Here is a 107,218-nt window from a genome sequence, read left to right on the forward strand (position 1 = left end):
GGCGCGCGCTGTGGGGGATGGCGACGGACGAGATCGTCGAGGGCCTCTGGTACATCGCCCATCTGCTCGGCGAGGAACGGCGGGCGATGGCGGAGCTGGAGGCGCTGCTGCCGGGTACCACGAAGCCGTACGTCGGCAACGCGGGCTTCCGTGAACTGACCGGGCCGAACGGCGAGTCGCTGCCCACCCGCGACCGGGCGAGCTGCTGCCTCTTCTACACGCTGCGCCCCGAGGAAACCTGCGTCACGTGTCCGCGCACCTGTGACGCCGACCGGGTGCGGAAGCTGACGCCCGCTCACTGATCAACACCACCCGCGCGAGTAGTACAATTCGAACGCAACTCGTCGGACGCGTACGGTCATTCGACCGGATCCCCGTCATCCGTACGCCGTGCCGACCCAATGGCGTTCTCTTGCCCCGAAACCCCCGTGTGCACGACGGGGTTTCGGCAATCATGGCGCCCGAAATGCCCTACGCACTGCAAGGGACCGCGCATGAGACTGACCGACATATCGCTGAATTGGCTGCTTCCGGGCGCCGTGCTGCTCGTGGGAGTCCTGGCGGCGGTGGCGGTGGTCGCACGCGGCAAGCGTGCCGCTGACACATCCGCGGCCGACGACAGCTGGGAACGCAGCGAGGAGCGCCGCAGACGCAAGGAGGCCATGTACGCCACCGCCTCGTACGTCCTGCTGTTCTGCTGCGCGGCGGTCGCCGCCGCGCTCTCCTTCCACGGGCTCGTCGGCTTCGGCGAGCAGAATCTCGGCCTCTCCGGGGGCTGGGAGTACCTGGTCCCGTTCGGCCTCGACGGGGCGGCCATGTTCTGTTCCGTACTGGCGGTGCGCGAGGCCAGCCACGGTGACGCGGCGCTCGGCTCGCGCCTGCTCGTGTGGACGTTCGCGGGTGCCGCCGCCTGGTTCAACTGGGTGCACGCTCCGCGCGGCATCGACCACGCCGGCGCCCCGCACTTCTTCGCGGGGATGTCGCTCTCGGCGGCCGTGCTCTTCGACCGGGCACTGAAGCAGACCCGCCGGGCCGCGCTGCGCGAGCAGGGCCTGGTTCCCCGCCCGCTGCCGCAGATCCGGATCGTACGGTGGCTGCGCGCCCCCCGGGAAACCTTCGGCGCCTGGTCGCTGATGCTGCTGGAGGGCGTACGCACGCTGGACGAGGCGGTCGACGAGGTACGTGAGGACAGGCGGGAGAAGGAGCAGAACCGCCTCCGCAGGAAGGACCAGGAGAAGCTGGACCGGGCCCACATCAAGGCGTTGAACCGGCAGAACCGGGCCTGGCGCCGGGTCGGCCGGGGCGGCACCCAGGTGGATGTCCAGGCACTGGCCGCCACGCCGGGCTCCGCGCAGTCCGTCGTGGAGCCCGCCATATCCGAGCCGGGACAACTGCCTCTGCGCCCCCGGCCATCCCTGCAAGCCGTGACGGGTCCGAGCACCGGCAGCTCGGACCGGAGCCCCAATGATCCGGTCACCGTCGACCTCACCGCCGAGGACGACACCCAGGCGCTGCCCCGGCTCGATTCGCTGGAGCGGAAACTGAAAGATCTGGAGCAGCAGTTCGGCTGACGCCGGCAAGGCCCTGACGGCCCGGTCCCTTCCGGTCCGTCAGGGCTTTTCGCTGTCCCCTTACCGGTCTTGATGCCCGGTCAGGACATTTCGCCGTCCAGTTCGAACCAGACGACCTTGCCCAGCGCGTGAGCGCCGACGCCCCAGGCGTCCGCGAGACTCCGTACCAGGAGCAGCCCCCGGCCGTGCGTACCGTCGTCGGCGTCCGGTACGTACGACAGGGGCAGTCCGGGCATGAAGTCCCGCACTTCCACCCGTAACCTGGCGGGCGCCACGCTCGCCGTGACGACCGCGCCGTGCCGGGTGTGGATCAGCGCGTTGGTCACCAGCTCGCTGAGCAGGAGCTCCGCCACCCGGGCCGGCTCCTCCTTCCACCGGTAGCGCAGGAACTCCCGTAACGCGCATCTGACTTCGCCCACGGATGCCAGGTCGGTGCGGGCCAGTCTGCGGTGCAGCCGGACCGGCTGCCGGTCCCGCGCCCCCGGCCCCCGCGCCTCCGGCTCGTGTGCCCCCGGCTCGTGCGAGGCCTCGCCCTTCATGGAATCGGCATCTCCCTGACGCTCCATCGTCTCCCCCGCCCGCACAGTGATCGCCCCCTGCTCGTGGTCCCGGCTTCCCCGGGTGTCTGCTGCTCGTCGGACTCCTTCGCGGAACACTTTCACCGGGATGCATGCCCCACAGACGGGCCGCCACGCTTGTCGACTCATCAATAAGTGAACAGAGGACCGGCACCGGCCCGCGAACCTCCGGACATCTGCACGTCACATTTCCTGCCTCCGGGTTAACTTCCAAAAAATTCACATCGGTTGGCGTTGACGGGACCATGTCTACGCGCGTCATCATGGTGGCTATGCGAATCCCCCCACGGATCACCACGCTCGGTGGCGCAGCCGCCCTCCTGTCCGCCCTCCTCGTCGGCGGACCGGTCACCGCGGCCACCGCCTCGACCCAGTCCACCGATTCGGTGGGCAGCATCTGCTACTCGGCGCTGCCCTCCCAGGCCCACGACACCCTCGATCTGATCGACGCGGGCGGCCCGTTCCCGTACTCCCAGGACGGCACCGTCTTCCAGAACCGGGAAGGCGTCCTGCCCGGCCAGAGCACCGGTTACTACCACGAGTACACGGTCATCACGCCCAACTCCCCCACCCGTGGCGCACGTCGGATCGTCACCGGCGAGCGGTCGCAGGAGGACTACTACACCAGTGACCACTACGCCACCTTCGACCTGATCGATCAGGGCTGCTGAAGCCCGGCCCCTCCGGACCGATCCGCGCCGTAGCCCCCCACCTGCGGCGCGGATCAACGGACCCGGAGGAGCAGCCGGACTTGTACCCTCCACCCATGACCGTGACCTATGTGATCGAAGGCTCCCGGGTCACCGGCCTGGAGCAGTTCTGGACAGTGATCGGCGAGGCGGTGAACGGCCCGGGCGGGTATTTCGGCCGCAACCTCGACGCGCTCGCGGACTGTCTCGGCGGCGGCATGGGCACACCCGACGACGACGATTTCGCCTTCGAGTGGCGGGACCACGCCTCCTCCGCGCGGGCCCTGGGCCATGAGGAGACGGCGCGATATCTGCGGCAGAGCCTGGGCCGGGCACATCCCACGAACCGGGCGGCGGTCCAGCAGCGGCTGGACGAGGCACTGGCGGGCCGGGGACCGACCCTCTTCGATCTGATCGTGGCGATCCTGACGGACGGCGCGACCCCGGGCACGCTGCGGCTTTCGTGAGCCACGGGCCGGGACCGGCGGACGCGGGCCGGGGCGACGGCACCGGCCGGCCGAGCGGGATCATCACTCGGCCGGCCGACACCATGGGGGTGGTAGGGATCAGAACTCGGTGGTGACCTTGGCGCCGTCGAACTTCTCGTTGCCGTAGAGGCTGATGAAGTGGTAGCCCGGCGCCGGGTTGTCGACGGTCAGGGTGTGCTCGTTGCCGGCCCCGACGGACTTGTCGGTGTGGACGCCGGTGGTCGCCCAGTTCTCCGAGCTGTAGTAGAGGTCGGCGTCGCCCGTGCCGCCGGAGGCGGTGATCTTCAACCGGGTGACGCCGTCCGGGACGAGGACGCTCAGGTAGGCGTAGTCGCCCTTGACGGCCTTCAGTCCGCTGCGCATGCAGTTCTGGCCCAGCAGCCTGGTGTCGGCGTCCTTGCACTCGGTGATCCCACCGGGCGGGTTGGTGGACCCGCCGCCGCAGGCACCGGCCGCGCAGGCGGTCAGCCAGGTGTTCCAGTCGGCGTCGTAACGGCTCCCGATGGTCGAGGTGAGCAGGGTACGGGCGCCGTCCCAGTCACCCTTGCGGTAGAGACCGAGCAGGGTGTCGATGTCCGAACGGTGGGATTCGAGCATGTAACGGACGGCCAGGTAGCCCCAGTTGTACACGCGGGTCTGGTCGGCGTTGTCGTAGGTGGTGTCGAACAGGGTGCGCAGTGTGTAGGTGTGGTTCGCGGCCTGGGCGATGGCGTCGTCGTAGGCGACCTTGCGGTACGAGTAGGAGACGAACTCCGCGAAGCCCTCGACCCACCAGACGGTCGGCGTGGTCATTCCGGCCCCGAAGTCGCCGTACATGTTGAAGCGGCCGTCGAGGTAGTGGGTGTACTCGTGGTTGAGGTTCCAGATCTGGAAGTCGGGACGGGCCCACTCGGCCTCGTAGGCGATGAACCGGGGCTGGTTGCCCTCGGCCTTGGGGTCGCCCTCCAGGTACATGCCGCCGTTGTTGGTGTCGATGCCGAAGATCACTCCGGCGTAGGTCTGGTAGTCGGCGCTGGAGTCGAAGACCACGACCTCGATGGTCTTGTTGTTGTCGTCGGCGACCGCGCCGTTGTCCCGGGCCACCTCGTGGAAGTAGGCGTCCTGGTTGCTCAGGCTGGTGCAGCCGGCCTCGAGTTCCGCCGCGGACATGTCCTGCGCCCGGATGGTGATGCTGTCGCTACAGGTGTGCTTCACCGGCAGGACGGCCTTCTCAAGACGCTCCGCGAGGTCGCAGGCGCCGTAGTACGAGCAGTTGGCCTTGTCGTAGGCGTCGACCATCATGGCCACGTTCACCCAGAGCGGCGCGGTGGGGCCGTCGATGGAGGTCTTGCTCATCAGGTCGGCCGCGAGCGGGCTCGCCTTGGCGCGCAGCGAGTCGTCCTTGAGGAAGCGGCCGAGTTCGAGTCCCGCGTTGGAGGCCAGGAACGACTGCTGGGTGCCCAGCAGGTCGAGGTGGTTCGCGGCGAAGTCGTGCAGGGAGTTCAGCACACTGGGATCGGCCTCGACGGCGCTGATGAACTCGGGTACCTGGTGACCGCGGAACATGACGGTGTACACGCTGTTCACGGCGTTGACCATGTACCAGGAGCCGTTGTACGACGCTTCGTAGTCGGCCAGCATCCGCTTGACGATGTTCAGGTAACGGGCGTTCTCCGCGGCGCTGTCGACCAGGATGATCGCCTCGGACAGGCTCTCGCCGTTGGCATCGGTGACGTCGAAGGCGTGCGAGGAGCCGAAGAAGCCGTCGAGGGCGCCCTGGATGGCCGTGCGCAGGCGCGGTCCGTAGTCTCCGACGGTGTCGGGATCGTAGTACTGCACGTAGTAGCCGGCCCGGAGGAAGAGGACCAGCTGGGGCATGCCGGTGCTGCTGTCACCGGGGTAGGAGGCCGACGCGTCGCGCATGGCATCGGCGATGGTGACCATCTGGTCCTCGCGGAAGGCGTTGTAGCCGTCCTGACCCTGGAGACGGAACAGTGTGTTGACGCAGTCGGTGGTCGCCGCCTTGACCTTCTCGACCAGGGCGCCCCCGGTGTTGTTGGTGAAATCGGTGACATTGCACTCGGCCTCGGCCGCGGTCCTGCCGGACGCCTTGGCGCGGGCCCGCTCATCGGCCTTCATCGAAGGCGCCGGGTGGCTCGGAAGCGCGTCGGCCGGGTCGTCGTAGTCCCGCTTGAGCGCGTCCTTGGACGCGGACAGCGGCGGCCGGTCGGCGGCCTTGAGCGGCTTGCGTTCGACGTGAGCGGCATCGCCGGCGGGTGTCGTCAGCGACTCGGCGGTGGGGCCGCCCGGGATCTCGGTCCGCTGTTCCACCCGGTTCCGAGCGGCCTCCGAGTGGCCGGGGGCCGTGGCCGATGGGGCGGGGTGTCGCTCAACGGCCTGGCTCGGTGCCGTGAGCAGGCCCACGCCCAGGCATGCCGCCAGGGCCACGGTGGACAGTCCGGTTATTCTCCGTCGAACCCTCAGGTTCTTCACGTGCCGCCTCCCAGCGGAGTGGTGACCGCGCGACAGCGCGCGGTTGTGGGGGAATGCAAGGGGCCGGTGCCGGACCGGATCTGAACCGCACTCACGTCGTGACATGAGCACGACTCCCATCCCCTTGCGCGCTGTACAATGGCACATGTCACATGTTCTTTGGAACCCCTCTCGCGCACATTCATCCGCGCGACAACTTCTCGTCGCAGCACGGGATATGACACGCGGCCCCCGAACGCACCGGCCGCCACCACCGGTTTCCCCACCACCGCACCGCCGTGTCCGGGGAGACCGGAATTCCGGCCCCGACCCCGGTCCCCACCGAGCCCCGAGGAGCAATGTCTGTGTCCCGTTCCTTCTCCGCGCCCCGCACCGGCAGCCACGATCTGCCGGTGTCACCCTCCCTGGACGCCTTCATGGGCACCGGGTGGGCCGAGTCCCCGCTGACGGAGGACCTTCGCGTCCCCTCCATCGGCGCCACCCCCGCGCGCCGCGCCCGGCTGGCCGCCCGCTTCCCCGGCGAGCGCCTGATCGTCCCGGCCGGTGCGCTCGCGGTCCGCTCCAACGACACCGACCACCGCTTCCGGCCGCACACCGGATATGCCTGGCTCACCGGCCTCACCGGCGAGGACCAGGCCGGTCACGTCCTCGTCCTGGAACCGGACGGCGACGAGCGGCACGAGCCGGTGCTGTACCTGCGGCCCCGGTCGCCGCGCACCGGCCAGGAGTTCTACCGCGACCGCAGATACGGCGAGTTCTGGGTCGGGCGCAGGCCCGACCTGGCGGAGGCGGCCCGGCTGACCGGCATCCGCTGCGCGCATCTGGACGCCTGGGAGAAGCTGCTCACCGGGCCGCAGCCACCGGTACGGGTGCTGTCCGGGGTGGACCCGTCCGTCGATGAACTCCTGTGTTCCTGCCGCGCGTTCCCGCTCGGGCGCGCGGCACCGGCCGGGCTCGAAGCGGTGCTCAGCGAGCTCCGGCTCGTCAAGGACCCCTGGGAGGAAGGGCAGTTGCAGCAAGCCGTCGACGCGACCGCGGTCGGCTTCGAGGACGTGGTCCGAAGCCTGCCGCAGGCGCTGCGCCACCCGCGCGGCGAGCGCTGGATCGAGGGCGTCTTCGATCTCCGGGCCCGGTCGGAGGGGAACGGACCCGGCTATTCCACGATCGCCGCCGCCGGGGCGCACGCCTGTGTCCTGCACTGGACCCGCAATGACGGCCCGCTGGAGCAAGGTCAGTTGCTGCTCCTGGACGCCGGGGTGGAGACCGACTCGCTCTACACCGCCGACCTCACCCGCACCCTGCCGCTGTCCGGCCGCTTCTCCCCGACGCAGCGAACGGTCTACGAACTGGTGCTGGCAGCACAGGACGCCGGTATCGCGGCCCTGCATCCTGGGGCGCGGTTCCGTGACTTCCACCTGGCCGCCATGCGGGTCATCGCCGAGGGGCTGCACGAGTGGGGCGTGCTGCGGATGTCGGCGGACGAGGCGCTCGACCCGGACAACGGTTTCTACCGCCGGTACACGCTCTGCAGCAGCGGTCACATGCTCGGCATGGATGTGCACGACTGCGCGCAGGCCCGCGCCGAGGCCTATCTGGACGGACGTCTGGAGCCCGGTCAGGTACTGACGGTGGAACCCGGGCTCTACCTCCAGCCCGACGACGAGACGCTGCCCCGGTCGCTGCGCGGGATCGGGGTGCGGATCGAGGACGACCTCGTGATCACGGCCGACGGCGCCCGCCTCATGTCGTCGGCGCTGCCCCGCACCGCCGACGGCATCGAGGAGTGGATGGCCACGCTGCTGGAGTCCGGGGCCTGAGACAGGATCCCGGGAACCGTTTCAACGGCTGCCCACCGGGCGGCCGTTGAAACGCCTGGGCACACTCGGCGGCAGGTGCCTGCGAGGCTCCGTGCCTCCGGGGCTTGGGAGCTCGGGAGCCCCGGAGCCCCGGAGCCCCGGAGCCCCGGGCGGAATCGGCGGATCAGGCCTCGGCGGCCGGCAGCGACACCCTTCTGATCTGCCTGCCTCCCGTCGCGATCTCCTTGGCCTCCTCCTCGGCCCAGAGATTTCTGACATGTGACATATGAGAGAGCATGCACCTCTCGGCGCGCTCCGCGTCGCCCTCGATCAGAACGTCCAGCAGTTGGGCATGCTCCTCGGCCGACGTAACCAACAGACCGGACTCGTCGAGCCGGTTCAGTCCGAAGAGACGCGATCGCTTGCGCAGATTGCCGACCTCCTCCACCAGACGGCGGTTTCCCGCCAGGCCGAGCAGTTCGAGATGGAAGCGGCGGTCGGCCTCCAGGTAGCCGATGATGTCGTGCTCGGCTGCGGCCGCGACGATCGCCTGGGCGAGCGGCCGCAACGCCTCCAGCTCCCTGGTCCGGCCCATCCGGGCGATGCGGCCGATGGTGGGAACCTCGATCATGACCCGCAGCTCGGTGAAGTCGTCGAGGTCCTGTTCGGTCAACTCCGTTATCCGGAAGCCCTTGTTGCGCACCGCTTCCACCAGGCCCTCGCGTGCCAGGTCGAGCATCGCCTCGCGCACCGGGGTCGCGGACACTCCGAAGTCGGCGGCGAGCGCGGGGGCGGAGTAGATCATGCCCGGCCGGAGGTCGCCCGCGATCAGGGCCGCCCTGAGGGCATTTGCCACCTGGTCACGCAAGTGCTCCTGCGCGGAGATGGCGTTGAGCGTCGTCAGGCGGGCCATATCTGTTCCTCCAGCGCCGTGCGGGGCCTCAGAATACAATGTCACGATTCGGTCAGGGCCCATCGCTCCGAGGCTGTGGACAACTCGCTCAGGGCGCCGAATTACGGTGCACTGCGGCGGCGACGGCGAGGTCCTCCCAGCCCATTCCGACGCTCTTGAAGAACCGTGGCCCCTCGAAACCGGCCGGCGCTCCGCCGGGAGCGCGTCCCGTCACCAGTTCGGCCAGGTTGGCGTGGATGTTCTCGGCCCGGAAGGCTCCCTCGGCCATCGGGATCAGCAGGTCCCCCGCCTCCGACAACGCGGCCGACCGCGATTCGACGATGACGGCTGAGCGGACCACCAGAGCGGTGTCGACCTCTCGGGCGTCGGGGGTGTGCGAGCCGACCGCGACGACCGTCGCCCCGTCCGGCACCAGGGCGCCGTCGAACAGCGGAGCGGCGGAGGTCGTGCAGCAGAGCACCAGATCGGCCGTGGCGACTTCACCGTCGCAGGGCGCCTGCGCCGTACGGGCGTCCACGCCGAGGCGGCGGGCGTGCGCTGCCAGCGCCTCGGCCCGGTGCGGGGTCCGGCCGACCACGGTGACCCGTTCGACCTGTCGTTCCGCGAGCACCGCGTCGAGGTGTCCGTACGCCTGGGGGCCCGTCCCGAAGAGCACCAGGTGGTGCACGACGGGGCCGGTGAGGTGGCGGATCGCGAGTGCGGACACGGCCGGGGTGCGCAGGGTGGTGAGCGCGGCCCCGTCCAGCAGGGCGAGCGGCAGCAAGGTCGGGGCGTCGAGCAGCAGATAGCTTCCGGTGATCCGGGGCAGGTCGCGGGACGGGTTGTCCGGGGCCACCCCGGCAATCTTCACCCCGGTCACCCGCTGTGTGGTGGCGGGCATGATCAGCAGCTCCCCGCCTGGCACTGTGACATGGTGCCGGGCGGGGGCCGTCTCCGGATCCAGTCCCCCGCTCAGCGCCGCCTCCAGTGCGTCCACGGCTCCGGTGGGTCCCAGGGCCTGGATGTCGTCGGCGCCGAGCAGGGGGAGGTTCACAGCAGGAATCCTTCGGGGAAGGGGTCGGACGGGTTCAGGAAGAATTGTGCGGTACCGGTGATCCAGGCGCGGCCGGTGACGGTGGGAACGACGGCCGGCAGCCCGCCCACGGTGGTCTCCTGGACCAGACGTCCGGTGAACGAGGTGCCGATGAACGACTCGTTCACGAAGTCGGTGTCCAGGGGGAGTTCACCGCGTGCGTGCAGTTGCGCCATGCGTGCCGAGGTGCCGGTCCCGCAGGGTGAGCGGTCGAACCAGCCGGGATGGATGGCCATCGCGTGCCGGGAGTGGCGGGCGTCGGACCCGGGTGCGACGAACTGCACGTGCTTGAGGCCGTGGATGTCCGGGTCCTCGGGGTGGGTGGGCCGCTCGGTGGCGTTGACCGCGTCCATCAGGGCGAGTCCGGCGGCCAGGATGTCGTCCTTGCGCGCCCGGTCGAAGGGCAGCCCCAGGTCGGACAGCTGCACCATCGCGTAGAAGTTGCCGCCGTAGGCGAGGTCGTAGCGCAGCGCCCCGTAGCCGGGTACGTCCACCGTCCGGTCGAGCGCGACGCTGAACGCCGGAACGTTGGTCAGGGTCACCCCGGTGGCCGCGCCGTCCTTGACCTGTACGTCGACGCTGACGAGCCCGGCCGGGGTGTCCAGCCGCACGGTGGTGACGGGTTCGCTGACCTCCACCATGCCGGTCTCCACCAGAACGGTCGCCACCCCGATGGTGCCGTGCCCGCACATCGGCAGAAATCCGGAGACCTCCATGAAAAGGACGCCGTAGTCCGCGTCCGGCCGGGTGGGTGGCTGGAGGACAGCGCCGCTCATGGCGGCGTGGCCGCGCGGTTCGTACATGAGCAGGGTGCGCACGGCGTCCCGGTGCTGCTGGAAGTGGATGCGCCGCTCGGCCATCGTCGCACCGGGGATGGTGCCGATGCCTCCGGTGATGACTCGGGTGGGCATGCCCTCGGTGTGTGAGTCGACGGCATGAAAAATGTGACGTGTCTGCAAGGCTCCCCCTGGTTCGTCAGGACGGACACGAAGAACACTGGAATCGGACGGAACAGGTCTTGACAGAACGGGACTTGAAGGAACGGGCCTCGACAGAACGGGCCGGGCCGCGCGCTCCGTCCGGGCGTACGGCGGCCCCGCCCGTTTCGGCCGGGCGCGGGTCTCAGTGCAGGCCCCCGGCCAGTGCCTTCTCTGTCGCGGCACGCACGGCGGCCGCGTCGTCGGCGGGGAGGGGGAACCGCGGCGGCCGGGTACGGCCCCCGTGGCGCCCGGCAACGTCCATGGACACCTTGATGGCCTGGACGAACTCCGGCTTCGAGTCCCATCGAAGCAGCGGGTGCAGCTCCCGGTACAGCGGCAGGGCGGTTGCAATGTCACCGGTGACAGCGGCCCGGTACAGCTCGACACAGCAGGACGGCAGCATGTTCGGGCAGCCCGCGATCCAGCCGACGGCCCCGGCGAGTGCCAGCTCCAGAAGTACGTCGTCGGCGCCCACCAGCACGTCGAGTCCGGGTGCCTGTTCGGCGATCTCGTAGGCCCGGCGGACGTCACCGCTGAACTCCTTGACGGCCACGATGCTGCCGTCCTGGTGGAGGCGGGCGAGCAGCCCCGGCGTCAGGTCCACCTTGGTGTCGTACGGATTGTTGTACGCGACGACCGGCACCCCGGCCTCGGCCACATCGGCGTAGTGGGCGCGCACCGCCGCCTCCTCGCAGCGGTACCCGTTGGGCGGCAGCAGCAGCACGGAGCCGGCGCCCGCCGCCGCGGCCTGTTCCGCCCAGCGCCTCGACTCCGCGCTGCCGTAGGCGGCGACGCCCGGCATGACGCGGTTGCCGTCGCCCGCGGCCTCGACGGCGACCCGGACCACCTGCTCGCGTTCGCTGTCGGTCAGGGTCTGGTACTCCCCCAGCGAGCCGTTGGGCACCACTCCGTCGCAGCCCGCCTCGATGAGCTGCCGCACATGGGCGGCGTAGGCGTCGTAGTCGATGGTGCAGTCGTCGCGCAGGGTGATCGGGGTGGCGACCATGACCCCGTGCCAGGGGCGGGTGCGCGAGTCGGTGTTCATCTGCATCGTGGCTCCTTGAGAGGTGTGACATGTCACAGTGTGGCGGAAACGCGAAACCGCGAGAACGCAGAAAGGCAGGAACTCAGAAACTGAGAAGCGGAGAAGCGGAAAGGAACGGACAGGAACGGAGAAGCGGAAGGGAACGCAGCAGTTGGAAGGATGGACTCGGGGCAGGGCACAACGGGCGGCGCGCAAAGCGCCCCTGGGGGTGGACCGGACGCTGCCTACCCGGGGCCGGACAGGTCGGCGAGGGTGGAGAGTTTGACGGGGCAGGCCAGCGGGCGCCGGTCGGGCCCGCCCGGCTCCTGTCCGCCGCCGTGCGCGGCGGCGAGTTCCCGAACGGCGAAGCCGCACGTCCGGCCCTGGCACCACCCCATTCCGGCCCTGGTGAGCAGTTTGACGGTCCTGGTGTCACCGGCTCCCAGTTCCTCGCACGCGGTACGGATCCGGCCCGCGGTGACCTCCTCGCAGCGGCACACCTCCGTCTCGTCGGTCAGCCCCTCGCGCCAGCCGGGCCCCGGGCGGTGCACGGCTCCCATCAGGTCGGCGAAGGCCCGCAGACGGCGGCGGGAGCGGCGCAGCGCGACGGCCCTGCGCGCTTCCCGCCTCCGTACTCCACCCCGTACCTCACGAACGATGGAAAGTGCCGCCAACTCACCTTCGTGCAGGGCGAGTTCGAGCCCGCCGATGCCGCCGGACTCGCCGGCCGCCCAGACTCCGGGGACGGTGGTCCTGAGCTGTTCGTCGAGGGTGACCGCGTGCGTGCCGTCGGGGCCGGGCCGTGTTCCGCAGCCGACTGCCACGGCGAGGTCGAGCTGCGGTACCAGCCCGTGTCCCACGGCGAGCGCGTCACAGGCGATCCGGCGGCCGGTCCCGGCGAGGGGCCGCCACCGGTGGTCCACCCTGCTGACGGTCACCGCCTCCACCCGCTCGTCCCCGTGCACCGCGGTGACCGCCCGATGGCTCAGCACCCGCACCCGGGCACGGGCCAATTCCGCCGCGAACCGTGCTCCTTCCGCCGCCTTGCCCGGGTTGGCCGCCAGCACCCGGGGAGCACGGGCGTACGCCCGATAGCCGGCGGCCTCGACCAGCGCCGGGACCTGCGCCCCCGCGCGGGTCAGCGAGAGGGCGACCGCTTGGAGGAGCGGCCCGCTCCCCGCGACCACGATCCGGCTCCCCGGCAGCACCAGCCCCGACTTCAGCATCGCCTGAGCCCCCGCCGCGCCCACCACTCCCGGAAGTGTCCAGCCGGGAAAGGGCAGTTGGCGCTCGTGGGCGCCGGTCGCGAGGAGTATGCGGCGGGCCCGGACAGCGGTGCGGACCTCCGTGTCGGCCCCGGTGACCGCGTGCAGGATCCAGTCGCCGTCACCGGTTCGTTCGACCGTCCACACCTGGTGGCCGGCGAGGTGGCGGATCGTGCCGGCGTCGCGGTGTGCGGCCAGCCGTGCGGAGAGTTCCGTGAAGGTGCGCCAGTCGTGGTGCAGGGCCCCGGGCCGGGTGGCACCGAGTCCGTCGGCCGGGCTGCGGTAGTACTGTCCGCCGGGTGCGGTGGCCGCGTCCAGCAGAACCACGTCGAGCCCGTGGTCGGCGGCGGTGACGGCCGCGGCAAGGCCCGCCGGTCCGGCGCCCACCACGGCGAGTTCGACGTGGCCGGTCTCCGGTGTCCCCGGCTCATCGGTCGAGTTCGGCATGGCCGTCGCCCTCCTGCGTGATCACCGTGTCGCCCGGCGCCGCGGGCAGCAGGCAGGCGCGCTGGTTGGGCCGGCCGTTGACGGTGGCCAGGCAGTCGTAACAGGCGCCGATACCGCAGAAGGCTCCTCGCGGTCGGCCGTGCACCCGGGTGGTGCGCCAGGTCAGGATGCCCGCCGACCAGAGTGCGGCGGCGATGGTCTGCCCCGGCAGAGCGCGGACCGGGCGGCCGTCGAAGGTGAGCTGGAACTCCGTCTCAGGCGCGGCCCCGACAAGTTCGGCGGGCGTACGTGCGCGGGTGCGTCTCACTGGGTCCTCTCCTGGGGCGGGGGCGCCCCGCCCTCCACCGTCATGTGACATGGCATGTGGCATCGAACCGGTCCGGGGCGAAGGGTCCGAGATCGAGTGCGGGCCGCTCTCCCCTGATCGCGTCGGCGATGAGCTGTCCGGTCGCGGGTGCCAGCCCGATCCCGGCACCCTCGTGGCCGCAGGCGTGGAAGAGCCCCGGCACCCGGGGGTCAGGTCCGATCGCCGGGAGGTGATCGGGCAGGTAGGGGCGGAATCCGTGGTAGGCGCGCATCACTCGTACGTCGGCGAGCGCGGGAAAGAGTGCGGTGGCGCCTGCCGCCAGTCGGGCGATCACCCCGACGGACAAGGTTCGGTCGAAGCCGACCCGTTCGCGGCTGGCCCCGATGAGCACCGGCCCCGCGGGCGTTCCCTCCACCACGGGCGAGGTCTGGAGCGCCGCGGACCCGCTCGACACGTCGGCCACGTACTCCGCCGCGTAGACCTTGTGCCGGATCAGCCGGGGCAGTGGTTCGGTGACCAGTACGAACCCTCTGCGCGGCAGGACCGGCAGGTTGACCCCGGCCAGTGCGGCCAGGTCGCCGCCCCAGGTGCCCGCCGCGTTGACCACGACGGGGGCGTGCAGTTCGCCCCGCGTCGTACGCACCCCGCGCACGGCACCCTTCCGGTCCCGGAGGATCCCGGCCACCTCCTCCCCTGGGCGCACCAGCGCACCCGCCCTCGTTGCGGCGCGCAGCAACTCGGCTGCGGCCAGCGCTGGTTGGACCTGGGCGTCCTGCGGGTAGTGGCAGCCACCGGACAGGTTCGGTGCGAGGTGGGGCTCGATGTCACGGAGCCGGTCGGATGTGACGTGGTACGCCTCGACACCCGCCGCCCGCTGGGCATCGGCCGTAGTGGTCAGCGTGGCCAGGGAGTCCTCGGACGCCGCGACGACCACACCGCCCTTGAGTTCGTACTCAATGTCCTTGGGCAGCTCCTCGGACAGTTGCCGCCACAAGGAGGCGGAAAGCAGGGCGAGTTCAAGCTCCGGTCCGGGGACCTTGTCGGAGACCAGCAGGTTGCCCTCGCCAGTTCCGGTGGTGCCGCCGGCCACCGACCCTCGGTCGACGACGGCTACGGAGAGTCCGGACCGGGAGATGCAGTAGGCGCAGGCGGCGCCGACCATTCCGGCCCCGACGATGACGACATCCAGGGGGCGTCTCGTGAGCACGGCAGTAATATGTCACATTGCTCAAGGGTCGCCAAGGGTGCGCACAGGGCCAGTTGATCAACCGTCACTCGCCCGCGCCGCCCGCAGGGGTGCCTGATCGGCCGCCGGGGAAGTGGAGCCATGAACCCCCGCAGGCGCCGACCGCTTGGAGCCGTGATGCACGACGACCGCACCCTGGTGGAGGACCGCCTCGAACGGGCCCTTCACCAGTTCATCCGCCCCGCCCAGTACCCGGCCCGCACCCCGCTGGCACTCTCCGTCCGGCACATCCCCGGTGAGCCCGTCCCGGTGGCTCGGGTCCTCCAGGAGCCGTTCGAGCCGTTCCGCACCGGCACCGAGTGGGGGAAGCCCTGGTCCACCAGCTGGTTCCGGCTGGAGGGGACCGTGCCCGCGGAGTGGGCGGGGCGCCGGGTCGAGGTCGTCGTGGATCCCGGCTTCTCCGGTCAGGGGCCGGGGTTCCAGGCCGAGGGCATGCTGTACGACACCAGCGGCGTCCCACTCAAGGGCGTCCATCCGCGCAATCGCCATCTGACGGTGGCCGCCCCGGCATCGGGCGGCGAGCCGGTCGCGCTGCTGCTGGAGGCGGCGGCCAACCCAGCCGTACTGGAACACGGCTTCGCGCCGACACCGCTCGGGGACGTACGGACGGCGGGCGACCGGCCGCTGTACCGGTTCGCCTCCGCGGACCTGGCGGTGCTGGACGAGGAGGTCTGGCATCTGGTCCTGGACATCGAGGTGCTCTCCGAACTGATGCGGGAACTCCCCGTCGAACGCTCCCGGCGGCACGAGATCCTGCGTGCTCTGGAACGCATGCTGGACGCGCTGGATCTGCACGACGTGGCGGGAACGGCGCGGGCCGGCCGGGAGCAGCTGGCCGAAGTGCTGTCCCGTCCGGCCGCGGCGAGCGCGCACCGGATCTCGGCCACCGGTCACGCGCACATCGATTCGGCATGGCTGTGGCCGCTGCGCGAGACGGTGCGCAAGGCGTCGCGCACCTTCGCCAATGTCACCGCGCTGGCCCGGGACTATCCGGAGCTGGTCTTCGCGGCCTCGCAGGCCCAGCAGTACGCCTGGGTGAAGGAGCACCAGCCGCACGTCTGGGAGCGCATCAAGCAGGCCGTGGCCGACGGGCAGTGGGCGCCCGTAGGGTCGATGTGGGTGGAGTCCGATGCCAATATGCCCGGCGGCGAGGCGCTGGCCCGGCAGCTCGTGCACGGCAAGCGGTTCTTCCGGCAGGAGCTGGGAGTGGAGACCGAGGAGATCTGGCTGCCGGACACCTTCGGCTACACGGCGGCCTTCCCGCAGCTGGCCCGGCTCGCGGGGGTGAAATGGTTCCTGACGCAGAAGCTGTCCTGGAACCAGAGCAATAAAATGCCACATCACACCTTCTGGTGGGAGGGCATCGACGGGACCAGGGTCTTCACCCATTTCCCGCCCGTGGACACCTACAACGCGCAGTTCCACGGCAGCGAACTCGCCCACGCCGAGCGGAACTTCGCGGAGAAAGGGCCGGCCACTCGCTCCCTCGTCCCGTTCGGCTGGGGTGACGGCGGGGGCGGCCCCACCCGCGAGATGCTGGAGAAGGCGCGCCGGCTCCGGAACCTGGAAGGCTCCCCCAGGGTCACCATCGAGCGGCCGGCGGCGTTCTTCGCGGCGGCCGAGGAGGAGTACGGGGTACAGGCTCCGGTCTGGTCGGGCGAGCTGTACCTGGAACTGCACCGGGCCACATACACCACCCAGGCCAGGACCAAACAGGGCAACCGCCGCAGCGAACACCTGCTCCGTGAGGCGGAGTTGTGGGCGACGACGGCAGCCCTGCGCAACCCCGGACACCGCTACCGCTATCCGTACGAGGCGCTGGACCGGCTGTGGAAGACGGTCCTGCTCCACCAGTTCCATGACATCCTGCCCGGCTCGTCGATCGCCTGGGTGCACCGCGAGGCCTGCGAGACCTACGAGCGGGTACGAGCGGAACTGGCGGATCTGGTGGCGGACGCGGTGGCCGCACTGGGCGGGGCCGAGGGGCTGGTGGCGCTCAACTCGTCGCCGTACCACCGCAGTCAGGTGGTCGAGCTGGACCCGGAGGCGAGTGCGGTGCTGCCGTCCGGCGCCCAGGTGCAGCATCTGGCCGGTGGCCGTACGGTGGCGCCGGCCGACGCCCCCGGACTCGGCGCGGGTCCGCTGGACGGCTCGGCGGTGCCGGAGCACCCCGTCACTGCGACCGGTTCGGCGGACGGGAGTCTCGTGCTCGACAACGGGCTGCTGCGGGCGGTGATCGACGCCGACGGGCTGATCGCCGCCGTCCGCGACCTCGGCGTGAGGCGGGAGGTCCTCGTCCCCGGCCACCGGGCCAACCTTCTCCAGCTGCACCCGGACCACCCCAACCACTGGGACGCCTGGGACATCGACCGGCACTACCGCCGCACCCGGACCGATCTCACCGATGCCGACTCCGTCGAGCTGGTGGAGGCGGGGCCGTTGCGGGCTGCGGTCCGCGTCCGGCGGTCCTTCGGGCAGTCACATGTCACACAGGAGATCCGGCTGAGCGCCGGCAGCCGTCGGATCGACATCGATACCGAGGTCGACTGGCGGGAGTCGGAGAAGGTCCTCAAGGCCGCGTTCCCGCTCGATGTGCACGCCGAACGGTCCACCTCCGAGATCCAGTTCGGCCATGTCCACCGCCCCACCCATGACAACACCGGCTGGGACGCCGCCCGTTTCGAGATCTGCGCCCATCGCTGGCTGCGGGTCGCCGAGCCGGGGTACGGCGTGACATTGCTCAACGACTCGACGTACGGACACGACGTGACCCGGACCCCGCACGCTTCGGGCCTCGGCACGACCGTACGGCTGACGCTGCTGCGTGCCCCGCACAGCCCCGACCCGGAGACCGACGTCGGCCGACACCGGTTCAGGTACGCGCTGGCGCCGGGCGGCGGGATCACCGACGCGGTACGGGAGGGGCTCGCGCTCAATCTGCCGCTGCGGGCGGCGGTGGCGCCGGTACTGCCGTCGCTGGTCGACACAGGGCATCCGGCGGTCACGGTGGAGTCGGTGAAGCTCGCCGAGGACCGCGGCGGCGATGTGATCGTGCGGCTCTACGAGTCGGCGGGCGGCCGCGCCGGCACCACACTGCGGGTCGGGTTCCCCGTCGCGCGGGCCCAGGTCACCGACCTGCTGGAACGGCCGTTGCGCGAGGCGGACACCGACGAGCGCGGTCTCGTGCTGTCGCTCCGGCCGTTCCAGATCCTGACGCTGCGCCTGACCCCGGCGTGACGGTTGCCGAACACCGACTCACCGCGGCCGGGGCCGCGTTCAGGGGCGGGGCACGTTACGCAGGTTGGAGCGGGCCATCTGGACCATCCGGCCCACTCCCCCGTCCAGCACGATCTTGCTGGCGGAGAGCGCGAAGCCGGTCACCATCTCGGCGCTGATCTTCGGCGGGATGGAGAGGGCGTTGGGGTCGGTGACGACATCGACGAGCGCGGGGCCCTTGTGCTTGAAGGCGTCCTTAAGGGCGCCTTCGAGCTGCTTGGGCTTCTCCACCCGCACGCCGTACGCCCCGCACGCGCGGGCGACCGCGGCGAAGTCCGGGTTCTTGTTGGCCGTGCCGAACGACGGCAGACCCGCGACCAGCATCTCCAACTCGACCATTCCGAGTGACGAGTTGTTGAACAGCACGACCTTCACCGGCAGGTCGTACTGCACCAGGGTCAGGAAGTCGCCCATCAGCATGGTGAATCCGCCGTCGCCGGACATCGAGACCACCTGGCGGTTCCGGTCGGTGAACTGGGCGCCGATGGCCTGCGGGAGCGCGTTGGCCATCGAGCCGTGGCTGAACGATCCGATGACGCGGCGCTTGCCGTTGGGGGTGAGATATCGCGCGGCCCACACGTTGCACATTCCGGTGTCGACAGTGAACACGGCATCGTCGTCGGCCAGTTCGTCCAGTACCGAGGCAACGTACTCCGGATGGATCGGGATGTGCTTCTCGACCTTGCGGGTGTACGCCTTGACGACGCCCTCCAGCGCTTCGGCGTGCTTCTTCAGCATCCGGTCGAGGAACTTGCGGTCGGTCTTCTCCTTCACCTGCGGCGTCAGACAGCGCAGGGTCTCGCGGACATCGCCCCAGACCGCCAGATCCAGCTTGGAGCGGCGGCCCAGGTGCTCGGGGCGCACATCGACCTGGACGATCTTCACATCGGTCGGGAGGAAGGCGTTGTACGGGAAGTCGGTGCCGAGCAGGATCAGCAGGTCGCACTCGTTGGTCGCCTCGTAGGCGGCGCCGTAGCCGAGCAGACCGCTCATGCCGACGTCGTACGGGTTGTCGTACTGGATCCACTCCTTGCCGCGCAGCGCGTGCCCGACCGGGGACTTCACCCGTTCGGCGAACTCCATCACCTCGGCGTGGGCGCCCGCCGTGCCACTGCCGCAGAACAATGTCACACGTTTCGCCTCGTCGACCATCCGGCGGAGCTTGTCGATCTCCTCGTCACCCGGACGGACCGTCGGCCGCGAGGTGACCAGCGCGTGCTCGATGGACTTCTCCGGGGCGGGCTGCGACGCAATGTCACCCGGCATCGTGACGACGCTGACCCCGCCCCGGCCGATCGCGTGCTGAATGGCCGTCTGGAGCAGCCGGGGCATCTGCTGCGGGTTGGAGATCATCTCGTTGTAGTGGCTGCACTCCTGGAAGAGCAGCTCCGGGTGGGTCTCCTGGAAGTATCCGAGTCCGATCTCGCTCGACGGGATGTGCGAGGCGAGGGCGAGCACCGGGGCCATGGAGCGGTGGGCGTCATAGAGGCCGTTGATGAGGTGCAGATTGCCGGGACCGCAGGAGCCCGCGCAGGCCGCCAGCGAGCCCGTGACCTGGGCCTCCGCGCCGGCGGCGAAAGCGGCGGTCTCCTCGTGCCTGACCTGGATCCAGTCGATGGCCCGGTTGCGGCGGATGGCGTCGACGACCGGGTTGAGGCTGTCGCCGACGACACCGTACATACGCTTGACGCCCGCCCGGACGAGGATGTCGACGAACTGCTCCGACACGTTCTGCTTGGCCATGGGTGCGTACCCTTTCCGCGCTTCGGCTTCCGGACTTCGCATCCATCAACCCATGGCGCACGCGGTTACGCCTCCCAGACGCCCACACCCGTACGGTCGTCGGAGTACCCCTTGACCCGGAGCTGGCTGTCCGCGAGGAAGGTCACGAGCCCGGGTGCCTCCTCCTCGGCAGCCCAGCGTGCGGCGAGCTCCGCGGCCAGGGCGGGCTCGCCGCGCATCGGTTCGGCCAGCCCGGGGCTGCACAGCAGCAGGGCGTCCCCCGGCCGGGCGACCGAACCCCGGAAGCGGAACGGTTCTGCGGGCGGGCCGGGCGGGCCGGGCGGATCGGTCGGGCCGGGCGGGGACTCGGCATTCGGGCCCGAGGACGTGGTGACGGCCAGGTCCATGGTGAGGAGGTCGCCATCGGGCCCACCCTCGGGGGACGGGGCCCCGAACCCGGTCCTGGGGTCCGTGGCACCGTCCCTGACGTCCACGGCGTCCCCGATGTCTACGGCGTCCCCGGTTTTCCCGGTGTCCCTGGCGCTCCCAGTACCCCTGATGTTCCCGGCTGCCGGGATCTCCGGTTCGAGGTCGTGCCAGACTCCGTCGCGCAGCCGGAAGAGGCCACCGGCCCCGACACCGAAGAAGACCCGTGTACGGCAGTCCGGATCCGCCGGCAGCAGGAGGCAGCGCAGCCCCGCCGTGTACTGCTGCGGCTCCACCCCCAGCTCGGCGGCGCGGGCACGCAGCTTGCCGTACGTGCGGTCGGTGAGGCGGTTCAGCCCGGACTTGAGGTCCCCGCGGCGGCCCGCCCTTATGTCCTCGGAGAGCCGGACATGGCTGCGGCCGACTGCTGCGCCGATCCAGCGGCAGGCGTCGGCCGCCGCCAGGTGTGCCGAGTCGGCGGCCCGGGCCCCGGTGGCGACGGCGACCAGGACCAGGGCTCGTTCGTCGGTGCCGAAGCGTGCCGTGAGCAGCGCGTCGCGGCGGGGCTCACCGCGAAACCGCGCGGAGTCCCCGCGCACGGAGGCCGCGCGCAGGGTGTACGTGCCGTAGTGGGCGCCGTCGAGCACGGTATCGGCGACCAGGCCGTCGAGCTCCTGCGGGTCGGCGGCGGGCAGCGCGGTGGGCTCGGGGTCGTAGGTGGGCGGCCGGTCACCCACATGGCCGATCGTGAGGCGGCCAACGGGGCCGGCTTCGTGCTCCGCCTCCGGCGCGGGTGTAGCAGATGCGACGGGTGCGACGGGTGCGCTTGGTGCGGCAGCGGGTGCCGGTGGGGCGGAGGGCTTCTCGGCCACCGGCCGTCTGGGCAGAGGCGGCACCGAAGGCGGAGGCGGCGTGGCCGGCGGCTGCTCCACGGCCTGCGCAGGCACAGACACAGGCGCAGGGGCAGACGCAGGGGCAGGCGCAGGTGCAGATGACGGCGGAAGCGGAGGCGTCGGCGGAAGCGGAGGCAGCGGCGGATCCACGGGAATCGGCGGGCCGGCGAAGGTACGCGGCTGCGCCGGGCCGGCCGGGGCCGCCCCCGGCCCGCCCACGGTCGCGTCAGGCGGCTCCCACGGAGCGCGCTCCCGTACGGCCTCCGCCCGCACCGGCCGGGACACCACCACCGGGTCCACCTCGGACATCACCTCGGAAGGCGCCCCCGCACCCTCGTCGGCCCCACCACCGGACCCACCACCGGACCCACTGTCGAATCCCCCTCCGGACGCCCCGCTCCCGCCCCCGCTCCCGCCTCCGCCCGGACTCACCGCGTCCGACGCCGAGTCGAAGCGGTCGTCGAGGCTTTCGGCCGCGTTGCTCGTCCCGGTGTCCCGGGCGTTCTCGTCGTACAGCCTGCGCCACCAGTCGTCCTCGTTGGCGGCGGGTTTCTCCCCCTGCTGACTCATGTCCTTATTGTCGACCGCGAGGGCCGTACGAAAACGGGTCATCCGGAAATAGTGGCCGCGAACATGGGTCCGCCGGGCGGCCCCACCCCCCACGGGAAGGACGCCCGGCGGACCGGTCAGTTCGTGATCAACGCACGGCGTACGCGTCGTTCACGGTCTGGATGACGGAGTTGCCGTTGGCGTCCGTCAGTTCGGTCTTCAGGGTGACCGGCTTGCCGGCCGCACCCGCGTGGTTCACGGTCGCGGTCCAACGGCCGCCCTGCTGTGCGGTGGTGGCGTCGTTCCAGGTCTCCCCACCGTCGTACGAGTACGAGACCTTGGCCGCGACCAGCTGGCCGGGCGTGTAGCCGCCGTGGCCGCTGACGCTCAGGCCGATCTTCTGACCGTCCTTCGCCGCGAGGGTCTTGAGCCCGTCCGTGTCCAGGTCGTAGCCCGGGAAGAGCAGCGGGATGCCCTGGGAGTAGACGTTCTCGTCCCGCTTCGAACGGAACTTCCAGGTGGTCTCGGTCCGGGTGGACCGCTTCCACACGGCGGCGGGCTGACCGGACTTCATGGTCTGCATGGTGAGTTCGTACGCGGCGTCCTCGGCCGGGACGGTGAACACCCCGGACGGCCAGCCGGTCTCGCCGATCACCTTGCCACCGCTGCTCAGACGCATGTTGCCCATGTCGCCGAAGGAGCCCTGGAGACCGGCGTGCTCGCTGTCGCTCCAGAAGCCCGGGGCGACGCCGATCAGGTTGTCCTGGCGCTCGGCGGCGAGCTGGAGCTTTCCGGCGGCGTCGCGCGGGGCAGAGGGGGTGGGGATGCCCCGGTACCAGTTCTCCGTGCGCTTCGAACCGGCCGTGTAGGTGCGCGGCTGGTCGGTCATCATCTCGCCCCAGGGGAAGCTGGAGGAGAGGTACCGCACCCAGGCGGTGTCGCCCGCCGAGTAGTACTCGGTGCGCTTGCTGGGGGCGGCGACGACGTCGCCGGCTGCGGAGAACACCCCGCCGTTGGGCCGGTTGATGATCATCGTGTCGACGTAGTCCGCCGCGACGCCCATCGCCTCGTAGTTGGCCGTAACCTTGCCGAGCTTGGTGTCACGGACCTTGTAGGTGCGGTCCGAGGTGATCGGGCCGGTCTCGGGGAACGCGAGGTTGTAGACGAACGGGCTGACCGCGGTGGCCTTCCAGTTCAGCTTGACCGGGCCGTCGGCCAGGGCGGCCTTCAGCGCGGCGGCCTCGTCCGCCTCGATGCCGAGCGCGGGCGCCGGCGCCGGGGCGTAGCCGACGGTCGGCTGCCAGGGTCCCGCGGCGGGGCGGTGGGCGATGACGGCCTTCGCGCCCGCGGCCTTGGCGTCGCGCGTCAGGGTATACACGTTGTTGTCGTCGTCGCCGACCTCGACCAGGGCGATCTTTCCGGCGACGCCCGCGGCCTTCAGCTCGTCGGGGGTACCAGTGCCGGCGTCGACGAGTGCGGCCTCGCCCTTGCCGTCGAGGTTGACGGAGCCGGTGCTCGCCGCCCTCGGGTGCAGTTCGGTGCCGCCGACGACCGACAGCTTCTCGATCTGCGGGGCGTAGGCGCGCCAGAAGCTGGCGAATTCGAAGTCGCCGTCACTGGCCCTGCCCTGCACGTCGGCCAGGTAGTTCTTGATCGCGGAGCCACCGGTGATGGAGCCGGAGTGCAGCCAGACATCGTCCCAGCTGCGGCCGAACGAGAGCGTCGTGGAACGGTTCTCGGAGGCGCGGTCCTCGGTCTTCACCTGGATCCGGTGGGCCTTGCGGGCGTCCAGGACCAGGGTGGTGTCCTTGGTGACGTTCACCTGGGGCCGCGCGAGGTAGGCGACGGACTCGTCCAGGCTGCCGGTGGCGTCCTTCGCGTCGGGCGAGGTGACGAAGCTGGACACGAAGTACGCGCCGGGACGCACCTGGTAGACCTGGTCGGTGGCGCCCTCGTTGAAGCGGCGCTCGCCGCTGGAGGTGTCGGTACCGATCACGTCGAGCGAGGAGAAGCCGGCGGCGGGCTTGCCGGTGCGGTCGACGAGCTTGACCCGCAGGGTGACGGTCTCGGCCCCGACGTACAGCGAGAACGGGGTGGAGACCTTGGCACCGCCGGGGCCGGTGGCCAGCACGCGTCCGGTGACATCGCCGTACTGGGCGGCCTTCAGCTTCGCCGTCGGGTCGATCTGCAGCGGGACCTTGACGGTGGCTCCGGCCGGGACCGTGACGGTGCTCGCGTCGAGCTTCGCCACCGAGGAGCGGACGGCCGAGCCGTCGTTGCCGGTGACGCCCTGGACCTTCAGCGACAGCTTCACCGGCTTGGTGCCGGAGTTGGTGTACGGGACGTCGACCGTGGTGCGGTCGGACCGGTCCTGCGGCCAGTTGAAGGTGCCGCCCTGGACGGCGGGGGCGCCGACGAGGGTGGTATCGATGGCGGCCTTGACGTCGAGGCGGCCGCCGCCGGTCTCGCGAACGTCACCGGGAATGTCGCTCTTCGCGGAGGACACCAGGGCCGCCTTGATCTGCTGGGCGGTCCAGTCCGGGTGACGCTGCTTCACGATGGCTGCGGCGCCCGCGACATGCGGGGTGGCCATCGACGTACCGGACATCGACTGGTACGCGTAGACGCCCCGGCCACCTGCCGCGGCGGCCGAGATGTTGACGCCGGGGGCGGTGATCTCGGGCTTGAGGGTGTGCGATCCGATGACCGGGCCGCGGCTGGAGAACTGGGCCGTGGTGTCGTCGCGGTCGACGGCGCCGACGGTCAGCACGCTCGGGGCGCAGCCGGGCGAGGAGACGGTGTTCAGCGTCGGGCCCGCGTTGCCGGCCGCGATCACGAACAACGTGCCCTTGTTCTGCGCGAGTTCCTCGGCGGCGACGCTCATCGGGTCGGTGCAGTCGGTCGGTTCCGGGCTGCCGAGGCTCATGGAGACGACGTCGGCCTTCTGGTCGACGGCCCACTGCATGCCGGCGATGATCCAGGACTCGGCGCCGGAGCCGCTGTCGTTGAGGACCTTGCCCGCGAGCAGGTCGGCGCCGGGGGCGACGCCCTTCTTCTTGCCTCCGCTGGCCGCGCCGGTGCCGCCGACGGTGGAGATGGTGTGGGTGCCGTGACCCTGCCGGTCGTCGGTGGAGTCGGAGTCGGTGAAGTTCTCCGAGGCGGCGACCCGGCCCTTGAGGTCGGGGTGTTCGGCGTCGACACCGGTGTCGAGGACGGCGACCTTGGTGCCCTTGCCGTCGTATCCGGCGGCCCAGGCGAGGTCGGCACCGACCTGCTTGGTCGACTTGTCGAGGGTGGCCTGAACCTTGCGGTCGAGCCAGAGCTTCTTCACGCCGGAGGCCGAGAAGGAGCGGGTGCCGCGGGTGACGTCCGCCCAGAAGTCGGCGGCCTTCTCCTTGTCCGCCTTGAGCGCGACGCCGTCGATGGCGTCGAGCGCGAGTCCGCGCTTCGCGCCGCGCGGGGTGGCGAACGTGGAGCGGGCCTGGTCCTTGCCGTAGATCGCAATCAGCGGCAGCGACTTGGTGTGCCCGTCGTCGTAGCCCTGCCGGATGAGGCCGGTGACGTTGAAGAGTTCCTCGTCGACCTTGCCCGCGGCCAGCGCGGCGACGGCGGTGTCGGGGTAGGCGTAGAGGTTCTTGCCGGACTGTCGGGTCTGGAGGAGCGGTACGGTCCCGTCCTCGCGGGGCAGCGCGGTGACCGACGCGGCTCCCGAACCGTCCGTGCTCACCAGGACCTTGTCGCCGGTCACCAGCGTCACGGTGACGGGCTTGGTCTGCTTGGCGTCGGCGGCGGCGCTGCCGGTCAGTGCTCTCTTCCCCGTCGCGCCGTCCTGCGGCTGTGCCGCGGACGGTGCGATCGCGGTGACGGCCAGGACGGCGGCGGTGGCCGCCCCCAGTGCCGTGCGCGATATCGGACGCATCGCTCTCCCCAAATGAATCCGGAACCAATCCGCGCAAACCGCAGTCTTCCGGAGGTTGTTGGTACTTCGGTGGCGCCACATTGGCAGAGCGACGGGCGATAAAGGGATGATGTACACGGCGGGTTTACGCCGTGGCCGTTTTCCGCCATGGACGGACGCCCGACGACAGCGACATCGTGCGGAATCAATCCGTCCGGGAGGGGTCCGGGGATGCTGGGAGCCATAGGGCTCGACGAGATACAGGAGTCGGCGTACCGAGCGCTCGTGGCGGTGGGAGCCGCGGAGGTCGCCGATCTCGCACACCGGCTGGCACTTCCCGAGCCGGACACCGAGCGGGCCCTGCGCAGACTGGAGCAGCACGGTCTGGCCGCGCAGGCGTCGGCGCGCACGGGGCGTTGGGTGGCGGCTCCGCCGGGCGTGGCGCTCGGGGCGCTGCTGACCCAGCAGCGCCATGAGCTGGAGCAGGCGGAACTGGCGGCGGCACTGCTCGCCGAGGAGTACCGGGCGGAGGCCTCCGAGCCGGCCGTGCACGATCTGGTCGAGGTGGTGACCGGGGCGAGCGCGGTCTCGCACCGCTTCCACCAGTTGCAGCTCGGCGCGTCGAGCGAGGTGTGCGCCCTGGTCACCGGGAAGCCGATCGCGGTCAGCGGGATGGAGAACGAGGCGGAGGAGCGGGCCGCGACGCGCGGGGTGTCCTACCGGGTGGTGGTCGAGCGCGAGCTGCTCTCGCTGCCGTCCGGGATCATGGAGCTGTCGGCGGCGCTGAGCCGGGACGAGCAGTGCCGGGTGATCGACCGGGTGCCGACCAAGCTGGTCGTCGCCGACGGCTCGCTGGCGATGGTGCCGCTGACCGGACGCGGCGCCGAGCCCGCCGCCCTGGTGGTCCATGCCTCCGGGCTGCTGGAGTCGCTGATGGGGCTCTTCGAGGCGGTGTGGCGCGAGGCGATGCCGCTCAGGCTGGGCGAGGGCAACCAGCCCCAGGACGAGGCGACGGGGCCCGATCCGACGGATCTGGAGATCCTGTCGCTGCTGCTGGCCGGGCTGACGGACGCGAGCGTGGCGAAACAGCTGGAGCTGGGGCTGCGGACCGTACAGCGACGGGTGAAGGGCCTGATGGAGCTGACCGGCGTGTCGACCCGGCTGCAGTTGGGCTGGCACGCCTACGAGCGCGGCTGGGTCGCCCGCACCCCACGGTTCTGAGGCGATCCGCACGACGGCTGCGGCGGCGCACACCCGCAGGTCCGGCACGACGGCCGCGGTTGCGCACCGCCACGGCTCCGACACGCCCCTGAGCTGCGCCGACGACGGCCGCCGCCCCCGGGTGCGCTGACGGGCGGGACCGGCCGGACTCCGGCAGGCTGGTGAGATGAGTGTGTGGCAACTCGTCGCCGTCGGCCTCGTCATGCTCCTCGGCCTGCTGGGCGTGCTGGTGCCGGGAGCGCCCGGGCAGGCGATCGTCTGGGCCGCCGTGCTGTGGTGGGCGCTGACCGACATGACTCCGGTCGCCTGGGGCGTACTCATCGGCGCCACTGCGCTGCTGCTGTTGAACCAGGCGCTGAAGCCGCTGCTGCCGCCGCGCCGCCCGCGCGAGACGGGGGCGCCGCGCAAGACCCTGATGCTGGGCGGGATCGGCGCGATCGTGGGCTTCTTCGTGGTGCCGGTGATCGGTGCGGTCGCCGGTTACGTGGGGACCATCTACGGGGCGGAGCGGCTGCGGCTCGGCAGCCACGGGGCCGGGTGGACATCGGTGCGCTCGGTGATGCGGGCCACCGGCTATTCGGTACTCGTCGAGCTCTTCGCGTGTCTGCTGGTGGCGGGGGCCTGGCTCGGCGCGGTGATCTGGGGCTGATCACCTCCCACCCTTGCGACATCCCGCTGGACAGTGTCCAGATGCACGGAAATACATCGGATCTCTCCTGCTCCATTGACGCAGCAATGACCCGCGCCTACCTTCCCTGGTGGAATAGCTCGGATGAATCGAAGCGCCTGCGTACGAGTCGCCAGGAGAAGCCTTGCCCACAGCACCGGACCCCTCCCGCCCGCCCCGCACCGAAGCCTCTTCCCCGTCCCGGCCCGCCCCCTCACGCAGATCGGTGCTCGCCACCGGCACCGCGATCGGCGGCGCACTCGTGGCGGCCGGCACCTCCGCCCCCGCCCTCGCCGCCGCCCCGGCCCCCACCACCGTGCACTCCCCCGGTGACAGCTGGCGCACGGTCCTCGACGACGCCGACCTGCTCTGGCAGAAGCTGCCGAAGACCTGGTACGAGGGCCCGTACCTGGGCAACGGCCGCCTCGGCTCCGCCATCTACGCGGAACCCGGCGCCACCACCCGGGCCGTCCGCTTCAACGTCCAGCACTCCGAGGTCCAGGACCACCGCCCCGAGTTCGGTTCGCTCTTCGGCCTCGCCCGCCTCCCCATCGGCCACTTCACCCTGGAGCCGGTGGGCGCCGTCACCGGCATCGAGTGGTGGATGCGACTGCGCACCGCCGAGCTCGAAGGCACGATCACCACGACCACGGGCACCCTGAAACTCCGCGCCTTCGTCCACTCCACCAGCGATCTGCTCGCCGTGGAGATCACCCCGAGCACGGGCGAACAGGACTTCCGCTGGATCTTCCACCCCGCCGAGGCGATCAGCCCGCGTGCCGCCTTCAAGCCGGTCCCGGACGGCTACACCGGCAACCCTCCCGCCGCGACCGAACAGCACGGCGACACCACCGCCGCCGTCCAGCCGCTGCTCGCGGGCGGCCAACACGTCACCGCCTGGCGCGAACGCACCCGGGGCACGGTCCGCACCCTGTACGCCACGGTCGCGCACTCCCACCCCGCGACCACCGCCCGTGACCGCGCGCTGCGCACCGTCAGGACCGCCTCCGCGCTCCCGTACGGTCCGCTCGCCGCACCCCACCGCACCTGGTGGGACCGGTTCTACCGCAAGAGCTTCCTCTCGCTGCCCGACGCCCGGTTGCAGCGCTTCTACTGGATCCAGCTCTACAAGACCGCGTCGGCGGCCCGCAAGGACGCCCCGGTGATGGCCACCTCCGGCCCCTGGCTGGAGCCCACACCCTGGCCCAACACCTGGTGGAACCTCAACGTCCAGCTGGAGTACTGGCTGATCCACGGCTCCAACCACCTCGAGCTGGACGCCGTCACCCGGGCCCTGAGCGAATTCCGGGACCAGCTCTCGCGCGAGGTCGCCGCCCCCTACCGGGCCGACTCGGCCGGCATCCCCCGGACCACCGACCCCCAGCTGGCCAACGGCGCCTCGGTGGCCGACGGCGGCTACGGGGTCGGCATCCCCGGCCAGGACCCGCCCACCCCCGAGGTCGGCAATCTGACCTGGGCACTGCACAACGTCTGGCTCTCCTACCGCCACACCATGGACGAGTCGGTCCTGCGCGACACGCTCTTCCCGCTGCTGCGCAAGGCCGTCAACTACTACCTGCACTTCCTGACGCCCGGCACGGACGGCAGGCTGCACCTCCCGGCGACGTTCTCCCCCGAGTACGGCGTCAACGCCCCCGACTGCAACTACGACCTGATGCTGCTGCGCTGGGGCTGCCGCACCCTGCTCGAATCGGCCGGCCGGCTCGGCGTCCGCGACCCGCTGACCGCCCGCTGGCAGGAGGTCCTCGCCAGGCTGGCGCCGTACCCGGTCGATGCCAACGGGTTCATGATCGGCGCCGGCGTCCCGTTCGCGAAGTCGCACCGTCACTACTCGCACATGCTCGCGGTGTACCCGCTGTACGAGCTGACCGGCGCGACGGCCGACGAGCGCGCCCTGATCGAGAAGTCCCTCGCCCACTGGGTGGGCTTCGAAGGCGCCCTCCAGGGCTACACCTTCACCGGCGCCGCGTCGATGTCCGCGCTGCTCGGCAAGGGCGAGGACGCGCTGAAGTACCTGGGCGAGCTGATGAGCCGCTTCATCCAGGCGAACACCATGTACAAGGAGTCGGGCCCGGTCATCGAGACCCCGCTCTCGGCGGCCCAGTCCCTGCACGACATGGTCTGCCAGTCGTGGGGCGACACGATCAGGGTCTTCCCGGCGCTCCCCGCCGACTGGCGGGACCTGACCGTGCACGACTTCCGCACGCAGGGCGCCTTCCTGCTCAGTGCGGTGCGCGAGGAGGGCCGGACCCGCTGGGTGCGGCTGACCAGCGAGGCCGGCGCACCCTGCGTCGTACGCCATGGCATCGACGGCCCGGTGGAGGTCCGCGACCGGCACGGACGTCCGCTGGACCACGCGACGACGGCCGACGGCACGGTACGCATCCGCCTGGGCAAGGGCGACTCGGCCCTGATCACGGCGCGGGGCGACCGACCGGACCTGACCATCCGCCCGGTGACGGCGAACGCTCCCGCACCGCGCTGGGGGCTGCCCGCGTGAGCCGATCGACAGTGGCGTCCGGCAACTGTCAGGCTGGCGAGATGCGGATACCCAGACGTGCAGCCAGAGTCGCCATCCTGGACCCGACGGGGTCGGTCTTCATGCTCCGGTACGACAACGAGGAAGTCGGCGTCCACTGGGCCATGCCCGGCGGCGGGATGGATCCGGGCGAATCGCCGCTGCAGGCGGCTCGGCGCGAGTTGCGCGAGGAGACCGGATGGACCGACATCGAGATGGACGGCACCCTGCTCTGCCTGTGGGAGCACGATTTCACCAGGGCCGGGGTGCCGGTTCGCCAGCACGAGCACATCTTCCTCGCGCGTGGTCCCCGCCAGGTCCCGCTCGGAGACCTCGCTGCTTCGCATGCCGCGGACAAGATCCTCCAGTGGCGATGGTGGTCGCCGGCCGATCTGGCCGGTGGCTCCGAGCCGTTGTGGCCGCCGCAACTGCCCGAACTGCTCGCCGCCGTGCGGGAAGTCGGTGCGCCCGCGCCCCCTGTCGACCTCGGATTCGTCCCGAACGGGCTCGTCGGCGGAAGTTGATCGTGTGCGGCCGAGGGCGACATGGCAGCGGCAGACCTGGACCTGCTGGCCACGGGGCCGGGGAATCGGCGAGATCCGGAGCAACTCCCTGGATGTCGAACGTCACAACAGCCCCAGGTGTCGCACCCCGTACGAACGCCAGGGCCGCCACCGGTCCGCCTCGGGCCGCCCGGCCGGATCCACATCCGGGTCACCGAGCGCACGCATCCTGATCAGCGCCGCGGCTGCCGGGCCGATCCCCGGCAGCCGCAGCAGCGCCTGCTCGGCCTCGTCGCGGTCGGCCCCGGCGTCGAGCCGTACGTGCCCGTCGGCGAGCCCGGCAGCCAGCGCCCGCAGCTCCGGGCCGCCGTCGGCACCGGCCAGCACTCCCGGCTCGGGGAACACATGCGTCAGCCCGCCGCAGGGCACGTCCAGGACCTTCCCGTACGTCTCCACCAGCCGCTCCGCCTCTTCGCGCCCCACCAGCGTCCGTACCGCGAACTCATCCGGGTCCGCGGCGCCCGGCGAACGCAGCCCCGGACGGGCAGCGACGCCCCGCGCGAGCCGCGGGTCGGCGCCGAGCCTCTCGTCCACGGCGTACGGATCGGCGTCCAGGTCGAAGAGCCGCCGCAGCCGCTGGACGGCCGTCGTCAGGTCCCGCAGATCCGCGAGGTGGATCCGGGCGTCCAGCCAGGCCCCGGCGGACCGCTCGTCGACGGCCACGATGCCCGTGCCGTACGGGAGCCGCAGGGTGCGCCGGTAGATACGGGCACCCGGCTCCCCGCTGACCTCCTCGATCCGGGCGACCGTCTCGGCGGCCAGGAGGTCGAAGACCTCGCGGGCCGCGTACGGCCCCCGGTGGGCGAGCCGCAGCGGGATCCCGGTGGTGCGTGCCTCCCGGACCGCCGCGCCCAGCCCCGTCCTGGCCTCGGCCCGCAGCGCGCTCGGCGTGCGGGCGTAGATCTGCCGGATCGTGTCGTTGAACTGGCGCACGCTGGCGAAGCCCGAAGCGAAGACGATCTCCGTCACGGGCAGCCCGGTCGTCTGGAGCAGCAACCGTGCGGTATGGGCCCGCTGGGCCCGCGCGAGCGCCACAGGGCCGGCGCCCAGCTCGGCGTTGAGCTGCCGCTGCACCTGGCGTGAGCTGTAGCCGAGCCGGTGCGCGAGACCGGGCACGCCCTCCCGGTCCACCACACCGTCGCCGATCATCCGCATGGCACGGCCCACGACATCGGCCCGCACATTCCATTCCGCCGAGCCCGGCACGGCGTCCGGCCGGCAGCGCCGACAGGCCCGGAAGCCCTGGCCCTGCGCGGCGGCCGCGGTCGGGTAGAAGCGGACGTTCTTCCGCTTGGGCGTGACGGCGGGGCAGCTCGGCCGGCAGTAGATCCTGGTCGTCTCGACGGCGAAGAAGAACTCCCCGTCGAAACGCGCGTCACGGCTGCTCACCGCCTCGTACCTGGTCAGTTCGTCCATCACACCGTCCAGTGTGCGGCACCCATCGGTCCCCCACTGGCGGTTTTCGGACGTGGAGCAGCGGTCGGCGGCCATGGACGGCCACCGACCGGGGAACACCGCCTACCGCACCCGGCCCCGCTTCGCCTCCATGGCGAACCGGCCCTCGGCGCCCTTGCGCTTCCAGTCGCGCAGCATCTCCGACCGCATCCGGGCGTCGGTCTTGGCGACGATGCGCCGGTTCTCACGGATCAGCTTGCGGAAGCTGTCGAGGCGCCGTTCGTGCAGCGAACCGTCCTCGATCGCGGCGAGCACCGCGCAGCCCGGCTCCGACTCATGGCCGCAGTCGTGGAACCGGCACTGCTCGGCCAGCTCCTCGATCTCCGAGAAGACCTGGCCGACGCCGGCCTCCGCGTCCCAGAGCCCGACCCCGCGCAGCCCGGGGGTGTCGATCAGCACACCCCCGGAGGGCAGGAGCAGCAGATTGCGGGTGGTGGTGGTGTGCCGCCCCTTGCCGTCGACGTCACGCGCGGCCTGCACCTCCATCACGTCGTGGCCGAGCAGGGTGTTGGCGAGGGTCGACTTGCCGGCGCCGGAGGCCCCGAGCAGCACGCTCGTACCGCCCGAGACGACGGCGGCGAAGACGTCGACGCCCTCCCCGCTGGCGGAACTGACGGTCAGCACCTGCACCCCGGGCGCGATGCCCTCGATGTCCTGGACGAGGTGCGACAGCGTGGTGGTGTCCGGTACGAGGTCGGCCTTGGTCAGCACCACGATCGGCTCGGCGGCACCGTCCCCGGCCGGTCCCCCGCCTCCCAGCAGCGCGTCACCGCTGGAGCTGGACATGGCGAGCGCGAGGAAGCGCTCCACCCGCCCCAGGTCGAACTCGACCGCGAGCGAGAGGCAGATGACGATGTGATCCACATTGGTGGCGAGCACCTGGCCCTCGGAGCGCTGCGAGGACGTCGAGCGGACGAAGGCGGTACGCCGCGGCAGCAGCGTCCGTACGAACTGCGGATCACCGTCGGGATCGACCGCGACCCAGTCGCCGGTGCAGACGATCCGCATCGGATCGCGCGGGACGACGAAGGCGGTGTCGGCGCGGAGCGTGCCCCGCGGGGTGACGACATCGCACTGGCCACGATCCACCCGCACCACGCGCCCAGGCAGCAGACCCTGCTCGGCGTACGGTGCGAATTCGGCCGCCCACGCGTCGTCCCAGCCGTACGGGGACAACGGATGCGACGCGGACGAGCCCTGAAGAGAGGAAACAGAAGAGGGGAAGGACGGGAAAGACAAGGGAAACCCTTCAAAGGGTGGCCCCGGCAACGCGCACACGGGCGCGGAGAGTTGCGGAGTAGGTCAGCCGGCGACCACGGAGGTGGGAACGATGCTCTTCGAGTTGTGGGCAGCGCCCATCGCAACGACAGTCATCACAGTCCTCACCTCCAGGTTCAAGCACGGGACCGACAGCGGGAATCGTTCTCCGCCGTCCGGAACAGTGGAAACCATAGCCCGCGCGCATCGACCGCTCAACACATTTGATCGCAGCCGACGATCCGCGTCCCCGAGCGCTTCGGACAGAGACGGTCCGGGTCGGTCATACCGGCGTTATCCATCTATATCCCTCGATCAGGTGAAACACATATACAACGACCGGTCCGGGGCCGTTATGGTGCCGAGCATGACCACACCCCAGACCTCCACCGGCACGTTCACCCAGGCCCAGTTGGGCACGATCACGCTGATCGGATGGAGCGGCGAAAACCCTGCCGACGGCCACGATGTCGCCTTCCTGCTCGTCTACTCGCTGGGCGACGGTGCGGAGGGACCCGTCGTCGGCGAGGCCGCCATGCGCACGGCCCTGGAGCGCAGCGGACTGCCGGTCGGCAGCGGTCCGGTGTACGCCGCCGAGAACCCGGGCCTCCCTGTGAAGCTGCTCGTCCAGGCCGGCCAGGCGGTCCTCACGCTGCCCCACTTCACGGCGCAGTACCCCGCACCGCCCGAGTGGCTGGCCGCGGCCGGCCAACGAGGCGAGGTGCACACCATGTTCGCCACCCGCCCGTGGCCGCAGGGCACACCGGGCCGGCCGGTGAGCGAGGAGCTGCTGCGGTCCTTCGCGGCCGACCCGGAGGTCATCACGACCTCCGCCCACTGCGTCGTCCCGGTCCGCAGCCTGGGCTGATCCGCCCCCGGTACGCCGGATGCCCACCGCCCCCGTGGCGCGGTGGGCATCCTTTTGCGTGGTGCCCTGGGCGGCTGCCCCGGATCCTGCTGTGCACCGCGGTACGGGCGGCCGCAGGGTGAGTCCCCGGGCGGCCCACACTTCGGGTGCGTCAGTCGTTGGCGATCCCGTTGCCCGAGAGCACCGGGATGTCGTCGACCAGGTGCGACAGCGGCTCGTCGCCCTTGGCCTGGGTGGAGTTCTCGGCGCACTGCTGGTTCTGCGGCGAGGACAGCACATTGACGTCCTGGACCGCGACCGGCACCAGTACGCCGACGAGCGAACCGGCGTTGGCCTTGAGCGGCAGACCGACGCAGGCCTTGTTCAGCGTGCCCTGGACGAGCTGGAACTGCGGGCTGCCGTCGCCCCGGGTCACGCTGTTGCCGAACTCGTCCACGGCGCCGTTGCCGTTGACCGACGTGGTGCCCCCGTCATTGCCGATCGCCATGGCCGCGGGGGCCGCGGCGGCGGACAGACCGACCAGGGACACGGCCACTGCAGCGCCGGCCATCATCTTCTTCATCACGCTTCACCTTTCGGAGCGTCCCGTTGTGGAACGTACTGATCAACCCGCTACGGAAGCGTCGGTTCCGCAGTACCACTCAAAAGGGTTCGATTCGGCATGAGTTCGACGGCTGGTGGTTACCCGTCGGCGGCCTCGCCGGAGGTGCGGGCCGCCGGAACCCGGCTGCCCGCGCACGACCGGTCGGGCCCGGCCGGCGGTGCTTGCCCCGAACCGCCGTGGGCCGCCTGCCACTCGGCGAGCAGCCGGTCGTAGATGGGTGTGCCGTCCTGTGCGTGCCACTGCGGGCCGCGGGGGCGTTGACTGTCGTACTGGTCCATGTGTTGCCCCTACCCCGTGCGGCGGGTGAGGGCTGCCCGCACTACGGCAACCGGCCCAGTCCGCCCGCCCCTTCGAGGCGTCGCGGTGCCCCGGACACACGAGTGGGACCGGCACATCCGGGCGGCCGGAGAACGGCTGCCGCGTGGATGTGACGGCCCCACGGGTGTTTCAGCTACTGCGTGCAGGCGGGCTCGAAGCTGCCCGCGGCACGCTCCCCTGCCGATCCGTAGAGGTCGGCGAGGAGCGTCCGGAGCGGTACGGCCTCAGTTGTTGCCGGCGCCGTTGCCGGAGAGGATCGGGATGTCGTCCAGGATGTGCGAGAGGGCCTCGTCACCCTTGGCCTGGGTGGAGTTCTCCGTGCACTGCTGGTTCTGCGGGGAGGCCAGGACGTTGATGTCCTGGACCGAGACCGGGATGGCCCCGAGGACCGAACCGACGTTGGCCTTGGCCGGCAGCGCGATGCAGGGCTTGTTGAGCGAGCCCTGGATGAGCGCGAACTGCGGGCTCATGTCGCCGTGGGTGGCGGAGTTGCCGTACGACTGGATGGCGTCGTTGCCGTTGACCGACGTCGTGCCACCGTCGTTGCCGATGGCCATGGCCTGCGGGGCGATCGCGGCGGAGACGCCGACGATCGAAGCAGCGACTGCTGCCGAGGCCATAATCTTCTTGATCATGAAATAGCCCTTCTGGGTTTTCTGTTGCCCGCCTGTCCGGAGCGTTCTGATCAACTCGCGACGACGGGGATGGTTGTGCCGATTCACTCGAACGGTTCTTTTACGTTCGGTTGTTCGTCGAATTCACAGCATCGGAGGAATGCGAAAGGCCGGCACCGGCCGGGAACCGCTGTGCCGCGACCGCTCAGCCGCCCACCGGCAGGCCGCCGATGAGCGGGGCCGCGCCCTTGGCCGCACCGGTGGCCTGGTCGGCCAGCTTGGTGACGGTGCCGTTCTTCTGCACCGACTCGGCGGCGCCGCCGACCGTGTCGACGATCGGGTCGACAGCCTGCGGGGCGCTCTCCACCACCTGGTTGATGCCTCCGTTGAGGCTGAAGTTGGGGGCCGTGGCGTTGGTGACGGCGAAGGCGGGAGCAGCCGTTCCGAACGCAACCACGGAACCGGCAACGAACGCAGCAGTCTTCGCGTACTTCACTTTCGGGTTCCCTTCTGCAGCGGCATCTCTTCGGTCGCGCACCCGCGCCGCACGAGCCTTCTTTAGCCGTGCCTTCTGCCGCTTTCGCCCTGGATAACGATGCGGTTGCGACACGGCAACTGGACAGGGCCGCATTATCTGCGGGACCACCCGATCGAATGCCGGAGAGAAAGCAGGAAGGCCCCGGATCGCATCGAAATGCGATCCGGGGCCTTCAGGTCACGAGCGTTCGGCCGTCCGAGCTTTGGTCAGACGTTGGCGCAGGTGTTACCGAAGGCGGGGTTGAGCACACCGATCACGTCGATGGTGTTGCCGCACGCGTTGACCGGGACGTGGACCGGGATCTGGATGGAGTTACCGGAGATGACGCCCGGGGAGAGGGCAGCGCCGCCCTCCGCACCGGAGTCGGCGAAGGCGGGGGCGGCGGCACCCATCGCCATCAGGGTTCCGGCGGCGATGGCGGCAACCTTGGTGTACTTCACTTTGTTCCCTTTCTTCGACGGAGTCCGGAGCGGTCACGTCTTTCGTGCCGCACGAGCGCAATCCTGATCACTCGTAACTCCGCCGCTGTAATTCATAACGATTAAAGACCGGAGACGAAACTCTTCAGTCAGAAGATTCTCGAAAAAATCGCCCGAATGACGCAATACCGATCGCTCGATATCACCGGCCGGATCTTCCGACAATCCGATGCAGCCATTCCGGGGAATGGCAGCAACAAGCCCGGGCCGCACGGGGGAGGAACGTCGGCGGCCCGGGCCTGTCGTTGCGGCTGGATCAGCTACGGATCAGCTGTTGCCGGCACCGTTGCCGGAGAGCACCGGGATGCTGTCCAGGATGTGCGACAGCGGCTCGTCGCCCTTGGCCTGGGTGGAGTTCTCGGCGCACTGCTGGTTCTGCGGCGAGGACAGCACGTTGACGTCCTGGACCGCGACCGGGATCAGGCCGACGAGCGAGCCGGCGTTGACCTTGGCCGGCAGGCCGACGCAGGGCTTGTTCAGGCTGCCCTGGACCAGGCCGAACTGGGGGCTGCCGTCACCGTGGGTCTCGGCGTTGCCGAACGACTGCGAGGCTCCGTTGCCGTTGACCGAGGTCGTACCGCCGTCGTCGCCGATGGCCATGGCCTGCGTCGCGCCCAGACCGAGGATGGAGGCGGCAACGGCACCCGTAGCCAGAACCTTCTTGATCACGATTAACCCTTCTCGTACTGGATGCCCCGTACCGGAGCCCCCTGCCCAACTCACCACCGGGCGTTTGGTTCTCTCCATTCACCCGAATGCCCAGGGGTACGCACAGCAGTACGAAACGGCACTTCGGAGGGGTGCGGGCGAAAACGTTCCGCCCCGTCGCCCCACTGCACCCAACAGCCTTCTTTTGCGCCCGCCGAGGCGAGCGTCCCCACACGCCGGACGGGCCTGTGCCGAGCCATATGCGTACTCCATTCGGGTGGTCACAAAATTTCCACGCCCCTTCGAGTTTCCTCAACAATTTCTCCTCGTTATGAGTGACACAAGCGTGCAGGTTCGGGCGCGCTTGACCGGCAGAAGGCAGGAATCATCACACGAAGAACGCCTCTTCGTGGTCTCTGCGCTTTCCGTGACCGCCGCTTGCCGCGTCATGCACGGGCGCCGCCGGGATGGCCTCCCGGCGGTCTCCGCACCGGCCTGATGAAGAACCGCGAGCCTTCTGCTCGCACGGAATGTCCTAAGAAGGGGCAACCAATGCGAAAAGCCTTGAGTAAGAGCGTGCTGGTGATGGCGGCGGCGTCAGGGATCCTGACCGCAGCCGGTGGATACGCGTTCGCGGATGCCTCCGCCGATGGCGCGGCCGTCGGTTCGCCCGGCGTCGGCTCGGGCAACAACGTGCAGGTGCCGGTGCATGTACCGGTCAATGTGTGCGGCAACACGGTGAATGTGATCGGCCTGCTGAACCCCGCCTTCGGCAACGAGTGCGTGAACGAGGGCGGTTCCGGTGCCGGTACCGGGGGCCAGGGTGCGAGCGCCGGGGGTGGCGCGGTCGGCTCCCCCGGGGTGCTGTCCGGCAACAACATCCAGGCTCCGGTGGACGTTCCGGTCAATGTGTGCGGCAACTCCGTCGATGTCGTCGGTGCGCTGAACCCGACTGCTGGAAACACGTGCGCGAACGAAGGCGGTCCGGGCATCGAGCCGCCGGTGGTCGAGCCTCCCGTGGAGCCCCCGGTGGTCACGCCTCCCGTCACGCCTCCCGTCACGCCCCCGGTGGTCACGCCCCCGGTAGTGACTCCCCCTGTGACTCCCCCCGTGGTCACGCCTCCCGTGACACCCCCGGTGGTCACGCCTCCCGTCACGCCTCCCGTCACGCCCGTGGTCACGCCCCTCACCGATGAACCGCGGACCGAGGTTGAGCCCCAGGGCACCACCGCCGGGGGCACGTACGCCACCGGGCAGCTGGCACACACCGGTGCCGACGCCCACCTGACCATGGCCGGCGGGGCCGCCGCGGCCATGGTGCTCGGTGGAACCCTGCTGGTCCGCCGTACCCGCGCCTCGAAGAGCTGACCGGCGCCGTCAGGAGATAGTCGCCGGACAGCGGGCCGAAAACCAGTGGTCCGTCGTCGCAGCCGGGGCTGTGACGACGGACCGCTGTTCTTCGTTCGGGCCGGTTCACACCCGGCTGAGACCCGCCCGGTCCAGGCAGGCCGCGATCTCGGCGGTCTCCGCCGCGTCCAGGCGGCGCATCGGCGCGCTCATCGCGTTCGTCCCGATGATCCCGCGCAGCATGAGTGCCGTCTTGAAGGCGCCGAGGCCCGCGGCGGTGGCGGACACCGTGCCGGAGCGGGCCGCGCGGATGATGTCGAAGAGCGCGACCAGACGGTCCTGTTCGGCCCTGGCCGCGGCCCAGTCGCCCCGTACCGCGGCCTCGTGCAGACGTACGTAGCCGTGCGGGTCCACATTGCCGAGCCCGGGGACCGAGCCGTCCGCGCCGGCCAGCATCATCGCGTCGACCACCAGTTCATGCCCGGTGAGCACGGAGAACTCCGGGAGATCACGGGCCCCGATGGCCAGGCGACGGAACGAACCGTCGTCGCCGCTGGAGTCCTTCACCCCGGCCAGCACACCGTCCGCGGCAAGCGGCAGCAGCAGTTCCGGATCGAGCTTGCTGTGTACGCAGACCGGTACGTCGTACGCCAGGACCGGCAGGTCGAGGGCGGCGTCGATGTCGCGGAAGTGACGGTCGATCTCGGTGGGGTGCGTGCGCGTGTAGAAGGGGGCGGTGACGACGACGGCGTCGGCGCCGAGCCCCTCGGCGGCGCGGGCCCGCTCGATCGCCCGGTCGGTGGTGGTCTCGATCGCTCCGACGAGTACCGGGACCTGACCGGCGCAGGCGGACGTGATGACCTCGATGACCTCGTCCTGCCGGCCCGGCGTCAGGTAGGCGGTCTCGCCCGAGCTGCCGAGGGCGAACAGGCCGCTGACACCGCCGTCGAGCAGGTGCCCCACGACCCGTTCCAGGGAGGGGCGGTCGATCTCGCCGTCTTCGGTGAGCGGCGTGACGACGGGCGGGATCACGCCGGTCCAGCGGGGGTTCCGGGCGGTCATACGGTGCTCCTTGCGGATGGTGCGGAGGACGTGGGGCTCTGAGGGTGGACGCAGTGCCAGCGGTGTCCGTCCTGACCGGAGGCCGCGACAGGAAAGACCGTGGCGCAGGCATCGTCCGCCTTCCAGCAGCGGGTACGGAACGGGCAGCCGGACGGCGGGTTGGTGGCCGAGGGCACGGGCCCGGTGAGCACGATGCGCTCGGTGGTCTCCAGCAGGCTCGGGGTCGCGGAGAGCAGCGCCTCGGTATAGGGGTGCGCGGGCGCGCCCGCCACATCGGCCGCCCGCCCCTCCTCGACGATCCGGCCGAGATAGAGGACGGCGAGGCGGTCGGCGAGATAGCGCACCGTCTGGATGTCGTGCGAGATGAACACCATGCCAAGACCGAGGCGTTCCCGCAGGTCGACCAGGAGGTTGAGGACCTGGGCGCGGACGGAGACGTCGAGCGCGGAGGTCGGTTCGTCGGCGACGATCAGTTCCGGTTCGAGGGCCAGGGCGCGGGCGATGGCGACACGCTGGCGCTGGCCGCCGGAGAGCTGTCCGGGCAGGGCGGCGAGGGTGTGGCCGGGCAGGCCGACCAGGTCGAGGAGTTCCTCGACGCGTGCCTCGCGCGCCTCACGGGTGCCCCGCTTGTGCACGTCTAGCGGGTCGCGCAGGATCTGACGGACCGTGAGCCGGGGGTTGAGGGCGGTGGACGGGTCCTGGAAGACGACGCCGACGGCCGAGCCGAAGTCGTCGCGGCGCTGTGCCGCCGACATCGCCCACAGGTCGCGGCCGTGGAAACTGACCTGGCCCTCGGTGGGTTTCTGCAGTCCGGTCAGTACCCGGGCCAGGGTGGATTTGCCGCAGCCGGACTCGCCGACCAGTCCGACGATCTCGCCGCGCTCGACCTCCAGGGTGGCGTCGGTCAGGGCGTGCACGGCGTCCCGGCGGAAGAGTCCGCCGCTGCGTGCCTTGTGGCGTACGTGGACGCCGTCGATCCTGATCACAGGGCGCTCCCTTCCAGCTGTGCGGCCTTCGCGGGGTGGTGACACGCGAAGCCGTGGTCGTTCCCGGCGTCGCGTGCGGTGAGTTCGGGTGCGGTGGTGCGGCACAGGTCGGTGGCGGCGTCACAGCGCGAGGCGAAGCGGCAGCCGATGCCGAAGCCCTGGGGTGCGGGGACGATGCCGGGGATCTGGTGGAGCCGGTCGGCCCCGGCCTCCAGGGAGACGACCGAGCCGAGCAGGCCGCGGCTGTAGTGATGGGTGGGGCCGGTGAGTACGGAACGGGTGGCGCCGATCTCGGCCAGGCGGCCCGCGTACATCACGGCGACTCGGTGCGAGAGGTCGCCGACGAGGGCGAGGTCGTGCGAGACGAGGACCATGGCGAAGCCGAGTTCGTCGCGGAGTTCCACGAGGAGTTCGACGACCTGGGCCTGGACGGTGACATCGAGGGCGGTGGTCGGTTCGTCGGCGATGAGCAGGCGGGGGTCGCGGGAGAGTGCCATGGCGATCAGGACGCGCTGGCGCTGGCCGCCGGAGAGTTCGTGGGGGTAGCTGCGCAGGGTGCGTTCGGGGGCGAGGCCGACCAGTTCCAGGAGTTCGGCCGGGGTCTTCGTACCGCCGCGTGAGGTGAGCTGCCGCAGCTGGGTGCCGACGAGGACGGAGGGGTTGAGGGAGGAGAGCGCGTCCTGGTAGACCATCGCGATCTCCGGGCCCATCAGTGCCCTGCGTTCCCTGGGCGACAGGTCCAGCAGGTTCCGGCCGCGGTACAGGATCTCGCCGCCGACCTCGGCGTTGCGGGCGAGCAGGCCCATCACGGCGAGGCTGGTGATGGACTTGCCGCAGCCGGACTCGCCGACCAGGCCGAGCGTCTCGCCCTCGTGGACGGTGAAGTTCAGCGAGTCGACGACGGGGATCTGCCCGTATCGGTCGGGGAAGCGGATCGACAGGTCCCGTACGACGAGGAGTTCGACGGCGTCGTCCCGTACCGGAGTGATGGTCGGCTCGGTGGCGTCGATGCGTTCGGCGAGCCTGGTGAGGGCGGCGTCGACGTCCACGCTGGAGGCGGTCTCGACCGGGTCGGGTGCGGTGGCCGCGGTGGGGTCGGCGACGGCCTTGGCGCTCCTGGGCGCGGCGGAGGCGTCGGTGAGGCCCTCGGAGAGGATGTTGAGGGCGAGGACGGTGATGAGCAGGGCGAGGCCGGGGAAGAAGGTGGCCCACCAGCCCCCGGCGAGGAGGATCTGCCGGCCGTAGGCGAGGACGCTGCCCCAGCTGGGGGCGGGGTCCTGCACCCCGGCACCGATGAAGGAGAGGCTGGCCTCGAAGATGATCGCCTCGGCGACCATGACGGTGGCGAACACCATGACCGGGGCCATGCAGTTGACGGCGACGTGGCGGAGCACGATGTAGCCGCGCCGGGCGCCGATGACCTTCTCGGCGGCGACGTAGTCCTCGCCGTACTGGGAGAGCACATTGGCGCGGACCACGCGGGCCAGCGACGGTGTGTAGACGAAGGCGATGGTGAAGATGATCACCGGGACGCTGGTGCCGAAGACCGCGACGAGGACGGCGGCCAGCGCGATGGGCGGGAACGACATCACGACGTCGAGGGTTCGCATCACGGACTCGTCGCCCAGCCTGCGCGAGGTCGCGGCGACCGATCCGAGCAGTGCGCCGGCGATCAGCGCGACGGCGGTCGCGCCGAGGCCGATGACCAGCGAGTAGCGGGAGCCGTGCACGACCCGGGCGAAGACATCGCGGCCGGCCCGGTCGGTGCCGAACCAGTGGGCGCCGTCGGGTGCCTGCACCGGGGTGCCGGTGGTCAGCGGGTCCTGGGTGAACAGTGGGGCGAGTACGGCACCGAGTACGACGACGATCAGTACGCCGAGGGCGATGCGGGAGGTGACCGGGAGGGAGCGGAACGCGATGCCCGGTCGGGACAGTTTGTTGGCCAGACGGCCGGTGGCGAACATGTCACACCGTCCTGATGCGCGGGTTGACCAGCAGATAGAGCAGGTCGACGATGACGTTGACCACCAGGAACGCGACGGCGATGGTCAGTACGGTGCCCTGGACCAGGGCGACATCGCCGCCGGTGACACCTTCGAGGATGAGTTTGCCCATGCCGGGCAGGTCGAAGATCGCTTCGATGACTACCGCGCCGCTGAGCATGTAGCCGACCTTGATGCCGAGCACGGTCAGCGGGGTGACGAGCGCGTTGCGCAGCACCGAGCGGATCACCAGCAGCGGCGGCAGGCCGTTGCCCCGGGCGGTGCGTACGTAGTCGCGGTCGAGTTCGGCGACCATCGAGGTCCGTACGAGGCGGGCGAGGGACGCGGAGACCGGGAGCGCGAGCGAGATCGCGGGCAGAGCCATCGTGGTGAGCCAGCCGCTGAAGGAGTCGGCCGGATTGGTGTAGCCGCCGGTCGGGAAGATCCGGGTGTTCAGGGCGAACTGCTGGATGAGGAGTACCCCGAGCCAGAAGGACGGGATGGCGACCCCGGCCATGGAGACGACCCGGAACAGCTGGTCGGGCCAGCGGTCCCGGTACATCGCACCGGTCACTCCGAACAGCACGGCCAGCACGACCGCGAGGAGCAGTCCGAGCACGGTGAGTTGGAGGGTGAGCGGGAAGGCGGCCGTGATGCGGTCGGCAACGGGCTGGCTCGGCGGGACGGTCATCCCGAGGTCGAGGTGGAGCAGTTGGCCGAGGAAGTGGAAGTATCTGGCCGGGAGCGGATCGTTGAGGCCGTTGGCCTCGGCGAAGGCCGCTCGGGCCTCGGGAGTGGCGCTCTCCCCGAGCGCGTTGAAGGCCGGGTCGGCCGGCGAGAACTGGAGCACCACGAAGACGAGCAGCGCGATGCCGAGAATCATCACCGGCATCATCGCGACGCGGCGCAGCGCGAGCCGGAGAAAAGCAACCATCGTCGGGTTCCTTGCGGTTGGGCGGTCTGGCGGTCCTGGCACGGGAGGGCGGGGCGGGGGGCGGGGCGCGGGGTGCCGGACCGGTCTGTTGGCCACCTGTGACATGTCACGGGGCGGTGTTCGCAGTGCGGGGGCTCGGTGACATGACACAGCGGTGACATGTCACAGGTGGTCTGTCACAGCGGTGACATGTCACAGATGGCCTCCCACAGCTGGCCTGTCACCGGTCACCTGCCACAGCTGGCCTGTCACCGGTGACCTGTGCGCTTCGGTCAGGCGCGGCTGACGTCCAGGAAGGAGAGGCCCGTGGTGGGCAGCGGCTTGAAGCCGGGCAGGGCCTTCTCGTTCCATGCCGTGGGCAGCTTGCGGTGGAGGATCGGGTAGAGCGCGGCCTCGTCGGCGACCAGGTCGGTGACCTCGCCCCACAGTTCCTTGCGCTTGGCCTCGTCGGCGGCCCGGGCGGCCTTGTCGAGGGTCTGCCTGACCTTCTTGTACGCCGCGTCCTTGCCCCAGCCGTATCGGCTCTCGGGCCAGAAGCCGTAGTAGAACCAGCGCAGCAGGAGGTCGGCGTCGTTGCCGAAGACGGACGGGTCGCCGGGGGCGACCAGCACCTCGAAGGCGCCCTTGTCGACCTTGGCGTACTGGGCCGGGGACTGGGCGATGTCGAGGGTGACCTTGACGCCGGCCGCCCCCCAGCTCTCCTTCAGCAGCGGGGCGATGTCCTTGACCCAGCCGGTGTCGGTGGTGAGGACGGTGAAGGAGAGGTTCTCGACGCCCGCGTCGGCGAGCAGCTTCTTGGCCTTCGCCACGTCGTGGGTGTAGACCGTGGCCGCCTTGTGGTAGTCGGGGTGGGTGGCGGGGACGTATCCGGTGGCGGCTGCGGCGTTGCCCACCATCGCCGTCGAGATGATCTTCTCGGTGTCCAGTGCGTAGTGCAGCGCCTGGCGTACGCGCTTGTCCGCGAACCGCTTGTCGGCGGTGTTGAACATCAGGAAGAGCAGGCCGAAGGACTGCACCGACTCGGTCTTCGACGAGCCCGCGAGCCGCTTGACGTCGATGTAGGGGACGTCCTCGATGGCCTGGACCCGGCCCGACTCCATGGCGCTGACGCGTGCCGACTGGTCGGACATCAGCCGCCAGATCATCTTCTCGGCCTTGGCCGGGTGGGGGCCGTTGTACTTGTCGTACGCCTCGAAGACGATCTTATCCTCGCGGGTCGCCTCGATGAACCGGTACGGTCCCGAGCCGACCGGCTTGGCGTCGAACGCCTTGGGGTCCGGTTCGACGATCTTCTTCGGGACGATCCGGGCCACGGCGATGCGGGAGGGGAAGAGCGCGAAGGGGTACTTCAGCTTGAACTCGACCGTTCCGGCGTCCACGGCCTTCACCGTGTCGATGAAGGGCACGAACTGCGCCATGAGCGAGGCGTTCTTCGGTTCCAGGATGCGTTCGAAGCTGAACACCACGTCGTCGGCGGTGACCTGTGACCCGTCGTGGAAGGTCGCGCCCTTGCGGAGCGTGGCCCGGTAGGTGGTCGCGTTGATCTTCTTCGGCAGCTCGGTGGCGAGTGCGGGACGCGCCACGAGTGTTGCCGGATCGAGATCCACGAGGCCCTCGAAGATGTGCATGTTGGCGGCGTACGGAGTGGCACCCGAGGTGATCATCGGGTCGAAACCGGTCGACAGGGGGTACGAGAGGCCGGCCTCGATCAGGCCGCTGCCACTGCCCTTGTCCGCCGTGCCGTCGGCGGTCGACGACGGGCCGCCGCAGGCGGAAAGGCTCGCCGTGATGGCGGCTGCGGCACCGACGGCACCGGTGTATCGCAGGAAGGTGCGGCGCTCGACACCAGCTGGTCTCAGCTCGGGCACGGGTCCTCCAGGGACATCGAAGATGGGACATGAGGGAAAAACCGGCGGGGAAGCGGGGGCGGGACGCGGGATCGCGAGGTGCCGGAATCCCGGAGCATCAGACGTCAGATGTCTGATGCCTTGATAGCGTGGGAACGTAGCTGGACAATCGAGAGGGGTCAAGAGGTGGGGAGTTCACATATGTCCGGTGCGAAGCCCGGCCGGCAGCTGCTCCGGCAGGAAGTGGTCGAGGGCATCAAGCGCTACATCCTCGAAGAGCGCCTTCGCCCCGGGGATCCGCTGCCCACCGAGCCGGCCCTGTGCGAGGCGCTCGGCGCCAGCCGGTCCAGCGTCCGTGAGGCGGTCAAGATCCTCGCCGCGCTGGACATCGTGGAGGTGCGGCACGGGCACGGCACGTACGTGGGCAGGCTGAGCCTGTCGGCCCTGGTGGAGAGCCTGACCTTTCGCGGACTGCTCTCCCCCGACGACGACTTCCAGGTGATGGCCGACCTCGTCGACGTGCGTGAGCTCTTCGAGCGCGGGATGGCCGACCGGATCGTCTCGCTGCTCAACGAGGAGCAGCTCGACAAGCTGGACGGCCTGGTCACCACCATGCGCAGGACCGGCGCCCAGGAAGGGCACGGCTTCGTGGAGGCGGACCGGGCGTTCCACGCGCTGCTGGTGGCGCCGCTCGGCAACGAATTGATCGGCCAGCTCTCGATGGCCTTCTGGGACGTGTACTCGATCGTCGCGCCGCACCTCGACGGATTCACGCACGCCGACGAGACGGCGACGATCGCGGCCCACCAGAACATCGTGGACGCCGCGCGGGCCGGAGACATCACCGGTTTCATGAAGGCGCTGGGCGAGCACTACGCCCCGGTCAGGCGCCGGATCTCCGAGGCCCGTGCCCGCGACAGCGCCCTGAGCCGGAAGCCCGTCCGGTAGATCGGGGCCGCTCACCGTCGGGCCATGATCCGCCGGCCGGGCCCTTGACGGCCGGTGTGAGGGCTGCCTAGGGTCCGTGTGCCGCCAGGACATCTGACGTCTTCTGTCTTGATGCCCGGCGTTCGGACCTCGGCCCACCCCAGGAGGGCACCTCCATGCCGTTGACGGACCTCTCGCTCGCGGACTGCCGCGACTACCGGCCCGAACTGCCGGTCCCGGACGACTTCGACGCCTTCTGGTCGAGCACCCTGAGCGAGGCGTCCGCCGACGGCGGTCCGGTGCCGAAGCCGGTGTTCACGCCCGTGGACACCGGCCTCACCCAGATCCGTACGTACGACGTGACGCTGCCCGGTTTCGCCGGACGTCCGGTCCACGGCCGGCTGCATCTGCTGGCCGAGGCCGCCGAACCCCTCGGCTGCGTGGTCGAGTTCCTCGGATACGGGCGGGGGCGCGGCCTCGCGCACGAGAACACGCTCTGGGCGTCCGCCGGTCACGCGCACCTGATCATGGACACTCGCGGTCAGGACTGGTCGGCCGCGGGCGGCTCCACCGCCGACACGGACGCCGGTGCGGCCGGCACCGTACCCGGCTTCCTCACTCGCGGCATCGAGAGCCCGGAGACGTACTACTACCGGCGGGTGTTCACCGACGCGGTGCGCTGTGTCGAGGCGGCGCGCGAGCACCCCTCGGTCGATCCGGACCGGATCGTCGTGACCGGGGTCAGCCAGGGCGGCGGGATCGCCCTGGCGGTGTCGGGGCTGGTGCCGGGGCTGGCCGGGGTGATGCCGGATGTGCCGTTCCTCTGCAACTTCCGGCGCGGCGCGGAGATTTCGGGCCGGCCTCCGTACACCGAGGTGGCCGAGTACCTCAAGCTCCACCGCGACCGCACCGGGACGGCGTTCACCACTCTGTCGTACTTCGATGCGGCGCTGCTCGCCACCCGCGCCACCGCTCCCGCACTGTTCTCGATCGCGATGATGGACGAGATCTGTCCGCCCTCCACCTGCTTCACCGCGTACAACAATTACGCGGGGCCCAAAGACGTACGCGTCTACGAGTTCAACGGGCACGAGGGCGGCACGGCGTATCAGCAGCGGGAGCAACTGGTCTGGGTGCGTTCCCTGTTCGCGGTCCCGCCGTCGGGGCGGGCCGGCCACTCCTGACCGGAGGCGCCTTCCGTGCGCAGCCGATGCCGGTACCGGTCCTCCGGGCGGCCCTCACGGCCCGGACAGCCCGGACGGCCCGGCGAAGTGGCCCGGCCGGGTGGGACTTTCACAGTACGCGCAGGTGACGGGCGAGGTCGCGGCGGCGCAGGACGTCGTCTCCAGCGACCGCCACAACGACTGGCAGAACGGCAACGACGACGGCCGGGCCCCGCTGTCGCTGCTCAACGACGGGCTCCCTCCCGACGAGCGGGGCCACCACCACGCACCCAAGACGATCCAGGACTTGCGGGCCCACGACAGTGGCAGCCGGGACTGCTCGCGGCGCGTCCCGTAGCGGCGCTCCCAGTCTCCGCCGCCGCATCCCGCCCCGGCACATCCCTCGCACACCCCCGGCACGCCCGTCGCACGCCTGTCGCACGCACCTCGCGAGAGCAACTCGCGAGAAGCACCTCCCCTTCCAAGAAGCACCTCCCCCTTCCGAGAAGAGAGACCGTCCATGCAGCGAAAAGTCTCCGTCGCCCTGCTCAGCGCCGCCATGCTGGTGGTCACCGCGACCGGCACCGCCCACGCCACCTCCCCCGCCCCGGGTCGGCTGAACTCGCAGGACCTCACCGTCGACGGGGTGGGCTCGCCCCACTACCGCATCCCGGGCCTCACCACCTCCGTCAGGGGCACGGTGCTCGCGGCCTACGACGCCCGCCCCACCCTCGGTGACCTGCCGGGCAACATCTCCGTCGTGCTGCGCCGCAGCACCGACAACGGTGTGACATGGCAACCGCAGCAGGTGGTCCGCAAGGAGGCCGCACCCAAGGGATTCGGCGACCCGAGCCTGCTCGTGGACCGCACCACCGGCCGGATCTTCCTGTTCTACGCCGCCTCGGAGAACCAGGGCTTCTTCGGCTCGGGCACCGGCAATGACGAGAGCGACCCCAATGTCCTCCAGGCCGACTACAGCTACTCCGACGACGACGGGCTGACCTGGACCCATCGCCGTATCACCAAGCAGATCAAGGACCCAGCCTGGGCGGGGGTGTTCGCGGCCTCCGGCGAGGGCATCCAGCTGCGCCGGGGCCCGTACAAGGGCCGTCTGATCCAGCAGTACGCCGTACGCGTCAACGGCGCCAACTACGCGGCGAGCGCCTACAGCGACGACCACGGCGAGACGTGGCGGATGGGCAATCCGGTCGGCCCCGGCGGCGACGAGAACAAGACGGTCGAACTGTCCGACGGCAGGGTCATGCTCAACAACCGCTCGAAGCCCTACCGGACCATCGCGTACTCCACCGACGGCGGGGTCAGCTACACCCCGTTCGTCCAGGACACCCGGCTCACCGACCCGGCGAACAACGCCTCGGTGATGCGGTACGCCCCCGACGCCGCACCGTCGGACCCGCAGTCGTCGTGGCTGCTGTTCAGCAACACGGAGGACGCCTCGGCCCGGCGCGACCTCACGGTCAAGATGTCCTGCGACAACGGGAAGACCTGGCCGATCCGGAAGGTCGTAGACCCCGGCTCCGCGGCCTACTCGACACTGACCCGGCTCCCGGACGGCCGCCTCGGGCTGCTCTACGAACGGGCCGACTACCAGCACATCACCTACTCGTCCTTCGACCTGAAGTGGCTCGGCGGCACCTGCGCCGACATCACGATCACCCCGCCCGCGACACTCAGGGCGGGCGCGGGAGCCGAGGTGACGGTCCGGGTGGTCAACCGGATGGACGTACGCCGCGACCGGGGCACCGTCGATCTCACGGTGCCCGGCGGATGGACGACGAGCCAGGTCGTCGTCCCGGCGCTCAACCCGGGCCAGGGGGCCGACGTGAAGGTCCCGGTGACGGTCGCCGCGGGCGCCTCGGGCGGGGTCACGCTCACCGCCACGTACCGGGCGAGCGGCAAGCAGGCGTCCGGCAGCGCGACGGTGACCGTGACTCCGTAGCGCGCCGGGCCTCCGGGAGGTGCCGCGTGTCCCCGTCCCGTGCCGGACCGGGTGCGACGATGAGGGCGTTCAGCACCTCCCGGAGCGTCAGAACAGGTGGTAACGCGGTGGCAGTGACAGGCTTACGCATCGGGGTGGTCGGCGGCAGCATCGCCGGCTGCGCGATGGCGATCGCGGGGACGCGGGCGGGGGCGGACGTCACCGTCCACGAGCGCAGCGACGGCGAGTTGCAGGACCGGGGGTTCGGCATCGTCGTCCCGCCGCCGCTCCACCGGGAGCTGGTCGCGGGCGGGTATCTGGGCGCGGACATGCCGACGACCCCGGTCGCCACCCGGGTCTGGCTGGCACGGGCACCGGGGCGGCGGTCGGCGCGTGAACTGGCCCGGCAGCAGGCCCCGGTGACGCCGTGCAACTGGGGGCTGCTGTGGCGGGCGTTGCGCGCCGGCGCCGGGAGCAGTGCCTACCACCGCGGGCGGCCCGTCGCCTCCGTCGGGCGTACGGCCTCCGGCGGCGCCGTGATCCGTACCGCGGACGGCGAGCGGGAGTACGACATCGTCGTCGGGGCGGACGGGCACCGCTCCGTCACCCGCGAACTGGTCGCACCCGAGGTGCGGCCGGTTCCCGCCGGGTATCTGGTCTGGCGGGGCACGATCCCGGCCGCCGCCCTCCGTGACCATCCGGCGCAACTGGAACTGCTGGCGACCGCCTGGGTCACCCTGGGCTTCCCCGGCGGGCACGGTGTCTTCTATCTGATCCCGGGGGCGGCCACGGGTTCGCGGCTGCTGGCGTACGCCATCTACGCCTCTCCCCCGCACCCCGGAACGGCGCCGGACGCCCCCGTCCGTGCCGAGTACGTGCGGCACATCGCCGAGGAGCACTTCCCCGCCGAGTGGGCCGACATCGTCGCCCGGCGCGAGCACACCTCCCAGGCGCTCCACCCGGTGGCCGACTTCGTGGTGCCCCTGGCGGCGGAACCCCCCTTCCTGCTGGCCGGTGACGCGGCGAGCGTGACCCGGCCGCACACCGCGAGCGGGGCGGTCAAGGCGCTCCAGGACGCGCTGTGCCTGGAGCGGTCGCTGCGCGCCTCCGCCTCGGCGGCCGAGGCCTTGCACCGGTACGCGGAGGAGCGTTCCGCCGAGGGGGCCCGCCTGGTCGGCCTCGGCCGCAGGCTGGGACGCGCGCTGGTCGAGAACGCGCCCGAGTGGCCGGCGATGGGGCCCGCCGAGGTGGCGGCGCTGAGCCGTGCAGCGCTGGACGGCGACGGCAGCTATCTGTTCGGCAGCGTCCAGCGGCAGTCGTAACGGACGGGCTCGGCGGGCGGGCTCAGCGGGCAGGTTCAGCAGCCGGGCTCAGCGGGCGGGCTCAGCGGGCGAGCTCAGCAGCCGGACGGGTGCGGACGGGTGGTGCGGACGGGGTCGCGTCGGCGGTCAGCGTGGCCATGTCCACGACCCGGTCGGCGGCCTCCGCCACGGCCGGGTCGTGCGTGGCGACGACGGTGACGCAGTCGTCCTGGTGGGTGCGTCCGGCGAGGAGCGCGGCCAGTTCACCGGCCTGCGAGCGGTCGACGGCCGCCGTCGGTTCGTCGATCAGCAGCAGCTTCGGGGAGAGGAAGAGCGCGCGGGCCAGGGCGACCCGCTGGCGCTCGCCGCCGGAGAGCTGTTCGGGGCGGTGGCGCAGGCGGTGGCTAAGGCCCACCCGGGTGAGGGCCTCCTCGGCGCGGGACCGGTGCGCGCGGGGGCGCTCGCCGCCGATGTACACGGCGGCGAGCAGCTGGTCGACGGCGGCCAGCCCGGAGAGCAGGTTGCCGCTCTGGAACATGTAGCCGATCCGTTCCCGGCGGGCCCTGGCGCGCCGGGCGTCGCTGAGCCCGGCGAGGTCCTCGCCGTCCAGCAGGACCTGCCCGACGGTGGGCCGCAGCAACGCACCCGCGACGGCGTGCAGCGTCGACTTGCCGGAGCCCGACGGGCCGACGAGGGCCGTCATGCGGCCGGGTTCGAAGGTGGCGTCGAGTCCGTCCAGGACGGTGGTACGGGCGTCGGCACTGCCGAACTCGACGGTGACGCCGGTCAGTTCGAGGCTCATCGGTTGGCTCCCAGCATGGTCAGCGGGTCGGCCCGGGTGACCCGGCGCAGGGTCAGGACGGTGCCCGCGAGGCCGACGGCCACGACGGTGCACATGGTGCCGGCGAGGGTGGTGGCGGGCAGGCTGAACGGCACCTGCTCTCCGACCAGCAGCCCGACCGCTCCGGCGAGCAGGCGCCCGCCGCGGTGCCGAGGACGACGACCAGGGCCGCCTGGAGCACGGTGTGGGCCAGGAGCCGCCGGCGGGAGGCGCCCAGTGCGCGCAGCAGGGCGAGTTCGGGCTGCCGCTGCACGGTCCACATGGCGAAGAAGGCTCCGACCACGAGCGGGGCGATCAGGTAGAGGAAGACCTGGATCGAGTTCATGGTGACGCGCTCGCCTGTGTAGCCGGGGGCCGCCTCGTACGCCTTCTCCTTGGTGAGGGTGGTGGTGGAGTGCCGCGCGTCGAGGGTGGCGGCCGGGGCCTTCGCTGGCGGGGTGCGCAGGGCCAGGGCGCTGAACTGGTCGGGGATCGTGGCGGCCGCGGACGCCCGAGGAGAAGATCGCCGCCTATGTGTCGTCCCAGCTGGAGCTGGTGCGCGGCGGGGAGCACCGGATCGTCCAGGCGCTGGCCGGTGTCCGGGACGCGGCGGTGGTGCGGGAGAGCGCGGTGCGGGCGCACCGGGAGCTGCTCACCCCGCTGATCGGCGCGCTGACCGAGCTGGGCGAGGAGGACCCGCGACGCACGGCGCTGCTCCTCCAGGGAATCGTCAACGCGGCGACAACGGCGATCGAGAACGGCGACGACCCCGGGGCAGTCACGGACCGGGCGGTACGGATGGCCGTCACCGCGATCACCGGGGCGACACCGGGGCGGTGAGAAACCGGCCGGTACAAATGGCCGTCACCGCGATCACCGGGACGGCGCCGGGGCGGTGAGGAACCGGCCGGTCGCGCCCGGCTGCCGGACCGGTGTCGGTTCCAGGCGGGTGCGGATGCCGTCGAAGTGGGTGCGCATGGCGCGGGCCGCCCGTTCGCCGTCGGCCGCGGCGACCGCCTCGACGATCTCCCGGTGCTGGGCACAGGTGGCCACCGGGTCCTGATGGCCGTCGTCGAGGTCCTCGCGCACCCGGTCCATGGCTGCCCAGAACGCGTCGAGCACCTCGCTGAGCAGGTGGTTGTCGAGCGAGGCGTAGAGCGCGAGGTGGAAGGCGCGGTCGGTGGAGCGCGCCACCCGGCCGCCGTCGCGGGCCTCGGACTCCATCTTCGCGACGAGACCGCGCAGCACGTCGAGGTCCTCGTCGGGGATGCCGGCCGTGACGGCGCCGACCAGACCGGCCTCCAGCGCCTCCCGGACCTTCATCAGCTCGAAGAGACCCGGTTCGCCCTGCCGGTGACGGACCGCGGCGCGGAAGGCGAGCCCCTCGGCGAAGGGGGACAGCGAGAGCGAGCCGACGAAGGTCCCGAAGCCCCGGCGGATCTCCACGACGTTGACGGCCTGGAGCGCCTTGAGGGCTTCGCGCACCGAGACCCGGCCGGCCCCGAAGAGGCCCATCAGCTCGGTCTCGGTGGGCAGCGCGTCGCCGGGGGCGAGCCTTCGCTCCAGGATCAGTTCCTTGACCTGGCGCTCTATGTCCTGAGCCATGGTGGGGCGCGCCACAACAACCTCCCGGGGTGCGATTGCCCCTTGACCGTTCGCAGGGGCATCTGTTTAAGGTGAGCCGGACATAGGACATCTTACGTCTCACGTCTCGATCCGTGCAGCCGTTCCGCGCCATGGACCGGCGCGCCGACCGCGCCTTCGACCGACCCTTCGACCGAGCATCGACCCGACTGGAGCCCCTCACCATGTCCCTGACCTCACCGCTGCACGGCGTCGTCCCGCCGGTCTGCACCCCGCTCGACCCCCGCGGGGAGGTCGACACCGCGTCCCTCACCCGCCTCGTCGAGCACCTCATCGACGGCGGTGTGCACGGGCTGTTCGCACTCGGGTCCACCAGCGAGGTCGCCTACCTCACCGACGAGCAGCGCGCCACGGCGCTGGCGACCGTGGTCGGGGCGGCCGACGGCAGGGTTCCGGTGCTGGCCGGTGTCATCGACACCACCACCGCCCGCGTCGTCGAGCACGCCCGGTCCGCCGCCGCTCTGGGCGCGGACGCGCTGGTCGCGACCGCGCCGTTCTACACCCGCACCCACGGCAAGGAGATCGCCCAGCACTTCCGGCGGCTGCGCGCGGCGGTCGACCTGCCGCTGTTCGCGTACGACATCCCGGTCGCCGTGCACAGCAAGCTCTCCCCCGCGCTGGTGCGTGAGCTGGCCGAGGACGGCACGCTGGCCGGCCTCAAGGACAGCAGCGGCGACGAGGGCGGACTGCGCCGCCTGATCGTGGAGCTGGGTGGCCGCGACGGCCGCGCGAACGGCCCGGCGCCCCGGTTCAGCATCCTCACCGGATCCGAACTCACCGTGGACGCCGCCCTGTTGGCCGGTGTCGACGGTGTGGTGCCCGGCATCGGCAATGTCGACCCGGCCGGTTACGTACGGCTCTACGACGCCGCACGGGCCGGGAACTGGGAGTCGGCCGCCGAGGAGCAGGAGCGGCTGGTGGAGCTGTTCGCCATGGTCGACGTCGGCCCGGAGACGGACATGGGCCGCAGTTCCTCGGCGCTCGGCTCCTTCAAGGCGGCGCTCCACCTGCTCGGCGTCATCGCCCGCGGTGACACGGCGTTCCCCCAGATCCAGCTCGGCGCCGAGTCCGTCGCCCGGGTCGCCGAGCGTCTGCACGCCGCCGGTCTGCCGCCGGTCCGATGAACGACGACCGCTCCCGGCCGCCCGCCGGTGGCACAGGTGGCACCGGTGGCACGGTGATCGGGCTCGACCTCGGCGGTACGAAGATCGCCGCCGCGCTGTTCGGCCCGGACGGCGCGGTCCTGGCCCGGCACACCCGGGCCACCCCGGCCCGGGACGGCGCGGCGGCCGTGCTGGACGCACTCGCCGGGGCGGCCACGGCCGTCGATCCCGGACGGCTGGCCACGGCGCTCGGCATCGCGGCGGCCGGGGTCGTCGACCCCCGTACCGGCATGGTCACCAGCGCCACCGACTCCATCCTCGGCTGGGCCGGCACCGCACTGGGCGCCGGTCTGGCGGACCGTACCGGATACCCGGTGGCCTGCGACAACGACGTACGCGCCACGGCCGGACCGGAGCTCGCGGCACTGACCGCGCAGCACCCGGGGCGCGGCTCGCTGCTCTTCGTGGCCGTCGGTACGGGGGTGGGCGGCGCGGTCGCCGTGGACGGGCGGATGCTGCACGGCACCTCCGGGCTCGCCGGGCACCTCGGCCATCTGTCCAGCCCCGAGGCCGCCGGACTGCCCTGCACCTGCGGTGCGACCGGGCACCTGGAGGTCATCGCCTCCGGGCCGGGCATCGCCGCCCACTACGAGCGGCTGACCGGCGCCCCCGTGGACCTGCTCGAAACCGTCGCCGCCCGCGCGGCCCTGGGCGACGCGGCGGCCGTCCGCGCCATCACCACCGGCGCGGCCGCCACCGGCCGGGTACTCGGCGGGCTCGCCAACGCGCTGGGGCCCGACCGGGTCGTCGTCGGCGGCGGTGTGCCGCGGATCGGCCCGCTGTACGGGGACGCCCTGGCCGCCGCCCTCACCGCGGAGCTGATGCCGCCGCTGCGCGGGCTCGCGCCCCGGGCGCCGCGGTTCGGCGCCGACGCGGCGGTGCTCGGCGCCGCCGCCCTGACCACCACACTTCCCCTCCACCACCCGGGAGTCCCTCGATGACCGCTCAGGAACTGGCCGACTCCCTGCGGGGCAAGCTGATCGTGTCCTGCCAGGCACCCCCCGGCGACCCGATGCGGGAGACCGGCACCCTCGTCCGGCTCGCCCGGTCGGCGGTCGCCGGAGGCGGCGCCGCGATCCGCGCCAATGAGCCGGAGGTCGTCGCCGCGATCGCCGAGGCCGTGGATCTCCCGGTCATCGGCCTGTGGAAGGACGGCGACGTCGGCGTCTACATCACCCCGACCGTCCGGCACGCCCTGGCCCTGGTCGAGGCCGGTGCCGATGTCGTCGCGGCCGACGCCACCGACCGGCCGCGCCCGGACGGCTCCACCTTCGCCGAGCTGGTCGCGGCGGTGCACGGGGCCGGCGCGCTGGTGATGGCCGACGTCTCCACGCTCGCCGAAGGTGTCGCGGCGGCCGGGCAAGGCGCGGACTTCGTCTCCACCACCCTCTCCGGCTACGTGCCGGGCACACCGGAGCAGTCCGGCCCCGACCTCGGCCTGGTCGCCGCGCTCGCCGCCGCGATCGACGTACCGGTGGTCGCCGAAGGCCGTATCAACACCCCCGAGGACGCCGCCGAAGCCCTGGTACGCGGCGCGCACAGCGTCGTCGTCGGCACCGCCATCACCGCGCCCACCGCCCTGACCGCCCGCTTCGTGGCGGGCATCGCCCGGCCCTGACCCGCCCCCCACTACGCGGACCGGCGTCTCGACGACGAGCGCCGTCCCGCATCCTGGAGTCACCGTGCAGACCACATCACCCGCCAGGCTCCCCTGGTACCGAGAAGTGAGCGGCACCCAGTGGAAGTCGTTCTTCGCCGCCTGGATCGGCTACGTCCTCGACGGCTTCGACTTCGTGCTGATCACTCTCGTACTCACCGAGATCAGTGACGACTTCGGGCTGAGCACGGTGCAGGCCGCCAGCCTGATCTCCGGTGCGTTCATCACCCGCTGGCTGGGCGGTGCGGTGCTCGGCGCCATCGGCGACCGGTACGGCCGCAAGCTGTCCATGGTCCTGAGCATCCTGCTGTACTCGCTCGGCACCTTCGCCTGCGGATTCGCCTGGAACTACCAGAGCCTGTTCGCCGCCCGGCTGGCCATCGGCATGGGCATGGCCGGTGAGTACAGCGCCAGCGCCACATACGTCATGGAGAGCTGGCCGGCCAGGCTCCGCAGCCGGGCCAGCGGCTTCCTGATCTCGGGGTTCTCGGTCGGTTCGGTGCTCGCCGCGCAGGTCTACAACTGGGTGGTGCCCTCGCTCGGCTGGCGGTGGATGTTCTACCTCGGCCTGATCCCGATCGCCGTCGCGCTGTGGATGCGGCGGGCACTGCCGGAGGCCGAGGAGTGGACGGAGAGCGTCGCGGACAAGGGCGCCAAGCCCAATCCGTTCCGGCCGCTGTTCGCGAGCCGGGGCCGGGCCGTGGTCAACACGGTCCTGGTGGTCGTCGCCACCGTCTCGCTCTTCCTGGTCTTCACCCCGGGCGGGGCCGGAATGGTCCCGGTGCTCTCGGTGGCCGCCGGGCTGACGCTCGCCGCGTTCGCCGTGCAGCTGGGCGGGAAGCGCGGCTGGGTGCTGTATCTGTCGATGATCGTGACGCTGTTCTTCGCGTTCCTGTACTCGTGGCCGATCCAGTCGCTGCTGCCCACGTATCTGAAGACCGAACTCGGCTACTCCACCGACCAGGTCACCGATGTCCTGTACTTCGCGGGGTTCGGGACCATGGTCGGCTGCTGGACCGCGGGCTTCCTCGGCGACCGGATCGGGGCGAAGAAGGCGTACGCGCTGACCCTGCTCGCGTCGCTGGCGTTCGTCTACCCGGTCTTCGCCGTGCACGACAACCTGCTGCTGCTCGGCGTCCTGCTGTTCCTGCTCCAGGCGACCAGCTTCGGCATCTCCGGGCTGCTGCCCCGCTACATCGGCGGGCACTTCCCGACCGCGAGCAGGGGTGCCGCGCTCGGCTTCACGTACAACGTGGGGGCGCTGGGCGGTGCGGTGGCCCCGGTGCTGGGGGCGCATCTGGCGTCCGGGATGGATCTGGGGCAGGCGCTGGCCGTGCTGACCTTCGCGGGCACGGTGATCGTGGTGCTGCTGGTCGGGTTCGACGTACCGGCCCGGCTGAACCGGCTCACCGACCCGGACGCCGAGCTGGACCATCTCGCGGTGACGGCGGCGGAGCGGGACACGGCCCCGCGGACCACGGCCGCCGGCTGATACGTCGGGGTCGCACGGGCGGGGGCAAGACGGTGTGAAGCGGCGTGGGGCGGCGTGGGGCGGCGTGGGGCGGGGCGGTGTGGGCGCCGTCCCGCCCCACGCGTCGCCCGTCCTACGGGTAGAAGTGCGTCAATGACCGGGCCACGCAGGCCGGCTTCTCGGACCCTTCGAGCTCGAAGGTGAACGACCGCGCCATCTCCACACCGCCGCGCGCGACCTCCTTCACCCCGGCGACCGCGGCATGCAGCCGGACCCGGCTGCCGACCGGCACCGGCGCCGGGTGGCGGACCCGGTCGAGCCCGTAGTTGAGGGCGCGGCCCACCCCCTCGACCCGGAGCAGCTCGGCGAACATCGGGATGCCCCAGCTGAGCACCATGTACCCGTGGGCGATGGTCCGCCCGTACGGGCCGGACGCGGCGCGCTCGACGTCGGTGTGGATCCACTGATGGTCCCCGGAGACGTCCGCGTAGGCGTCGATGAGTTCCTGGGTGATCTCCTTCCAGCCGGAGTGCCCGAGGTCGCGCCCGTCCAGCGCGAGGATCTCCGGGATGCCGTTCACGGTCAGCGGCATGGCGGCCGTCCTCTCGTCTTCTTTTCGTCTTCTTTTCGTGGGGCCGGTCTTCCCCTGGGGCAGGAAGGTCAGACGGCGGCGGTCGCGGTGCGTACCGCGGCGACGGGCTCGGCGGCCTGCTCGTCGTGGTTGGGACGCTTGAGCAGCAGAAGCATGCAGCCCAGGGTCAGCGACACCTGGAAGATGGCGTAGGCGATGACGGCGGTGATCGAGCCGGTGCGGTTGAGCAGGAACTGGCCGATGATCGGGGTCGTGCCGCCGAGCAGCGTCCCGCAGAGCTGGTAGCACAGCGAGATGCCGGTGTAGCGCAGGTGGGCCGGGAAGCGGCTGGCGAGCATGCCGGCCAGGGCCGCGTAGTAGAGGCAGTGCGGGATGGTGGCGACGGCGACGCCGAGCATCGCGAGGCCGTAGTTCTCGGTGCGGATCAGCAGGAACATCACCGGCATCAGGATCAGTTCGGGCACCAGCATCACGGTCACCGCGCGGGACCAGCTCTTCATGCGGGTGGCGATGAGGGCGCCGAAGGGCTGGACGATGATCTGGGTGATGTTGGCGACGAGGATGATCGTCAGGAACGAGCTGCGGTCGAAGCCGAGTGCCGAGGTGGCCCAGGACAGGGCGAACGTCGACTTGAAGTAGGTGGCCGACAGACCGATCGTGCAGGCGCCGATGCCGAGGACGATCAGCATGGGCTGGGTGCGCAGGACCTCGGTCAGCGGAAGCTTGACGACCTCCTTCTTCTCGATGAGCTTCGCCATCGCCGGGGATTCGGCGACCTTCAGCCGGACGAAGAGCCCGACGATGACGAGGGCGGCCGAGAAGAGGAACGGCACCCGCCAGCCCCAGGAGACGAACGCGGAGTCGGGCAGCTGGCTGATGGCGAGGAAGCTCAGGGTGGAGAGGGTGTTGCCGACCGGGGAGCCCTGCTGGGCGAACGCCCCGTACAGCACCGACTTGCCCTTCGGGGCGTGCTCGGAGGCGATCAGTACGGAACCGCCCCACTCACCGCCCAGGCCGATGCCCTGCACCATGCGGATGGCGACCAGCAGGATCGGGGCGGCTATGCCGATGGAGGCGTAGCTCGGCAGGAGGCCGATCGCGGTGGTCGAGATGCCCATCATCAGCAGGGTGATGACCAGGGTCTTCTTGCGGCCCAGGCGGTCACCGTAGTGGCCGAAGATGATCCCGCCGATGGGCCGGGCGAGGAAGCCGACCCAGAAGGTCGCGAAGGCGACCAGGGTTCCCACCGGGCCGTCCAGCTCGGGGAAGAACACCTTGTCGAAGACGAGCGCGGCCGCCGTCCCGTAGATGTAGAAGTCGAACCATTCGATGGTCGAACCGATGAAAGCACCGAATCCGGCGCGGTTTGCGGCTCTTGTGCGCTCTCGTGCGCTGGCGGTGGACGCACTCATGGTGGCTCCCGTGAACGTCATTGATCGAACGGATGGCAGGGGACGAGAAGGGGCGTCGCCCGAGACGCCCGTCGCCGCGCGGGACTGCGTAGGACTGAATGAGGCTGCGTGGGGCTGCGTGGGACCGAGTGGGCATGCCCGAGACCTCTCGGGCATGCGTGGGGGCGCATCGGTGAACCGGGGAGGGACGGCGGCGGTGGGGGTGATGGCGTTACGGTGCCAGCCGGGACCTAGAACGGTCCAATACTGAATTACTGGTGCAGTGAGACGTCAGGCGTCTCACTGCACCTGTGACACCTCAGCGGCCGGATCTCAGGCCGCGATCCGCTCGAAGATCGCGGCAAGGCCCTGCCCGCCGCCGATGCACATGGTCTCCAGGCCGTACCGCGCCTCGCGGCGGTGCAGCTCACGGGTGAGCGTGGCAAGGATGCGGGCGCCGGTGGCGCCGACCGGGTGGCCGAGGGAGACGCCGGAGCCGTTGACGTTGATCCGCTGCTCGTGGTCCCTCTCGCCGAGGCCCAGCTCGCGGGTGCAGGCCAGCACCTGGGCGGCGAAGGCCTCGTTGAGCTCGATCAGGTCGAGATCGGCGAGGCCGAGGCCGGCACGGGCGAGAGCGGCACGGGTCGCCGGGACGGGGCCGATGCCCATCGTGGCGGCGGGCACCCCGGCACGGGCGAAGGAGACCAGGCGGACCAGCGGGGTGAGGCCGAGCCGTTCGGCGGTGGCCGCGCTCGTGACCAGACAGGCGGCGGCCGCGTCGTTCTGGCCGCTGGCGTTGCCCGCGGTGACGGTCGCCTCCGGGTCGGACTTCGCCATGATCGGGCGCAGCGCGGCGAGTTGTTCGGCGGTGGTGTCGGGGCGGGGGTGCTCGTCGGCGGTGACGACCGTCTCGCCCTTGCGGGTGCGTACGGTGACGGGAACGGTCTCGGCGTCGTACCGCCCCTCGGCCACCGCCCGGCCGGCCCGCTGCTGGGAGCGCAGGGCGAGGGCGTCCTGGTCGGCGCGGCTGATGCCGTATGCGCGCCGGAGGTTCTCGGCGGTCTCGATCATGCCGCCCGGTACGGGGTGGTTGACGCCGCCCGCGGTGACCCTGCCCCTGGCCAGCGAGTCGTGGAGCTGGAGGCCGGGGCCCTTGATGCCCCAGCGGCCGTCGTGGGTGTAGTACGGGGCGGCGCTCATCACGTCGACTCCGCCCGCGATCACGACCTCGCTGAAGCCGGCCCGGATCTGCATCGCCGCGTCGAGCACGGCCTGGAGGCCCGAGCCGCAGCGGCGGTCGACCTGCGATCCGGTGACGGTCTCGGGCAGCCCGGCGTCGAGAGCGGCGACCCGGCCGATGGCGGGGGCCTCCGCGGACGGATAGGAGTGACCGAGGATCACCTCGTCGACGGCGGCGGGATCGATACCGGTACGGGCCACGACCTCGGCGATGACGCGTGCGGCGAGTACGGCCGGCGTCTGCTGCGCGAACACTCCGCCGAAACGGCCGATGGGGGTACGCAGTGGTTCACAGATGACGACATCGAGCTGCTGGTCGGGCACGGCGTGACCTTTCGGTGGCGAGGGCGTTTGCCGCCGACCCTTGCACCCGGCGGCTGAGCCGGTCCAATATCCAGTTCGCCCTGGTCCAAGACGTGGCGCGTCTCAATGCGGCGTCGGTCCGCTGCGGTTCACGCCTCGGACGGGCCCGCCGGCGTGGGCAGGGCGTCCTCCGCCGCGGCGAGTACCGCCCGCAGCGCGGCGGAGGGGTTGTCGGCCCGCCAGGCGAGCGCCGCCTGGAGTCGGATCGGCGGGCCGGACAGGGGCCGGTAGACCAGTCCGTTCTGCTGGATGTGCTGGACGGAGGTGACGGTGAGCGTGACACCGACGCCCGCAGCGACCAGCGCCAGGATGGTGTACGAGTCGGGTGCCTCCTGGACGACCCGGGGGTTGAATCCGGCGGCCTCGCAGGCCCCGACCATCGCGTCGCGCACCGTGGAGCCGGTGTTGGCGGGGAAGGAGACGAAGGGCTCCTCGGCCAGGACGTCGATGGGGACGCTCTCCAGCCGGGCGAGCCGGTGGTCGAAGGGCAGCGCGCAGACCAGCTCCTCCTCGTCGATCACCCGGTACGCCACTCCCGGCTGGGTCACCGGAAGCCGCACGAAACCCAGGTCGAGCGAGCCGTCGGCGACCCGGTCGAGGGCGACGTTGGCGTAGGTCTGGCCCCTCATGACCAGTTCGAGGGCGGGGTGGGCGGCGCGCACGGCTCTGGTGAGGTTCGGCAGCGTCTCGTGGCTGGAGGCTCCCGCGAAGCCGATGGTGACCCGGCCGTACTCGCCGCGGCCCGCCGCCTTCGCGGCGCGCACCGCAGTGTCCAGGTCGTCCAGGACGGTACGGACCGGCTGGAGGAAGGACTCCCCCGCGCTGGTGAGCCGCACCGACCGGGTGTTGCGTTCGAAGAGCTGGACACCCAGCTCCTTCTCCAGCTGGCGGATCTGCTGGCTCAGCGGCGGCTGGGCCATCTGCAGCCGCTTCGCGGCCCGTCCGAAGTGCAGTTCCTCGGCCACGGCGACGAACGCGGACAGATGACGCAGCTCCATGCGCGTTCCCCTTCGGCCACCGGTCGTCGCCGACCGGACTCATCAATCTGACCCATCCACCGGACCAGTCCACAGGACCCATCGACCGGACCCGGCAACCAGCCCCAGCGACCGGACCAACCGATCCGATTCATTAGCAGGACGTCTTGATACGACCTTAATTTGGTATTGGACAGCAATCAATAGCCGCTGACACGGTGGGTCGACGCGCATACCCAGGAAGCGCAAGCAGAGCCGGAGGAGCACCGTGGCCACGACGGACCGGAAAGACAAGACGATGTCGATGAAGGCGGCGATAGCCGCCTTCGTCCACGACGGCGGCACCGTCTGTCTCGAAGGCTTCACCCATCTCGTCCCGACAGCCGCGGGTCACGAGATCATCCGCCAGGGCCGCCGGGACCTCACCGTGGTCCGGATGACCGCGGACATCGTGGTGGACCAGATGATCGCCGCGGGCTGTGTCTCGCGGCTGGTCTCCTCCTTCGTCGGCAACTCCTCGGCCGGATCGCTCGGCGAGCTGCGCCGCCGCATCGAGACCGGCGAGCCCGCGCCGCTCGCCTTCGAGGAGTACAGCCACTACGGGATGATCTGCCGCTACCTGGCCGGTGCGCAGCGGCTGCCGTTCCACCCGTTGCGCAGTTACGGCGGCAGCGATCTGCCGTCCGTCAACAGCGGTCTGCGCAAGGTCACTTCGCCCTACCCCGGTCCGGACGGCGAGCCCGAGCAGATCTACGTCGTACCGCCGGTCAACCCGGACGTGACGATCATCCACGCCCAGCGCGCCGACCGCAGCGGCAACACCCAGATGTGGGGCCTGACCGGCATCCAGGCCGAGGCGGTGTACGCGGCGGAGAAGGCGATCGTCGTCGTGGAGGAGATCGTCGACGACGAGGTGATCCGCTCGGACCCGAACCGTACGCTCGTCCCCGCCCACGCGGTCGACGCGGTCGTCGTCTGCCCACGCGGCGCCCACCCCTCCTTCGCACAGGGGTACTACGACCGGGACAACGCCTTCTACCGCGCCTGGTCGCACATCAGCAAGGATCCGCAGCGGCTCCAGGACTGGCTGGCGGAATGGGTGCTGGGGACGGCCGACCACGCGGAGTACGTCGACAAGCTCGGCGAGGAGTTCTGGGCGGGCCTGGCGGTCGGCGAGGCGCTGAGCCTGCCCGTGAACTACGGGCGGCGGCTGTGAGCGGGCGGACCGCACGACCGACGGAAACGGAACAGGAGAGGGAACGCCCCATGGCGACGACCACGACGACCACGACGGGCACAACAACCACGAGCACCACGATCGCCACCGCACCGGACACCATCACCTCCTCTGAGCTGCTCTCCGTCGTCGCCTCCCGTGAACTGGCCGCGCGCCGCACGGTGTTCGCCGGCATCGGCCTGCCGACGCTCGCCACCGAGCTGGCCCATCTGACGGTCGCCCCGGAGATCGAGGTCGTGTACGAGTCCGGGGTCTGCGGCGCGCACCCCTCGCATCTGCCGGAGACCATCGCCGACGCGGTCCTGATCACCGGTGCGGAGGCGGTGCTCGCGATGCCCACCCTCTTCGGCTGTGTCCTCCAGGGCGGCCATATCGACGTGGGGTTCCTGGGCGCCGCGCAGATCGACCGGTGGGGCAACCTCAACACCTCCGTGATCGGCGACTGGGACAGCCCCTCGGTCCGGCTGCCCGGCTCCGGCGGCGGCATCGAGGTGATGGCCAACTCCCGCGAGGTCTTCGTGGTGATGCGCCGCCACAACCCGCGCTCCTTCACCGAGAACCTGGACTTCTGCACCACGCCCGGCCCGGACCGGGCGCTGGCCGAGGGCATCCGGCCGCTGGGCGCGGGAGTCACCCGGGTCATCACCGAACTGGGCATCCTGGCCCGCGCGGGCGTCGGCGAGGAACTCCACCTGGTCGCCGTCCACCCCGGCGTCACCGTCGAGCAGGTACGCGCGGCCACCGGCTGGGACCTGAAGGTGGCCGACACGGTCGGCACAGTCCCACCGCCGACCGCGGCCGAACTCCGGCTGCTGCGGGAGGACGTGGACCCCGGCCGCGTCTATCTTCGCTGAGACGGATCACGTGTCGCACCCGTTCACGTGGACGGGTCACATGTCACACCTGTCGGCCTGGACAGGTCACATGTCACACCCGCCAGCCTGCACAGGTCACATGTCACACCCGCCAGCCTGCACAGGTCACATGTCACACCCGCCAGCCTGCACAGGTCACATGTCACACCCGCCGACCCGGACAGACCACATGTCACACCGCGAGAGGACCGCAAACGCCATGCGAATCAGGATCGTCGGCGCCGGGGCCATGGGCCGCGGCATCGCCCAGTGGGCGGCGACCGCCGGACACACCGTCGAGCTGTGCGACGTGCGCACGGAGGCCGTGACGGCCGCCGTGGACTTCGTACGGTCCATGCTCGAACGGGCCGTGCAGAAGGGCCGGATGTCCGCCGAGGACAGCGCCGCCGCCCTGGAGCGGCTGATCCCGCTCGACGATCCGTGGGCGCAGGGCCCGGACGTCGAGCTGGTCGTCGAGGCCGTGCGGGAGGACCTCGACACCAAGAAGGAGGTGTTCGGCCGGCTGGAGAAGGCGCTGCCCGCGACGGCCGTCTTCGCGACCAACACCTCGTCCCTGTCGGTCACCCGGATCGCCGCGGCGCTGGAGGACCCGACGCGCCTGGCCGGGCTGCACTTCTTCAACCCGGTGCCGCTGATGAAGATCGTCGAGATCGTGCCCGGCGCCGCCACCCGCCCGGAGATCCCGCCGGCCCTCACCGCACTCGTCGAGAGCTGCGGCCATCGCGCGGTCACCGTCGCCGACAGCCCCGGCTTCCTCGTCAATCACGCCGGGCGCGGGCTGGTGACCGAGGCGCTCGCGCTGCTGGAGGAGACGGTCGGCGATCCGGCGGACATCGACCGGATCGCCCGTGACGTACTGGGCCTGCGGATGGGCCCGTTCGAGCTGATGGACCTCACCGGCCTGGATGTGACGGCTGCGGTGATCGACTCGATCTGGCAGGGGTTCCGCTACGCGGACCGGCTCCGTCCCTCCTACCTCACCCCGAACCGGGTGGTGGCCGGGCTGCACGGCCGCAAGACCGGGCGCGGCTGGTACGCGTACGGCCCCGAGGCGCCCGCCCCCGCTCCGGAGCCGCCGGTCACCGGCGACGCGGACCGCCCGGTGTTCGTCCACGGCGCCGAGGGGCAGGACCGGGACGCGGCCGCGCTGCGGACCGCGCTGAGCGGCGCGGGGGCCGTGGTCGAGACCGGCGACGGGCCGTCCGCCGACGCCCTGGTGCTGGTTCCGGCCTGGGGCACCACGGTGGCCGGGGCGGTCGCCGGGCACGGGCTGCCCGCGGGGCGCACCTTCGGCGTGGACCCGCTGCCCGCGGCCGGCCGGCGCCGGGTGCTGGCCGTGACCCCGGCGGCGGACCCGGCCGCCGCGCGCGACGCCCGCGCGGTGCTGGCCCGCGCGGCGGACGACGAGGTGCCGTGGGCGGTCTCGGTGGTGCGGGACACGGCGGGCTCGGTCGCCCAGCGGCTGCTCGCCTCGATCGTGTCGGTCGCGGCGGGGATCGCGGAGCGTTCCATCGCCGCTCCCGCCGATATCGACCTGGCCGTCACCGCCGGGCTCGGCTACCCGGTCGGCCCGCTGGCCTGGGGCGACCGGATCGGCGCGGGCCGGATGCTGGAGCTGCACCGAACCCTGCACCGCACGACGGGTGATCCGCGCCATCGTCCGAGCCGCTGGGTCACCGAACGCGCCCAGCTCGGTCTCGCACTGACGGACCCGGGCACGTCGCCCGCCGACTGCACGGCCGACGCCACGTAGGGGCGGTGGCGAACGGGTGCTGCCGGGTTCCCTCGGCAGCACCCGCCCCGCGTACCGGCCATGTCCGTTTCGTACAAGACCCGCGCCGGGGTCCGGCATACGGTCGGAGCATGACTCCACGCATGGACGCGATCGGCATCGTCACGGCGGATCTGGCCGCATCGCTCACCTTCTACCGCCGGCTCGGCCTCGACATCCCAGCCGGAGCGGAATCCGCACCCCATGTCGAAGTGACGCTCCCGGGCGGACAGCGGCTGCTGTGGGACACCGAGGACGTCATCCGCTCGTTCGACCCCGGATGGACCGCGCCGACCGGCGGGGACCGTCTCTCCCTGGCCTTCCTGTGCGACAGCCCGGCGGAGGTGGACGCGGTGTACGACGATCTGACCGGTGCGGGGTACCGGGGGCATCTGAAGCCGTGGGACGCGGTGTGGGGGCAGCGTTACGCGATGGTCCTCGACCCGGACGGCTGCGCGGTGTCGTTGTTCGCCGCCAACGGCTGAGGCGACGGGCCCCAACAGCCGGAACGAGGCTTTAGCGGGCCAGGTGGGCGGTCAGGGTGGTGCCGGCCAGGTCGCGCATCTCCCGGGCGAGATGGGCCTGGTCGGTGCAGCTCGCCTCGACCGCCGCCTCGGCGTACGGCGTCCCGGACCGGGCGAGGGCCAGCGCGCGTTGCAGGCGCAGGACCCGGGCGAGCGTCTTCGGCCCGTAGCCGAAGGCCGCGAGCGAACGGCGGTGCAGCTGGCGGGCGCCCAGACCGGCCCGGTGTGCGGTGTCCGCGACGGACCATCCGGCGTCGAGCCGGCCGGCGACGTACCGCATCAACGGGTCCGGCGGTGCGGTCTCGGCCGCCCGGCGCAGTGCGACGTCCTCCAGCGCGGCGGCCGGGTCGCGGGCCTCGGCGAGCTGCTCGGTGAGTACCCGGACCCGGTCTCCCGGCCAGAGGTCCGCGAGTTCGACGCGGCGGTCGCGCAGCTCGTCCGCCGCCACCCCGAGCAGCGCGGGGGCCGTGCCGGGCGCGAACCGGATGCCGGCGCACCGTCCGCCGGCCGGGGCGGACGGTGTGGCGGCGCGGGTGTCGGGGCCCGCGACGAGCAGCCGTCCACCGATCCAGAGCAGGTCCATGCAGCCGTCGGGCAGCACCGGGTGGGCCGATCCCTCCGGCACGCTCAGCGTCCAGACGATCGCGCCGTCGAACCGCGACGTCCGCTCTTCGTACCTGTTGCCCATGGCTCACACGCTAGTCTCGTCGGCGAACGGAATCAGCTTCCCGGGGGCAGTCATGACGGCACTGATGGAGTTCACCACCGAGAGCGGCGCGACGGTCACGGTCGAGGTCGACCGGCACACGCAGGGCGCGCAGCTGGTCGCGTTGGGCGACGACAACACCCTGGCCAGAGCCGGGCGTACGTTCGACAGTGCGCTGACGGGGATCCGGTCGGCGGCGGAGTCCGCCCTCGCGGTGTTCCGGGACGGCGCGCTGAAGCCGGACGGCGTGGAGCTGGAATTCGGGGTGAAGATCACGGCGGAGGCCGGCGCGGTGATCGCCAAGAGCGCGGTCGAGGGACATCTGACGGTCAAGCTGTCCTGGTCCCCCGGCGCGACACCGGCGGTACCTGCGACACCTCCGGTACCCGTGGCTCCAACCGCACCCGGGGCACCCGCGGCTCCTTCCGAGCCGACCGTTCCGGCACCCACGCCCGCGCCGTAGGAACCGCTCAGCCGCCGGACTCCTCGCCCCGCTTCTCCGTGTCCCGCTCCCCCGCGTCCCACTTCTCCGGCTCCGGCTTCTCCGGCTCCTTTTCGCGGCTCGGTTGCAGCCTGGACTTCACGTCGTCCGGCGGCAGGAACTTCGACCAGCGCTCCGGGAACTCGGAGGGCATGTAGGGGCTGTCGCCGACGTCGCTCCCGTCGTCGTCGCCGTCATCGTCATCGTCGTCGTCCCAGTACTCCTGGTTCCCCGCCTGCGTCCGGGCGACCAGCTCCGCCGCCTGGGCCGCCCGTACCCGCTCGTTCGCCGCGCGGGCGGCGGCCGTCGCCAGTGAGGGCCAGACCCGGTCGATGGCCGCGTTCACCGCCGCGCCGACCAGGACCGCGAACGCGGAGATGCCGATCCACAGCAGCACGGCGATCGGGGCCGCCAACGAGCCGTAGATCGTGGGCCCCTCGACCGTACTGGTGAGATAGATCCGGAGCAGGAAGCTGCCGAGCACCCACATCGCCAGTGCGACCAGCGCGCCCGGCATGTCCTCGATCCACGGCGAACGGACCGGCACGGACACGTGGTAGAGCGTCGTCAGGAACGCGATCGACAGCAGGATCACCAGCGGCCAGTACAGGACGCTTATGAGTTCGGTGCCCCACGGGACGATCTCCACGACCCGGTCGGGGCCGACGACCAGCAGCGGCAGCACGACGGCGCCGAGCAGCAGCGCGACGACGTACAGCAGGAAGGCGAGCAGTCGCGTCTTGACGATGCCGCGCTGGCCGTCGAGGCCGTACATCACGGTGATCGTGTCGATGAAGACATTGACCGCGCGGGAGCCGGACCAGAGCGCGATCGCGAAGCCGATGGAGATGACATCGGGCCGGGCGCCGGTGGAGACGTCCGCCAGCAGCGGCTTGGCGAAGTCGTTGACGCCCCGCTCGCTGAGCACGGTCTGCGCGGCGTTGAGGATGTTGCGCTCGATGGAGGCGACCGTGGTGGTGCTGGTCCACTCGTCGACGTATCCGAGCAGTCCGATCAGGCCGAGGAGCAGGGGCGGCAGGGACAGCAGGGTGAAGAACGCCGCCTCGGCGGCGAGCCCGAGGATGCGGTACTCCATGCACGAGTTGACGGTGTCCTTGAGCAACCGCCAGGCCATCTGCCGCTTGGATACGTTGCGGTAGAGGACTCGGGCCCGGTGGAGCCGGCCCGGTGGCGGCTCGGGTGTTTCATTTGCTGCCTGCACGTCCTTACCGTATCGGCATGGCAGCCACCACCCACACCGTGTCCAACCAGGTACCGCCGCTGACCGGCTACGACGTCTTCGGCACCGACCAGGCGCTCACCGAGGCCGTGCAACGTCACACGTCACCCGAGCTACTGGCCGAAGTCCGGGGCGAACTCGGTGAGCTGGGCCGCGCCGCGGGATCCGCCCAGGTACAGGAGTGGGGTGCGCAGGCGAACGCGAATCCGCCGGTGCTGCGTTCGCACGACCGGTACGGGCATCGGATCGACGAGGTCGAGTTCCATCCGGCCTGGCACCGGCTGCTCGGCCACGGGGTCGGCGCGGGCCTGACCGCTGCCTGGGGCCGGCCCGCCGGCCATGTGCGGCGGGCCGCCGGTTTCCTGGTGTGGACGCAGGCCGAGGCGGGGAACGGCTGCCCGCTGTCGATGACGCACGCGGCGGTGCCCACGCTGCGTACCGATCCGGCGCTGGCCGCCGAGTGGGAGCCGCTGCTCACCTCGGCGGTGTACGAGCAGGGGCTGCGGCCCGCCGCGCGGAAGGCGGGTGCGCTCCTCGGGATGGGGATGACGGAGAAGCAGGGCGGCTCGGACGTACGGGCGAACACGACCCGGGCCGAGCCGCTGGCCGCGGCGGGCGAGTATCTGCTCACCGGGCACAAGTGGTTCTGTTCGGCGCCCATGTCCGACGGCTTCCTGGTCCTGGCGCAGGCGCCCGGCGGTCTGACGTGCTTTCTGCTGCCCCGGGTGCTGCCCGACGGCACCCGCAACCCGTTCGCGATCCAGCGGCTCAAGGACAAGCTGGGCAACCGTTCGAACGCCTCGGCCGAGGTCGAGTTCGACGGCAGTTGGGCGCGCCGGGTCGGCGAGGAGGGGCGTGGGGTGCACACCGTCATCGAGATGGTGGCGGCGACCCGGCTGGACTGTGTGGCCGGTTCGGCGGCGCTGATGCGGCAGGCGGTGGCGCAGGCGATCCACCACTGCACGTACCGCAGCGCGTTCGGCGGGGTGCTGGTCGAGAAGCCGCTGATGCGCAATGTGCTGGCCGATCTGGCGCTGGAGTCGGAGGCCGCGACGGTGCTGGCGATGCGGCTGGCGGCGGCGTACGACGACGGATCGGAGAGCGAGCTGGCCTTCCTGCGGATCGCGGTGCCCGCGGCGAAGTACTGGGTGACCAAGCGGTGCACTCCGCTGGTGGGTGAGGCGCTGGAGTGTCTGGGCGGCAACGGTTACGTCGAGGAGTCCGGGATGCCCCGGCTGCTGCGCGAGGCGCCGCTCAACTCCATCTGGGAGGGCGCCGGGAACGTACAGGCGCTGGATGTGCTCCGGGCGCTGCAGCGTGAGCCGATGGCGCTGAACGCGTTCCTCCAGGAGGTCGGCAGGGCGCGCGGGGCCGATCACCGGCTGGACCGGGCGATCAGGGACATGCTGACGGAGCTGGCCGATCTGGACGGGATCGAGGCGCGGGCCCGCCGTCTGGCGGAGCGGATGGCGCTGGTGCTCCAGGGTTCGCTGCTGGTGCGGTGGGCGCCGCCGGAGGTGGCCGACGCGTTCTGCGCGTCACGGCTGGGCGGGGACCGGGGCGCGGCCTTCGGGACGCTGCCGCACACCCTCGACCTGGTGTCGGTCGTCGAACGGGCGCGGCCCGTCGCACACTGAGATCCGCCCGTGGACAGCAACGGAGGGTGGTGCTGCGCCGACACGGCACCACCCTCCATGCTGTGCACACCGAACGATGGAACACGGGCTCCGCCGCGCGGTGTTCCATCACTCTCGTACGGACCCGCCCCCTCTCGCCAGAGTTGCAAAGGGTTGCAACCATTGTGCGGAGTACGCGGTACCGGGCCCCTCCCGGCGGCAGGATGGGGCCGTGGATCGTCGAGCCGGCCCTGGCATGTGGGGGGAAACGAGCGTGGAGACCAGCGCCTTCGGGGTGCCCCGGCCTGCTGTCCCGCAGACCCCGGGGGCCATCCGTGCGATCCACCGGGCCAGGGAGGCCGCGCTGGCGGGTGACCGCCCGGCGGTCGCCCCGCGGGCCGAGATCGGTGCCTCGTGGGACCGGGTGCTGCGCAGCGGCATCGACCCGGACCAGTCGACCGAGAGTCCGCTGCTCGATGTGGACGAGATCGAGCACCGTCGCCGGAGCTCGACGCTGGGCGAGGTGATGCCGCTGCTGAACGACGGTCTGGTCGCCCTGGCGGACGCCGCCCAGCAGATCATGGTGGTCACCGATGTGGAGTGCCGGGTGCTGTGGCGCCGGGGCAACGCGGGGGTGCTGCGCCGGGCGGACGACGTCTGTCTCGCGGAGGGCGCGGCCTGGGCGGAGGAGAGCACGGGGACGAACGCGATCGGTACGGCGCTGGTCTCCCGCGTCCCGGTCCAGGTCCATTCCTCGGAGCACTTCATCCGCACGCTGCACAACTGGACGTGCGCGGCGGCCCCGGTCCGTGACCCGCGCGACGGGAAGATGATGGGCATCGTCGACATGAGCGGTCCCGCGTCCACGTTCCATCCGACGACGCTCGCCCTGGTCAGTTCGGTCGCCAGGCTGGCGGAGAGCGAGATCAGGAACCGGCATCTGCAGGCGATCGACCGGCTGCGCTCGGTGGCGGCGCCGCTGGTGTGCCGACTGGGCGGCCGGGCCCTGGCGGTGGACACCCACGGCTGGCTCGCCGCGGTGACCGGGATGCCGCCGGTCGACCGGCTGCCGCTGCCCAAGTCGTTACGGCCGGGCCGGGTGTGGCTGCCGTCGCTCGGCATGTGCCGGGTCGAGCCGTTGCCGGGCGGCTGGCTGATCCAGGTCTCGGAGGGGCCTTCGGACGGGGCGCCGCAGCGGGTGGTGCTGGATCTGAGCCGGCCGCGCGGTCTCACGGTCAATGTGATGGGTGCGGTGGGCACCTGGACGCAGCGGCTCTCGCCACGCCATGCGGAGCTGCTGTACGCCCTGGCGCTGCACCCGCAGGGGCGTACGGCGTCCGAGCTGGCGCAGGACATCTTCGGCGACGCGACCCGGACGGTGACGGTGCGGGCGGAGATCTCCCGGATGCGCCGTCATCTCGCCCAGGTGCTCGCGCACCGCCCGTACCGCTTCGGTGAGGATGTCGAGGTGGAGGTGATCCACCCGGATCACCCGGCCGATCTGCTGCCGCACTCGACGGCTCCGGTCGTGGTCAGGGCGCGTACGGCCGGCTGAGGGGTGTCGCGGGCCGGATCCGGGCCCGTTCCGTCGGCGGTCCGCGTCCGTGCCTCGGGACCGGCTTTGGCGCAGGCGGCGGGGCGTGGTTCCCTGGCAGCCATGAGCAACCCCGCACACAGCCCCGCCGCCACCACCGAAGTGACCATCTGGTCCCTGGAACAGACCTCCCCCGACGATCTGCGGCCCGCCACGGTCCCGGAGGGCGATGTGCGGATCGTGCGGTCCGAGATGCCGCTTCCCGAGTTCAGCCGGTTCCTCTACACGGCGGTCGGCGGCGACATCCGGTGGACCGACCGGCTCGGCATGACGTACGCGCAGTGGCAGGAGGCCCTGGACCGGCCGGGGGTCGAGACCTGGGTGGCGTACGCGAACGGCACTCCGGCGGGCTACCTGGAGCTGGACCCGCAGGACGAGGGCGCCGTCGAGATCATGTACTTCGGGCTGATTCCGGCTTTCCGGGGGCGCCGGATCGGCGGTCATCTCCTCTCGTACGGGGTCGCCCGTGCCTGGGACCTGGCGGAGCGCCGGCCGGAGCGGACGCCGACGAAGCGGGTGTGGCTGCACACCTGCTCCAACGACGGCCCGCACGCCATGGACAACTATCTGCGGCGCGGCTTCCGGCTCTTCGACACGAAGACGGAGCTGGAGCCGGAGGTGGAGACGCCCGGACCGTGGCCGGGGTCCGGGCGGTAGCTCCGGGCAGTAGTTCCGGGCGGGGTGCGGCAGGAGAGCCGGGCCGTACTCCGCTTCCGACGGCGTCTCCCGGTGACAGACAGGGGGATTGCGGCCATTACGGGCGGTCCGGTCCGGAAACTTTCCGTGACGAGCGCCACAGCGTCTTGCATAGCGGGACACTCCCGTCCACATCTTGGATAGTGGTGGACTGGCCCGAGATTCGCGTGCCACGCTTCCGTCATGTCTGGAACTGGAATTGCCTTGGTGAGTCGACGCCACGTCGACCTCGGCCGCGTGTCCAGCGCCATCTGTCCGGCGAGCTGAGAGTCCCAGCACCGCCGCGATCCCCTTTTCTCTGCAAACCCCTGCGCACCGCCGCGCCTCAGCGCGAGTGTGCAGTTCAGAGCCGCCCTCCTGCAGTCCCGAAGGACGTACTGTCATGGCCGCTACCCCGGAACAGCCTGCGCCCGTCACGCCCCGCCGCAAGGCCGGACGCCACCGTGGCGAAGGTCAGTGGGCCGTGGGGCACCACACTCCGCTCAACGGCAATGAGCAGTTCAAGAAGGACGACGACGGTCTCAATGTGCGGACACGCATTGAGACGATCTACTCCAAGCGCGGTTTCGACTCGATCGACCCCAACGATCTCCGCGGCCGGATGCGCTGGTGGGGTCTGTACACCCAGCGCAAGCCCGGAATCGACGGCGGCAAGACCGCGATCCTGGAGCCGGAGGAGCTGGACGACAAGTACTTCATGCTGCGGGTCCGGATCGACGGCGGCCGGCTGACCACCGCACAGCTGCGGGTGATCGGCGAGATCTCGCAGGAGTACGCGCGCGGCACCGCGGACATCACCGACCGGCAGAACATCCAGCTGCACTGGATCCGCATCGAGGACGTCCCGGCGATCTGGGAGAAGCTGGAGGCCGTCGGGCTCTCCACCACCGAGGCGTGCGGCGACTGCCCCCGCGTGATCATCGGCTCCCCCGTGGCCGGCATCGCCTCCGACGAGATCATCGACGGCACGCCCGCCGTGGACGAGATCCACGAGCGGTACATCGGCAACAAGGAATTCTCCAACCTGCCGCGCAAGTTCAAGACCGCGATCTCCGGCTCGCCGGTGCAGGACGTCGTCCACGAGATCAACGACATCGCGTTCGTCGGCGTGGTCCACCCCGAGCACGGTCCGGGCTTCGACGTCTGGGTCGGCGGCGGGCTCTCCACCAACCCGCGGCTCGCCGAGCGGCTGGGCGCGTGGGTGCCGCTGGACGAGGTTCCGGACGTCTGGGCCGGGGTCGTCGGCATCTTCCGCGACTACGGTTACCGGCGGCTTCGCAACCGCGCCCGGCTGAAGTTCCTGATGGCCGACTGGGGCCCGGCGAAGTTCCGCCAGGTGCTGGAGGACGAGTACCTGAAGCGCCCGCTGACCGACGGCCCCGCGCCCGAGCAGCCCAGCAGCCGCTGGCGCGACCACGTGGGCGTGCACCAGCAGCAGGACGGCCGCTTCTACGTCGGTTTCGCCCCCCGGGTCGGCCGGGTGGACGGCTCCACGCTGGCCAAGATCGCCGACCTCGCGGCGGCGCACGGCTCGGACCGGCTGCGCACCACCGTCGAGCAGAAGATGCTCATCCTCGATGTGGCGCGGGACCAGGTGGACTCCCTGGTCTCCGGCCTGGAGGCGCTCGACTTCCAGGTGCGGCCCTCGCCGTTCCGGCGCGGCACGATGGCCTGCACCGGCATCGAGTTCTGCAAGCTGGCGATCGTCGAGACGAAGGCGCGCGGCGCCGCACTGATCGACGAACTGGAGCGCCGCCTGCCGGAGTTCGACGAGCCGCTCACCATCAACATCAACGGCTGCCCCAACGCGTGCGCCCGCATCCAGACCGCCGACATCGGCCTCAAGGGCCAGCTGGTCCTGGACGACGACGGCAACCAGGTCGAGGGCTATCAGGTGCACCTGGGCGGCGCGCTCGGTCTGGAGGCCGGGTTCGGCCGCAAGGTCCGTGGTCTGAAGGTCACTTCGGCCGAGCTGCCCGACTACGTGGAGCGGGTCCTGGGCCACTACCTGGAGGAGCGCGTGGACGGCGAGCGCTTCGCGACCTGGGCGGCGCGGGCCGGCGCGGAGTCGCTGTCATGAGCGAACGCGCCGCACCGTTCTACTGCCCGTACTGCGGGGACGAGGACCTGCGCCCGCACGAGAGCGGCCACGGCGCCTGGGAATGTGCCTCCTGCAACCGCGCGTTCCAGCTCAAGTTCCTGGGTCTGCTGACCCGGGGACTGCAGCGCAACGACGTCGAAGGGGACGGGATATGACGGACACTCTGCAGACCGAGGACCTGGAGACCCTGGCCGCCCGGGCCGGCCGGGAGCTGGAGAACGCCTCCGCGACGGAGATCCTGAAGTGGGCCGCCGACACCTTCGGCGGGCGGTTCTGCGTCACCTCCTCCATGGAGGACGCGGTCGTCGCCCACCTCGCCTCGCGGGTCTTCCCCGGCGTGGACGTGGTCTTCCTCGACACCGGCTACCACTTCCCGGAGACGATCGGCACCCGTGACGCGGTCGAGGCGGTGATGGACGTCAGTGTCATCACCCTCACGCCCCGGCAGACGGTGGCCGAGCAGGACGCCGAGTACGGGCCGAAGCTGCATGACCGCGACCCCGACCTGTGCTGCGCGCTGCGCAAGGTCAAGCCGCTCCAGGAGGGCCTGACCGGGTACACGGCCTGGGCTACGGGGCTGCGCCGCGACGAGTCCCCCACCCGGGCGAACACCCCGGTCGTCGGCTGGGACGCGAAGCGGCAGAAGGTGAAGGTCTCGCCGATCGCCCGCTGGACGCAGGACGACGTCGACGCGTACGTCGCGGAGCACGGCGTACTCACCAACCCACTGCTGATGGACGGCTACGCCTCCGTGGGCTGCGCGCCCTGCACCCGCCGGGTGCTGGAGGGCGAGGACGCACGGGCCGGGCGCTGGGCCGGCCGCGGCAAGACCGAGTGCGGGCTGCACGACTGATGACGACTGATCAGGAGACTTCGATGAGCGTGACGGAGACGGGAGCCACCATCTGGCTGACCGGTCTGCCGAGCGCGGGCAAGACCACCATCGCGTACGAACTCGCCGGGCGGCTGCGCGGCGAGGGCCACCGTGTGGAGGTGCTCGACGGCGACGAGATCCGGGAGTTCCTCTCCGCGGGGCTCGGCTTCTCCCGCGAGGACCGCCACACCAACGTCCAGCGGATCGGCTTCGTCGCCGAGCTGCTGGCGGCCAACGGCGTGAAGGTGCTGGTCCCGGTCATCGCCCCGTACGCGGACAGCCGGGACGCGGTGCGCAAGCGGCACCAGACAGAGGGCACCGCGTACCTGGAGGTGCATGTCGCGACTCCGGTCGAGGTGTGCTCCGAACGCGATGTGAAGGGGCTCTACGCCAAGCAGGCGGCGGGCGAGATCAGCGGCCTCACCGGGGTCGACGACCCCTACGAGGCCCCCGAGTCGCCCGACCTGCGGATCGAGTCGCACCGACAGACCGTGCAGGAGTCCGCGGCGGAGCTGTACGCGCTGCTGAGCGAGAGGGGTGCGGCATGACGACCGTCGCGACCGTGCCGGACGGCACCGACAATCCGTACGCACTCAGCCACCTGGACTCCCTGGAGTCCGAGGCTGTGCACATCTTCCGCGAGGTGGCGGGCGAGTTCGAGCGGCCGGTGATCCTTTTCTCCGGTGGCAAGGACTCCATCGTGATGCTGCATCTGGCGCTCAAGGCGTTCGCGCCCGCGCCGGTGCCGTTCACCCTGCTGCACGTCGACACCGGGCACAACTTCCCGGAGGTGCTGGAGTACCGGGACCGCGCGGTGGCCCGGCACGGGCTGCGGCTCCATGTCGCCTCCGTGCAGGAGTACATCGACGCCGGGAAGCTCCGCGAGCGCCCGGACGGCACCCGCAACCCCTTGCAGACCGTGCCGCTGACCGAGGCGATCCAGCAGCACCGCTTCGACGCCGTGTTCGGCGGCGGACGCCGCGACGAGGAGAAGGCGCGCGCCAAGGAGCGGGTCTTCTCGCTGCGCGACGAGTTCTCGCAGTGGGACCCGCGCCGCCAGCGCCCCGAGCTGTGGCAGCTGTACAACGGCCGGCACGCCCCCGGTGAGCACGTCCGGGTGTTCCCGATCTCCAACTGGACCGAGCTGGACGTCTGGCAGTACATCGCCCGCGAAGGCATCGAGCTCCCGCAGATCTACTTCGCCCACGAGCGCGAGGTCTTCGACCGCAACGGCATGTGGCTCACCGCCGGCGACTGGGGCGGTCCCAAGGACCACGAGAGCGTCGAGACCCGGCAGGTGCGCTACCGCACGGTCGGCGACATGTCGTGCACCGGCGCCGTCGACTCCGACGCGACGACGCTGGACGACGTGATCACCGAGATCGCCGCCTCCCGGCTCACCGAGCGGGGCGCGACGCGTGCCGACGACAAGATGTCCGAGGCCGCGATGGAAGACCGCAAGCGCGAGGGGTACTTCTAAATGACCACGCACATCCAGCACGCGGAGCAGTTGTCGACCACCACCCTGCTGCGGTTCGCCACCGCGGGGTCCGTCGACGACGGCAAGTCCACCCTCGTGGGACGTCTGCTGCACGACTCCAAGTCGGTCCTCACCGACCAGCTGGAGGCCGTCGAGCACGCCTCGCGCAGCCGGGGCCAGGAGGCGCCGGACCTGGCGCTGCTGACCGACGGGCTGCGGGCCGAGCGTGAGCAGGGCATCACCATCGATGTCGCCTACCGCTACTTCGCGACGCCGCGCCGCCGGTTCATCCTGGCCGACACCCCGGGCCATGTGCAGTACACCCGCAACATGGTGACCGGCGCCTCGACGGCCGAACTGGCCGTCGTGCTGGTCGACGCCCGCAACGGGGTCGTCGAGCAGACCCGCCGGCACGCCGCCGTCGCCGCACTGCTGCGGGTGCCGCACGTGGTGCTGGCCGTCAACAAGATGGACCTGGTCGACTACGCGGAGCCGGTGTTCGCCGCGATCGCCGAGGAGTTCACCGCGTACGCCGCGTCTCTCGGCGTCCCGGAGATCACCGCGATCCCGATCTCCGCGCTGGCCGGTGACAACGTCGTGGAGCCGTCCGCGCACATGGACTGGTACGGCGGGCCGACGGTCCTGGAGCACCTGGAGACGGTGCCGGTCAGCCATGACCTCACCGCCTGCCACGCCCGCTTCCCCGTCCAGTACGTGATCCGGCCGCAGACCGCCGAGCACCCCGACTACCGGGGCTACGCGGGCCAGATCGCCGCCGGTGCGTTCCGGGTGGGCGAGGCCGTCACCGTACTGCCCTCCGGCCGTACGTCGACGATCGCCGGGATCGACGCGCTCGGCGAGAGCGTCGACATCGCCTGGGCGCCCCAGTCGGTGACCATCCGGCTGGCCGACGACGTCGACGTCTCGCGCGGCGACCTGATCGCACCGGCCGACGACGCGCCGGCTGTGACCCAGGACGTCGAGGCGACCGTCTGCCACGTCGCCGACCAGCCGCTCTCCGTCGGCCAGCGGGTGCTGCTCAAGCACACCACCCGCACGGTCAAGGCGATCGTCAAGGACATCCCCTCGCGCCTCACGCTGGATGACCTGTCCCAGCACCCGGCGCCCGGACAGCTCGTCGCCAACGACATCGGACGGGTCGTCGTCCGGACCGCGGAGCCGCTCGCGCTCGACGCGTACGCGGACTCCCGGCGCACCGGATCGTTCCTGCTGATCGACCCGGCGGACGGCACCACGCTGACGGCCGGCATGGCGGGCGCCTCGTTCGCCACCGCGGCCGAGCCCGGGCCCGGTGCGGCGGCCGCGGACGACGCGGAGTGGGACTTCTGATGAGCATCGACATCTTCTCCACGTTCGCGAAGGAGGGCGGCCGCATCGGCAGCGGCGCCCTGGGCAGCGGACAGGGCGGGGTCGCGCGATGTGCGCGATGACGTACGCGCACCGCCTGCGCGCCCACTCGTACCACCCGCACCGCCAGTTCAGACGAAGACCTGCCGACCTCCCGGCCGCGTCCCCGTAAGCATCCAGGGACGCGAGCACCGGGCCAACGAGAGGAAAACCTCCCGTGCCTGCCCCCCGTACCACGCCGCGCCGCGCCCTCGCCGCCGTCGCCGCCCTGCCGCTGCTCGCCCTCGCGCTCACCGCCTGCGGCTACGGCTCCGAGGCGAAACAGGACGACGTCAAGGCGGCGGGCGCCCCGACCGGCGGCAAGAAGCTCTCCACGGACACCGTGAAGATCGGCTACTTCCCGAACCTCACCCATGCCACGGCCCTGGTCGGTATCCAGGAGGGCATCATCGCCAAGGAGCTCGGCTCCACCGCGGTCAAGCCGTCGACGTTCAACGCCGGTCCGTCCGAGATCGAGGCGCTCAACGCGGGCTCGATCGACATCGGCTTCATCGGCCCCTCCCCCGCCATCAACGGCTTCACCAAGTCCAGGGGCAAGAGCCTGCGGATCATCGGCGGTTCGGCGTCCGGCGGGGTGAAGCTGGTCGTCAACCCGAAGAAGATCAAGACCCTGGACGACCTCAGGGGCAAGAAGATCGCCACCCCGCAGCTCGGCAACACCCAGGACGTGGCCTTCCTCAACTGGATCTCCGAGAAGGGCTGGAAGGTCGACGCCAACAGCGGCAAGGGCGACGTCTCGGTGGTCCGCACGGACAACAAGGTGACGCCGGACGCCTACCGTTCGGGTTCCATCGACGGTGCCTGGGTGCCCGAGCCGACCGCGTCCAAGCTGGTCGCCCAGGGCGCGAAGGAACTCCTCGACGAGTCGACGCTGTGGCCGGACAAGAAGTTCGTGATCACCAACATCATCGTGTCGCAGAAGTTCCTCGCCGATCACGAGGACGTCGTCGAGGCGGTGCTGCGCGGCACGGTCGCCACCAACGCCTGGATCAACGCCAACCCGGACAAGGCGAAGGCCTCCGCCAACACCGCGCTCAAGGAACTGAGCGGCAAGGAACTGCCGGCCGAGATCCTCGACCCGGCGTGGAAGTCCGTCCAGTTCATCGACGACCCGCTGGCCGCCACGCTCGGCGCCGAGGCCAGGCACGCGGTGAAGGCCGGCCTGCTGGAGCAGCCGGACCTGAAGGGCATCTACGACCTGAAGCCGCTGAACACGATCCTCAAGGCCGCGGGCAGGCCCGAGGTCGCCGACGCCGGTCTCGGCGTCAAGTAGCAGCGTCCGGCACCCGAACAGGATTCCCAGGAGGTGACGACCATGGCGACCACCACGCTCACCAAGGCCGAGGACCGCACGGCGGTCGGGCACGCCGCCCGCATCGACCACGTCTCGAAGTCCTTCGGCGGACCGGAGGGGCAGCAGCTCGTCCTGGACGACATCACACTCGATGTCGCTCCCGGCGAGTTCGTCACCCTCCTGGGTGCCTCCGGGTGCGGCAAGTCGACCCTGCTCAACCTGGTGGCCGGACTCGACCGCCCGACCGCGGGGTCCATCGAGACCCCCGGTGGGCGGCCGGCCCTGATGTTCCAGGAACACGCCCTCTTCCCGTGGCTGACCGCGGGCAAGAACATCGAACTCGCGCTGCGGCTGCGCGGCGTACCCAAGTCCGACCGCCGCGCCGAGGCGGAGCGGCTGCTCGAACTCGTACGGCTCGGCGGGGCGTACCGGAAGCGGGTGCATGAGCTCTCGGGCGGCATGCGGCAGCGGGTCGCGATGGCCCGCGCGCTCGCCCAGGACAGCCGACTGCTGCTGATGGACGAGCCGTTCGCCGCGCTCGACGCCATCACCCGGGACGTGCTGCACGACGAGCTGACCCGGATCTGGCGCGAGACGAACGTCTCGGTCCTCTTCGTCACGCACAACGTGCGCGAGGCGGTGCGGCTGGCCGAGCGGGTCGTCCTGCTCTCGTCGCGGCCGGGCCGGGTCGCCCGGGAGTGGACGGTCGACATCGACCAGCCGCGCCGCATCGAGGACACCGCGGTGGCCGAGCTGTCCGTAGAGATCACCGAAGAACTGCGTGGGGAGATCCGCCGACATGGCCAGCACTGAGACCGCCGCCAAGGACACCGCCCGGGACCTGGCGGGCCTGGAGGCGGGGCTGGACGCGCTCGACGCGGTGCGGGTGAGCCGGACCCCGGTCCGCGAGGTGCTGGTGCGCAAGGTGCTGCCGCCGGTCGTGGCCGTGGTCCTGGTGCTCGTCGTCTGGCAGATCCTGATCTGGGCGAAGGTCACCGACGACTACAAGCTGCCGTCGCCGTCCCTGGTCTGGGGCGAGGTGACCGACGCCTGGGCGCAGGGCACCCTGCTCGGCTTCATCTGGACCAGCGTCTCGCGCGGTCTGCTGGGCTTCCTGCTGGCGCTGGTCATCGGCACTCCGCTCGGACTGCTGGTGTCGCGCGTCAAGCTGGTGCGCGCCGCGATCGGCCCGGTGCTCTCCGGGCTCCAGTCGCTGCCCTCGGTGGCGTGGGTGCCCCCGGCGGTGATCTGGCTGGGCCTCGACGACCGGATGATGTTCGCGGTGATCCTGCTGGGCGCGGTCCCGTCGATCGCCAACGGCCTGGTCGCGGGCGTCGACCAGATCCCGCCGCTGCATCTGCGGGCCGGCCGGACACTGGGCGCCACCGGACTGCGCGGCACCTGGCACATCGTGCTGCCGGCCGCGCTGCCCGGCTATCTGGCGGGGCTGAAGCAGGGCTGGGCGTTCTCCTGGCGTTCGCTGATGGCCGCCGAGATCATCGCATCCTCGCCCGATCTGGGGGTGGGCCTCGGCCAGTTGCTGGAACAGGGCCGGGAGACCAGCAGCATGTCGACGGTGTTCCTCGCCATCATCCTGATCCTCACCGTCGGCATCGCGATCGACCTGCTGATCTTCAGTCCGCTGGAGCGGTGGGTGCTGCGCAGCCGCGGCCTCCTCGTCAAGAACTGAGTACGGCCATGACCGCTCCGGTGCTCCTCGTCATCGCCCACGGCAGCCGCGATCCACGGCACGCGGCGACCGTGCACGCGCTCACCGCGCGGGTACGGTCGCTGCGGCCGGGGCTGCGCGTGGAGACGGGCTTCCTGGACTTCAACGCACCGTCGGTGCCGAGGATCCTGGAACGTCTGGCCGCGCAGGGGGCGGGGACCACGCGAGGGACGGAGGCCGGGCAGGCCACAGGGGAAGTCATCGCCCTCCCCCTCCTCCTGACCCGGGCCTTCCACGCCAAGTCCGACATTCCGACGGTGCTGCGCGACGCCCGGACCAGGCTGCCCCGGCTGCGGGTCCGGCAGGCCGAGGTGCTCGGTCCGTCACCGCTGCTGAACTCGGCGCTGGAACGGCGGCTGCGAGAGGCCGGGATCCGTTCCGGTGACCGAAGCTCGACCGGGCTCGTCCTGGCCTCGGCGGGCTCCACAGACCCGGAGGCGATCGCAGTGATCGCTGAAATCGCGCGGGAGCTGCGGCACACCGGTTGGTGTTCCGTGCGGCCTGCGTTCGCCTCCGCCACATCGCCCGCGGGCTTCCCCCGTACCGAGGACGCGGTACGGGCCCTGCGGGCCGAAGGCGTGCGACGGGTGGCGGTGGCGCCGTACGTCATCGCTCCCGGCCGGCTCCCGGACCGGATCGCCGAAGGGGCGGCGGGCGCCGACGTACTGGCCGATGTGCTGGGCCCCGCACCGGAGTTGGCGCGGCTGCTGCTGACCCGGTACGACGAGGCCCGCAGCGCGGCGGCCCGGCCCGCGGCACTCACCGCCTGACCCGGCTCCCGCTCACCCCACATCCAGACTGCCCGTACGGGTCCGCTTGATCTCGAAGAGGTCCGGGCTCCCGGCGAGCACCCGGAAGCTGTCGAAGAGGCGCCCGGCCTCCTCGCCGCGCGGTGCCGCCCGCAGGACGGGCCCGAACCACACCGCCCCGTCGACATGGATCGTGGGCGTACCGACGTACGCGTCCGCCTCCGGGTCCTTGCCCGCGTCATGGCTGCGCCGGAGCGCCTCGTCGTACGCCTCCGAGTGCGCGGCGCCGGCGAGCGAGGCGGGCAGCCCGAGCTCCGCGAGGGACTCGGCGATCACCTCGTCGAAGTCCTCGTTCTTCTGCCGGTGGATCCGGACGCCCATCGCGGTGTACAGATCACGGAGCACACCGTCGCCGTGGGCGTCCGCCGCGGCGACCGCGACGCGCACCGGGCCGATCGACCTGTCGACCAGGTCCCGGTACCAGTCGGGGAGTTCGTTGCCGGTGTTGTGCAGGCTGAGGCTCATGACACGGAAGCGGAGATCGATGTCGCGCTGCTGCTCGACCTCCAGCATCCAGCGGGAGGTGATCCAGGCGAACGGGCAGGCCGGGTCGAAGTAGAAGTCGACTGTTGTGTTCATGTCCCGACCCTAACCAAGCATTGGCACCGCCCTTCGGGCCATTCACAGCTCCATCGACCGGGCCACTTCGGCAGGCACGCCCCCACTCGCCAGCATCCACCGATGCGACGAACCATCGACACGCTGATCCCACAGGCCGGACAGACCGACACCGCAGGCCTGCACGCGCTCGACGCGGACGAACTGGCGGCGCGTACGTAGCCGATTCGGCACATCCCTGGTGGCGCCGCAGGCCCTGCGTGCTCGCGCTGGCCGGCCGGGTGCCGGAGCACCGCGCGGCGGCGCTGATCGCCCGCGTCCAGGACCCCCACGACGTCGGCGAGGTTCGCATCGCACTCCTGGACCTCCTCGCGGACCGCTCGGAACTCCTGCCCTGGCTCCGCCACAAGGACCGGCGGAAGGAGAACTCGTACGGTGTGCCGGCGGCGGTCCTCAAGGCGCGCGGCCTGCTCGGCGACCGTTCGGCGGCCGGTGAGCCGACGACGCTGGCGGCCGAACCGTGGCCGCGCTTCCGGGCGATCGGCGAGGCCGGACCGGACGCGCTGGTCGCCCGGTACGGCACCGGGACGGTCCTGGCCGACGTGGGTGACGCCCGCCCCGAGGACCGCATCTTCCGCGTCCGCGCCCTGCACCGCGTCGGCCGGGACATCACCACCGCGCTCGCGGACCCCGACCGTGCGGTCGCCCACCACGCCCAGTCCCTCCTGACCGACCCCGCCCCGATCCGCGACTATCTCCGTACCGGCGAGGCACCGACGCCCGAGTCGGGGCTGTGGGCCGCGTACGCCCTGCACCGGCTGACCGGCGACGCCGCCGAGACCCGGGCGATCCACGACTCGCTGGGCCGCCCCCGGGTCGAGGTGGACCGCCTGGACGAGTAGTTGCGCGGGGCGATCCTCCAGGAGTACGGCCACGACTGCGAGGAGAACAGCGACCCCCGCTGGCGGGTGGAAGCCATCTGCGCCACCCCGCCCACCCCGCCGGACGAGGAGGAGCAACTCCGCCGGGCCATGACCGCGCTCGACGCGGCGGGCCTGGCCCCCGAGCCCCCCGGTCTCCTGCGGCGAGGCCAACCGGCAGGGCGGCGGCACCTACCACGTCATCGGATTCGGCGCGTGCGAACTCTCCATCAGTACGCTCGGCCGGTTCTCCACCTCGGACGAGAACGAGGAGGACCGGACGGTCCGCGCGGCCCGCACTGCCCTGGAGTCGGCCGGCTTCCGCTGGATAGACGCGGCGACGGGCGCGATCCCGGTCACCGGCCTCTGTGTGTACTACTTCGGCAGCCGCAAGCCCCTGACCGTCGACACCCTGCTCTTCTACTGGCAGGACTAGGGTCCAGCGGTCCAACGGCCCGTGCTCAGGCGGTGGTTCCCGTCCAGTGCGGGTCGCGTCCGCTGTGGGCCAGCGCCCGCTCGAACACCGACGCCGAGGCGGGCACCGTCACCTCGTCGGCGAAGCCGTCGTACTGCCGGTAGAGCGCGGCGGTGCTGTCGACGACGCCGAGTACGTAGGCGGCCGCCTCGTCGGAGAGCCGGAACTCCTCCCCCACGGCACGGGCCACGTCCCACCCGTGCAGGGCCGTCTCCTCGATGAGCATGGCGGCGATCTCGGCGGCCGGCGAGGCCGATCCCCCGAGGTCGATCTCGCCGTCCCAGACGGCCGGGTCCGCCCAGGCGGCGACGGCGCGGTCCAGCTGTTCGGCGTACTGCCGCGCCCAGTCGGCGTCGGCGGTGAAGTCGCGCGTGGTGAGTTCCTCCGGAAGGTCCTTGCGCAGGGCCCGGTGCTCCAGGCCGTGGGAGGTGTACAGCACCCAGTGGTTGACGAGGCCGCGCACGTCCCAGTCACCGCAGGGCGTGTTCGGCGCGTCGAGCTGCTCGGCGCCGATGGATCGGGCGATACGGGCCGCCTCGGCGGCGACTTCGGTCATGTGCGCGTGCTCGTTCTTCATGCCGCCCAGACTATGACCGCCCCCGGCCCCCGGGATTGAAGAAAAGCGACACCCTCCGCACACCGATCCGCTCCTCCACCCCCGCCCCGTCCGCCCGGCCCGGCCCCGCCCCGCCCCGGCGGTCACCACGCGGCCGACGGGCCGGGGTGCGGGCGGGGACAGGGCCCGCCCGCACGTGGGCCGGTGTGATCAGCGGCCGCGGGCGGGGACCGTGTTCAGTGAGTTCGTTGCCACGCCGGCACCAGCGGCCCAAGGTGCTCGGTGCGCTGTTGCACACGCTCGAAGAACGCCTTCTCGTCGGCCTCCAGGGCGGCGACCAGCTCCCGGTGGAACGTCCACGCGTCGACACCGATCTCGTACGAGCACGCGGTGCACCGGCGCCGGCCTGCCCGTGACGGGCCCAACCGCCGATTGCAGCGGGGGCAGTTCATCGGCATCCGTATATCCAGGTGGCTGGGTGTTTCCGCAGCCCCAGCAGGTCCACCAACCGCCGACGTTCTGACTCATCTGGTTGCCGCATTTGGCACACTTCATGGTGCCGTCCTCTCTCGCGGATGGGTGTGGCAGAGACAGACGCAGTGCAGACGTTCCGTCATGCTGTCGGCCGCGGATATCGCCTGCCTGCCGGGACGGAGGCGGTGCGCGTCGGTTCGGTGGAGGTTCACCGCCGGGCGGCGCTCCGGTCTCCGGCAGGCGCTGCTGGAGGGGCCCGGTGCGCTCGCGACGGCCTGATCCCGCACCGGTCTCACCGGCAGGGGCGGGCGTGCGGCCGAGGCGGCCACGGTCCTTGCCGGGACAATTCCCTTATTCGGTCGGACGATTCGCGCCCACCGGCACGGGGCGGCCTCGTACACCTTGATCGTCATCGTCTTCGCCATCGCGGGTACACCCCTGTCGCAACCAGTGAGCCGGGTACGGACGACCGTAGGGATGGCGTGTGCGCACACACCAGCCAACTGCGGTTATGCGCGCACACTTCCCTCGTTAGGGATGCTCGGCGCGCGCGATCTTGACGGACGCCGTCCACCGCACAGCGGAGTCGTGACGCACGGCGGTGCATGGAGCAGAGGGGGTGGCCCCGGTCGTGAGAGCGGTCGACGCGCTGGGCGGACCGGCCGGGAGCAGGGGTGTCCGGCGGTTCACCGGGCGACCCGAGGCCCCAACACCCCCTTGTGCCAGGACGGTTCGGACACCCCCTCCTCCGTGCGGGGCCGGCATCCGGGCCGGGCCCGTGACGGCGTTCATTCCTGGGGGTCGTCGTCGCCGAAGCCGGGCGTCTCCAGGGCCAGCAGTTGCTCCGCGCCGCCCTCAAGGATCTGGGCCGTCCCGGTCGACCTGGGGAGCATGGTCTTCTCGTAGACGTGGATGGCGTCGTCGACGGTGGCCGCCCCGGCCAGGGCCAGGGCCAGCTCGGCGGCGTCGAGCATGGCGAGGTTGACGCCGACGCCGAGCGGCGGCATCAGGTGGGCGGCGTCACCGAGCAGGGTCACCGTGGCGTTGTGCTCCCAGGTGTGCGGGACGGGCAGGGCGAGGATCGGGCGGCTGACGTAGGGGCCGTCGTTGTCGGTGATCATCCGCCGCATGAGGGGCGACCAGTGGGCGAAGCGTTCCAGCAGCAGGGAGCGGATGCCGTCGGTGTCCTGGGGCATCAGGCCGCTTGCCCGGATCCAGTCGGCCGGGACCCGCTGAATCAGGTAGACGCGAATGTGGTTGCCGCCGTTGCGCTGGGCGAACATGCCGCGATCGCCGTCGGCGGCGTGGGCGCCGCCCCGGCCGACCAACTCCGCGATCTCGGGGTGCCGGTTGTCGACGTCGTCGAACCACGCCTCCTGGAAGCTCACCCCGCTGTATTCGGGAGTGGCCGGGGAAACCGCCGGGCGGACCCGGGAGAACGCTCCGTCGGCCCCCACGACCAGATCGGTTTCGACGACGGTGCCGTCGGCGAAGTGCAGCCGCCGCGGCCCCTCGGCGGGCCCGCTGACGCGTTCCAGCGCTCGGCCCCACCGGACGGTGCCGGGCGCGAGGGAGTCGAGGAGCAGATCGCGCAGCTGCCCTCGGTCGATTTCCGGCTTGAACATCTCGTCGGGCGCCGGGACTTGGCGGGACAGGATCGTGCCCGTCGGGTCGAGGCGACGCATCTCCTGACCCTCGGGGCGGGCCAGCGCGAAGAACTCGTCCAGCAGACCGGCCGCGCGCAGGGCGATCTGCCCGTTGTCGGCGTGCAGGTCCAACGTGCCGCCCTGGTCACGGGAGTCGGGGCCGGAGTCGCGGTCGTGGACGGTGACCGTGATGCCGTGCTGCTGCAGGATGCGGGCGCAGGTCAGCCCACCGGGGCCGGCCCCGATGATGCTGATCCGGGCACGGGAAGGGTTCGGAGAGGACATGGGAGTTCCTTTCACCGGTGAAGTGGGTGAGGAGTGCGGGAGAGCGGAGCGGCTCGGGCGCCGCTCCGAGGCGATCGGGACGGAGGAGGCCGCGCCACGAAGAAGCGGCGAAGGGCAGCGAGGAGCGGCAAGGGGCGGACGGCGGTCGGCGAGGCACGGCCGACGTCCGGAGCGTCCGCCGCCGCACAGTAACAGAAAATTGACTGTGTAAAAAAGTGTAATTTGAAAACTTAGCGTTGCAGGCCACTAAGTGGCGGAATCCGTGATCGGCTAGACTCGCCCCCATGACCGAGCCCCCGATCGGCCGCCGCGAACGCAAGAAGGCAGCCACCCGGCAAGCGATCGCCGACGCCGCACTCCACCTCTTCCTGGAGCGCGGTTACGAAGCCGTGAGCATCCGGGACATCGCCGAAGCGGCCGACGTGTCGACCACCACGGTGTTCAAGCACTTCACCGGCAAGGAAGCCCTCGTCTTCGACCAGGAGGAGAGCATGGACGCACAGCTGGTCGCCGCGGTGCGCCGACGCGATGCCGGCCAGAGCGTTCTCGATGCTCTGCGCCAGCATGTGCTGGACACCTGGCTGCCGATCGCGGCGCATCCGCAGAGGGAGGAGTTCAACCACTTGGTGGACTCCACGCCGGCGCTGCGCGCGTACGCCGAGCGCATGTGGATCCGGCACACCGACACCCTCGGTGCGGCCGTCGCCGACGAGCTCGGGGTGGAACACGGCAACCTCGCCTGCGCCACACTCGCCCGATTCGCTCTTGAGGTTCCTGGACTCGTCCAGGGACAGCGGGACCACCGGGCGGCGATCGAGGAAGTCTTCGACATTCTGGCCAACGGCTGGCAACCACCCGGCGGGCCGGCCGCCGTTCAGCCCGTCGCCGTCCGGGCTCCTGGCCGCGCTCGTACCGTTCCGCCGGTCTGATCGACCGGCATCCCGGCGGGACCGTGCGAGACCGCGGGACCCGGACGACCGGCTCGGTGATCCTCGCCGCCGCCCCCCGAGCAGGACGGAGCACTCTCCTAATATGGGGGGATGTCCTCCATATCACGACCACTTGACGATACGTTCCTGCTCGGTGGCGAGGTGCCGGTACGCCGGCTCGGCTACGGCACCGCACAGCTGACCGGACCCGGATACTGGGGGCCGCGCGGTGAGCGGGAGGATGCCGTGGCCGTGCTGCGGGCGGCCGTCGAGCAGGGGGTCACACTCTTCGACACCGCCGACAACTACGGGCCGGGGCTGGCCGAGGAGCTCGTCGCCGAGGCGCTCCACCCGTACCGCGACGATCTGGTGATCGCGACCAAGGGCGGGGTGGTGCGTACCAGCGACACCGCCTGGCACATCGCGGGGCGTCCGGAGCAGTTGCGGGCGATGTGCGAGGCCAGTCTGCGGCGGCTGCGGACGGACCGGATCGACCTCTACCAACTGCACCGGCTGGACCCGGAAGTGCCCATGGCCGACCAGTTGGGCACGCTCGACGCGCTGCGGCAGGAGGGTAAGATCCGGCACATCGGTCTGGACACCCTTACCGCCGACCAGCTGGAGCAGGCTCTCTCCCTGACCGGGATCGCCTCGGTGCAGAACCGGTTCAATCTCCTCGACCGTTCCTCGGACGCGGTACTGAAGGTGTGCGAGGCCCACGGCCTGGCCTTTCTGCCCTGGTTCCCGCTGGCCAACGGCGCTCTGACCGGCGATGCCGCAACGGCTCTCGCCGGGATCGCCGATCGGCACGGTGCCACCCGCGGGCAGATCGCCCTCGCCTGGCTGCTGCACCGGTCCCCCGTGCTGTGCCCGACCCCGGGCACCGGTTCGACCGCCCATCTGGCGGAGAACCTGGGAGCCCGGGAGATCCGACTGTCCGCCGAGGACCTGAGCAGCCTGGAGGCGCTCGCACCCGCATGAAGAGGAGTACCGCGCACATGACCGCCGTTCCCGTCACCTCCACCACCCCTGTCACCTCCGTCGTCCCCGTCCCGGCCGCCGTTCCCGCACCGGGGCCGGGTGCCGATGGTGTCGATGGAGCCGCCGTGCCGGTGATCCGGGCCGACGGCGTCTCGCTGGTCCGGCAGGGCAATGTGCTGCTCGACTCGATCTCGCTGACCGTACGGAGTGGTGAGCACCGGGCGCTGCTCGGCGCCAACGGTGCCGGGAAGAGCACGCTGCTGGGACTGCTCGGCGCGGTGAACCATCCCACCCGGGGGTCGGTGGAGGTGCTCGGGCGCACCCTCGGCCGGGTCGATCTGCGGGAGCTGCGGTCGCTGCTCGGGCATGTCAATCCGCGTCATCCGCTGCGTTCCCCGCTGCCGGTGCACGAGGTGGTGCTGACCGGTCTGACCAACTCGGTCGAGCCGGTGCCGCGCCGGTCGGTGAGCGAGGAGCAGCGGGACCGGGCGGAACGGTTGCTGAAGATGCTGGGCATGGGCGGCAAGTCGGGGTCGCGCTGGCCCGAGCTGTCGCAGGGTGAGCGGGGTCGTACGCTCATCGCCCGCGCCCTGATGCCGCAGCCCCGGCTGCTGCTGCTCGACGAGCCGGCCACCGGCCTGGATCTCGCCGCGCGCGAGCAGTTGCTCGACAGCCTGGACGTGCTGCGCGAGGAGCATCCGGAGCTGGCGACGGTCCTGGTCACCCATCATCTGGAGGAGCTGCCCGCCTCCACCACGCATGCGCTGCTGTTGCAGGGGGGCCGCTGTCTGGCCTCGGGTCCGGCCGACGACGTACTGACCACGGACCGGGTCAGCGACTGTTTCGGGCATCCGGTGAAGATCTCCCGCACGGACGGCCGGTGGGCGGCGCGGGCGCAGCGCGTCGCCCGGACCTGACCGCCGGCGGCCGGCCGCTATCCGCCGGTGCCGGTGTCCGGACCGGCGTCCTGACCGATGTCGGGGCCGATGTCGGGGCCGGTGTCCGGACCGGCGTCCGCGGCGGAGCCGAACGAGGTCGCCTGGTGGAAGTACAGCTCCCAGCCCGATTCGGTCAGCCGCCACACCGAGCTGCGGTGGGCGAGGTGCCCCTTCGTCTCGGTGTCGTAGGTGAGGTGGACGAGGCCGTCGGCGAGCTGGACCCCGCTCATCCGTGACGCGGTCATCTGGCCGGGGCGCGGGGCGTCCACCGCGGTGAGTGAGGCGATCATGGTGTCGCGGTTCCAGACCCGGCCGGACGAGTCGATCTCGCGGTAGTCGGGGTGCAGGACCTGGGAGAGGAGGCCGGCGGAGGCACGCACCGCCGGGTCCAGGAGGCGCAGCTCTCCCTCGACCGCCGCTGCCACGCCGGGGGACGAATCGGTCATGCCGGGGCTCCGTCGTGCGCGGGTCTGCCGTGTGCCGGTCCGTCCTGTGCCGCTCCCGGGGGCGCTGTCATCCGCACCAGCTTCTCCACCGTGTTCCAGTTGCGCGAGGTGGCGACGAGACCCTTGGTCACGGAGGTCCGGGACAGTGCCTCGGCGAGCTTCGAGCGGCCCAGCCCTTCGGGGGCGTAGAGGTAGAGCGCGCGGTCGCCGAGGCCGAACGCCTCGGGGCGGAAGGCCGCCGGGTCGATCCGGGCGAAGCGGTCGGCGTCGACCGGCCGGTCGTAGTACGTGATGTGGAGCTGTCTGCCTTCGAGTTCGGCGGCCGGGAACGGGCAGGCCGCCGCAACTGCGGCCAGGTAGGCGCCGTCCCGGACCAGGCAGGGGACGGGGAAGCCGAACCGCTTCTCGATCGCCTGCTCCAGCTCGGCGGCGAGTGCGTTCTCGTCGTCGGAGGCGCTGCTGAAGACGGCGTTGCCGCTCTGCAGATGGGTGCGGACGTCCCCGTGTCCCAGTTCGGTGAGCAGCGACCGCAGTTCGGCCATCGGAACCCTCTTGTGGCCGCTCACATTGATCCCGCGCAACAGCGCCGCGTACATCGTCATGGGCACACCATAGGACGATCTCCTCGCACGGAGCGGCCGCCGCGCCCCGTGGGGGAGGGCGCGGCGGCCGCCGATTCCGTTGTGCCGGGCATCATTCACCCGGTCACGGCTGCGGGGTCGGTTACTCGACGACCTTCAGCAGCTTGTTGGGGGTGCCCTCGGTCGCGTTGGAGATCGCGTCGGGGGTGGCTCCGTCGGTCAGCGCGGTGGCGACCTCCTCCGGTGTGGCGTCCGGGTGGCCGGCGAGGTAGACGGCGGCGGCACCGACGACGTGCGGGGTCGCCATGGACGTACCGGAGATGGTGTTGGAGGCGTCGTCGCTGTCGTTCCAGGACGAGGTGATGTCCGAGCCCGGAGCGTAGATGTCCACGATCGAGCCGTAGTTGGAGAACGACGACTGCTCGTCGTCCACCGTGGACGAGGCGACCGTGATGGCCTCCGGGACACGGGCCGGGGAGCTCTCGCTCGCGTCGGAGGAGTCGTTCCCGGCGGCCACCGCGAAGGTGACGCCTGAGGCGATGGCCTTCTGGACCGCGGCGTCGAGCGCCTCGTCCGCGCCGCCGCCGAGGCTCATGTTGGCGACGGAGGGGCCGTCGTGGTTCTCGGTGACCCAGTCGATACCGGCGACGACCTGCTCGGTGGTGCCCGAGCCGGAGTCGTCGAGCACCCGGACGGCGACGATCTTGGCCTTCTTGGCCACACCGTAGGTCGCACCGGCGATGGTGCCCGCCACGTGGGTGCCGTGGCCGTTGCCGTCGTCGGCGCTGTCGTCGTTGTCCACGGCGTCGTAGCCCGAGCTGGCCCGGCCCTCGAACTCGTTGTGCGTGGTACGGACACCGGTGTCGATGACGTACGCGGTGACGCCCTCGCCCGCGCTGTCCGGGTAGGTGTACGCGTTGTCGCCGGCCGTCTCGGTCTGGTCGATCCGGTCCAGGCCCCACGACGGCGGGTTGTCCTGGGTCGCGTCGATGTGGAACTTCTTGTTCTGGACGACCTTGGACACGGCCGGGTCGGCCGCCAGGCGCTTGGCCTCGGTGAGCGAAAGGCCGCTGGCGGAGAAGCCGTTGATGGCGGAGCTGTAGTTGCGCTTCAGCTTGCCGCCGTACTCCTTGGCGAGCCCCGCCTTGTCGGCCTTCTCGTTCAGCATGACGATGTAGCTGCCCGAGACGGCGTTCGCCGCGCCGGCGCCGTAGACGGTGCCCATCGCGGGAGCGGGGGTGGCACCGGCGAGCGAGGTGTTGAGCAGGGTGACTCCGGCGGCCGCGGCCACCGCGGTTATCGCTGCGGTCAGCTTGACCCGGCGTGCGCGCTTGTGAATTGCCATGAAGAGGGGTCTCCTCGTCATTCTTTGTGGGGGGATTGACCCCCGGCCGGAAGATCTCCGGGGGTTGGCTCGAAACCCTCGCCGATTGACGCGCCCAGATCAAGACCTTCATGCGGCTGTGACTTACTCAACAAAGTTTCGTAATAAGAAACCGGCCAGCCGTGCCCAAGTCGGGCACCGCCGCCGCAACATCCGCCCCACGGACCGGGGTTACGGCTCGACCGGCACACTTCGCACACGGGAAGACGAACCCCGCCCGACCGTACGGCCGGGCGGGGTGACGGCTGGATTCCACCCTCGTGTTCACAGAGCCCTCACGAGGTCACCAAATTGAGTTCGGGATCGGGTACAGGGGGGCGGGTTCGGGGGTTCGGTACGGGGGTTCGGTACGGGGCACCGCGGGCACGGGGGTGGGGTACGGGGCCGGGTCAGGGTTCGTCAGGGGCGGACGACCCGGACGTCGGCGACCCCCATCAGGCCGGCGAGCGGCACCTTCGCCGCGGTCTGCTCCGGACTCACCGTCAGACCGTCGCCGCGCAGCATGTCGAGCAGCATCTCGGCGAGCGGCATCACCATGTGCCGGCCCCAACAGCGTTCGGAGGCATGCCCGAAGGGGAGGTAGCCGGGCTGGTCGTCGGGGTCGAGGCTGTCCCAGCGCTCGGGGCGGAACGCGTCGGGGTCGTCCCAGAGCGCGGGGTCGCGGTGGCTCAGCAGCGGCAGGAGCAGGATGTCGTCGGCCGCGCCGATCCGGGAGTCGAGGGCCGGGTACTCGGGTGACGCCCTGCGCAGGATGTTCCAGGAGGGCGGCAGCAGTCGCATGGCCTCGTAGAGGATGTTCCGGTTCGAGGTGTCGTCGTCGAAGGGCGATCCGAGCCAGAGCGCGTTGGCGACGAGCGTCGAGACGGTGAAGCAGACCGGGGCCGCCGCCCGCCGGTAGAGCCCCATCGCGTAGCGGCGGTCGCTGTAGCTCCCGGCCTCGGCGGTCAGGCCCGCGATGGCGGAGACGGGTGCGCCGGGGCGGAGCCGGCCGGGCAGCGCCGCCCCCGCGGCGATGACCGTCCAGGTGAGTTTGGGCGTCAGCTCCAGCGCGCGGTCCATGAGGATGCGCAGCCGGTACGGATCGCCCTCCAGCACCAGATCGCGCAGGAACACATGGCCCACGTGCGGCCATTCACCGGAGAGGTCGACCGCCCCGACGGGCTTCTTCAGTGCTGTCCGGACGTCCCGGCCGATGGCCTGCATGACCGTGGACGCCTCGGTGCGCGGGATGGACCGCCCGTGCAGGGGCTTGAACGTGGGGCGCTCGTCCTCGGTGGCGGGCCTGGCGGCAAGGATCCGGTCGGTCAGCTCGGCCCCGGCCACACCGACGGTGCCGGGATCGAGGCGGAAGACCTCCTCGCCCCGGTGGTCTCGCAGGAGCGCCTGGAGTCTCGGCGCGAAGACGACGTCCCGGGCGCGGCTGCCGGTACCGGACAAGTACATCGGTGGTCTCCAAGAAACGGGAAGGGCCCGCGCCCGGCGGGCCGATGAGGCCTGGCCGGACACGGGCCCGAATCGACTGACCGTGTCCCTCGGAACGAAGGACCGCCTGTCGGCCTAGTACCAGTGGTACCAGGCGTACGCCTTCAGGCTCTTCTCCGGCGTCATCTTGTCCTTGAGCAAGAAAAGGAACTTCATAACAGCACCTCCATCTTTTACTCTGAATTTGCATTCCGACGGGCATGACTTGGGCCGTTCGCGACACCAACACCCCGCCTCGGACAGGGAATTCAGTGCCGCTCACCGCCGAAAGGAGTGAAGCCCAGCACGAAACGAATTGTCAATGACTTCTTGGCCTCGAAAAGCGGCAGAGCGTTCAGTTTTCGGCAACCTCCGGCCGGTGCGAGGGTTTCTGACGGAACGCCGAGTCACCAGGCAGAACGTGCACTCCATACCCGCACGGGACACGCGGACACAAGGGCCTGAAGAGACCGATTCAGGCCGTTGAATGTCTGAATCGCCGACGTCGAAGAATGCGGGGATTCCTGGCCGGCGCCTGCGAGCAATTTCCCGGACACTTTCGGTTACCCACCGAAAGAAACGTACCGGTCGGTAATCAATGGGCCGACCCGGGCGCGCACCGCCCGGTCCATGAAACGAAGCACCGGGAAGCACGAAGCACTCCCCGCCGGCGTCGGCGGAGAGTGCTTCGGCGCGGGGAGCGCTGCGGCGCGGGCAGTGCTCCGGAGCGGGATGCCTCAGCGCTGGTAGCGGGCCAGGACCCGGTTCCCGTCGTCGACCAGACGCTTCCTCAGCTCGTCCCCCCCGATGGCCCCGCTGTAGTACTCCTGGAGGGCGGGCGTGGCGACCTTGTCCTTCCACTCCGGGTAGCCGCGCACCGACTGGGCGGGCGCCGGGCGGAGCGCCTTCGCGACGGCCACACCGGTCGCCCAGCCGTTCTCGGCGGTGTGCAGGGACGGGTCGGCGAGCGCCGCGGTGCCGGTCGGGAGCATCCAGTCCCCCTTGGCCAGCCGCACCATGTTCGGCGGCCGCAGCAGGAAGTCGATGAACTGCGCGGCTTCCTTCTTGTGCGGACTGGCCTCCGAGACGGACAGGGTCTGCGGACTGACCCCCTGGGCGAGGCCCGCGCTGCCCGCGGGAGCCGGCAGGACCGTCCACTCGAAGCCCTCGGGGGCCTGCTCGACCACCTGCTGACGGTACGAGAAACCCAGCGGAACCATCGCGTACTTGCCGCCGAAGAACCCGGGAAGGGTGTCGGAGCCGCCCATGCCGAGCGCGGTGCGCGCGGCACTGTGGTCGGTGTTCACCTGGTCGTGGATGGTGTCGGGGACGATCCGGTCGCCCTCGCCCGCGCGCAGGGTCACCTTGCCGTCGGCGGCGCGGTGGAAGAGCTTGCCGCCGGCGGAGAGCCCCAGGTTCAGCGTGACGGAGACCGGTTCCTTGAGCGGCCAGGCGATGCCGTAGCGCCCCTTGCCCGTGAGTTCCCGGGTGACCTGCCGGAACTCGGGCCAGCTCCAGGGGTGTTCGGGCGTCGGGATCCGGGCCCCGGACGCCGCGAGGATCCTGGTGTTGGCGATCAGGACGCGCGGCTCCTGGAGGAACGGCACTCCGTAGACGCCGTCGCCGAAGGTGGTGGTGGACCAGCTCTGCCGCGGGATGTCCGCTGTCAGCCGGTCGGGCAGGAGCGTCCGCAGATCGGCCAGGTAGCCGCCGTACGCGAAGTCGGCCAGGTCGTCGGAGGCGTCATGGATGATGTCCGGCGCCTCGTCGCCCTCGAAGGCAGTGAGCAGCTGGTCGTGGACGGTGTCCCAGCTGCCCGGGATGTAGTTGACCTGGATGTCCGGGTGGGCCTCGTTCCACTCCTTCACCAGCTGCTTGTTGGCGTCGACGGACTCCTTCTGCCAGGCCAGCGACTGGAAGCTGAGCTCGATCCGCCCGGTGTCGCCCCCTCCGTCGTCCGTCCCCGCGCAGCCGGTGAGCAGCAGGGCCAGTGCGGTGGCCGCGGCGGCGGCCGTCCGCCGCAGGGATGCCCGCATCAGTTCTTCACCGCCCCGGCCAGCATGCCGCCCGTGATCCGCCGCTGGATGATCGCGAAGACGACCAGCGAGGGCAGGGTGGCGAGGAAGGCGGCGGCGGCGAGCGGCCCGAGGTCGGCCGCGCCCTCCGCGCCGATGAAGTGGGTCAGTACGACCGGCAAGGTCTGCTTCTCCGGTGTCTTGAGCAGGACGAGCGCGAAGAAGAGCTCGTTCCACGCGGTGATGAAGGCGAAGAGCGCGGTGGCGACGATGCCGGGGGCCAGCAGCGGGGCGGTGACCGAGACGAGCGTCCGCAGCCGCCCCGCCCCGTCGACCGAGGCGGCCTCCTCCAGCTCGGCGGGCACGGCCCGTACGTAGCCGACCAGCATCCAGAGCGCGAACGGCAGCGCCCAGACGACGTACACCATGATCAGCCCCCACAGGGTGTTGATCAGATGGAGGTTCTTCAGGATCAGGAAGAGCGGAATGATCAGCAGGACGAGCGGGAACGCCTGGCTGATCACGACCCATCCGGTGGCCGCCGTCGAGAGCCTGGAGCGGCGGCGGGCCATCACGTACGCCATGGGCGTGGCGACGAGGACCGCGATGAAGGCGGCGCAGAGCGCGGCGGTCAGCGAGTTGGCGGCGGCCCGGAGCAGCGGCTGTTCGTCGAACGCGGTGCGGAAGTTGTCGAGTGTCGGGTGCTCGGGGATCCAGGTGGGGTGCAGGGAGCCCAGTTCGCGGGCCGGTTTGAAGGCGGTGGAGATCAGCCACAGGAACGGGAACGCCAGGAAGACGAGGTAGCCGAGCAGTGCGGCGTACTGTCCGGCGCGTGCGGCTCTGCCGGTACGCATGCTCATCGGTCCTCGCCTCCCCTGATCCGGCCGGCCAGATACACCGTGAGGATCACGGAGATCACCGCGACCATCACACAGCCCATCGCCGCCGCGTACCCGAACTGTCCGTAGTGGAAGGCCTCTTCGTACGCGAAGAGCATCGGCAGCCGGGTGCGGCCGCCGGGTCCGCCGTTGGTCAGCACGTAGACCAGGGCGAAGGAGTTGAAGTTCCAGATGAAGTTGAGCGCGGTGATGGAGAGCGCGACGGGCCTGAGGACCGGCCAGGTGACGGTACGGAAGCGGCGCCAGGCACCGGCACCGTCCAGGGCGGCCGCCTCATGGAGTTCGTGCGGGGTGTTCTGCAGCCCGGCGAGCAGGGCGACGGTGGTCTGGGGCATGCCGGACCAGACTCCCACGACGATCACGGCCGGCAGGGCGGTGGCGAGTCCGGTGAGCCAGTCCCGGCCGTCGCCCAGGCCGAGATCGCGGATGGTCTCGTTGAGGATGCCGGCGTCCGGGTTGTAGACGAGCCGCCACATCAGGCCCACCACCACCTCGGGCATCGCCCACGGGATGATCGCCAGGGCCCGGGCCAGCCAGCGCAGCCGCAGATTCTGGTTGAGCAGCAGGGCCAGGCCGAGGGCCAGTACGAACTGCGGGACGGTGACGCCGAACGCCCAGACCAGGCCGATCCGGAACGAGTCCCAGAAGAGGGTGTCGTGCAGCAGGTCCTGGAAGTTCAGCCCGCCCACCCACTGGGTGGAGCGGGTGCGGCCGGACTGGGCGTCGGTGAAGGCCAGTGCGATGCCGTAGAGCAGTGGGCCGACGCTCAGGACCAGGATCGGGATCAGCGCCGGCAGCACCAGGAACCAGGTACCGGCGCTCCGGTTGACCGGCCGGGACCGTTTGTCCTGCGGGCTTCCGGGCGGACCGTGCCTCCCGGAACGTACGGTTGCACTCGCCAATGTCACGAATCCGCCCCCTTGTGTCATTACATCGGATTCATACCGTTCTGGCCGCTCAGATGGCCTCCGTCATCGTGCTGACGGGTCATCGGTTCGTCAAGCAGGCCTGCACGGATGCGAAAATCGGAGTCATGAACGAGATGCGTGCGCGTGAGGTGCTGACCGCCGCCGGGCTGTCCGGCGGTGCGGAGCTGCTCGCGATGGGCGAGAACGCGGTGTTCGCCGTCGGCGACCTGGTGGTCAAGGTCGGCCGGGACGCCGTGCGGAACCCGGAACTGCGGGACCGGGCCGAGCGCGAGGTGGCCGTCGCCCGGTGGCTGGCCGCCTCGGGCGTCCCCGCCGTACGGGCCGCCGAGCCCGCGGCGCGCCTGGTCGAGGGCCACCCCGTGACCCTCTGGCACCGGCTGCCCGATCCCGTACGCCCCACCGAGCCGCGGGACCTGGCACCGCTGCTCGCCCGGGTGCACGCACTGCCCGCCCCGGACGGCCTCGCCCTGCCGCCCCGTGAGCTGCTGGGCGGGGTCGAACGCTGGCTGCGGCTCGCGGGCGATGCGATCGACCCGGCCGACGCCGACTATCTGCGCGAACGCCGCGACGGCTTCGCGGCGGCCGCCGCCGCGCTGGTCCCCCATCTGCCGCCGGGGCCGATCCACGGCGACGCGCTGCCCCGTAACGTCCATGTCGGTCCGGACGGTCCGGTGCTGGTCGATCTGGAGACCTTCTCCGCGGATCTGCGCGAGCACGATCTGGTGGTGCTGGCGCTGTCCCGGGACCGGTACGGCCTGGCGCCCGAGGCGTACGACGCCTTCACCGCCGCCTACGGCTGGGACGTCCGGGAGTGGGAGGGCTGCGCGGTGCTCCGCGGGGCCCGGGAGACGGCCAGCTGTGCGTGGGTGTCCCAGCACGCACCGGCCAATCCGAAGGCGCTCGCGGAATTCCGCCGCCGGGTGGCCTCGCTGCGCGACGGCGACACGGCGGTGCGGTGGTATCCGTTCTGACAGCATCCCCCGAATCCGGCCGCGGGGCCGGGGCCCGGGGCGGGCCGGGGCCGGTCCGGGCCGTACGTCTGCGGGCCGTCAGCCGGCGGTGACTCCGGCGGGCTCCCGCAGCGGCCAGTGGCCGTCGATCACCGCGTCGGCGGTGCCCTTGCGCCGCAGGAACTGCTGGAAGTCCGCCGCCCATTGCGCGTACCACTCCACCTGGCGCTCGTGCAGCTCGGCGGCGGTCAGCCCGGCCACCGAGCCGTGCCGCTCGGCTATGGCGTACGCCACCCGGACCGCGGCCAGCGCGTCCGCCCCCGCGTCATGAGCCCCGCCGTGCACCACGCCGTACTCGACGCAGACCGCCTCCAGGTTGCGCTTGCCCTTGCGGTAGCGGTCGACGGCCCGGTCGATGGTGTACGGGTCGATGACCGGGCCGATCCCGGCCCCGTCGAGCCGGTCGCTCAGCGACGGCAGCCCGTGCCGCCGCAGCTCCGCCGTGAGCAGCGTCAGGTCGAAGGCCGCGTTGTACGCGACGACCGGGACGCCCTGGCGCCAGTAGCCGGTGAGGGTCTCGGCGATCTCGTCGGCGACCTCGCGCACCGGCCGGCCCTCCGCCGCCGCCCGCTCACTGCTGATGCCGTGGATCGCCGAGGCCTGCGCGGGGATCCGGACGCCCGGATCCGCCAGCCAGGCACGCTGCCGCACCGGCTCCCCGTCCCTGCCGCCGACGCCGACGACCGCGGCTGTCACGATCCGGGCCTCCAGCGGCTCGGTGCCCGTCGTCTCCAGGTCGAAGCCGACCAGCGGCTCCCGGTGCCAGCTCATCCCGTACCTCCTTCGTGGTGCTCTCCCCCAGGTGATGACCACCCTCGCATGCACCACTGACAACGCGGTGGCGGCCCCTCAGGAGACGGGCCGGGAGTCCGCCCACACGGACTCGAACTCCTCGCGGTACGTCTCGAACAGCCCGTGCTCGTTGTCCTGCCCGGCCCGGACCACGGCGCGCCCGCCGCCGCGCAGCACCAGCACGGGTGCCTCCATGCCGCGTGCGCGCCGCAGATAGGTCTGGACGACCCCGACCGCGTCGGTCCCGTCGCCGTCCACCAGGTAGGCCGTGAAGCGCGGCGTCTCGTCGAACACATGGATCTCGAAGGCGCCCGGGTCGCGGAGCTTGGAGCGGACCCGGCGCATGTGAAGGATGTTCATCTCCACCGACCGGCTCAGCTCGCCCTTCTTCAGCCCCAGCTCCCGCTCCCGGCGCTTGACCGCGCTGCTGGCCGGATTGATGAAGAGCAGCCGGACCCGGCAGCCCGACTCGGCGAGCCGGATGAGCCTGCGGCCGGAGAAGTTCTGCACCAGCAGATTGAGCCCTATGCCGATCGCGTCGAGCCGGCGCGAGCCGCCGAAGAGGTCCTCGGCGGGCAGCTGGCGCTGGAGCCGCACCCGGTCGGAGTGGACCGAGACCACGTCCGCGTACCGGTCGCCGACCAGCTCCTCGACGGCGTCGACCGGGAGCCGGTCGGCCGACGGGACCCCGGCGCCGCTGCCCAGGATCTCCAGGAGCCGGGCGGAGGCACGCTCGGCCTGCGCGAGGACCGCCTCGTTCAGGGCGCGGTTGCGGGAGACCACGTTGCGGGCGACCTCCAGCTCGTCGAGGGCCAGCTCCACCTCGCGCCGGTCGTCGAAGTACGCCTCGAAGCAGGGCCAGTGCTGGACCATCAGCTCACGCAGCTGGGGCAGCGTGAGGAAGCTGAGAACGTTGTCGTCGGCGGGGTCCAGCAGATAGCCCTTGCGGCGCGAGACCTCGCGCACGGCGACGGCGCGCTGCACCCACTCCTGCCCGGCGGGCCCGGCGGCCGCCACCACCCAGTCCTCGCCGTGCACCGGCTCGTAGATGGGCCGGAGCACCGCGGCGACCACGGCACGCAGCCGCTGTTCCACGAGATTCAGCCAGATATAGGCCCGTCCGGCCCGCTGGGCACGCGTGCGCACCTCGCTCCAGGCGTCCGCTCCCCAGTCCAGTTCCGCGCCGATCTCCATGGGCTGCGCAAGCGATACCGCCCCTGGCGGGACATCGGTGGAATCCCCCTCGTGACCCGGGTCACCTGGGGGCAGCTCGAATCCTCCCGAGCTCACCCGCGCACCGCCTTCCACTCCCCCACCAACGATCAAGGAAGGGTACTCCGGGAGCGGGAGCCGGTGCAGCCGGATGCGCATGCTGCTTCTTCAACTCCCCTACTGCGCAGGCATGTTCCCGGCGACAAGATCTGCCGCAGTGAGGGGATTCATAGTGATTAACCACCCCATCCCGGGCCCTGTACCGGGCGAGCGCCGGTTTCCCGGGTCCGGTTCCCGGTTCCGGGCGACGCGGAGAGGCCCGAAGTTGACCGGACCTCGTTGCGTCCCGGGCCGCCCGGTCCCGCGACGCCGCCCCCGACTGCCGGTCGGTCCTAGGTAGCCGCACCTGTTTCGGGGAAGATCTGGCACCAGGGCCCGCCCGGCGGATCAGGGGTCGGACGCGCCCTGGCAGCCCGCGAGCTCCAGGCACCCGGATCAGAAGTGGAAGGGTCGAAGCCTATGCAGGTCTGGCCGGGACAGGCATATCCCCTCGGTGCCACGTACGACGGCGCCGGGACCAACTTCGCGGTCTTCTCGGAGGCCGCCAGACGAATCGAGTTGTGCCTGCTGCACGACGACGGTTCCGAGACGGCGGTGGAGCTCAGGGAGACCGACGCCTTCGTCCGCCATGCCTATCTGCCCGGAGTGATGCCCGGTCAGCGGTACGGGTTCCGGGTCCACGGGCCGTACGAACCGGAGCGCGGCGCCCGCTGCAATTCGGCCAAGCTGCTGCTCGACCCGTACGCCCGTGCCGTCGCCGGGCAGATCCGGTGGGGCGAGGCGGTGTACGGCTATCCGTTCGGCAGGCCCGACGCGCGCAACGATCTCGACTCGGCGCCGCACACCATGACCTCGGTCGTGGTCAACCCGTACTTCGACTGGGGCGACGACCGGCGCCCCCGTACGGACTACCACCGCACGGTGATCTACGAGGCCCATGTGAAGGGCCTGACGATGCTCCACCCGGGGCTGCCGAAGGAGCTGCGCGGCACGTACGCGGGGCTGGCCCATCCGGAGGTGATCGCCCATCTGACGGAACTGGGCGTCACGGCGATCGAACTGATGCCGGTGCACCAGTTCGTCCAGGACCACCGGCTGGCCGACGCGGGGCTGGCCAACTACTGGGGCTACAACACCATCGGATTCTTCGCCCCGCACAACGCCTACGCCTCCTGGGGCGACCGCGGCGAACAGGTGCTGGAGTTCAAGCAGGCCGTACGGGCCCTGCACCAGGCGGGCATCGAGGTGATCCTCGACGTGGTGTACAACCACACCGCGGAGGGCAACCACCTGGGTCCGACGCTCTCCTTCCGGGGCCTGGACAACGCCTCGTACTACCGGCTCGCGGACGACCAGCGGTACTACATGGACACCACGGGGACCGGGAACTCCCTGCTGATGCGGTCGCCGCACGTGCTCCAGCTGATCATGGACTCGCTGCGGTACTGGGTGACCGAGATGCACGTGGACGGCTTCCGCTTCGATCTGGCGGCGACCCTGGCCCGGCAGTTCCACGAGGTGGACCGGCTGTCGTCGTTCTTCGACCTGGTGCAGCAGGACCCGGTGGTCAGCCAGGTGAAGCTGATCGCCGAGCCGTGGGACGTGGGCGAGGGCGGCTATCAGGTGGGGAACTTCCCGCCGCTGTGGACCGAGTGGAACGGCAAGTACCGGGACACCGTGCGGGACCTGTGGCGGGGCGAGCCGCGCACCCTCGCGGAGTTCGCGGGGCGGCTGACCGGGTCGTCGGACCTGTACCAGGACGACGGGCGACGGCCGCTCGCCTCGATCAACTTCACCACCTGCCACGATGGATTCACGCTGCACGACCTGGTCTCGTACAACGACAAGCACAACGAGGCGAACGGCGAGGGCAACCGGGACGGCGAGAGCCACAACCGGTCCTGGAACTGCGGCGCGGAGGGGGACACCGACCGGCCGGAGGTCCTCGATCTGCGGACCCGGCAGATGCGGAACTTCATCGCCACGCTGATGCTGTCGCAGGGCGTGCCGATGCTGAGCCACGGCGACGAGTTCGCGCGCACCCAGCGGGGCAACAACAACGCGTACTGCCAGGACAGCGAGTTGTCGTGGGTGCACTGGCCGGACCCTCGGGAGCCGGTGCGGGACGGGGCGGACGGGACGGACGGGGCCGAGCTGGGCGAGGGCGGTACCGGGGGCAGCAGCCTGCTGGAGTTCACCCGGGCGATGGTCTGGCTCCGCCGCGACCATCCGGTCTTCCGGCGCCGCCGGTTCTTCCACGGCCGTCCGGTCGAGGGCACCCACGACGAGCTCTCGGACATCGCGTGGTTCACGCCCGAGGGCGGCGAGATGAAGCAGCGGGACTGGCAGGCCGCGCACGCCAAGGCCCTGACGGTCTTCCTCAACGGCCACGCGATCTCGGAGCCCGGACCGCGCGGCGAGCGGATCTCCGACGACTCGTTCCTGCTGATGTTCAACGCGAGCGCGGAGACGCTGGAGTTCTCCGTGCCGGTGAACCACGGCCGGCAGTGGCTGGTGGTGGTCGACACGGCGCGCCCGGTCGGCGTCATGCCCGGTTCCGGGCCGAAGGTGGCCGGGGGCGATCGGGTGACGCTGGTCGGGCGCAGCATGGCGGTGCTGCAGCGGCCCGCGTAGGGCCTGGGGCCGTCCGGCCGGGCGGGCGGGGACACCGCCGGTCGAGCCCTTTGCGGCGTTCCGTGACACAGAAGCCGCCAGGCTGGGTACGAACGTCCGCATGACGCCCACCGCCACCTACCGGCTCCAGCTCCAGCCCGACTTCCCGTTCTCGGCCGCCGGACGGGCCGTGCCGTATCTCGCCGCGCTCGGCGTCTCGCATCTGCATCTGTCCCCGGTCCTGGAGGCCGTGCCCGGCTCCCGGCACGGCTACGACGTCGTCGACCACGGCCGGGTACGCGCCGAGCTCGGCGGTGAACAGGGGCTGCGGGAACTGGCCCGCACGGCGCGCGAGCACGGTCTCGGGCTGATCGTGGACATCGTGCCGAACCACATGGCCGCCGTCCCCCGCCACAACCACGCGCTGTGGGAGGTGCTGCGCGAAGGGCCCGGATCGCCGTACGCCCGCTGGTTCGACATCGACTGGGCGGCAGGCGGTGGGAAGGTGCTGCTGCCGGTACTCGGCGGACCGATCGGCGACGAGATCGGCGGGCTCCGGGTGGACGGGGACGTACTGCGCCACGGCGAGCAGGAGTTCCCGCTGCGTACCGGCACCGCCGGGCTGCCGCTGCCCGAGCTGCTGGACACCCAGCACTACCGGCTCGGCTGGTGGCGGCTGGCCCGTACCGAGCTGAACTACCGGCGGTTCTTCACGATCTCGGAGCTCATCGGGGTGCGGGTGGAGGACCCCGAGGTCTTCGCCGCCACCCACGGCAAGATCCTCGAACTGGTCCGGGACGGTGTCGTCGACGGGCTGCGCATCGACCACCCCGACGGGCTGGCCGAACCCGCGGCGTACCTGGAACGGCTGTCGGCGGGGACCGGCGGACGGTGGACGGTGGTCGAGAAGATCCTCACCGGCGGCGAACCGCTGCCCGCGGACTGGGCCGTCGCGGGGACGACCGGGTACGACGCCCTGCACCGGGTGGACGGCCTGTTCGTCGACCCGATGGGGGCTGCGGAGCTGGTCGGCCGCTACCGGGAGTACGCGGGCCCCGCCGGCGACCGCGGCGGCCACTGGACGGCGACCGTCCGCCGCGCCGCGTACCGGGTGGTGACGCACGAACTGGCCGCCGAGACCGAGCTGCTGACCCGGCTCGCGGTACGGATCTGCGCGGCGGACCCCGCGCTGCGCGACCACGCCCCGTGGGCGCTGCACGCCGCGGTGCGCGAACTGCTGGTGCGGGTGCCCGTCTACCGCCCGTACGTGACGGCCGGCGGGCCCTGCACTGAGACGGCCGAGGAGACGCTGTCGGACGCGGTCGTACGGGACGCGAAGGCGATGTTCGCCGTCGCCCAGGAGGCCTCGGCCGTCGATGTGGTCCGGGAGCTGGCGCTGGGGCGGCTCGGTGAGGGGCGCGGGCGGGCCGCGTTCTGCGCCCGGTTCGCGCAGACCGCCTCCGCGTTGCGCGCCAAGTCGGTCGAGGACACGGCGTTCTACCAGTACATGCCGCTGATCTCGGCGAACGAGGTGGGCGGCGACCCCGGGCAGCCCGCGGTGACGCCGGAGGAGTTCCACGCCTTCTGCGCCCGGCTGGCCCGCGACTGGCCGGCCACCGGAACGGTGCTGACCACCCATGACACCAAGCGGAGCGCCGATGTACGGGCCCGCATCGCGGTGCTGACGGAGTGCCCGCAGTCGTGGTCCGGGCTGCTGACCGAGCTGGAACGGGCGACCCCGGCCACCGCTCCGGACCCGCAGCTCGCCTGGCAGGCCTGGCAGACCGCGGTGGGCTGCGCGAAGGTGCCGGGCGGCGAGATGGCGGGCCGGCTGGAGCCGGCGCTGTTGAAGGCGGTGCGCGAGGCGGGTCTCTTCACCCGCTGGACCGAGCCCGATCCGGTGTACGAGCGGGCCGTGACGGACTTCGTGGCGGCCGGGCCGGCCGCCGGCGGCGGACCGGTGCGCGAGACGCTGGAGCGGTTCGCGAGCACCCTCGACCCCTATGTGCGGGCCAATGTGCTGGGGGCGGCGCTGGTACAGCTGACCATGCCGGGGGTGCCGGATCTGTACCAGGGCACGGAGCGGGAGTACGTGGCGCTGGTCGATCCGGACAACCGGCGGCCGTTCCACGAACCGGACGGGGACGGGGCCCTCGGCGAGAAGGGCGAACTCACGGCGGCCGCCCTGCGGCTGCGGCGCGAACGCCCGGAGGTGTTCGGCCCGTCCGGTACGTATGCCCCGTTGGACGCCCTTGGTCCGGCGGCCGCGCACTGTCTGGCGTTCTGCCGCTCCGGCGCGGTGATCACCGCGGTGACCAGGCTGTCGTTGCGGCTGGCGGAGTCGGGCGGCTGGCACGACACGGAACTGGTACTGCCGGACGACGGTCCGTGGACCGATCTGCTGACGCCCGGCCGGGAGTTCGCCGGAGGCTCCGTCGCGCTCACCGAACTCTTCGCCGGGCGGCCGGTGGCGCTGCTCAGCCGGGCCGGACGAGGAGCGCCCGCGGACCTCGGGTGAGCAGCCCGGTGCCGGCCGGGCGGAATCCGTCCGCCCAGCGGAGCCGGGGCATCGCGTCGAGCAGCGCGCGCAGGCCGTGCCGGGCCTCCAGCCTGCCGAGCAGGACGGCGGGGCAGGAGGCGGGGCCGGTGAGGGACCGGCCCTGGTCGCCGCGGAAGGGGTCGAAGAGGTCGGGGGCGGCGAACCGTTCCGGATCGCGGCCGGCCGCGCCGATCAGACAGGCGACGTCCGCCCCGGCGGGGAGCGTGCCGCCGCTGAGGGTGACCTCGGTGACGGTGCGGCGCAGCACCACCTGGACCGGCGGATCGCGGCGCAGCGACTCCGTCCAGGCCCGGTCGGCCAGTGCGGGTACGGCACGCAGGGCGGCGAGCAGGTCGGGAGCGTCCAGCACATTGGCGAGGAAGGAGGCGAGCGCGGTCTCGCGGAGGCCGGTGTGCCGGGTGCAGGGTGTGGCGGCGATGAGTGCGGCGATGCCGGGCGGGGTGCCGTGGGCAATGCCGGGCGGGGTGCCATGGGCGATGGCTGGTGCGGCGCCGGGCCGGGTGCTTCGTGCGATGCCGGGGGTGGTGCCTGGCATGAGGCCGGACTGCCGGCCGGCGTAGCGGCGGGCGCTCGTGCCAGGGGCGGCGCCGAGTGGCAGCCAGCGGCAGAACTCCTCGACGAGGTCGGCCTGTTGCCGGCCCGCGATCCGGCGCGCCAGCACATACGCGGTCCGCTCGATGCGCGCGGCCATGTGACGTGGCACCGATGGATCAGGCACCGATGTGGAGTCCGACATGTGACGTGGTGCGGATGGGGAGTCCGACATGTGACGTGGTGCGGATGGGGAGTCCGACATGTGACGTGGTGCGGATGGGGAGTCCGACATGTGACGTGGTGCGGATGGGGAGTCC

Annotated in this window: 95 protein-coding genes and 2 pseudogenes (1 of these 97 only partly in view); 48 read left to right on the plus strand and 49 right to left on the minus strand. The window is 71.1% G+C overall.

The genetic code is table 11. The features are described 5' to 3' along the window. Both ABZ622_RS16820 and ABZ622_RS16825 read left to right on the plus strand, forming a co-directional pair. Positions 1 to 302 carry the 3' end of a (2Fe-2S)-binding protein gene (locus ABZ622_RS16820; RefSeq protein ID WP_360543741.1) on the plus strand. Its footprint begins 547 nt before the window's first position, so the window shows 302 of its 849 coding nt (coding positions 548-849); the start codon falls outside the window, past its left edge; its stop codon occupies positions 300 to 302. A gap of 192 nt (positions 303 to 494) precedes the next feature. Beyond that, complete coding sequence (locus tag ABZ622_RS16825; RefSeq protein ID WP_124721288.1) at positions 495 to 1,571, plus strand: DUF2637 domain-containing protein; 1,077 nt, start codon at positions 495 to 497, stop codon at positions 1,569 to 1,571. Positions 1,572 to 1,651: 80 nt separating this feature from the next. Here ABZ622_RS16825 and ABZ622_RS16830 read toward each other — a convergent pair whose 3' ends face one another. After that, a complete protein-coding gene (locus ABZ622_RS16830; protein ID WP_360543968.1) occupies positions 1,652 to 2,014 on the minus strand; it encodes an ATP-binding protein in 363 nt (120 codons plus the stop codon). A 407-nt stretch (positions 2,015 to 2,421) separates the two neighbouring features. Here ABZ622_RS16830 and ABZ622_RS16835 point away from each other — a divergent pair, with 407 nt between their 5' ends. Next, complete coding sequence (locus ABZ622_RS16835) at positions 2,422 to 2,820, plus strand: ribonuclease domain-containing protein (protein ID WP_266910666.1); 399 nt, start codon at positions 2,422 to 2,424, stop codon at positions 2,818 to 2,820. Between the two features lie 95 nt (positions 2,821 to 2,915). Next, a complete protein-coding gene (locus ABZ622_RS16840; protein WP_360543744.1) occupies positions 2,916 to 3,305 on the plus strand; it encodes a barstar family protein in 390 nt (129 codons plus the stop codon). 99 nt (positions 3,306 to 3,404) lie between these two features. Here ABZ622_RS16840 and ABZ622_RS16845 read toward each other — a convergent pair whose 3' ends face one another. Next, positions 3,405 to 5,798, minus strand: a complete 2,394-nt coding sequence (locus ABZ622_RS16845; protein WP_360543746.1) for a M9 family metallopeptidase — start codon at positions 5,796 to 5,798, stop codon at positions 3,405 to 3,407. 338 nt (positions 5,799 to 6,136) lie between these two features. On the opposite strand from ABZ622_RS16845, the gene ABZ622_RS16850 reads away from it, so the two are divergent. Next, positions 6,137 to 7,615 (plus strand): aminopeptidase P family protein, encoded by a 1,479-nt coding sequence (locus tag ABZ622_RS16850; protein WP_360543748.1) that lies wholly within the window; start codon positions 6,137 to 6,139, stop codon positions 7,613 to 7,615. A gap of 163 nt (positions 7,616 to 7,778) precedes the next feature. Here ABZ622_RS16850 and ABZ622_RS16855 read toward each other — a convergent pair whose 3' ends face one another. From ABZ622_RS16855 to ABZ622_RS16885, 7 genes are all read right to left on the minus strand, one after another. Beyond that, positions 7,779 to 8,507 (minus strand): GntR family transcriptional regulator, encoded by a 729-nt coding sequence (locus ABZ622_RS16855; protein ID WP_360543750.1) that lies wholly within the window; start codon positions 8,505 to 8,507, stop codon positions 7,779 to 7,781. Between the two features lie 88 nt (positions 8,508 to 8,595). Further along, entirely contained in the window at positions 8,596 to 9,540 is a 945-nt protein-coding gene (locus ABZ622_RS16860) for an ornithine cyclodeaminase family protein (RefSeq protein WP_360543752.1), read from the minus strand. Beyond that, a complete protein-coding gene (locus tag ABZ622_RS16865; protein ID WP_360543754.1) occupies positions 9,537 to 10,538 on the minus strand; it encodes a proline racemase family protein in 1,002 nt (333 codons plus the stop codon). The genes ABZ622_RS16860 and ABZ622_RS16865 overlap by 4 nt, the downstream gene beginning before the upstream one ends. A 163-nt stretch (positions 10,539 to 10,701) precedes the next feature. Beyond that, entirely contained in the window at positions 10,702 to 11,610 is a 909-nt protein-coding gene (locus ABZ622_RS16870; protein WP_360543756.1) for a dihydrodipicolinate synthase family protein, read from the minus strand. Positions 11,611 to 11,828: 218 nt separating this feature from the next. Beyond that, on the minus strand, positions 11,829 to 13,295 hold the full coding sequence (locus tag ABZ622_RS16875) for an NAD(P)/FAD-dependent oxidoreductase (RefSeq protein WP_360543758.1): 1,467 nt from the start codon (positions 13,293 to 13,295) through the stop codon (positions 11,829 to 11,831). Further along, entirely contained in the window at positions 13,276 to 13,602 is a 327-nt protein-coding gene (locus ABZ622_RS16880; RefSeq protein WP_360543760.1) for a (2Fe-2S)-binding protein, read from the minus strand. The genes ABZ622_RS16875 and ABZ622_RS16880 overlap by 20 nt, the downstream gene beginning before the upstream one ends. Before the next feature lie 40 nt (positions 13,603 to 13,642). Further along, complete coding sequence (locus tag ABZ622_RS16885; RefSeq protein WP_360543762.1) at positions 13,643 to 14,809, minus strand: FAD-binding oxidoreductase; 1,167 nt, start codon at positions 14,807 to 14,809, stop codon at positions 13,643 to 13,645. Positions 14,810 to 14,965: 156 nt separating this feature from the next. Here ABZ622_RS16885 and ABZ622_RS16890 point away from each other — a divergent pair, with 156 nt between their 5' ends. Continuing rightward, complete coding sequence (locus tag ABZ622_RS16890; RefSeq protein WP_360543764.1) at positions 14,966 to 18,085, plus strand: glycoside hydrolase family 38 C-terminal domain-containing protein; 3,120 nt, start codon at positions 14,966 to 14,968, stop codon at positions 18,083 to 18,085. Between the two features lie 39 nt (positions 18,086 to 18,124). Here the strand turns inward: ABZ622_RS16890 and ABZ622_RS16895 are convergent, their stop codons facing one another. The 3 genes from ABZ622_RS16895 to ABZ622_RS16905 all read right to left on the minus strand — a co-directional run bounded on the left by ABZ622_RS16895 (position 18,125) and on the right by ABZ622_RS16905 (position 25,633). After that, a complete protein-coding gene (locus tag ABZ622_RS16895) occupies positions 18,125 to 19,867 on the minus strand; it encodes a pyruvate dehydrogenase (RefSeq protein ID WP_360543766.1) in 1,743 nt (580 codons plus the stop codon). A gap of 65 nt (positions 19,868 to 19,932) precedes the next feature. Beyond that, on the minus strand, positions 19,933 to 21,735 hold the full coding sequence (locus ABZ622_RS16900) for a protein phosphatase 2C domain-containing protein (protein ID WP_360543768.1): 1,803 nt from the start codon (positions 21,733 to 21,735) through the stop codon (positions 19,933 to 19,935). Between the two features lie 127 nt (positions 21,736 to 21,862). Continuing rightward, positions 21,863 to 25,633 carry a S8 family serine peptidase gene (locus ABZ622_RS16905; RefSeq protein ID WP_360543770.1) on the minus strand — a complete coding sequence of 1,257 codons (3,771 nt, stop codon included), beginning with the start codon at positions 25,631 to 25,633 and terminating at the stop codon, positions 21,863 to 21,865. Positions 25,634 to 25,843: 210 nt separating this feature from the next. Here ABZ622_RS16905 and ABZ622_RS16910 point away from each other — a divergent pair, with 210 nt between their 5' ends. The 4 genes from ABZ622_RS16910 (at position 25,844) to ABZ622_RS16925 (ending at position 30,563) form a co-directional block, all read left to right on the plus strand. Continuing rightward, positions 25,844 to 26,833: a helix-turn-helix domain-containing protein gene (locus ABZ622_RS16910; RefSeq protein WP_360543772.1), complete on the plus strand. Its 990-nt coding sequence runs from the start codon at positions 25,844 to 25,846 to the stop codon at positions 26,831 to 26,833. 166 nt (positions 26,834 to 26,999) lie between these two features. Beyond that, positions 27,000 to 27,482 carry a DUF456 domain-containing protein gene (locus ABZ622_RS16915; RefSeq protein ID WP_350985301.1) on the plus strand — a complete coding sequence of 161 codons (483 nt, stop codon included), beginning with the start codon at positions 27,000 to 27,002 and terminating at the stop codon, positions 27,480 to 27,482. A 244-nt stretch (positions 27,483 to 27,726) separates the two neighbouring features. Next, positions 27,727 to 30,021, plus strand: a complete 2,295-nt coding sequence (locus ABZ622_RS16920; protein WP_360543970.1) for a glycoside hydrolase family 95-like protein — start codon at positions 27,727 to 27,729, stop codon at positions 30,019 to 30,021. A 41-nt stretch (positions 30,022 to 30,062) separates the two neighbouring features. Beyond that, on the plus strand, positions 30,063 to 30,563 hold the full coding sequence (locus ABZ622_RS16925) for an NUDIX domain-containing protein (protein ID WP_360543774.1): 501 nt from the start codon (positions 30,063 to 30,065) through the stop codon (positions 30,561 to 30,563). Positions 30,564 to 30,665: 102 nt separating this feature from the next. Here the strand turns inward: ABZ622_RS16925 and ABZ622_RS16930 are convergent, their stop codons facing one another. Both ABZ622_RS16930 and rsgA read right to left on the minus strand, forming a co-directional pair. Further along, a complete protein-coding gene (locus ABZ622_RS16930; protein ID WP_360543972.1) occupies positions 30,666 to 32,018 on the minus strand; it encodes an AlkA N-terminal domain-containing protein in 1,353 nt (450 codons plus the stop codon). A gap of 102 nt (positions 32,019 to 32,120) precedes the next feature. Further along, entirely contained in the window at positions 32,121 to 33,296 is a 1,176-nt protein-coding gene (gene rsgA / locus ABZ622_RS16935) for a ribosome small subunit-dependent GTPase A (protein WP_360543776.1), read from the minus strand. Positions 33,297 to 33,681: 385 nt separating this feature from the next. Between rsgA and ABZ622_RS16940 the strand changes: the two genes are divergently transcribed. Beyond that, positions 33,682 to 34,182 (plus strand): DUF5949 family protein, encoded by a 501-nt coding sequence (locus ABZ622_RS16940; protein WP_360543778.1) that lies wholly within the window; start codon positions 33,682 to 33,684, stop codon positions 34,180 to 34,182. 151 nt (positions 34,183 to 34,333) lie between these two features. Here the strand turns inward: ABZ622_RS16940 and ABZ622_RS16945 are convergent, their stop codons facing one another. The 6 genes from ABZ622_RS16945 to ABZ622_RS16970 all read right to left on the minus strand — a co-directional run bounded on the left by ABZ622_RS16945 (position 34,334) and on the right by ABZ622_RS16970 (position 37,404). Then, complete coding sequence (locus ABZ622_RS16945; protein WP_360543780.1) at positions 34,334 to 34,744, minus strand: rodlin; 411 nt, start codon at positions 34,742 to 34,744, stop codon at positions 34,334 to 34,336. Between the two features lie 119 nt (positions 34,745 to 34,863). After that, positions 34,864 to 35,064: a hypothetical protein gene (locus ABZ622_RS16950; RefSeq protein WP_360543782.1), complete on the minus strand. Its 201-nt coding sequence runs from the start codon at positions 35,062 to 35,064 to the stop codon at positions 34,864 to 34,866. A 264-nt stretch (positions 35,065 to 35,328) separates the two neighbouring features. Beyond that, positions 35,329 to 35,739 carry a rodlin gene (locus ABZ622_RS16955; protein ID WP_358948513.1) on the minus strand — a complete coding sequence of 137 codons (411 nt, stop codon included), beginning with the start codon at positions 35,737 to 35,739 and terminating at the stop codon, positions 35,329 to 35,331. Positions 35,740 to 35,923: 184 nt separating this feature from the next. Next, on the minus strand, positions 35,924 to 36,214 hold the full coding sequence (locus ABZ622_RS16960) for a hypothetical protein (protein ID WP_360543784.1): 291 nt from the start codon (positions 36,212 to 36,214) through the stop codon (positions 35,924 to 35,926). Positions 36,215 to 36,462: 248 nt separating this feature from the next. Further along, complete coding sequence (locus ABZ622_RS16965; protein ID WP_360543786.1) at positions 36,463 to 36,696, minus strand: chaplin; 234 nt, start codon at positions 36,694 to 36,696, stop codon at positions 36,463 to 36,465. Positions 36,697 to 37,002: 306 nt separating this feature from the next. Continuing rightward, positions 37,003 to 37,404 carry a rodlin gene (locus ABZ622_RS16970; protein ID WP_360543788.1) on the minus strand — a complete coding sequence of 134 codons (402 nt, stop codon included), beginning with the start codon at positions 37,402 to 37,404 and terminating at the stop codon, positions 37,003 to 37,005. A gap of 531 nt (positions 37,405 to 37,935) precedes the next feature. Here ABZ622_RS16970 and ABZ622_RS16975 point away from each other — a divergent pair. Further along, positions 37,936 to 38,751 carry a chaplin gene (locus tag ABZ622_RS16975; protein ID WP_360543974.1) on the plus strand — a complete coding sequence of 272 codons (816 nt, stop codon included), beginning with the start codon at positions 37,936 to 37,938 and terminating at the stop codon, positions 38,749 to 38,751. Between the two features lie 105 nt (positions 38,752 to 38,856). On the opposite strand, the gene ABZ622_RS16980 is transcribed toward ABZ622_RS16975, so the two are convergent. The 5 genes from ABZ622_RS16980 to ABZ622_RS17000 all read right to left on the minus strand — a co-directional run bounded on the left by ABZ622_RS16980 (position 38,857) and on the right by ABZ622_RS17000 (position 45,562). Then, positions 38,857 to 39,792, minus strand: coding sequence for a dihydrodipicolinate synthase family protein (locus ABZ622_RS16980; protein WP_360543790.1), 936 nt, complete (start codon positions 39,790 to 39,792; stop codon positions 38,857 to 38,859). Further along, positions 39,789 to 40,778, minus strand: coding sequence for an ABC transporter ATP-binding protein (locus tag ABZ622_RS16985; RefSeq protein WP_360543792.1), 990 nt, complete (start codon positions 40,776 to 40,778; stop codon positions 39,789 to 39,791). Before ABZ622_RS16985 ends, ABZ622_RS16980 begins: the two co-directional genes overlap by 4 nt. Next, positions 40,775 to 42,742: a dipeptide/oligopeptide/nickel ABC transporter permease/ATP-binding protein gene (locus ABZ622_RS16990; protein ID WP_360543794.1), complete on the minus strand. Its 1,968-nt coding sequence runs from the start codon at positions 42,740 to 42,742 to the stop codon at positions 40,775 to 40,777. The genes ABZ622_RS16985 and ABZ622_RS16990 overlap by 4 nt, the downstream gene beginning before the upstream one ends. 1 nt (position 42,743) lies before the next feature. Next, the gene (locus tag ABZ622_RS16995; RefSeq protein WP_360543796.1) at positions 42,744 to 43,694 is read right to left on the minus strand and encodes an ABC transporter permease; all 951 of its coding nucleotides are present in this window, start codon (positions 43,692 to 43,694) and stop codon (positions 42,744 to 42,746) included. Between the two features lie 272 nt (positions 43,695 to 43,966). Continuing rightward, a complete protein-coding gene (locus ABZ622_RS17000; RefSeq protein ID WP_360543798.1) occupies positions 43,967 to 45,562 on the minus strand; it encodes an ABC transporter substrate-binding protein in 1,596 nt (531 codons plus the stop codon). A gap of 180 nt (positions 45,563 to 45,742) precedes the next feature. On the opposite strand from ABZ622_RS17000, the gene ABZ622_RS17005 reads away from it, so the two are divergent. From ABZ622_RS17005 to ABZ622_RS17025, 5 genes are all read left to right on the plus strand, one after another. Then, positions 45,743 to 46,489 (plus strand): FadR/GntR family transcriptional regulator, encoded by a 747-nt coding sequence (locus tag ABZ622_RS17005; RefSeq protein WP_360543800.1) that lies wholly within the window; start codon positions 45,743 to 45,745, stop codon positions 46,487 to 46,489. Positions 46,490 to 46,644: 155 nt separating this feature from the next. Beyond that, a complete protein-coding gene (locus ABZ622_RS17010) occupies positions 46,645 to 47,652 on the plus strand; it encodes an acetylxylan esterase (RefSeq protein ID WP_360543802.1) in 1,008 nt (335 codons plus the stop codon). 100 nt (positions 47,653 to 47,752) lie between these two features. Further along, on the plus strand, positions 47,753 to 47,989 hold the full coding sequence (locus ABZ622_RS17015) for a hypothetical protein (protein WP_360543804.1): 237 nt from the start codon (positions 47,753 to 47,755) through the stop codon (positions 47,987 to 47,989). Between the two features lie 162 nt (positions 47,990 to 48,151). Continuing rightward, complete coding sequence (locus tag ABZ622_RS17020) at positions 48,152 to 49,591, plus strand: exo-alpha-sialidase (protein WP_360543806.1); 1,440 nt, start codon at positions 48,152 to 48,154, stop codon at positions 49,589 to 49,591. A 113-nt stretch (positions 49,592 to 49,704) separates the two neighbouring features. Then, positions 49,705 to 50,892, plus strand: a complete 1,188-nt coding sequence (locus ABZ622_RS17025) for an FAD-dependent monooxygenase (protein WP_360543808.1) — start codon at positions 49,705 to 49,707, stop codon at positions 50,890 to 50,892. 61 nt (positions 50,893 to 50,953) lie between these two features. Here the strand turns inward: ABZ622_RS17025 and ABZ622_RS17030 are convergent, their stop codons facing one another. Together ABZ622_RS17030 and ABZ622_RS17035 are read right to left on the minus strand one after the other, a co-directional pair. After that, entirely contained in the window at positions 50,954 to 51,673 is a 720-nt protein-coding gene (locus ABZ622_RS17030; protein WP_360543810.1) for an ABC transporter ATP-binding protein, read from the minus strand. Beyond that, positions 51,670 to 52,223 (minus strand): annotated as a pseudogene (locus ABZ622_RS17035) (ABC transporter permease); the annotation flags it as partial. The gene ABZ622_RS17030 and the pseudogene ABZ622_RS17035, both read right to left, overlap by 4 nt. A gap of 2 nt (positions 52,224 to 52,225) precedes the next feature. On the opposite strand from ABZ622_RS17035, the gene ABZ622_RS17040 reads away from it, so the two are divergent. Further along, positions 52,226 to 52,531: a hypothetical protein gene (locus tag ABZ622_RS17040; RefSeq protein WP_360543812.1), complete on the plus strand. Its 306-nt coding sequence runs from the start codon at positions 52,226 to 52,228 to the stop codon at positions 52,529 to 52,531. A gap of 33 nt (positions 52,532 to 52,564) precedes the next feature. On the opposite strand, the gene ABZ622_RS17045 is transcribed toward ABZ622_RS17040, so the two are convergent. Next, positions 52,565 to 53,311 carry a FadR/GntR family transcriptional regulator gene (locus ABZ622_RS17045; protein ID WP_360543814.1) on the minus strand — a complete coding sequence of 249 codons (747 nt, stop codon included), beginning with the start codon at positions 53,309 to 53,311 and terminating at the stop codon, positions 52,565 to 52,567. 188 nt (positions 53,312 to 53,499) lie between these two features. On the opposite strand from ABZ622_RS17045, the gene ABZ622_RS17050 reads away from it, so the two are divergent. The 4 genes from ABZ622_RS17050 (at position 53,500) to ABZ622_RS17065 (ending at position 57,647) form a co-directional block, all read left to right on the plus strand. Further along, positions 53,500 to 54,459, plus strand: coding sequence for a dihydrodipicolinate synthase family protein (locus ABZ622_RS17050; RefSeq protein WP_360543976.1), 960 nt, complete (start codon positions 53,500 to 53,502; stop codon positions 54,457 to 54,459). Next, positions 54,456 to 55,439 carry an ROK family protein gene (locus ABZ622_RS17055; protein WP_360543816.1) on the plus strand — a complete coding sequence of 328 codons (984 nt, stop codon included), beginning with the start codon at positions 54,456 to 54,458 and terminating at the stop codon, positions 55,437 to 55,439. Before ABZ622_RS17050 ends, ABZ622_RS17055 begins: the two co-directional genes overlap by 4 nt. Next, on the plus strand, positions 55,436 to 56,116 hold the full coding sequence (locus tag ABZ622_RS17060) for an N-acetylmannosamine-6-phosphate 2-epimerase (protein WP_360543818.1): 681 nt from the start codon (positions 55,436 to 55,438) through the stop codon (positions 56,114 to 56,116). Before ABZ622_RS17055 ends, ABZ622_RS17060 begins: the two co-directional genes overlap by 4 nt. Before the next feature lie 64 nt (positions 56,117 to 56,180). Then, positions 56,181 to 57,647, plus strand: coding sequence for a sialate:H+ symport family MFS transporter (locus ABZ622_RS17065; RefSeq protein ID WP_360543820.1), 1,467 nt, complete (start codon positions 56,181 to 56,183; stop codon positions 57,645 to 57,647). Between the two features lie 112 nt (positions 57,648 to 57,759). Here the strand turns inward: ABZ622_RS17065 and ABZ622_RS17070 are convergent, their stop codons facing one another. From ABZ622_RS17070 to ABZ622_RS17085, 4 genes are all read right to left on the minus strand, one after another. Further along, positions 57,760 to 58,218 carry a MaoC family dehydratase gene (locus ABZ622_RS17070; protein ID WP_360543822.1) on the minus strand — a complete coding sequence of 153 codons (459 nt, stop codon included), beginning with the start codon at positions 58,216 to 58,218 and terminating at the stop codon, positions 57,760 to 57,762. A gap of 68 nt (positions 58,219 to 58,286) precedes the next feature. Beyond that, positions 58,287 to 59,630 (minus strand): MFS transporter, encoded by a 1,344-nt coding sequence (locus tag ABZ622_RS17075; protein WP_360543824.1) that lies wholly within the window; start codon positions 59,628 to 59,630, stop codon positions 58,287 to 58,289. A gap of 312 nt (positions 59,631 to 59,942) precedes the next feature. Continuing rightward, a complete protein-coding gene (locus tag ABZ622_RS17080; protein WP_360543826.1) occupies positions 59,943 to 61,172 on the minus strand; it encodes an acetyl-CoA C-acetyltransferase in 1,230 nt (409 codons plus the stop codon). A gap of 128 nt (positions 61,173 to 61,300) precedes the next feature. Then, positions 61,301 to 62,209: a LysR family transcriptional regulator gene (locus tag ABZ622_RS17085; protein WP_360543828.1), complete on the minus strand. Its 909-nt coding sequence runs from the start codon at positions 62,207 to 62,209 to the stop codon at positions 61,301 to 61,303. Positions 62,210 to 62,486: 277 nt separating this feature from the next. Between ABZ622_RS17085 and ABZ622_RS17090 the strand changes: the two genes are divergently transcribed. From ABZ622_RS17090 to ABZ622_RS17105, 4 genes are all read left to right on the plus strand, one after another. Next, positions 62,487 to 63,404, plus strand: a complete 918-nt coding sequence (locus tag ABZ622_RS17090; protein ID WP_329595264.1) for a CoA-transferase — start codon at positions 62,487 to 62,489, stop codon at positions 63,402 to 63,404. 50 nt (positions 63,405 to 63,454) lie between these two features. Continuing rightward, the gene (locus ABZ622_RS17095; RefSeq protein ID WP_360543830.1) at positions 63,455 to 64,279 is read left to right on the plus strand and encodes a CoA-transferase; all 825 of its coding nucleotides are present in this window, start codon (positions 63,455 to 63,457) and stop codon (positions 64,277 to 64,279) included. A 220-nt stretch (positions 64,280 to 64,499) separates the two neighbouring features. Further along, positions 64,500 to 66,053: a 3-hydroxyacyl-CoA dehydrogenase gene (locus tag ABZ622_RS17100; RefSeq protein ID WP_360543832.1), complete on the plus strand. Its 1,554-nt coding sequence runs from the start codon at positions 64,500 to 64,502 to the stop codon at positions 66,051 to 66,053. Positions 66,054 to 66,163: 110 nt separating this feature from the next. Beyond that, positions 66,164 to 66,556 (plus strand): VOC family protein, encoded by a 393-nt coding sequence (locus ABZ622_RS17105; RefSeq protein ID WP_360543834.1) that lies wholly within the window; start codon positions 66,164 to 66,166, stop codon positions 66,554 to 66,556. Positions 66,557 to 66,587: 31 nt separating this feature from the next. On the opposite strand, the gene ABZ622_RS17110 is transcribed toward ABZ622_RS17105, so the two are convergent. Beyond that, positions 66,588 to 67,283, minus strand: a complete 696-nt coding sequence (locus ABZ622_RS17110) for a DUF6597 domain-containing transcriptional factor (RefSeq protein WP_360543836.1) — start codon at positions 67,281 to 67,283, stop codon at positions 66,588 to 66,590. A 52-nt stretch (positions 67,284 to 67,335) separates the two neighbouring features. On the opposite strand from ABZ622_RS17110, the gene ABZ622_RS17115 reads away from it, so the two are divergent. Continuing rightward, complete coding sequence (locus ABZ622_RS17115) at positions 67,336 to 67,764, plus strand: CU044_2847 family protein (RefSeq protein WP_360543838.1); 429 nt, start codon at positions 67,336 to 67,338, stop codon at positions 67,762 to 67,764. Between the two features lie 7 nt (positions 67,765 to 67,771). Here ABZ622_RS17115 and ABZ622_RS17120 read toward each other — a convergent pair whose 3' ends face one another. Continuing rightward, a complete protein-coding gene (locus tag ABZ622_RS17120) occupies positions 67,772 to 69,004 on the minus strand; it encodes a YihY/virulence factor BrkB family protein (RefSeq protein ID WP_360543840.1) in 1,233 nt (410 codons plus the stop codon). 17 nt (positions 69,005 to 69,021) lie between these two features. Between ABZ622_RS17120 and ABZ622_RS17125 the strand changes: the two genes are divergently transcribed. The 14 genes from ABZ622_RS17125 (at position 69,022) to ABZ622_RS17190 (ending at position 82,604) form a co-directional block, all read left to right on the plus strand. Continuing rightward, a complete protein-coding gene (locus ABZ622_RS17125) occupies positions 69,022 to 70,659 on the plus strand; it encodes an acyl-CoA dehydrogenase family protein (protein WP_360543842.1) in 1,638 nt (545 codons plus the stop codon). Positions 70,660 to 70,912: 253 nt separating this feature from the next. Then, positions 70,913 to 72,193, plus strand: a complete 1,281-nt coding sequence (locus ABZ622_RS17130) for a GAF domain-containing protein (protein ID WP_360543844.1) — start codon at positions 70,913 to 70,915, stop codon at positions 72,191 to 72,193. Positions 72,194 to 72,295: 102 nt separating this feature from the next. Next, complete coding sequence (locus tag ABZ622_RS17135; RefSeq protein ID WP_360543846.1) at positions 72,296 to 72,889, plus strand: GNAT family N-acetyltransferase; 594 nt, start codon at positions 72,296 to 72,298, stop codon at positions 72,887 to 72,889. A gap of 222 nt (positions 72,890 to 73,111) precedes the next feature. After that, positions 73,112 to 73,195 (plus strand): putative leader peptide, encoded by an 84-nt coding sequence (locus ABZ622_RS17140; protein ID WP_311203059.1) that lies wholly within the window; start codon positions 73,112 to 73,114, stop codon positions 73,193 to 73,195. A 115-nt stretch (positions 73,196 to 73,310) separates the two neighbouring features. After that, a complete protein-coding gene (locus ABZ622_RS17145; RefSeq protein WP_360543848.1) occupies positions 73,311 to 75,008 on the plus strand; it encodes a nitrite/sulfite reductase in 1,698 nt (565 codons plus the stop codon). After that, on the plus strand, positions 75,005 to 75,184 hold the full coding sequence (locus tag ABZ622_RS17150) for a hypothetical protein (protein ID WP_124721237.1): 180 nt from the start codon (positions 75,005 to 75,007) through the stop codon (positions 75,182 to 75,184). The genes ABZ622_RS17145 and ABZ622_RS17150 overlap by 4 nt, the downstream gene beginning before the upstream one ends. Further along, positions 75,181 to 75,882, plus strand: a complete 702-nt coding sequence (locus ABZ622_RS17155; RefSeq protein WP_360543851.1) for a phosphoadenylyl-sulfate reductase — start codon at positions 75,181 to 75,183, stop codon at positions 75,880 to 75,882. Before ABZ622_RS17150 ends, ABZ622_RS17155 begins: the two co-directional genes overlap by 4 nt. Beyond that, the gene (gene cysC / locus ABZ622_RS17160; protein ID WP_266728985.1) at positions 75,882 to 76,451 is read left to right on the plus strand and encodes an adenylyl-sulfate kinase; all 570 of its coding nucleotides are present in this window, start codon (positions 75,882 to 75,884) and stop codon (positions 76,449 to 76,451) included. The genes ABZ622_RS17155 and cysC overlap by 1 nt, the downstream gene beginning before the upstream one ends. After that, positions 76,448 to 77,383, plus strand: a complete 936-nt coding sequence (gene cysD, locus ABZ622_RS17165; protein ID WP_360543853.1) for a sulfate adenylyltransferase subunit CysD — start codon at positions 76,448 to 76,450, stop codon at positions 77,381 to 77,383. Before cysC ends, cysD begins: the two co-directional genes overlap by 4 nt. Beyond that, positions 77,384 to 78,733: a GTP-binding protein gene (locus ABZ622_RS17170; RefSeq protein WP_360543855.1), complete on the plus strand. Its 1,350-nt coding sequence runs from the start codon at positions 77,384 to 77,386 to the stop codon at positions 78,731 to 78,733. A gap of 235 nt (positions 78,734 to 78,968) precedes the next feature. Then, complete coding sequence (locus ABZ622_RS17175; RefSeq protein ID WP_360543857.1) at positions 78,969 to 80,084, plus strand: aliphatic sulfonate ABC transporter substrate-binding protein; 1,116 nt, start codon at positions 78,969 to 78,971, stop codon at positions 80,082 to 80,084. A gap of 42 nt (positions 80,085 to 80,126) precedes the next feature. Further along, complete coding sequence (locus ABZ622_RS17180) at positions 80,127 to 80,918, plus strand: ABC transporter ATP-binding protein (protein ID WP_360543859.1); 792 nt, start codon at positions 80,127 to 80,129, stop codon at positions 80,916 to 80,918. Continuing rightward, the gene (locus tag ABZ622_RS17185; RefSeq protein WP_360543861.1) at positions 80,905 to 81,795 is read left to right on the plus strand and encodes an ABC transporter permease; all 891 of its coding nucleotides are present in this window, start codon (positions 80,905 to 80,907) and stop codon (positions 81,793 to 81,795) included. Before ABZ622_RS17180 ends, ABZ622_RS17185 begins: the two co-directional genes overlap by 14 nt. Positions 81,796 to 81,803: 8 nt before the next feature. Then, positions 81,804 to 82,604 (plus strand): sirohydrochlorin chelatase, encoded by an 801-nt coding sequence (locus ABZ622_RS17190; protein WP_360543863.1) that lies wholly within the window; start codon positions 81,804 to 81,806, stop codon positions 82,602 to 82,604. Between the two features lie 12 nt (positions 82,605 to 82,616). Here ABZ622_RS17190 and ABZ622_RS17195 read toward each other — a convergent pair whose 3' ends face one another. Continuing rightward, on the minus strand, positions 82,617 to 83,222 hold the full coding sequence (locus ABZ622_RS17195) for a DsbA family protein (protein WP_360543865.1): 606 nt from the start codon (positions 83,220 to 83,222) through the stop codon (positions 82,617 to 82,619). Between the two features lie 239 nt (positions 83,223 to 83,461). On the opposite strand from ABZ622_RS17195, the gene ABZ622_RS17200 reads away from it, so the two are divergent. Further along, on the plus strand, positions 83,462 to 84,103 hold the full coding sequence (locus ABZ622_RS17200; RefSeq protein WP_360543867.1) for a hypothetical protein: 642 nt from the start codon (positions 83,462 to 83,464) through the stop codon (positions 84,101 to 84,103). Positions 84,104 to 84,582: 479 nt separating this feature from the next. Here ABZ622_RS17200 and ABZ622_RS17205 read toward each other — a convergent pair whose 3' ends face one another. The 3 genes from ABZ622_RS17205 to ABZ622_RS17215 form a co-directional block, all read right to left on the minus strand. Next, positions 84,583 to 85,173 (minus strand): TIGR03086 family metal-binding protein, encoded by a 591-nt coding sequence (locus ABZ622_RS17205; protein ID WP_360543869.1) that lies wholly within the window; start codon positions 85,171 to 85,173, stop codon positions 84,583 to 84,585. A 215-nt stretch (positions 85,174 to 85,388) separates the two neighbouring features. Continuing rightward, positions 85,389 to 85,577, minus strand: a complete 189-nt coding sequence (locus ABZ622_RS17210) for a hypothetical protein (protein ID WP_360543871.1) — start codon at positions 85,575 to 85,577, stop codon at positions 85,389 to 85,391. 837 nt (positions 85,578 to 86,414) lie between these two features. After that, on the minus strand, positions 86,415 to 87,557 hold the full coding sequence (locus ABZ622_RS17215; RefSeq protein ID WP_360543873.1) for an NAD(P)/FAD-dependent oxidoreductase: 1,143 nt from the start codon (positions 87,555 to 87,557) through the stop codon (positions 86,415 to 86,417). Between the two features lie 284 nt (positions 87,558 to 87,841). On the opposite strand from ABZ622_RS17215, the gene ABZ622_RS17220 reads away from it, so the two are divergent. The 3 genes from ABZ622_RS17220 (at position 87,842) to ABZ622_RS17230 (ending at position 90,384) form a co-directional block, all read left to right on the plus strand. Beyond that, the gene (locus tag ABZ622_RS17220; protein ID WP_360543875.1) at positions 87,842 to 88,486 is read left to right on the plus strand and encodes a TetR/AcrR family transcriptional regulator; all 645 of its coding nucleotides are present in this window, start codon (positions 87,842 to 87,844) and stop codon (positions 88,484 to 88,486) included. Positions 88,487 to 88,597: 111 nt separating this feature from the next. After that, entirely contained in the window at positions 88,598 to 89,467 is an 870-nt protein-coding gene (locus ABZ622_RS17225; protein ID WP_360543877.1) for an aldo/keto reductase, read from the plus strand. 17 nt (positions 89,468 to 89,484) lie between these two features. After that, positions 89,485 to 90,384 carry an ATP-binding cassette domain-containing protein gene (locus ABZ622_RS17230; RefSeq protein ID WP_360543879.1) on the plus strand — a complete coding sequence of 300 codons (900 nt, stop codon included), beginning with the start codon at positions 89,485 to 89,487 and terminating at the stop codon, positions 90,382 to 90,384. A gap of 17 nt (positions 90,385 to 90,401) precedes the next feature. On the opposite strand, the gene ABZ622_RS17235 is transcribed toward ABZ622_RS17230, so the two are convergent. From ABZ622_RS17235 to ABZ622_RS17270, 8 genes are all read right to left on the minus strand, one after another. Next, positions 90,402 to 90,851, minus strand: a complete 450-nt coding sequence (locus ABZ622_RS17235; RefSeq protein ID WP_360543881.1) for a nuclear transport factor 2 family protein — start codon at positions 90,849 to 90,851, stop codon at positions 90,402 to 90,404. Further along, on the minus strand, positions 90,848 to 91,453 hold the full coding sequence (locus ABZ622_RS17240) for a DUF1697 domain-containing protein (RefSeq protein WP_360543883.1): 606 nt from the start codon (positions 91,451 to 91,453) through the stop codon (positions 90,848 to 90,850). The genes ABZ622_RS17235 and ABZ622_RS17240 overlap by 4 nt, the downstream gene beginning before the upstream one ends. A gap of 121 nt (positions 91,454 to 91,574) precedes the next feature. Further along, positions 91,575 to 92,777 (minus strand): S8 family serine peptidase, encoded by a 1,203-nt coding sequence (locus ABZ622_RS17245; RefSeq protein ID WP_360543884.1) that lies wholly within the window; start codon positions 92,775 to 92,777, stop codon positions 91,575 to 91,577. Between the two features lie 438 nt (positions 92,778 to 93,215). Then, on the minus strand, positions 93,216 to 94,259 hold the full coding sequence (locus ABZ622_RS17250) for a cytochrome P450 (protein WP_360543886.1): 1,044 nt from the start codon (positions 94,257 to 94,259) through the stop codon (positions 93,216 to 93,218). 114 nt (positions 94,260 to 94,373) lie between these two features. Further along, complete coding sequence (locus ABZ622_RS17255; RefSeq protein ID WP_350985409.1) at positions 94,374 to 94,454, minus strand: tryptorubin family RiPP precursor; 81 nt, start codon at positions 94,452 to 94,454, stop codon at positions 94,374 to 94,376. A 560-nt stretch (positions 94,455 to 95,014) separates the two neighbouring features. After that, positions 95,015 to 96,313, minus strand: a complete 1,299-nt coding sequence (locus tag ABZ622_RS17260; RefSeq protein ID WP_360543888.1) for an extracellular solute-binding protein — start codon at positions 96,311 to 96,313, stop codon at positions 95,015 to 95,017. Then, positions 96,313 to 97,152, minus strand: a complete 840-nt coding sequence (locus ABZ622_RS17265; RefSeq protein ID WP_360543890.1) for a carbohydrate ABC transporter permease — start codon at positions 97,150 to 97,152, stop codon at positions 96,313 to 96,315. The genes ABZ622_RS17260 and ABZ622_RS17265 overlap by 1 nt, the downstream gene beginning before the upstream one ends. Continuing rightward, on the minus strand, positions 97,149 to 98,093 hold the full coding sequence (locus tag ABZ622_RS17270; RefSeq protein ID WP_360543979.1) for a sugar ABC transporter permease: 945 nt from the start codon (positions 98,091 to 98,093) through the stop codon (positions 97,149 to 97,151). The genes ABZ622_RS17265 and ABZ622_RS17270 overlap by 4 nt, the downstream gene beginning before the upstream one ends. A gap of 131 nt (positions 98,094 to 98,224) precedes the next feature. Between ABZ622_RS17270 and ABZ622_RS17275 the strand changes: the two genes are divergently transcribed. Next, positions 98,225 to 99,091: an aminoglycoside phosphotransferase family protein gene (locus ABZ622_RS17275; protein ID WP_360543891.1), complete on the plus strand. Its 867-nt coding sequence runs from the start codon at positions 98,225 to 98,227 to the stop codon at positions 99,089 to 99,091. 78 nt (positions 99,092 to 99,169) lie between these two features. On the opposite strand, the gene ABZ622_RS17280 is transcribed toward ABZ622_RS17275, so the two are convergent. Together ABZ622_RS17280 and ABZ622_RS17285 are read right to left on the minus strand one after the other, a co-directional pair. Continuing rightward, the gene (locus ABZ622_RS17280) at positions 99,170 to 99,901 is read right to left on the minus strand and encodes a 3'-5' exonuclease (RefSeq protein ID WP_360543893.1); all 732 of its coding nucleotides are present in this window, start codon (positions 99,899 to 99,901) and stop codon (positions 99,170 to 99,172) included. Positions 99,902 to 99,979: 78 nt separating this feature from the next. Further along, positions 99,980 to 101,212 carry an SAV2148 family HEPN domain-containing protein gene (locus ABZ622_RS17285; RefSeq protein WP_266729035.1) on the minus strand — a complete coding sequence of 411 codons (1,233 nt, stop codon included), beginning with the start codon at positions 101,210 to 101,212 and terminating at the stop codon, positions 99,980 to 99,982. Between the two features lie 441 nt (positions 101,213 to 101,653). On the opposite strand from ABZ622_RS17285, the gene glgX reads away from it, so the two are divergent. Together glgX and treY are read left to right on the plus strand one after the other, a co-directional pair. Next, entirely contained in the window at positions 101,654 to 103,828 is a 2,175-nt protein-coding gene (gene glgX / locus ABZ622_RS17290; protein ID WP_360543895.1) for a glycogen debranching protein GlgX, read from the plus strand. A gap of 100 nt (positions 103,829 to 103,928) precedes the next feature. Next, positions 103,929 to 106,325: a malto-oligosyltrehalose synthase gene (gene treY, locus ABZ622_RS17295; RefSeq protein WP_360543897.1), complete on the plus strand. Its 2,397-nt coding sequence runs from the start codon at positions 103,929 to 103,931 to the stop codon at positions 106,323 to 106,325. Here the strand turns inward: treY and ABZ622_RS17300 are convergent. Next, positions 106,285 to 107,058, minus strand: a pseudogene (locus ABZ622_RS17300) (cytochrome P450); the annotation flags it as partial. The gene treY and the pseudogene ABZ622_RS17300 overlap by 41 nt on opposite strands. Positions 107,059 to 107,218 lie beyond the last annotated feature (160 nt).

The sequence above is a fragment of the Streptomyces sp. NPDC007164 genome (assembly GCF_040634135.1).
Taxonomy (GTDB): Bacteria; Actinomycetota; Actinomycetes; order Streptomycetales; family Streptomycetaceae; genus Streptomyces; species Streptomyces sanglieri.

Coding starts and splice junctions, on each gene's coding strand:
- ABZ622_RS16825 (WP_124721288.1), top strand. CDS start 495: ATGAGACTGACCGACATATCGCTGAATTGGCTGCTTCCGGGCGCCGTG.
- ABZ622_RS16835 (WP_266910666.1), top strand. CDS start 2,422: ATGCGAATCCCCCCACGGATCACCACGCTCGGTGGCGCAGCCGCCCTC.
- ABZ622_RS16840 (WP_360543744.1), top strand. CDS start 2,916: ATGACCGTGACCTATGTGATCGAAGGCTCCCGGGTCACCGGCCTGGAG.
- ABZ622_RS16850 (WP_360543748.1), top strand. CDS start 6,137: ATGTCTGTGTCCCGTTCCTTCTCCGCGCCCCGCACCGGCAGCCACGAT.
- ABZ622_RS16855 (WP_360543750.1), bottom strand. CDS start 8,507: ATGGCCCGCCTGACGACGCTCAACGCCATCTCCGCGCAGGAGCACTTG.
- ABZ622_RS16870 (WP_360543756.1), bottom strand. CDS start 11,610: ATGCAGATGAACACCGACTCGCGCACCCGCCCCTGGCACGGGGTCATG.
- ABZ622_RS16875 (WP_360543758.1), bottom strand. CDS start 13,295: ATGCCGAACTCGACCGATGAGCCGGGGACACCGGAGACCGGCCACGTC.
- ABZ622_RS16890 (WP_360543764.1), top strand. CDS start 14,966: ATGCACGACGACCGCACCCTGGTGGAGGACCGCCTCGAACGGGCCCTT.
- ABZ622_RS16895 (WP_360543766.1), bottom strand. CDS start 19,867: ATGGCCAAGCAGAACGTGTCGGAGCAGTTCGTCGACATCCTCGTCCGG.
- ABZ622_RS16900 (WP_360543768.1), bottom strand. CDS start 21,735: ATGAGTCAGCAGGGGGAGAAACCCGCCGCCAACGAGGACGACTGGTGG.
- ABZ622_RS16905 (WP_360543770.1), bottom strand. CDS start 25,633: ATGCGTCCGATATCGCGCACGGCACTGGGGGCGGCCACCGCCGCCGTC.
- ABZ622_RS16910 (WP_360543772.1), top strand. CDS start 25,844: ATGCTGGGAGCCATAGGGCTCGACGAGATACAGGAGTCGGCGTACCGA.
- ABZ622_RS16915 (WP_350985301.1), top strand. CDS start 27,000: ATGAGTGTGTGGCAACTCGTCGCCGTCGGCCTCGTCATGCTCCTCGGC.
- ABZ622_RS16925 (WP_360543774.1), top strand. CDS start 30,063: ATGCGGATACCCAGACGTGCAGCCAGAGTCGCCATCCTGGACCCGACG.
- ABZ622_RS16930 (WP_360543972.1), bottom strand. CDS start 32,018: ATGGACGAACTGACCAGGTACGAGGCGGTGAGCAGCCGTGACGCGCGT.
- ABZ622_RS16940 (WP_360543778.1), top strand. CDS start 33,682: ATGACCACACCCCAGACCTCCACCGGCACGTTCACCCAGGCCCAGTTG.
- ABZ622_RS16945 (WP_360543780.1), bottom strand. CDS start 34,744: ATGAAGAAGATGATGGCCGGCGCTGCAGTGGCCGTGTCCCTGGTCGGT.
- ABZ622_RS16950 (WP_360543782.1), bottom strand. CDS start 35,064: ATGGACCAGTACGACAGTCAACGCCCCCGCGGCCCGCAGTGGCACGCA.
- ABZ622_RS16955 (WP_358948513.1), bottom strand. CDS start 35,739: ATGATCAAGAAGATTATGGCCTCGGCAGCAGTCGCTGCTTCGATCGTC.
- ABZ622_RS16975 (WP_360543974.1), top strand. CDS start 37,936: ATGCGAAAAGCCTTGAGTAAGAGCGTGCTGGTGATGGCGGCGGCGTCA.
- ABZ622_RS16980 (WP_360543790.1), bottom strand. CDS start 39,792: ATGACCGCCCGGAACCCCCGCTGGACCGGCGTGATCCCGCCCGTCGTC.
- ABZ622_RS16990 (WP_360543794.1), bottom strand. CDS start 42,742: ATGTTCGCCACCGGCCGTCTGGCCAACAAACTGTCCCGACCGGGCATC.
- ABZ622_RS16995 (WP_360543796.1), bottom strand. CDS start 43,694: ATGGTTGCTTTTCTCCGGCTCGCGCTGCGCCGCGTCGCGATGATGCCG.
- ABZ622_RS17005 (WP_360543800.1), top strand. CDS start 45,743: ATGTCCGGTGCGAAGCCCGGCCGGCAGCTGCTCCGGCAGGAAGTGGTC.
- ABZ622_RS17010 (WP_360543802.1), top strand. CDS start 46,645: ATGCCGTTGACGGACCTCTCGCTCGCGGACTGCCGCGACTACCGGCCC.
- ABZ622_RS17020 (WP_360543806.1), top strand. CDS start 48,152: ATGCAGCGAAAAGTCTCCGTCGCCCTGCTCAGCGCCGCCATGCTGGTG.
- ABZ622_RS17030 (WP_360543810.1), bottom strand. CDS start 51,673: ATGAGCCTCGAACTGACCGGCGTCACCGTCGAGTTCGGCAGTGCCGAC.
- ABZ622_RS17050 (WP_360543976.1), top strand. CDS start 53,500: ATGTCCCTGACCTCACCGCTGCACGGCGTCGTCCCGCCGGTCTGCACC.
- ABZ622_RS17055 (WP_360543816.1), top strand. CDS start 54,456: ATGAACGACGACCGCTCCCGGCCGCCCGCCGGTGGCACAGGTGGCACC.
- ABZ622_RS17060 (WP_360543818.1), top strand. CDS start 55,436: ATGACCGCTCAGGAACTGGCCGACTCCCTGCGGGGCAAGCTGATCGTG.
- ABZ622_RS17070 (WP_360543822.1), bottom strand. CDS start 58,218: ATGCCGCTGACCGTGAACGGCATCCCGGAGATCCTCGCGCTGGACGGG.
- ABZ622_RS17075 (WP_360543824.1), bottom strand. CDS start 59,630: ATGAGTGCGTCCACCGCCAGCGCACGAGAGCGCACAAGAGCCGCAAAC.
- ABZ622_RS17085 (WP_360543828.1), bottom strand. CDS start 62,209: ATGGAGCTGCGTCATCTGTCCGCGTTCGTCGCCGTGGCCGAGGAACTG.
- ABZ622_RS17090 (WP_329595264.1), top strand. CDS start 62,487: ATGTCGATGAAGGCGGCGATAGCCGCCTTCGTCCACGACGGCGGCACC.
- ABZ622_RS17095 (WP_360543830.1), top strand. CDS start 63,455: ATGGCGACGACCACGACGACCACGACGGGCACAACAACCACGAGCACC.
- ABZ622_RS17100 (WP_360543832.1), top strand. CDS start 64,500: ATGCGAATCAGGATCGTCGGCGCCGGGGCCATGGGCCGCGGCATCGCC.
- ABZ622_RS17105 (WP_360543834.1), top strand. CDS start 66,164: ATGACTCCACGCATGGACGCGATCGGCATCGTCACGGCGGATCTGGCC.
- ABZ622_RS17110 (WP_360543836.1), bottom strand. CDS start 67,283: ATGGGCAACAGGTACGAAGAGCGGACGTCGCGGTTCGACGGCGCGATC.
- ABZ622_RS17115 (WP_360543838.1), top strand. CDS start 67,336: ATGACGGCACTGATGGAGTTCACCACCGAGAGCGGCGCGACGGTCACG.
- ABZ622_RS17125 (WP_360543842.1), top strand. CDS start 69,022: ATGGCAGCCACCACCCACACCGTGTCCAACCAGGTACCGCCGCTGACC.
- ABZ622_RS17135 (WP_360543846.1), top strand. CDS start 72,296: ATGAGCAACCCCGCACACAGCCCCGCCGCCACCACCGAAGTGACCATC.
- ABZ622_RS17140 (WP_311203059.1), top strand. CDS start 73,112: ATGTCTGGAACTGGAATTGCCTTGGTGAGTCGACGCCACGTCGACCTC.
- ABZ622_RS17145 (WP_360543848.1), top strand. CDS start 73,311: ATGGCCGCTACCCCGGAACAGCCTGCGCCCGTCACGCCCCGCCGCAAG.
- ABZ622_RS17150 (WP_124721237.1), top strand. CDS start 75,005: ATGAGCGAACGCGCCGCACCGTTCTACTGCCCGTACTGCGGGGACGAG.
- ABZ622_RS17155 (WP_360543851.1), top strand. CDS start 75,181: ATGACGGACACTCTGCAGACCGAGGACCTGGAGACCCTGGCCGCCCGG.
- cysC (WP_266728985.1), top strand. CDS start 75,882: ATGACGACTGATCAGGAGACTTCGATGAGCGTGACGGAGACGGGAGCC.
- cysD (WP_360543853.1), top strand. CDS start 76,448: ATGACGACCGTCGCGACCGTGCCGGACGGCACCGACAATCCGTACGCA.
- ABZ622_RS17170 (WP_360543855.1), top strand. CDS start 77,384: ATGACCACGCACATCCAGCACGCGGAGCAGTTGTCGACCACCACCCTG.
- ABZ622_RS17180 (WP_360543859.1), top strand. CDS start 80,127: ATGGCGACCACCACGCTCACCAAGGCCGAGGACCGCACGGCGGTCGGG.
- ABZ622_RS17185 (WP_360543861.1), top strand. CDS start 80,905: ATGGCCAGCACTGAGACCGCCGCCAAGGACACCGCCCGGGACCTGGCG.
- ABZ622_RS17190 (WP_360543863.1), top strand. CDS start 81,804: ATGACCGCTCCGGTGCTCCTCGTCATCGCCCACGGCAGCCGCGATCCA.
- ABZ622_RS17195 (WP_360543865.1), bottom strand. CDS start 83,222: ATGAACACAACAGTCGACTTCTACTTCGACCCGGCCTGCCCGTTCGCC.
- ABZ622_RS17205 (WP_360543869.1), bottom strand. CDS start 85,173: ATGAAGAACGAGCACGCGCACATGACCGAAGTCGCCGCCGAGGCGGCC.
- ABZ622_RS17215 (WP_360543873.1), bottom strand. CDS start 87,557: ATGTCCTCTCCGAACCCTTCCCGTGCCCGGATCAGCATCATCGGGGCC.
- ABZ622_RS17220 (WP_360543875.1), top strand. CDS start 87,842: ATGACCGAGCCCCCGATCGGCCGCCGCGAACGCAAGAAGGCAGCCACC.
- ABZ622_RS17225 (WP_360543877.1), top strand. CDS start 88,598: ATGTCCTCCATATCACGACCACTTGACGATACGTTCCTGCTCGGTGGC.
- ABZ622_RS17230 (WP_360543879.1), top strand. CDS start 89,485: ATGACCGCCGTTCCCGTCACCTCCACCACCCCTGTCACCTCCGTCGTC.
- ABZ622_RS17235 (WP_360543881.1), bottom strand. CDS start 90,851: ATGACCGATTCGTCCCCCGGCGTGGCAGCGGCGGTCGAGGGAGAGCTG.
- ABZ622_RS17240 (WP_360543883.1), bottom strand. CDS start 91,453: ATGACGATGTACGCGGCGCTGTTGCGCGGGATCAATGTGAGCGGCCAC.
- ABZ622_RS17245 (WP_360543884.1), bottom strand. CDS start 92,777: ATGGCAATTCACAAGCGCGCACGCCGGGTCAAGCTGACCGCAGCGATA.
- ABZ622_RS17250 (WP_360543886.1), bottom strand. CDS start 94,259: ATGTACTTGTCCGGTACCGGCAGCCGCGCCCGGGACGTCGTCTTCGCG.
- ABZ622_RS17255 (WP_350985409.1), bottom strand. CDS start 94,454: ATGAAGTTCCTTTTCTTGCTCAAGGACAAGATGACGCCGGAGAAGAGC.
- ABZ622_RS17260 (WP_360543888.1), bottom strand. CDS start 96,313: ATGCGGGCATCCCTGCGGCGGACGGCCGCCGCCGCGGCCACCGCACTG.
- ABZ622_RS17265 (WP_360543890.1), bottom strand. CDS start 97,152: ATGAGCATGCGTACCGGCAGAGCCGCACGCGCCGGACAGTACGCCGCA.
- ABZ622_RS17275 (WP_360543891.1), top strand. CDS start 98,225: ATGAACGAGATGCGTGCGCGTGAGGTGCTGACCGCCGCCGGGCTGTCC.
- ABZ622_RS17280 (WP_360543893.1), bottom strand. CDS start 99,901: ATGAGCTGGCACCGGGAGCCGCTGGTCGGCTTCGACCTGGAGACGACG.
- glgX (WP_360543895.1), top strand. CDS start 101,654: ATGCAGGTCTGGCCGGGACAGGCATATCCCCTCGGTGCCACGTACGAC.
- treY (WP_360543897.1), top strand. CDS start 103,929: ATGACGCCCACCGCCACCTACCGGCTCCAGCTCCAGCCCGACTTCCCG.